The 114183-nt window shown below is 72.7% G+C and carries 93 protein-coding genes and 1 pseudogene (1 of these 94 only partly in view); 38 read left to right on the forward strand and 56 right to left on the reverse strand.

What is annotated here, in order from left to right:
• On the forward strand, positions 1–4599 hold a 4599-nt coding region (locus ACIQF6_RS24240; RefSeq protein WP_400898374.1), incomplete at its 5' end, for an RHS repeat-associated core domain-containing protein.
• The gene (locus ACIQF6_RS24245; RefSeq protein ID WP_400898376.1) at positions 4599–5114 is read left to right on the forward strand and encodes a hypothetical protein; all 516 of its coding nucleotides are present in this window, start codon (positions 4599–4601) and stop codon (positions 5112–5114) included. The genes ACIQF6_RS24240 and ACIQF6_RS24245, both read left to right, overlap by 1 nt.
• An 828-nt stretch (positions 5115–5942) precedes the next feature.
• Here the strand turns inward: ACIQF6_RS24245 and ACIQF6_RS24250 are convergent.
• The 11 genes from ACIQF6_RS24250 to ACIQF6_RS24300 all read right to left on the reverse strand — a co-directional run bounded on the left by ACIQF6_RS24250 (position 5943) and on the right by ACIQF6_RS24300 (position 15970).
• Complete coding sequence (locus tag ACIQF6_RS24250) at positions 5943–6665, reverse strand: sirohydrochlorin chelatase (protein ID WP_400898849.1); 723 nt, start codon at positions 6663–6665, stop codon at positions 5943–5945.
• Between the two features lie 377 nt (positions 6666–7042).
• Entirely contained in the window at positions 7043–7936 is an 894-nt protein-coding gene (locus tag ACIQF6_RS24255; protein ID WP_400898378.1) for an ABC transporter permease, read from the reverse strand.
• Positions 7923–8714, reverse strand: a complete 792-nt coding sequence (locus ACIQF6_RS24260; protein WP_400898851.1) for an ABC transporter ATP-binding protein — start codon at positions 8712–8714, stop codon at positions 7923–7925. Before ACIQF6_RS24260 ends, ACIQF6_RS24255 begins: the two co-directional genes overlap by 14 nt.
• A 154-nt stretch (positions 8715–8868) precedes the next feature.
• Complete coding sequence (locus tag ACIQF6_RS24265) at positions 8869–10011, reverse strand: aliphatic sulfonate ABC transporter substrate-binding protein (protein WP_400898380.1); 1143 nt, start codon at positions 10009–10011, stop codon at positions 8869–8871.
• Between the two features lie 230 nt (positions 10012–10241).
• On the reverse strand, positions 10242–11573 hold the full coding sequence (locus tag ACIQF6_RS24270; RefSeq protein WP_400898382.1) for a sulfate adenylyltransferase subunit 1: 1332 nt from the start codon (positions 11571–11573) through the stop codon (positions 10242–10244).
• Positions 11574–11575: 2 nt separating this feature from the next.
• On the reverse strand, positions 11576–12514 hold the full coding sequence (cysD, locus tag ACIQF6_RS24275; RefSeq protein ID WP_400898384.1) for a sulfate adenylyltransferase subunit CysD: 939 nt from the start codon (positions 12512–12514) through the stop codon (positions 11576–11578).
• Entirely contained in the window at positions 12511–13077 is a 567-nt protein-coding gene (cysC, locus tag ACIQF6_RS24280) for an adenylyl-sulfate kinase (RefSeq protein WP_400898386.1), read from the reverse strand. The genes cysD and cysC overlap by 4 nt, the downstream gene beginning before the upstream one ends.
• A gap of 41 nt (positions 13078–13118) precedes the next feature.
• Positions 13119–13817, reverse strand: a complete 699-nt coding sequence (locus tag ACIQF6_RS24285) for a phosphoadenylyl-sulfate reductase (RefSeq protein WP_400898388.1) — start codon at positions 13815–13817, stop codon at positions 13119–13121.
• Complete coding sequence (locus ACIQF6_RS24290; RefSeq protein WP_400898390.1) at positions 13801–13977, reverse strand: hypothetical protein; 177 nt, start codon at positions 13975–13977, stop codon at positions 13801–13803. The genes ACIQF6_RS24285 and ACIQF6_RS24290 overlap by 17 nt, the downstream gene beginning before the upstream one ends.
• The gene (locus ACIQF6_RS24295) at positions 13974–15698 is read right to left on the reverse strand and encodes a nitrite/sulfite reductase (RefSeq protein WP_400898392.1); all 1725 of its coding nucleotides are present in this window, start codon (positions 15696–15698) and stop codon (positions 13974–13976) included. The genes ACIQF6_RS24290 and ACIQF6_RS24295 overlap by 4 nt, the downstream gene beginning before the upstream one ends.
• Positions 15699–15886: 188 nt before the next feature.
• A complete protein-coding gene (locus tag ACIQF6_RS24300; protein WP_318264789.1) occupies positions 15887–15970 on the reverse strand; it encodes a putative leader peptide in 84 nt (27 codons plus the stop codon).
• A gap of 304 nt (positions 15971–16274) precedes the next feature.
• On the opposite strand from ACIQF6_RS24300, the gene ACIQF6_RS24305 reads away from it, so the two are divergent.
• Entirely contained in the window at positions 16275–17351 is a 1077-nt protein-coding gene (locus ACIQF6_RS24305) for a YihY/virulence factor BrkB family protein (RefSeq protein WP_400898394.1), read from the forward strand.
• A 62-nt stretch (positions 17352–17413) separates the two neighbouring features.
• On the opposite strand, the gene ACIQF6_RS24310 is transcribed toward ACIQF6_RS24305, so the two are convergent.
• Together ACIQF6_RS24310 and ACIQF6_RS24315 are read right to left on the reverse strand one after the other, a co-directional pair.
• A complete protein-coding gene (locus ACIQF6_RS24310; protein WP_400898396.1) occupies positions 17414–17827 on the reverse strand; it encodes a hypothetical protein in 414 nt (137 codons plus the stop codon).
• Positions 17818–19056, reverse strand: a complete 1239-nt coding sequence (locus tag ACIQF6_RS24315; RefSeq protein WP_400898398.1) for a hypothetical protein — start codon at positions 19054–19056, stop codon at positions 17818–17820. Before ACIQF6_RS24315 ends, ACIQF6_RS24310 begins: the two co-directional genes overlap by 10 nt.
• Before the next feature lie 451 nt (positions 19057–19507).
• On the opposite strand from ACIQF6_RS24315, the gene rsgA reads away from it, so the two are divergent.
• Entirely contained in the window at positions 19508–20590 is a 1083-nt protein-coding gene (gene rsgA, locus ACIQF6_RS24320) for a ribosome small subunit-dependent GTPase A (protein WP_400898400.1), read from the forward strand.
• A gap of 433 nt (positions 20591–21023) precedes the next feature.
• Here rsgA and ACIQF6_RS24325 read toward each other — a convergent pair whose 3' ends face one another.
• Complete coding sequence (locus ACIQF6_RS24325; protein WP_400898402.1) at positions 21024–24239, reverse strand: AfsR/SARP family transcriptional regulator; 3216 nt, start codon at positions 24237–24239, stop codon at positions 21024–21026.
• A gap of 224 nt (positions 24240–24463) precedes the next feature.
• On the opposite strand from ACIQF6_RS24325, the gene ACIQF6_RS24330 reads away from it, so the two are divergent.
• The gene (locus ACIQF6_RS24330) at positions 24464–26572 is read left to right on the forward strand and encodes a tetratricopeptide repeat protein (RefSeq protein ID WP_400898404.1); all 2109 of its coding nucleotides are present in this window, start codon (positions 24464–24466) and stop codon (positions 26570–26572) included.
• A gap of 7 nt (positions 26573–26579) precedes the next feature.
• Here the strand turns inward: ACIQF6_RS24330 and ACIQF6_RS24335 are convergent, their stop codons facing one another.
• From ACIQF6_RS24335 to ACIQF6_RS24345, 3 genes are read right to left on the reverse strand one after another with little or no spacing between them, the layout of a single operon-like run.
• Positions 26580–27086, reverse strand: coding sequence for a methylated-DNA--[protein]-cysteine S-methyltransferase (locus tag ACIQF6_RS24335; RefSeq protein ID WP_400898406.1), 507 nt, complete (start codon positions 27084–27086; stop codon positions 26580–26582).
• Entirely contained in the window at positions 27083–28666 is a 1584-nt protein-coding gene (locus ACIQF6_RS24340; protein ID WP_400898408.1) for a DNA-3-methyladenine glycosylase 2 family protein, read from the reverse strand. The genes ACIQF6_RS24335 and ACIQF6_RS24340 overlap by 4 nt, the downstream gene beginning before the upstream one ends.
• 40 nt (positions 28667–28706) lie before the next feature.
• Positions 28707–29204, reverse strand: coding sequence for a MarR family winged helix-turn-helix transcriptional regulator (locus ACIQF6_RS24345; RefSeq protein WP_400898410.1), 498 nt, complete (start codon positions 29202–29204; stop codon positions 28707–28709).
• Between the two features lie 144 nt (positions 29205–29348).
• Here ACIQF6_RS24345 and ACIQF6_RS24350 point away from each other — a divergent pair, with 144 nt between their 5' ends.
• Entirely contained in the window at positions 29349–30785 is a 1437-nt protein-coding gene (locus ACIQF6_RS24350) for an MFS transporter (RefSeq protein WP_400898412.1), read from the forward strand.
• 180 nt (positions 30786–30965) lie between these two features.
• Here the strand turns inward: ACIQF6_RS24350 and ACIQF6_RS24355 are convergent, their stop codons facing one another.
• The 3 genes from ACIQF6_RS24355 to ACIQF6_RS24365 form a co-directional block, all read right to left on the reverse strand.
• A complete protein-coding gene (locus ACIQF6_RS24355; RefSeq protein WP_400898853.1) occupies positions 30966–31619 on the reverse strand; it encodes a DUF305 domain-containing protein in 654 nt (217 codons plus the stop codon).
• A gap of 56 nt (positions 31620–31675) precedes the next feature.
• A complete protein-coding gene (locus tag ACIQF6_RS24360) occupies positions 31676–32365 on the reverse strand; it encodes a DUF3105 domain-containing protein (RefSeq protein ID WP_400898414.1) in 690 nt (229 codons plus the stop codon).
• Between the two features lie 111 nt (positions 32366–32476).
• Positions 32477–32980, reverse strand: a complete 504-nt coding sequence (locus tag ACIQF6_RS24365) for a hypothetical protein (RefSeq protein WP_400898416.1) — start codon at positions 32978–32980, stop codon at positions 32477–32479.
• 214 nt (positions 32981–33194) lie between these two features.
• Here ACIQF6_RS24365 and ACIQF6_RS24370 point away from each other — a divergent pair, with 214 nt between their 5' ends.
• A complete protein-coding gene (locus ACIQF6_RS24370; RefSeq protein ID WP_400898418.1) occupies positions 33195–34667 on the forward strand; it encodes a hypothetical protein in 1473 nt (490 codons plus the stop codon).
• Between the two features lie 104 nt (positions 34668–34771).
• Here ACIQF6_RS24370 and ACIQF6_RS24375 read toward each other — a convergent pair whose 3' ends face one another.
• The 3 genes from ACIQF6_RS24375 to ACIQF6_RS24385 all read right to left on the reverse strand — a co-directional run bounded on the left by ACIQF6_RS24375 (position 34772) and on the right by ACIQF6_RS24385 (position 36600).
• Complete coding sequence (locus tag ACIQF6_RS24375; protein WP_400898420.1) at positions 34772–35392, reverse strand: TetR/AcrR family transcriptional regulator; 621 nt, start codon at positions 35390–35392, stop codon at positions 34772–34774.
• A 71-nt stretch (positions 35393–35463) separates the two neighbouring features.
• A complete protein-coding gene (locus ACIQF6_RS24380; RefSeq protein WP_400898422.1) occupies positions 35464–35625 on the reverse strand; it encodes a hypothetical protein in 162 nt (53 codons plus the stop codon).
• A 69-nt stretch (positions 35626–35694) separates the two neighbouring features.
• Complete coding sequence (locus tag ACIQF6_RS24385; RefSeq protein ID WP_400898424.1) at positions 35695–36600, reverse strand: spherulation-specific family 4 protein; 906 nt, start codon at positions 36598–36600, stop codon at positions 35695–35697.
• 388 nt (positions 36601–36988) lie between these two features.
• Here ACIQF6_RS24385 and ACIQF6_RS24390 point away from each other — a divergent pair, with 388 nt between their 5' ends.
• Complete coding sequence (locus ACIQF6_RS24390) at positions 36989–40183, forward strand: SdrD B-like domain-containing protein (RefSeq protein ID WP_400898426.1); 3195 nt, start codon at positions 36989–36991, stop codon at positions 40181–40183.
• A gap of 108 nt (positions 40184–40291) precedes the next feature.
• On the opposite strand, the gene ACIQF6_RS24395 is transcribed toward ACIQF6_RS24390, so the two are convergent.
• From ACIQF6_RS24395 to ACIQF6_RS24405, 3 genes are read right to left on the reverse strand one after another with little or no spacing between them, the layout of a single operon-like run.
• Positions 40292–41335, reverse strand: coding sequence for an agmatine/peptidylarginine deiminase (locus tag ACIQF6_RS24395; RefSeq protein ID WP_400898428.1), 1044 nt, complete (start codon positions 41333–41335; stop codon positions 40292–40294).
• 31 nt (positions 41336–41366) lie between these two features.
• Positions 41367–43088 (reverse strand): urease subunit alpha, encoded by a 1722-nt coding sequence (locus tag ACIQF6_RS24400; RefSeq protein ID WP_400898430.1) that lies wholly within the window; start codon positions 43086–43088, stop codon positions 41367–41369.
• 31 nt (positions 43089–43119) lie between these two features.
• Positions 43120–43830, reverse strand: a complete 711-nt coding sequence (locus ACIQF6_RS24405; RefSeq protein ID WP_400898432.1) for an urease subunit gamma — start codon at positions 43828–43830, stop codon at positions 43120–43122.
• A 465-nt stretch (positions 43831–44295) separates the two neighbouring features.
• Between ACIQF6_RS24405 and ACIQF6_RS24410 the strand changes: the two genes are divergently transcribed.
• Together ACIQF6_RS24410 and ACIQF6_RS24415 are read left to right on the forward strand one after the other, a co-directional pair.
• Positions 44296–44814, forward strand: a complete 519-nt coding sequence (locus ACIQF6_RS24410) for an ATP-binding protein (protein WP_400898434.1) — start codon at positions 44296–44298, stop codon at positions 44812–44814.
• Between the two features lie 249 nt (positions 44815–45063).
• Positions 45064–47256: a SpoIIE family protein phosphatase gene (locus ACIQF6_RS24415; protein WP_400898436.1), complete on the forward strand. Its 2193-nt coding sequence runs from the start codon at positions 45064–45066 to the stop codon at positions 47254–47256.
• 199 nt (positions 47257–47455) lie between these two features.
• Here the strand turns inward: ACIQF6_RS24415 and ACIQF6_RS24420 are convergent, their stop codons facing one another.
• The 5 genes from ACIQF6_RS24420 to ACIQF6_RS24440 all read right to left on the reverse strand — a co-directional run bounded on the left by ACIQF6_RS24420 (position 47456) and on the right by ACIQF6_RS24440 (position 52022).
• On the reverse strand, positions 47456–48439 hold the full coding sequence (locus ACIQF6_RS24420; protein WP_400898438.1) for a DUF2637 domain-containing protein: 984 nt from the start codon (positions 48437–48439) through the stop codon (positions 47456–47458).
• A 135-nt stretch (positions 48440–48574) separates the two neighbouring features.
• Positions 48575–49381, reverse strand: a complete 807-nt coding sequence (locus tag ACIQF6_RS24425) for a (2Fe-2S)-binding protein (protein ID WP_400898440.1) — start codon at positions 49379–49381, stop codon at positions 48575–48577.
• 95 nt (positions 49382–49476) lie between these two features.
• Positions 49477–50256: a hypothetical protein gene (locus ACIQF6_RS24430; protein ID WP_400898442.1), complete on the reverse strand. Its 780-nt coding sequence runs from the start codon at positions 50254–50256 to the stop codon at positions 49477–49479.
• Positions 50257–50451: 195 nt separating this feature from the next.
• Positions 50452–51282, reverse strand: coding sequence for a hypothetical protein (locus tag ACIQF6_RS24435; protein ID WP_400898444.1), 831 nt, complete (start codon positions 51280–51282; stop codon positions 50452–50454).
• 149 nt (positions 51283–51431) lie between these two features.
• Complete coding sequence (locus ACIQF6_RS24440; RefSeq protein WP_400898446.1) at positions 51432–52022, reverse strand: NTP transferase domain-containing protein; 591 nt, start codon at positions 52020–52022, stop codon at positions 51432–51434.
• A 164-nt stretch (positions 52023–52186) separates the two neighbouring features.
• Between ACIQF6_RS24440 and ACIQF6_RS24445 the strand changes: the two genes are divergently transcribed.
• Positions 52187–52936 (forward strand): HNH endonuclease family protein, encoded by a 750-nt coding sequence (locus ACIQF6_RS24445; RefSeq protein WP_400898448.1) that lies wholly within the window; start codon positions 52187–52189, stop codon positions 52934–52936.
• A 101-nt stretch (positions 52937–53037) separates the two neighbouring features.
• Here the strand turns inward: ACIQF6_RS24445 and ACIQF6_RS24450 are convergent, their stop codons facing one another.
• The 3 genes from ACIQF6_RS24450 to ACIQF6_RS24460 form a co-directional block, all read right to left on the reverse strand.
• Positions 53038–55464, reverse strand: a complete 2427-nt coding sequence (locus ACIQF6_RS24450) for a glycosyltransferase family 39 protein (RefSeq protein WP_400898450.1) — start codon at positions 55462–55464, stop codon at positions 53038–53040.
• 107 nt (positions 55465–55571) lie between these two features.
• Complete coding sequence (locus tag ACIQF6_RS24455) at positions 55572–56705, reverse strand: alpha/beta hydrolase (RefSeq protein ID WP_400898452.1); 1134 nt, start codon at positions 56703–56705, stop codon at positions 55572–55574.
• Positions 56706–57136: 431 nt separating this feature from the next.
• Entirely contained in the window at positions 57137–59449 is a 2313-nt protein-coding gene (locus ACIQF6_RS24460) for a glycosyl hydrolase family 18 protein (RefSeq protein WP_400898454.1), read from the reverse strand.
• A gap of 312 nt (positions 59450–59761) precedes the next feature.
• On the opposite strand from ACIQF6_RS24460, the gene ACIQF6_RS24465 reads away from it, so the two are divergent.
• From ACIQF6_RS24465 to ACIQF6_RS24475, 3 genes are all read left to right on the forward strand, one after another.
• Entirely contained in the window at positions 59762–60853 is a 1092-nt protein-coding gene (locus ACIQF6_RS24465; RefSeq protein WP_400898456.1) for a HoxN/HupN/NixA family nickel/cobalt transporter, read from the forward strand.
• Between the two features lie 385 nt (positions 60854–61238).
• Positions 61239–63683: an endonuclease/exonuclease/phosphatase family protein gene (locus tag ACIQF6_RS24470; RefSeq protein ID WP_400898458.1), complete on the forward strand. Its 2445-nt coding sequence runs from the start codon at positions 61239–61241 to the stop codon at positions 63681–63683.
• A gap of 333 nt (positions 63684–64016) precedes the next feature.
• Positions 64017–65675: an FAD-binding dehydrogenase gene (locus tag ACIQF6_RS24475; protein ID WP_400898460.1), complete on the forward strand. Its 1659-nt coding sequence runs from the start codon at positions 64017–64019 to the stop codon at positions 65673–65675.
• A 5-nt stretch (positions 65676–65680) separates the two neighbouring features.
• Here the strand turns inward: ACIQF6_RS24475 and ACIQF6_RS24480 are convergent, their stop codons facing one another.
• The 5 genes from ACIQF6_RS24480 to ACIQF6_RS24500 all read right to left on the reverse strand — a co-directional run bounded on the left by ACIQF6_RS24480 (position 65681) and on the right by ACIQF6_RS24500 (position 69436).
• Positions 65681–66181 (reverse strand): DinB family protein, encoded by a 501-nt coding sequence (locus tag ACIQF6_RS24480; RefSeq protein ID WP_400898462.1) that lies wholly within the window; start codon positions 66179–66181, stop codon positions 65681–65683.
• 200 nt (positions 66182–66381) lie between these two features.
• Positions 66382–66954: a hypothetical protein gene (locus tag ACIQF6_RS24485; protein ID WP_400898464.1), complete on the reverse strand. Its 573-nt coding sequence runs from the start codon at positions 66952–66954 to the stop codon at positions 66382–66384.
• 247 nt (positions 66955–67201) lie between these two features.
• Positions 67202–68098, reverse strand: a complete 897-nt coding sequence (locus tag ACIQF6_RS24490; RefSeq protein WP_400898466.1) for an aldo/keto reductase — start codon at positions 68096–68098, stop codon at positions 67202–67204.
• The gene (locus ACIQF6_RS24495) at positions 68095–69282 is read right to left on the reverse strand and encodes a cupin domain-containing protein (RefSeq protein ID WP_400898468.1); all 1188 of its coding nucleotides are present in this window, start codon (positions 69280–69282) and stop codon (positions 68095–68097) included. The genes ACIQF6_RS24490 and ACIQF6_RS24495 overlap by 4 nt, the downstream gene beginning before the upstream one ends.
• A 13-nt stretch (positions 69283–69295) precedes the next feature.
• Positions 69296–69436 (reverse strand): hypothetical protein, encoded by a 141-nt coding sequence (locus tag ACIQF6_RS24500; RefSeq protein ID WP_280696480.1) that lies wholly within the window; start codon positions 69434–69436, stop codon positions 69296–69298.
• A gap of 530 nt (positions 69437–69966) precedes the next feature.
• Between ACIQF6_RS24500 and ACIQF6_RS24505 the strand changes: the two genes are divergently transcribed.
• From ACIQF6_RS24505 to ACIQF6_RS24525, 5 genes are all read left to right on the forward strand, one after another.
• Positions 69967–71280, forward strand: a complete 1314-nt coding sequence (locus tag ACIQF6_RS24505; RefSeq protein ID WP_400898471.1) for a helix-turn-helix transcriptional regulator — start codon at positions 69967–69969, stop codon at positions 71278–71280.
• Entirely contained in the window at positions 71277–72095 is an 819-nt protein-coding gene (locus tag ACIQF6_RS24510; RefSeq protein ID WP_400898473.1) for a class I SAM-dependent methyltransferase, read from the forward strand. Before ACIQF6_RS24505 ends, ACIQF6_RS24510 begins: the two co-directional genes overlap by 4 nt.
• Before the next feature lie 24 nt (positions 72096–72119).
• Positions 72120–72917: an aminotransferase class IV gene (locus ACIQF6_RS24515; protein WP_400898475.1), complete on the forward strand. Its 798-nt coding sequence runs from the start codon at positions 72120–72122 to the stop codon at positions 72915–72917.
• A 155-nt stretch (positions 72918–73072) separates the two neighbouring features.
• On the forward strand, positions 73073–74695 hold the full coding sequence (locus tag ACIQF6_RS24520) for a purple acid phosphatase family protein (RefSeq protein ID WP_400898477.1): 1623 nt from the start codon (positions 73073–73075) through the stop codon (positions 74693–74695).
• A 67-nt stretch (positions 74696–74762) separates the two neighbouring features.
• Positions 74763–75095, forward strand: coding sequence for a YnfA family protein (locus ACIQF6_RS24525; RefSeq protein ID WP_400898479.1), 333 nt, complete (start codon positions 74763–74765; stop codon positions 75093–75095).
• Positions 75096–75102: 7 nt separating this feature from the next.
• Here the strand turns inward: ACIQF6_RS24525 and ACIQF6_RS24530 are convergent, their stop codons facing one another.
• Positions 75103–75594 (reverse strand): hypothetical protein, encoded by a 492-nt coding sequence (locus ACIQF6_RS24530; RefSeq protein WP_400898481.1) that lies wholly within the window; start codon positions 75592–75594, stop codon positions 75103–75105.
• A 265-nt stretch (positions 75595–75859) separates the two neighbouring features.
• Entirely contained in the window at positions 75860–77071 is a 1212-nt protein-coding gene (locus ACIQF6_RS24535) for a pyridoxal phosphate-dependent aminotransferase (protein WP_400898483.1), read from the reverse strand.
• 99 nt (positions 77072–77170) lie between these two features.
• On the opposite strand from ACIQF6_RS24535, the pseudogene ACIQF6_RS24540 reads away from it, so the two are divergent.
• The 8 genes and pseudogenes from ACIQF6_RS24540 to ACIQF6_RS24575 form a co-directional block, all read left to right on the forward strand.
• Positions 77171–77530 (forward strand): annotated as a pseudogene (locus ACIQF6_RS24540) (winged helix-turn-helix transcriptional regulator); the annotation flags it as partial.
• 85 nt (positions 77531–77615) lie between these two features.
• Positions 77616–77798 (forward strand): hypothetical protein, encoded by a 183-nt coding sequence (locus tag ACIQF6_RS24545; protein WP_400898485.1) that lies wholly within the window; start codon positions 77616–77618, stop codon positions 77796–77798.
• A 38-nt stretch (positions 77799–77836) separates the two neighbouring features.
• Positions 77837–78367 carry a hypothetical protein gene (locus ACIQF6_RS24550; protein ID WP_400898487.1) on the forward strand — a complete coding sequence of 177 codons (531 nt, stop codon included), beginning with the start codon at positions 77837–77839 and terminating at the stop codon, positions 78365–78367.
• A gap of 50 nt (positions 78368–78417) precedes the next feature.
• Positions 78418–78936, forward strand: a complete 519-nt coding sequence (locus ACIQF6_RS24555; protein WP_400898489.1) for a hypothetical protein — start codon at positions 78418–78420, stop codon at positions 78934–78936.
• A 116-nt stretch (positions 78937–79052) separates the two neighbouring features.
• A complete protein-coding gene (locus ACIQF6_RS24560; protein ID WP_400898491.1) occupies positions 79053–80105 on the forward strand; it encodes a Dyp-type peroxidase in 1053 nt (350 codons plus the stop codon).
• Positions 80102–80902, forward strand: coding sequence for a family 1 encapsulin nanocompartment shell protein (locus ACIQF6_RS24565; RefSeq protein WP_400898493.1), 801 nt, complete (start codon positions 80102–80104; stop codon positions 80900–80902). The genes ACIQF6_RS24560 and ACIQF6_RS24565 overlap by 4 nt, the downstream gene beginning before the upstream one ends.
• A 151-nt stretch (positions 80903–81053) precedes the next feature.
• A complete protein-coding gene (locus ACIQF6_RS24570) occupies positions 81054–82292 on the forward strand; it encodes a cytochrome P450 (protein WP_400898495.1) in 1239 nt (412 codons plus the stop codon).
• 32 nt (positions 82293–82324) lie between these two features.
• Positions 82325–83122 (forward strand): SGNH/GDSL hydrolase family protein, encoded by a 798-nt coding sequence (locus ACIQF6_RS24575; protein ID WP_400898497.1) that lies wholly within the window; start codon positions 82325–82327, stop codon positions 83120–83122.
• A gap of 187 nt (positions 83123–83309) precedes the next feature.
• Here ACIQF6_RS24575 and ACIQF6_RS24580 read toward each other — a convergent pair whose 3' ends face one another.
• Both ACIQF6_RS24580 and ACIQF6_RS24585 read right to left on the reverse strand, forming a co-directional pair.
• Positions 83310–83696, reverse strand: coding sequence for a PPOX class F420-dependent oxidoreductase (locus tag ACIQF6_RS24580; protein ID WP_400898499.1), 387 nt, complete (start codon positions 83694–83696; stop codon positions 83310–83312).
• 31 nt (positions 83697–83727) lie between these two features.
• A complete protein-coding gene (locus ACIQF6_RS24585; RefSeq protein ID WP_400898501.1) occupies positions 83728–85014 on the reverse strand; it encodes a glycosyltransferase 87 family protein in 1287 nt (428 codons plus the stop codon).
• A 237-nt stretch (positions 85015–85251) separates the two neighbouring features.
• Here ACIQF6_RS24585 and ACIQF6_RS24590 point away from each other — a divergent pair, with 237 nt between their 5' ends.
• A complete protein-coding gene (locus ACIQF6_RS24590) occupies positions 85252–87567 on the forward strand; it encodes a Tex family protein (RefSeq protein WP_400898855.1) in 2316 nt (771 codons plus the stop codon).
• Between the two features lie 202 nt (positions 87568–87769).
• Here ACIQF6_RS24590 and ACIQF6_RS24595 read toward each other — a convergent pair whose 3' ends face one another.
• From ACIQF6_RS24595 to ACIQF6_RS24605, 3 genes are all read right to left on the reverse strand, one after another.
• Positions 87770–88336 (reverse strand): NUDIX domain-containing protein, encoded by a 567-nt coding sequence (locus ACIQF6_RS24595; protein ID WP_400898503.1) that lies wholly within the window; start codon positions 88334–88336, stop codon positions 87770–87772.
• Positions 88337–88500: 164 nt separating this feature from the next.
• Entirely contained in the window at positions 88501–91857 is a 3357-nt protein-coding gene (locus ACIQF6_RS24600; RefSeq protein WP_400898505.1) for a hypothetical protein, read from the reverse strand.
• Positions 91858–91955: 98 nt separating this feature from the next.
• A complete protein-coding gene (locus ACIQF6_RS24605; protein WP_400898507.1) occupies positions 91956–92588 on the reverse strand; it encodes an FMN-dependent NADH-azoreductase in 633 nt (210 codons plus the stop codon).
• A gap of 165 nt (positions 92589–92753) precedes the next feature.
• Between ACIQF6_RS24605 and ACIQF6_RS24610 the strand changes: the two genes are divergently transcribed.
• Positions 92754–93374, forward strand: coding sequence for a TetR/AcrR family transcriptional regulator (locus ACIQF6_RS24610; protein WP_400898509.1), 621 nt, complete (start codon positions 92754–92756; stop codon positions 93372–93374).
• A 180-nt stretch (positions 93375–93554) separates the two neighbouring features.
• On the opposite strand, the gene ACIQF6_RS24615 is transcribed toward ACIQF6_RS24610, so the two are convergent.
• The 4 genes from ACIQF6_RS24615 to ACIQF6_RS24630 form a co-directional block, all read right to left on the reverse strand.
• A complete protein-coding gene (locus tag ACIQF6_RS24615) occupies positions 93555–94148 on the reverse strand; it encodes a GNAT family N-acetyltransferase (RefSeq protein WP_400898511.1) in 594 nt (197 codons plus the stop codon).
• A gap of 227 nt (positions 94149–94375) precedes the next feature.
• A complete protein-coding gene (locus ACIQF6_RS24620; RefSeq protein WP_400898513.1) occupies positions 94376–95056 on the reverse strand; it encodes a nitroreductase family protein in 681 nt (226 codons plus the stop codon).
• A 63-nt stretch (positions 95057–95119) separates the two neighbouring features.
• A complete protein-coding gene (locus ACIQF6_RS24625) occupies positions 95120–96766 on the reverse strand; it encodes an ABC-F family ATP-binding cassette domain-containing protein (RefSeq protein WP_400898515.1) in 1647 nt (548 codons plus the stop codon).
• Between the two features lie 203 nt (positions 96767–96969).
• Positions 96970–97284, reverse strand: a complete 315-nt coding sequence (locus ACIQF6_RS24630; RefSeq protein WP_400898517.1) for a hypothetical protein — start codon at positions 97282–97284, stop codon at positions 96970–96972.
• A gap of 491 nt (positions 97285–97775) precedes the next feature.
• Here ACIQF6_RS24630 and ACIQF6_RS24635 point away from each other — a divergent pair, with 491 nt between their 5' ends.
• Positions 97776–99386, forward strand: coding sequence for an ABC-F family ATP-binding cassette domain-containing protein (locus tag ACIQF6_RS24635; RefSeq protein WP_400898519.1), 1611 nt, complete (start codon positions 97776–97778; stop codon positions 99384–99386).
• Positions 99387–99405: 19 nt separating this feature from the next.
• Here ACIQF6_RS24635 and ACIQF6_RS24640 read toward each other — a convergent pair whose 3' ends face one another.
• Complete coding sequence (locus ACIQF6_RS24640; RefSeq protein ID WP_400898521.1) at positions 99406–101406, reverse strand: carbohydrate binding domain-containing protein; 2001 nt, start codon at positions 101404–101406, stop codon at positions 99406–99408.
• Positions 101407–101609: 203 nt separating this feature from the next.
• On the opposite strand from ACIQF6_RS24640, the gene ACIQF6_RS24645 reads away from it, so the two are divergent.
• Complete coding sequence (locus tag ACIQF6_RS24645; RefSeq protein WP_400898524.1) at positions 101610–102695, forward strand: substrate-binding domain-containing protein; 1086 nt, start codon at positions 101610–101612, stop codon at positions 102693–102695.
• Between the two features lie 287 nt (positions 102696–102982).
• Here ACIQF6_RS24645 and ACIQF6_RS24650 read toward each other — a convergent pair whose 3' ends face one another.
• The gene (locus tag ACIQF6_RS24650) at positions 102983–103213 is read right to left on the reverse strand and encodes a hypothetical protein (protein ID WP_400898526.1); all 231 of its coding nucleotides are present in this window, start codon (positions 103211–103213) and stop codon (positions 102983–102985) included.
• Positions 103210–104025, reverse strand: coding sequence for an MBL fold metallo-hydrolase (locus tag ACIQF6_RS24655; protein ID WP_400898528.1), 816 nt, complete (start codon positions 104023–104025; stop codon positions 103210–103212). Before ACIQF6_RS24655 ends, ACIQF6_RS24650 begins: the two co-directional genes overlap by 4 nt.
• A 65-nt stretch (positions 104026–104090) precedes the next feature.
• Between ACIQF6_RS24655 and ACIQF6_RS24660 the strand changes: the two genes are divergently transcribed.
• A complete protein-coding gene (locus tag ACIQF6_RS24660; protein WP_400898530.1) occupies positions 104091–104729 on the forward strand; it encodes a gamma carbonic anhydrase family protein in 639 nt (212 codons plus the stop codon).
• A 35-nt stretch (positions 104730–104764) separates the two neighbouring features.
• Here ACIQF6_RS24660 and ACIQF6_RS24665 read toward each other — a convergent pair whose 3' ends face one another.
• The 3 genes from ACIQF6_RS24665 to ACIQF6_RS24675 all read right to left on the reverse strand — a co-directional run bounded on the left by ACIQF6_RS24665 (position 104765) and on the right by ACIQF6_RS24675 (position 108352).
• Positions 104765–105370: a DUF6928 family protein gene (locus ACIQF6_RS24665; protein ID WP_400898532.1), complete on the reverse strand. Its 606-nt coding sequence runs from the start codon at positions 105368–105370 to the stop codon at positions 104765–104767.
• Between the two features lie 66 nt (positions 105371–105436).
• On the reverse strand, positions 105437–106216 hold the full coding sequence (locus ACIQF6_RS24670; RefSeq protein ID WP_400898534.1) for a sugar phosphate isomerase/epimerase family protein: 780 nt from the start codon (positions 106214–106216) through the stop codon (positions 105437–105439).
• Between the two features lie 225 nt (positions 106217–106441).
• The gene (locus ACIQF6_RS24675) at positions 106442–108352 is read right to left on the reverse strand and encodes a DUF2264 domain-containing protein (protein ID WP_400898536.1); all 1911 of its coding nucleotides are present in this window, start codon (positions 108350–108352) and stop codon (positions 106442–106444) included.
• Positions 108353–108659: 307 nt separating this feature from the next.
• Here ACIQF6_RS24675 and ACIQF6_RS24680 point away from each other — a divergent pair, with 307 nt between their 5' ends.
• The 6 genes from ACIQF6_RS24680 to ACIQF6_RS24705 all read left to right on the forward strand — a co-directional run.
• Positions 108660–110015 carry an ABC transporter substrate-binding protein gene (locus ACIQF6_RS24680; protein ID WP_400898538.1) on the forward strand — a complete coding sequence of 452 codons (1356 nt, stop codon included), beginning with the start codon at positions 108660–108662 and terminating at the stop codon, positions 110013–110015.
• Complete coding sequence (locus ACIQF6_RS24685) at positions 110015–111067, forward strand: carbohydrate ABC transporter permease (protein ID WP_400898540.1); 1053 nt, start codon at positions 110015–110017, stop codon at positions 111065–111067. The genes ACIQF6_RS24680 and ACIQF6_RS24685 overlap by 1 nt, the downstream gene beginning before the upstream one ends.
• Entirely contained in the window at positions 111064–111963 is a 900-nt protein-coding gene (locus ACIQF6_RS24690) for a carbohydrate ABC transporter permease (protein ID WP_400898542.1), read from the forward strand. Before ACIQF6_RS24685 ends, ACIQF6_RS24690 begins: the two co-directional genes overlap by 4 nt.
• A gap of 116 nt (positions 111964–112079) precedes the next feature.
• Complete coding sequence (locus ACIQF6_RS24695; protein ID WP_400898857.1) at positions 112080–113060, forward strand: hydroxyacid dehydrogenase; 981 nt, start codon at positions 112080–112082, stop codon at positions 113058–113060.
• A gap of 478 nt (positions 113061–113538) precedes the next feature.
• Positions 113539–114018, forward strand: coding sequence for a hypothetical protein (locus ACIQF6_RS24700; protein WP_400898544.1), 480 nt, complete (start codon positions 113539–113541; stop codon positions 114016–114018).
• A protein-coding gene (locus tag ACIQF6_RS24705) for a GntR family transcriptional regulator (RefSeq protein ID WP_400898546.1) crosses the window boundary here: on the forward strand, positions 114015–114183 show its start. 236 nt of this gene lie beyond the right edge of the window; 169 of the gene's 405 nt are visible here — the first part of the coding sequence; the start codon lies at positions 114015–114017; its stop codon lies beyond the right edge, outside the window. Before ACIQF6_RS24700 ends, ACIQF6_RS24705 begins: the two co-directional genes overlap by 4 nt.

The following is a 114183-nucleotide window of genomic DNA, read 5'->3' on the forward strand; positions in this document are numbered from 1 at the left end:
GTCACGCTCCCCGCGACCAAACTCGCCTACAAGCAGATGGCCAACCGCCTCGACAAGACCGGCGACGGCCGCGCCCCCTTCATCAAGCAGCGCCTGGGCACGATCACCGACGACATCGGCGGGCAGATCGACGTCAACTACTCGGCCGCGGCCTGCGACTGGAACGCGCTGCCGACCCCGCAGTCGAACACCACCCGCTGCTTCCCGCAGATGTACCAGGCCTCCGACGAGACCCCGGTCACCACGGAGTGGTTCAACAAGTACGTCGTCGAGTCGGTCATCGGCACCGACCGCACCGGCGGCGCGCCCGACATGGTCACCCGCTACAGCTACCTCGGCGACGCCGCCTGGCACTTCGACGACGAGGACGGCCTCACCAAGGAGAAGCTCAAGACCTGGTCCCAGTGGCGCGGCTACGCGCAGGTGCGGGTGCAGACCGGCGGCAACGCCGCCATGTCCACCCAGGCCGACCACTGGTTCCTGCGCGGCATGGACGGCGACCGCAACAACCCGTCCGACAAGAACGGCAAGCGCACCGTCACCGTCAACGACGGCCAGGGCACCGTCCTGACCGACGACAACGCCTGGGCCGGCGTCGAATACCGCTCCGAGCAGTACGACAAGCCCGGCGGCGCCGTCATCGGCAAGAGTGTCAGCACCCCCTGGAAGAAGCAGACCGCCGAGCGCGTCCGCGACTGGGGCACCACCACCGCCAACTTGACCGGCACCGCCACCACCCGCGTCTTCGTGTCACTCGACAAGGGCACGGGCAACAACTGGCGCGAGACCCGCACCAACACCACCTACGACGGCTACGGCCGCCCGGTCACGGTCGAGGAGCTCGGCGACACCGCATTGACGGGTGACGAGAAGTGCACCCGCACCACCTACGCCGACAACACCGGCGCCTGGATCCTCACCGGTGTGATCCGCACCGAGACTGTCGCCGCGAACTGCTCGGCGACTGTCGACCGCACCACCAAGGCCGACGGCACCTCCGCCGTCCTGTCCGACGTCCGCTACCGCTACGACGGTCAAAACTACGGCTCGGCGCCGACCAAGGGCGACGTCACCCTGACCCACACCCTGAAGTCGGTCACCGGCAGCAACGCCACCTACCTCGACGCCGCAGCCTCCTACGACGTCTACGGTCGCAGCCTGGTCACGACCTCGCTGCCTTCGTCCACCGTGTTCGACACCGCCGGTGCGGGCAACCCGGTCACCACGGGCCTGCCCAACCCCCGCTCCACCACGACCGCCTACACCCCGGCCACCGGTCGGCCCACCAAGTCCACGGTGACGACCCCGCCTGCCACCGTCGGCAACGCGGCCACCACCCAGGCCACGACCACTGATTACGACCTGCTGCGCGGCCAGGTGGTCGACAGTGTCGACGCCAACAACCGCCGCACCGACGTCGCCTACGACGCGCTCGGCCGCACGCTCAAGGTCTGGGACCCCAGCCGGTCCAAGGCCAACGGGCAGACGCCCAACCAGGAGTACGTCTACGCCGTCGCCGACGGCAAGATCACCTCGGTGGCGACGAAGACCCTCAACGAGGACGGCTCCCAGCAGACCTCGTACGCCCTCTACGACGGCTTCTCCCGCGCCCGGCAGACCCAGGCACCGGGTTCCGACGGCGGCCGGATCCTGACCGACACCTTCTACGACGAGCGCGGCCAGGCCGCCAAGTCCTACGCCTCCTACTACGCCGCCGGCGCCCCCTCGGGCACCCTGCGCAGCGTCGACGACACCACCGGCGTCGAGACCCAGACCAAGCAGGAGTTCGACGGCCTCGGACGGACCGTCAAGTCCACCGTGCTGGCGGGCAACGGCGTCGGCACCCCGCTGACCACCACGCTCACCGAGTACGCCGGCGACCGCGTCACCGTCACCCCGCCCACCGGCGGCACCCCCACCACCACCGTCATCGACGCTGCTGGCCGGGCCGTGGAACTGCGCCAGTACAGGTCGGCCACCCCCACGGGCGCCTACGACACCACTGCCTACGGGTACGACCCGGCCGGCAACCTCAACAAGGAGACCGGCCCCGACGGCACCGTCTGGACCTGGACCCGCGACCAGCTCGGTCGGGAGGTCAAGGCGGTCGACCCGGATCTCGGAACCACCGTGTCGATCTACAACGACCGGGGCGAGATCACCAGCAGCACCGACGGGCGCGGCAAGACCATCGCCAGCGTCTACGACAACATGTCGCGGCTGCTGGAGACCCGTGACGGTTCGACGACCGGTCCGCTGCTGACCTCCCAGGCCTGGGACCCGGCCAACAACAAGGGCCAGCTGTCCAGCAGTTCGCGCTACAGCACGGTGAACGGCACGACGTACGAGTACAAGACCACGTACACGTTCTTCGACACCCTCGCCCGCCCGACCCGCACCACCACCACCATTCCGTCCGTCCCCGGCCAGGAGGCCCTTGCCGGCACCTATCTCACGGGCGCCATCTACCGACTCGACGGCCAGATCGGGTCCTTCACCTACCCGGCTGCCGGCAACCTTGCCGGTGAGACCGTCTCATTCACCTACGACGGCCTGCACCGGCTCACCGCCATCGGCGGCGCGAGCACCTACCAGACCGGGCAGACCTACAGCCTCACCGGCAAGCCGCTGCAGACCACCCTCTCCAACGGCACTGCCAACAAGCAGGTCTACGTCACCAACTCCTACGAGTGGGGCACCCAGCGCCTGGCCTCCAGCCGCACCGACCAGTACGGCATCGCCACCCCGGCCCGGGCCGCCGCCTACACCTACGACCAGGCCGGCAACGTCACCTCCGTCACCGACACCTCCAGCTCCGGCACCGACCGGCAGTGCTTCGGCTACGACTACCTGGCGCGCCTGACCGAGGCCTACACGCCCAACACCGGTAGCTGCACCGCCCCCAGCGGCACCCAGCTCGGCGGCCCCGCCCCCTACTGGACCAGCTGGACCTACAACACCAACGGCACCCGGGCCACCGAAACCCGGCACGACACCGGCGGCAACACCGCCCAGGACGCCACCACCACCTACACCTACCCCGCCGCCACGGCCGCCCGGCCGCACAGCCTCACCTCCACCAGCACCATCACCGGCGGCGCCGGCACCCCGGTCGTGGAGACCTACGGCTACGACAGCGCGGGCAACACCACCAGCCGTGGCCTCAAGCCCGGCGCGAACCGGACCAGCGACCAGGCGCTGACCTGGAACACCGAGGGCAAGCTCAGCCAGGCGGTGACCACCAACAAGACCGGGGGTACCACCACCGGCACCGCAACCACCGACTACCTCTACGACGCCGAAGGCAACCGCCTGATCGGCCATACCCTCGACACCGCCAACTCGGCGGCCGAGAACTGGACGCTCTACCTCGGCACCACCGAAATCAAGCTGGTCAAGGGCGCCGCCAAGGCCACCGCCACCCGCTACTACTCCGTCAGCGACGGCACCGCGGTCCGCACCGACGACAACAAGCTCGTCTTCCAGATCGCGGACCATCACGGCACTGCCGTAGTCGGCATCGACGCCACCACCGACGCGGTGAGCCAGCGTCGCTCGCTCCCGTTCGGCGCCACCCGCGGCACCGCGCCCACCACCTGGGCCGGCACCCGCGGATTCCTCGGCGGTACCGACGAGCCCACCGGCTTCACCCACCTCGGAGCCCGCGACTACGATCCCGCCACCGGACGCTTCATCAGCGTCGACCCGTTGTTCGCCTCGGGTGATCCGCAGTCTCTGGCCTCCTACACCTACAGCAACAACAACCCGCTCACCCTCAGCGATCCCAGCGGAGAGCGCCCCGACGGTACCTGCGGTGGAAATGGTCAGTGCCGCACCCCCGAAGGCCAGCTGGTGCACGACTACTGGATTCCCACGTCGAGTGGATGGGAGGTCGTCACCGAAAAGAGCGACCGCGGCGTCCTGCCCGGAGGCGTCAAGGTAACGCCGAGCAGCGACTTCCCGACGCTGCTCGCCAAGACGAACAACAACCTGCGGATCATCCAGAAGAACCACACCACCTTCGGTGAAGACCCGAAATTCGACTACCACGAATATGTTGCAGCAGCGCTCAATGCGTGCCAGGAGATAAAGAGCTGCAAAAATTCGGATACCTACAACGAACTGTACGACAAGCTCCTCAACTGGGAGCTGGAGAACTTTGCCGGCATGGGCGAGGGCAGCGGAGGAGTCGGCGCCTTCAATGGCGGAGGCGTCATCGCACAGGTCTCGTCCAGGACCGCCAAGAATGTAGCGGAGAAGGAGGTAAACTCCGGCGCTGCCGTCAGCAGTAAGCTGGAGAACAGCCGTCTGAATCTCTCTGTGGCCGGGCCGAACGGAGAGAAATTCCCGCTGCCGACGGGAGGCGCCGGAACTCCCACCAACAACGGAAAGGGGAAGGCATACAAGATCCCTGACGGTACGCAGGGTCTCGACCCCCGAGTTGTGGAAGTCCGCGTCATGGACCCGGTCACGACCGGCCGCTACCACTACCCGAAGGGGTATGTGGTATATATGAACAAGGATGGCCAGGCAGTGAACCCGGCCAACGGCCGGACGGTCGCCAGGAATAGCCCCTACAATCACCTCTCCCTCGACTGATGACGATAGAAGAACTCCTGTGGGGCAGCGCTCCGGTACCAGTTGTACCTGCCCCAGAAATGAATCCTCTTGCCGAGGACGATGCGCTCCAGGAAGCGCAGTTGATCGACCTCCGCGTGCACGCTCTCTCGTCGACCGCCGCCCTGCTGTTCGAGCTGCGGACGGCGTTGCAGTTCGACACGGGAAACGCTGCTGTTCTGATCGTCCGTGGCTTGGAGAAGTCCGAGTGGCGGCCGGGTGGAAGGCGCGATGGGAAGACGGCATGGAGCGTTGTCGGAAGCACGGTGCGAACCGGGTCGAGGTCATTCGGAATTGAAATCGACCTCTACCCCAACGCGAAGGTGGAAGTTTCGGGAGCGAGTGCCGAATTCTACGTTGTCGATGTCCCGGGAATCAGCGAAGCTCCACCTGACTACTCCCTTGAAGGGGAAGAGTTCATGAGGAGTGACCTGCCCGGATGGGATTCGCCGTTCTCGCTCCTCCAAGCATCCCGACTGGAGGAGAACAAGGGCTAGCAGGAGATGGAAAGCCCCGCCGGAAGGCGGCGGTTTCCAGGATTCGTTGCAACATGTGGCCGATTGTCCAGGCCGCAATGAGTCTGCGCAGGCGCCCGGCCGGGGTCTCCCGGCCGGGCGTTTTTGCGTGGGCGGCCGTGCCGTTGAGTTCGGCAGGCAGCGACGTGGACCAGGTCCTCCGAGGTGTGGGCGGACAGGCCGGCACCCCTGGGGGGCTGCCGGAGCAGTCCGTTCGTTCGTGTTCTCGTCCGAGCCATGCTGCCAGGGGCCGGACGGGTGATGATCAGGTCGCCTTCCCAATGCCTGGGACCTGCGCGGTCGTTCGCCTCCGCCGGGTGTTCGCTGATCACGACCATCGGGGTGGCGAACCTGGGCTGGCGGCAGCAGTGAAACTGACGGATCGTCGACACCAATCTCCGGGTCGGGAAGCAGCGACGCAGCGGCCGCCGCTCGCCCGGAGGGGACGAGGAAGCCGGCACCTCCCGTGCACGCGGAGGTGCCGGCTTCCGGCTGTCGAGCTGGTGGTGTGAGGACAACCGGTCCGTACGGCCGACGGGTTGCGCGAAGGGGTGAGCGTTTGGCGCGTCACCGCTGAGCCGGGCGGCAGCCCGTCGAGGCCGTGTCCGCGGTCTGTGAGACGGTCTGCCACTTCCCTCTTGCATTCGGGGCCGTGGCAAGGTCCGCCGCGAGATCTCCGGTGCCCTGCGCGCCCGGCCGGGCTCGGGCCCGGCCGGGCCCGAGCCCGGCCGGGCTCGGCGCAAGTCGCACCGGCATGCCAACTGCGATGCGAAGCCTTGGCGGTTGTCGCCGTCTCGACGGTGCTGTCTGTCAGGCGGTACGGGCGTTGGGGGAGGTGGTGGCCGCTTCGGCGTGGCGGGTGAGGACGAGGCGGGCCAGTTCGGGGGCGGCGCCGAGGACCGGGGCGAGGTGGTCGGCGGCTGCGGCTGCGGCTGCGGCGGCGGTGGCGATGCGGTCCGGGAGGAGGCCCGGGGCGAGGAGGTAGGGGGCGACGGCGGTGGTGTGGACGGTGGGGGTGTGGCGGAGGGTGGTGAGGGCGTCCGTGACGGTGGGGGTGGTGGCGGAGGCGTAGGCGGTGGTGACGGCGGCCCAGCCCCGGGTGCGTTGCCAAGTGGCCGCGATGGCGCGGGTAGTGGCGTTGGCTGCCGGGTCGGAGGAGCCGGCGGCGGCCAGGACGATGCCGGTGCGGGCGCGGACGGCCGGGTCGGTGACGTCGAGGCCGGTCTCGGCGAGGCGGCGGTCGAGGGCGTCGAGGAGGAGAGGGGACGGCCCGAGGACGTCGGCGACGGGGATGGCGGAGCCGGCGGCGCGGAGGGCGGCCGGGATGTCGTGCTTGGCGTGGAAGGCGCGGTTGAGGAGGAGGGGGACGGCGATCGCGTCGGTGAGACCGGGGGCGACCTGGGCGATGCGGGGGGCGCAGTGGTCCAGGTAGGCGGTGGTGACGGGGAGTTCGGGGCAGAGGACGCGGATCGCGTCGGCGAGGGCCTCGACGGTGGCGGCGTGGCGGGGGTCGCGGGAGCCGTGCGCGAGCAGGAGGAGGGGGCGGACGGGTGCGGCGCCTGCGGGGTGCGAGCGGCGGGTGGGGGTGGGCGTTGTATGCGGCTGCGGCAGGTCGTCTTCCGCTGCGCGCAGTTCCCCGCGCCCCTGACGGGGCTGGTGTTCGCCTGCGGGGTGCGCGGCGTGGGTGGGGGTGGGCGCGGTGCGCGGCTGCGGCAGGTCGTCTTCCGCTGCGCGCAGTTCCCCGCGCCCCTGGCGGGGCGCGGGGTTGCGGGGCGTCAGGTCGCTGCGCTCCCGACGAGGCGCAGGGCTCCCGGGCGTCAGGTACCCGCGCCCCTGGTGGGGCGCAGGGGTCTCGGGCGGCAGGGGGGTGCGCTCCTGGCCTGGGGTGGAGGGGCGGAGAGCCATCGGTGTCAGCGGGTGGTGACGAGGAGGCCGCGGCTGCGCAGGACGCGGCGTTCGAGGGGGGAGAAGAAGAGGAGGTCGATGGCGACGCCGACGGTGAGGATGAGGAGGATGCCGAGGAGGACGCCGGACATGTTGGTGAACTCGCGCTGGTTCTCCAGGTAGCGGCCGAGGCCGAGGCCCAGGTCGGGGGAGGAGGCGATGAGTTCGGCGGCCATCAGGGAGCGCCAGGAGAAGGCCCAGCCCTGCTTGAGGCCGGCCAGGTAGCCGGGGAGCGCGGCGGGGAGCAGGATGTGGCGGGCGCCGCGCAGGCCGGTCGCGCCGAGGGTCTGGCCGGCGCGGAGGAAGATCGGGGGGACCTGGTCGACGCCGGCGATGAGGCCGTTGGCGATGGAGGGGACGGCGCCGAGCAGGATGACGGCGTACATCGCGGAGTTGTTGATGCCGAGCCAGATGACGGCGGCGGGGACCCAGGCGACCGACGGCAGGGACTGGAGGCCGGAGAGGACGGGGCCGAGGGCGGCGCGGACCGGCTTGACCTGGGCGACCAGGAGGCCGATGGGGGTGCCGATCAGGACGGAGAGCAGGAAGCCGGACAGGCCGCGCCAGACGCTGGTCCAGATGATGGAGAACAGCGTTCCGGCGTACCAGAGTTCGGTGAGGGAGTGCCAGACGTCGGCGGGGCTGGGGAGCTTGTCGGGGGTGGTGAGGTGGAAGCTGTAGGCGAGCTGCCAGAGGACCAGGACCAGGGCGACGCCGAGGACGGGCGGGAGGACGGTGCGGCGCAGGACGGTCGCGAACGGCGGACGAGCAGTGTGAACGGTTTCGAGGGCGTCCAGGCCGGCGCCGACGCCGGCGGAGTCGTCCGAGGCGGAGGTGGGGAGGGTCTCAGTGCTGGACATGGCGGCGGATCTCCCCACGCAGTTCTTCGGTGATCTCGATGGACAGATCCGCGACCCCGGCGGATTCGATGCGGCGCGGCTGCGGCAGGTCGATGCGCCATTCGCGGGCGATCCGGCCGGGGCGGGAGGAGAGCAGGACGACGCGCTGGGCGAGGCGGACGGCTTCGCGGACGTTGTGGGTGACGAACAGGACGGCGAGCTGCCGTTCGGCCCAGATGCGGGTGATCTCGTTGTGCAGGACGTCCCGGGTGATGGCGTCGAGGGCGGCGAACGGCTCGTCCATCAGGAGGACTTGGGAGCCCTGGGCGAGCGAGCGGGCGAGCGCGACGCGCTGGCGCATGCCGCCGGAGAGCTCGTGGACGCGCTTCTTGTAGGAGCCGCCGAGGCGGACCAGGTCGAGCAGGCGCTCGGCCTCGGTCTGGCGGTCGGCCTTGGCCACGCCCGCGAGCCGGAGGGCGAGTTCGATGTTCTTGCCGGCGGTGAGCCAGGGGAACAGCGCGTGGTCCTGGAACATCAGGGCGGGGCGGCCGCCGGGGACCTCGATGGTGCCGGAGGTGGGGCGGTCGAGGCCGGCGACCAGGTTGAGCAGGGTGGACTTGCCGCAGCCGGAGGCGCCGAGCAGGGTGACGAACTCGCCGGGGGCGACGGTCAGGTTGATGTCGTCCAGGACCGGGGCGGCGGTGCCGGGGCGGCCGAAGGTCTTGTGCACGTGCGAGAGCCGGACGGCGAAGTCGCCGTCCGGGTGGTCCGCGCCGGGGGCGTCGGGCGAGGTGGTCAGTGCCGTGGTCACGGGCACCTCCTGCGGGTGTGGGCCGGGCAGGGCAGGGAGAAGTTCGTGTCCGGGGTCCGCCCCGCGCCCGCCCGTTGAGTGGGCATCGAGTGGGCGGGCGCGAGGCGGAACCCGGGGCCTGGAGGGGCTACCGGGGGAGGGGCTACTTGGCGCCGAGGCCGGCGTCGGAGACGGCGGGCTGTCCGGCGGCGGCGAGCACCTTGTTGAGCAGGCTCAGGTCGTAGATCCCGGCCAGGTTGGGCTTCTTGAGCAGGCCGGCGGTGACGGCGTGCTCGGCTTCGGCCTGCAGGGTGCCCGCCAGCGGGTCGTCGATGAAGTCGATGTCCTGCCACGCCGGGTCGAGGATCGCGGCGTCCAGCGCGTTGCCGGCGTCGGCCTTGATCTGCTCGTTGGCGACGGCCTTGGCCTGGTCGGAGTTGGCCTTGATCCAGGCGTTGGTCTTCACCGAGCCGCGCAGCACGGCCTCCACCACGTCGGGGTGCTCGGTGAGGAACTTCTGCGACACGATGATGTTGGTGATGACGAACTTCTTGTCCGGCCAGACGTCCTTCTCGTTGAGCAGGACCTTCGCGCCGAGCGTGACCAGCTTGGACGCGGTCGGCTCGGGGACCCAGGCGCCGTCGATGGAACCGGACTTGTAGGCGTCGGGGGTGACCTTGTTGTCGCTGCGGATCACCTTGACGTCGCCGTCGCCGGTGTTCGCGTCGACCTTCAGGCCCTTGCCGGCGAGGTAGTTGAGCAGCGCGACGTCCTGGGTGTTGCCGATCTGCGGGGTGGCGAGCCGCTTGCCCTTGAGGTCGTCGACCGAGGTGATCTTCGCCGGGTTGACCACCAGCTTGACGCCGCCGGAGGCCGAACCGCCCACGATCTTCAGGGACTTGCCGCCGGACTGGGTGTAGCCGTTGATCGCGGGGGAGGGACCGATCCAGCCGATGTCGATCGAGCCGGCGTTCAGCGCCTCGATCTCCGCGGGGCCGGCGTTGAACACCTGGGTCTTGATCTGGGTGCCGCCGAGCTCCTGCTGGAAGATGCCCTGCTTGAGGCCGACCAGCGCGGTGCCGTGGGTGAGGTTGGCGAAGTAGCCGATCTTCACGGTGTCGGCGGAGAGCTTCGCGCCGGACGCGGCGGGGGCGGCCGAGGCCTTGTCGTCGCTCTTGGAGCCGTACGAGCAGGCGGTGAGCAGGCCGGCCGTGGTGAGGACGGCGACGGCGGCGACGGCGGCGCGTCTGATCCGGCCGGCGGTGGGGCGGGCGTGGGTATGGGTGGGCAGGGCGCTGGGTGCCATGAGAGGTGTCCCGTTTCGTGGAGAAGTGAAGGTGGAGATGCCTGACGGGGGTCGGGCCGGGCCGCCCGGCCGTACCTGCTGTGGACAGGTCGGCGGGTCGGGCCCGGTGACAGGAGCTCAGCGCCCCTGTCCGCCCCCACATCGCGTCAGGCCGCCCTGGCCGCTGCCGAGGACGCCGCTGCCGATGCGGCCGCCTTCCTTGTCCATGCCCGAGAACGCCTCGCTGGGCATCAGACCCAGTCCTCCTCAGTGGAAGCGTCGGTGGTGCTGACGACGGTGTCGAACGCCTCGCCCGCCATGCCGGCGGTGAGCGTGGTGCCGTCGGCCGGGTCGATCAGGATGAACGAGCCGGTGCGGCGGTTGTCGCGGTACGGGTCGAGGGCCAGCGGCTCGGCGGTGCGCAGCACCACGTGGCCGATGTCGTTGACGCTCAACCCGTCGGGGGCGGAGCGCTGTTCGAGGGTGTCGATGTCGATCCGGTAGGAGATCTCCTTGACGAGCGCGCGGACGGTGCGGGTGGTGTGCTTGAGCAGCACCTTCGCGCCGACGTGCAGCGGACGCTCGTTCAGGTGGCAGACCGTCGCCTCGATGTCCTTCGAGGGGACGGCCGTCGAGCCGGCGGCGATCAGGTCGCCGCGGGAGATGTCGATGTCGTCGGCGAGGCGGACCGTCACCGACTGGGGGGCCCAGGCGATGTCGGTGGCGACGCCGAGTGCGTCGATCGCGGCGACGGTGGTGGTGTGGCCGGAGGGCAGCACCGTCACCGGGTCGCCGACCCGCAGCACCCCGGAGGCCAACTGGCCGGCGTAGCCCCGGTAGTCGTGGTGCTCCTCGCTCTGCGGGCGGATCACGTACTGCACGGGGAACCGGGCCGGCTCGACGCTGGGGTCGGAGCCGACGGGGACGGTCTCCAGGTGCTCCAGCAGGGTCGGGCCGCCGTACCAGTCCATGTTCCCGGACGGCTCGACCACGTTGTCCCCGGCGAGCGCCGAAATGGGCACCGCCACCACGTCCTTGACGCCCAGTGAGGCGGCGTAGGCGGTGAACTCCTCGGCGATGGCCGCGAAGACGGGCTCAGCGTAGTCGACCAGGTCCATCTTGTTGACGGCGAGGACGACGTGCGGGACGCGCAGCAGGGCGGCGACCGCGGCGTGCCGGCGGGTCTGCTCGACCACGCCGTTGCGGGCGTCGACCAGCACCACGGCGAGTTCGGCGGTGGACGCGCCGGTCACCATGTTGCGGGTGTACTGCACGTGCCCGGGGGTGTCGGCGAGGATGAACCGGCGGCGGGCGGTGGCGAAGTAGCGGTACGCCACGTCGATGGTGATGCCCTGCTCGCGCTCGGCGCGCAGGCCGTCGGTGAGCAGCGCCAGGTCGGGCGCGTCCTGGCCGCGGCGGCGGGAGGCGTGCTCGACGGCCTCCAGCTGGTCGGCGAGGACCGACTTGGAGTCGTGCAGCAGCCGGCCCACCAGGGTGGACTTGCCGTCGTCGACGCTGCCGGCGGTGGCGAAGCGCAGGAGGGAGGTGGCACCCCGCTGTTCGAAGATCTGGGCGGTGGTCATGCTTAGAAGTACCCCTCGCGCTTGCGGTCTTCCATGGCGGCCTCGGACAGCTTGTCGTCGGCCCGCGTCGCGCCGCGCTCGGTGAGGCGGCTGGCGGCGATCTCGGCGATCACGGCCTCGATGGTGTCGGCGTCGGAGTCGACCGCGCCGGTGCAGGACATGTCGCCGACGGTGCGGTAGCGCACCAGGCGCTTCTCGACCGTCTCGCTGTCCTTCGGGCCGCCCCACTCGCCAGCGGTCAGCCACATCCCGTCGCGCTTGAACACCTCGCGCTGGTGGGCGTAGTAGATCTCCGGGAGGGCGATGTTCTCCCGCTCGATGTACTGCCACACGTCGAGTTCGGTCCAGTTGGACAGCGGGAAGACCCGGACGTGCTCGCCGACCGCGTGTCGGCCGTTGTACAGCGACCACAGCTCGGGGCGCTGGCGGCGCGGGTCCCAGGCGCCGAACTCGTCGCGCAGCGAGAACACCCGCTCCTTGGCGCGGGCCTTCTCCTCGTCGCGCCGTCCGCCGCCGAACACCGCGTCGAACTTGTTCGACTCGATGGCGTCCAGCAGCGGCACGGTCTGCAGCGGGTTGCGGGTGCCGTCGGGACGCTCGCGCAGCACGCCGCGGTCGATGAAGTCCTGGACGGAGGCGACGTGCAGGCGCAGGCCGTGCTGCGCCACGGTGCGGTCGCGGTAGTCGATGACCTCGGGGAAGTTGTGCCCGGTGTCGACGTGCAGCAGGGCGAACGGCACCGGCGCGGGCGCGAACGCCTTCAGCGCCAGGTGCAGCATGACGATGGAGTCCTTGCCGCCGGAGAACAGGATCACCGGCCGCTCGAACTCGCCCGCGACCTCGCGGAAGATGTGCACCGACTCGGCTTCCAGGGCGTCCAGGTGGGACAGCGCGTAAGGGCTGTCGTCGGCCTGGACCGGGCGCTGCGTGGTGACGGTCATGCGAGGCCCCTCTCGGTCAGGAAGGCATGCAGTTCGGCGGCGGACTCGGCCACCGTGCGGCCCTGCGTCTGCAGGCGCAGCTCCGGCTTCTCCGGCGCCTCGTACGGGTCGTCGACCCCGGTCAGCCCGGAGATCTCGCCGGCCGCCTGCTTGGCGTACAGGCCCTTGACGTCCCGCTCGGAGCAGAGCTCGACCGGGGTGGCGACGTGGATCTCCAGGAACTCGGTGCCGTTCGCGGCGTGCCGCTCGCGCACCGCGGCGCGGGAGTCGGCGAACGGGGCGATCACCGGGGCGAGGACCTTGACGCCGTTGGCGGCGAGCTTCTCGGCGACGAAGCCGATCCGGGTGACGTTGGTGTGCCGGTCCTCGCGGGAGAACCCGAGGCCCTTGGAGAGGAACTCGCGGATCTCGTCACCGTCCAGCACCTCGACCCGGTGGCCCTCGGCGCGCAGCCGCTCGGCCAGCGCGAACGCCAGCGTGGTCTTGCCGGCGCTGGGCAGGCCGGTCAGCCACACGGTGGCGCCGCGCTCGCTGCCCGCTGCCGGCGTGTCGGCGGTGGTCACGGTGGTTACTCCTGACGGTCGGTGACGGTGGAACAGATGGATCAGAGGTGGATGCCGCACTCGGTCTTGCCGGAGCCCGCCCAGCGGCCGGCCCGGCCGGCCTCGCCCTCGCCGGGCTTGGCGGTGCAGGACAGCGGCGAGCAGCCGATCGAGGTGTAGCCCTCCCACAGCAGCGGGTTCAGCAGCACCCCGTTGGCCTGCACGTAGGCGTCCACGTCGTCCTGCGTCCAGCGGGCGATCGGGGCGAGCTTCACCTTGCGGCGCTTGGCGTCCCAGGCCACCACCGGGGTGTTCGCCCGGGACGGCGACTCGTCGCGGCGCAGCCCCGTCGCCCAGGCGTCGTACGCCCCCAGGCCTCGGTTCAGCGGCTCGACCTTGCGCAGCGAGCAGCACAGGTCGGGGTCGCGGTCGTGCAGCCGCGGCCCGTACTCGGCGTCCTGCTCGGCCACGGTGAGCTTCGGCGTCAGCGTGATCACGTTGACCGGCATGGTCGCGGCGACCGCGTCCCGGGTGCCGATGGTCTCCGCGAAGTGGTAGCCGGTGTCCAGGAACACCACGTCCACGCCGGGCAGCACGGTCGACGCCAGGTGGGCGACCACCGCGTCCTCCATCGAGGAGGTGACGCAGAACCGTTTGCCGAAGGTGTCGGCCGCCCACCGCAGGATCTCCTGCGCGGGCGCCTCCTCCAGCTCACGGGCCGCCCGGGCGGCTGCCGCCTCGTAGTCAGGTGCGGTCGTCATGGACGGTCCCCCCGTCGGAAGTCGACAACAGGCCGAGGAACTTCAGCTGGAAGCCCCGGCGGCAGGCCCGGCACTCCCAGGCTCCGTGGCCGCTCTCGGACGGGCGCAGGTCCTCGTCCCCGCAGTACGGGCAGTAGAACGGTGCGGCGCGCTCACTCATGAGAGCTGCTCCTCGCTGGCCCGGACCGCCCACTGGGCGAAGCGCTCGCCGTCCTGACGGTCCGCCTGGTAGCGGGTCAGCAGGCGCTCGACGTAGTCGGGCAGTTCGTCGCTGGTGACCTTCAGGCCGCGGATCTTGCGGCCGAACGCGGCGTTCTCGAAGCCGAGCGAGCCGCCCAGGTGGACCTGGAAGCCCTCGACCTGCTGCCCGTTCGCGTCGGTGACCAGCTGGCCCTTGAGGCCGATGTCGGCGGTCTGGATGCGGGCGCAGGCGTTCGGGCAGCCGTTGATGTTGATGCTCAGCGGCTCGTCGAACTCCGGCAGGCGGCGCTCCAGTTCGTCGATCAGGGTGCGGCCGCGGTCCTTGGTGTCGACGATCGCGAGCTTGCAGTACTCGATGCCGGTGCAGGCCAGCGTGCCGCGCCGGAACGTCGACGGGGTGACCCGCAGGTCGAGCGCCTCCAGGCCGGCCACCAGCGAGTCGACCCGGTCCTGCTCGACGTCCAGCACGATCAGCTTCTGCTCGACGGTGGTGGCCAGTCGGCCCGAGCCGTGCTCGGCGGCCAGGTCGGCGATCTGCTGGATCAGCTTGCCGTTCAGGCGGCCGACCTTCGGCGCGAAGCCGACGTAGAACCGGCCGTCGCGCTGCTGGTGCACGCCGACGTGGTCGCGCCACTGGCCGGTCGGCTGCTCCGGGCCCGGGCCGTCCGTCAACTCGCGCTTCAGGTACTCGTCCTGGAGGATCTGCCGGAACTTGGCCGGGCCCCAGTCGGCGACCAGGAACTTCAGCCGGGCCCGGTTGCGCAGGCGGCGGTAGCCGTAGTCGCGGAAGATCCCGATCACACCGGCCCACACGTCCGGGACGTCCGCCATCGGCACCCAGGCGCCGAGCCGGACGCCGAGCTTCGGGTTGGTGGACAGGCCGCCGCCGACCCACAGGTCGAAGCCCGGGCCGTGCTCGGGGTGGACCACGCCGACGAACGCGATGTCGTTGATCTCGTGGACCACGTCCAGCAGCGGGGAGCCGGAGATCGCGGTCTTGAACTTGCGCGGCAGGTTGGAGTACTCGGGGTTGCCGATGTACTTGCGGTTGATCTCGTCGATCGCCCAGCTGCCGTCGATGATCTCGTCGGCGGCGATGCCCGCCACCGGCGAGCCGATCACCACCCGCGGGCAGTCGCCGCACGCCTCGGTGGTGGACAGGCCGACCGCTTCCAGCTTCTCCCAGATCGCCGGGACGTCCTCGATCCGCACCCAGTGGAACTGGACGTTCTGACGATCAGTCACATCGGCGGTGCCGCGCGCGTACTGCTCGGACGCCTCGCCGATGGCGCGCAGCTGAGCGACGGTCAGCTGACCGCCGTCGATGCGCACCCGGAGCATGAAGTACTCGTCCTCCAGCTCGTGCGGCTCCAGGATCGCGGTGCGGCCGCCGTCGATGCCCTGGCGGCGCTGGGTGTACAGACCCCACCAGCGCATCCGGCCGCGCAGGTCCGCCGGGTCGATCGAGTGGAAGCCCGACTTCGAGTAGATCGTCTCAATGCGTGTCCGCACATTGAGACCGTCGTCGTCCTTCTTGAACTGCTCGTTGGCGTTCAGCGGGGTGTAGTGCCCCATCGCCCACTGGCCCTCACCGCGGTGGCGGGTCACCTTGCGGGCGGCGGGGCGGGCCGCGACGGCGGCGCCGGCCTGAGGCTCGTCCGGTTCGGGAGTGCGGGCCATGGTGTCAGTCCTTTGAGCGGTTCGGCAGGTGCGGGGGTGCTGCGAAACCCGGGCGTGCCCCGCTCCCACCTGCGGATTTCAGCAGGCGGAGGGTGGGTGACGCTGGGCCGGGAGAGGTGGTGCGCGCATCCGCGACGGCGGGGATGGGCGGGCAGGGCGCCGGTGCGGTGGCGGCGTGCGAGTGGGGCTCAGGTCACCGGACAGATGGCGCTGGACACGCGAAGGAGGTCGACGTGGAGTCGGCCAACTAGGGTGGTTCCGGCGCTAGACATGGCAAGAGATTCGCACGGCGGGCGACTCGCGGTCCACTGTCGTCCGAATCCTGGACCTCCGTGTATCGCATTTCGGGACAGTGGGGATACCGGTGCCGCTCCGCGCCCTGCGGTCCGTCAGTTCCCGGCGGCGGCGCATCGGTCCGCCGGTGCGGGCCGATACCGTAGGGGCGTGCAAGCAGCAGGCAGTACTCCGCATCCACCCGGAGGGACCGGGACGACCGCCGACCGGCCCTCCCGCCGCCGCGGCGGACGCCGCCGCGCCGCAAAGCGAACCACCTGGTACCGCACCCTGTGGGCGCTGGTGAAGGACACCACCAACACCTGCGTCGAGTACCGGGTCACCGGCCTCGCCGCGGAGGCCGCCTTCTTCACCCTCCTCTCCATCCCGCCGCTGCTGCTCTGCCTGGCCGGCACCCTCGGCTACCTCGACGACATCCTCGGCGCCGGCACCATCGTGCGGCTGGAGGCGGACATCGTCTCAGCAGCCGGGACGGTGCTCTCACCCAGCTCCATCGACCAGATCGTCCAACCGCTGCTCACCAGCGTCTTCGACAACGCCCGCCCCGACCTGATCTCGCTCGGCTTCCTGCTCTCGCTCTGGTCCGGCTCCCGGGCGCTGTACATCTTCATCGACACCATCACCGTGATGTACGGCCTCGACGGCAAACGCGGCCTGGTCAAGACCCGGCTGATGTCGCTCGGCCTCTACCTCGGCGCGCTGGTGATCGGCTCGCTGGTGCTGCCGCTGCTGGTGGTCGGGCCCGGACTGCTGGTCAACACCTTCCAGGCCTGGGCCGGAGTGATCAACTCCCTCTACTGGCCCGCCGCGATCCTGCTGCTGATCGTCTTCCTCACCACCCTCTACCACGTGGCCGTCCCGGTCAGCACGCCCTGGCGCGAGGACATCCCCGGCGCGCTGGTCGCCCTGCTGGTCCTGGTGGTGTGCAGCGTCGCCCTGCGGGTCTACCTGGTCAGCTCCGTCGAGGGCCCCTCGGTGTACGGCTCGCTCGCCGCGCCCGTCGCCGTCCTGCTGTGGATCTTCGTGGTGGCGCTCGCCGTCCTGATCGGCGCCGCGATGAACGCCGCCATCGACCGCCGCTGGCCCGCCGTCGAGACCGCCGACGCCCGCGCCGAGGTCGAACGCCTCACCGAGGACGCCGCCGTCCAGCGCGGCCGCGAGGCCGCCGCCCGCCGAGCCGCCGAACGCGCCGAACGCACCCGCCAGTTCGGCCTCGCCGAAGGCCACGAGGACGACCTCTTCGAGGAGGAGGACGACGACGAACCGGTGCCCAGCGAGTACCCCGAGCGGTGGGCCTCCTTCCTGCCGCCGGACGACGTCCGCCGCCGGCTCAGCCGGATCCGGCACCGACGCAAGTAACAGCGGCCGCGATCGAGCCCCGCCCCGGATCGACGCCCGGGACGGGGCTCTCGTGTCTCACCTCATCGGATCCGCTCCGTCGGTGCGCCGCCGGCGACGAGCAGCGCGTGCACCAGCGAACCGGCGAGCGCCGCCGCGGTCGGCGTTGCGTCCGGCGCTGTGGCCGGTGCTGTGGCCGGCGCTGCGCTCGGTGCTGCGCTCGGTGCTGCGTTCGGCACCGCGTCCGCCAGGCGGATGGTCAGTGCGCCGCCGCGGAAGCGGATGTGCACCGATCCGTCCGGGCCCGGCACCGCGAGCACCGCGCAGCCGGGGTGGCGCCGCCACAACTCCTCGGCCGCCTCCGGGGCCCCGCCGTGCAGCACGTCCGCCAGGTGCCGCACCTGCGGCGGCTCGTCGACGCCGGCCGCCACGTGCCGGTCGTACCGGGGCCGGGCGCCGGGCGCTCCCGGAAGTTGGACCGTCACCCTCACTGCCATCGGGTGCCTCCCGTCAGCGGGCCGGGCAGCGGAAGCGGCGGCTCGGTGGGCGGGTAGGCGGGCTCGCCCAGGTTCAGCACCCGGTACAGCAGCCGCCGGATCCGCGGCAGGAACTCGCCCGGCTCCGAGGAGATCCGCGCGCCGATCTCCGCGTACGCCTCCGGCCGGTACATCCGGTCCGCGTACGCGAGCTGCCCGGCCAGCGGGCGCGCCGGATCCAACGCCGGTGCGGTCAACGCGAGTTGCATGCCCGGCGAGCGCGGGTTGACGTCCCGGTGCGGGAAGCGGGCCAGCAGGATGCGGGCCCGGGTGAGGGCCGCGTACAGCGTCACCGAGCCGTGGTCGCCGATCACGTAGTCCGCGGCGACCAGCATCGGCCGCCAGTCCACCTCCTGCGTCACCAGCGCCACCGACCCGCCCGACATCCCGTCCACCCACCGGCGGACCTGCCAACGACCGTGCCCCGCCGACACGTTGGGGTGCAGCACCAGTGCGGTGCGGAACCGTCCGGCGGGAAGCTCCCGCACCAGGCGCGGCAGCAGTGCGTCCAGCCGGCCGAACACCGAGCTCGGCCCCCAGGTCGAGCAGAGCAGCACCAACTGTTCCCCTTCCGTCAGCCCGAGCGCCGCCCGGTACTCGGCCCGTCGGGGCAGCGCCGCCACGATCCGGTCGTGGTCGCCGTCGCCCACCACCTCCGCCACCGGCAGTACCTCCGGGCAGGTCCGCGCCAGCTCCGTCAGGTCGTCCCGATGCGGCAGCGCGTACGCCGCCGCGACCGGCCGCCCCTCCCACAGCAGGTACTCCCGGCTCAGACCGGCCACCTGCCGCTCGTGCTGCGCCGTGCCGGTGCCGGTGCCGGTGCCGCCCTGGTCCCGGGCGCCGGTGATCGAGCCCACCGGCGGCAGCGCGCGGGTCAGCCCCACGTGCCCGGCTCCGTGCGGCAGCCGCACCAGCGGGCCGCGCAACTGCTCGATCCCGCGCGAACCGGCCGCCAGGATCAGGTCGAACTCGGTCCGCACGGCCTCGTCCCACGGCACGACCGTGCCGCCGAGCCCCATCAGGAATGCGGCCACCCCGTCGTTGAACGCGTGCGGCGCGACGGTGAAGACCACCTGCACCCGCAGATCCGATCCCAGCAGCTCGCAGAGTTCGCGCAGCCGCCGGCCGTACACCTCGGTGTGCACCACTGCCAGCACCCGCTTGCAGTCGGGCAGAGTCGCCCATGCCACGAGGCATCCCCCCTCTGGTCGGTCCCGGCCTCCCAACCGGACGGCGATGCCCCGTGCACCGCCGCAAGACAGGGATGTCCGGGCGCGGTGGTGGGACGGCTGGAGAACCCTTGCGGATCCTTGCGGAACCCTTGCTTCAAGTTCCTTGCGGTACAAGGGAGTTGGATTCTTTCGCCGGACGGGGTGGAAATTCGGTGGCGGCCGGGGCGGGCGAGTACTAGCGTGGCCCGCGCCGATCGAGGGCACCCCAGGGCGGGGTGCGCGAGGCGTGTCGCAGTGAAGGAGGTGAGGGCCGTGATTCCTGTCCTTGCAGGTGCCGTTTCCCGCGTTCAGAAGTCCACCGAGTCCTGTACCCCCAGGTCCGCGGCCGACCTCGGACCGGTGTCGCCCATACGCTGACACCGCCGTCGTGCGGCCGGGGGCCACCCGTACCCCCGAAGGGTTCACCCCGTTGTCTTCCACGACCACTGCTGCCCACCCGCTCTCCGGCCTCGGCTGGGACGAGGGCCGGGCCGCCGCCTTCCACCCGCACGCCGAGGCGGGCCTGCTCCCCGGCCGGATCACCCGCATCGACCGGGGCCGCTGCGACGTGCTGCTCGTCGACCCCGAGACCGGGGAGCCGAGCACGCTGCGCGCGGACACCCGGCCGGTCACCGGCGCCGACACCGTCCACAACCCGTGCACGGGCGACTGGGTGGCCGTCGACCCGACCGCCCGACCACTGCCCGCCGTCACCTCCGTACTGCCCCGCACCACCGCGATCATCCGCAAGGGCGCCCACAAGCGCTCCGAAGGTCAGGTGCTGGCCGCCAACATCGACACCGTCCTGATCGCCGTCTCACTCGCCGCGGAACCCGACCTGGGCCGAATCGAACGTTTGCTCGCACTCGCCTGGGAATCCGGGGCCGACCCGCTGATCGTCCTCACCAAGTCCGACCTGGTGCACGACGGCGAATTCGTCCGGGCGGACGTGGAGGCGGTCGCCCCCGGGGTCACCGTGCTGACGGTCAGCGCCGAGACCGGAGCCGGCATGGACGCACTGCGCGCCCTCGCCACCGGCTCCTGCGCCCTGATCGGCCAGTCCGGCGCCGGCAAGTCCACCCTCACCAACGCCCTCGCGGGCGCCGACACCATGACGGTCCAACAGGTCCGCAGCGTCGACGAGAAGGGCCGCCACACCACCACCACCCGCGAACTCGTCCCACTCCCCGGCGGCGGCGCCGTCATCGACACCCCCGGCCTGCGCGGCGTCGGCCTGTTCGGCGGCGAGGGCATCGACCTTGCCTTCGCCGACATCGACGCCCTCGGCGCCGAATGCCGCTACGACGACTGCTCGCACCGCACCGAACCCGCCTGCGCCGTCCGCGCCGCCCTCGCCGACGGCACCCTCCCCGAACGCCGCTGGGAGTCCTACCTCAAGCTCCAGCGCGAGAACGACTGGATCGCCTCCCGCACCGACGCCCGCCTCCGCGCCGAACGCGCCCGCCACCACAAGACCCGCACCAAGTCGGCCCGCAACGGGCACCGGGCCTGACCGACCACTGCCCCTGCAGCCCCGGGTCGCCCAGGGTGCAGGGGCAGTGGTGCCAACGGCCTTCAGCTAACTCCCGGCTACAGCATCGGCCATAGGAGCCAGATGGGCAGCCAGGAGTCGGTGCCCGGCTCGCGGCGGCTGCCGGATGCCCCCGGTGTGGAGTCCAGGGACAACGAGGTGGTGCGGTGGTTCACGAACGAGGCATGCGCGGCAAGGTGCTCGCCGAAGCCGTGGCGCGTAGAAACTCTTTGCACGGACGGTCAGATCTCTCTGTGTGGCGGTGTTGCTTGATCCGACCATACACAGATAATACCAACGTCGCTAATCGAGGCCATTTGATCCGTGAGGTTGGGTCGATCGGCATGTGACTGTCGGGTAATTTAGCGCGACCCTGCCCGGGGCGTGCCGTTCGAATGAGATTCGAACGTGATTCTCACGAGCCGCCGGGCTCTGCGCCGGCCTCGCCCTGGAGTAGTTTCCGATAGCGATCCAGGGTCTCCTCGGTGGTTGTTCCGCCGTGCGGCAGGTCGTCGGGCCCGGCCGCGACGGGACGGCTGTGGCTGGCTGCGCCGGGGCGCTGCACCGGGCCCGGCAGTAGCCGTTGGGCCTGGTCCAGACCATCTCTGGCTTCCATCTCCTCGCGCGGAGCCCCGACGGAGTGGGCTATCCGGAGCGCCTCCGAATGCAGATCGAAGGCTGATTCCGGATTTCCCGAGTCGAGCAGGATTCGTCCCATGGTGTTCATTGCGCTGGCCTGATGGCGAAGGGCATCGAGCCGACGGAATGTCTCGACCGCCGAAGAAGCCATCGACACTGCTAGGTCGATTTCCCTGGGAATCTCCATGAGGTCGGCGAGATTTAATTGCGCTGTCGCCAGGGCCATTTCGTCGATCACCCCGTCGCCCTTGCCGATGACCTCCTCGAAAGCCTGTCTGGCGGCGGCATTGTCGCCGATATCCAAATAGAGTCCGCCGATGTTGTGGGTGATCTTCAGGGCTGTCGCGTGCTCGTCGATGCCGCGGAAGAACGACAGCGCCTCGTGCAGACTGTCGATCGCCCCTCGGGGGTCGCCCAGCTCGTTCTGAATCACGCCGAGGTTGCCGACGGCGCGAGCCACCGCCGCGGCGTCGCCGAGCCCGCGCAGGATGGCGACTGCCTCGCTCAGTAGGCGCAGGGCGCCGCGCAGGTCGCCCTGGTGCCAGTGCAGCTCGCCCAGGTGTCCCAGTGCGGCGGCGATGCCCCGGCGGTCGCCGGCGGCTTGGGCAAGGGTCAGCGCGCGCTCGGCGGCCTGCTCGGCCGAGGGGTAGTGAGAAGCCCGCAACTCTGCGACAGCCAGCGCGAGTTGGGCGTGCAGTTCGGGGAGGTCGGCACCAGTCTCCCGCCAGTAATCGGTGGCCGAGCGATGGATGGAGATGGCCTCGCGCCACAGCTGGCGAGACTCGACGTGTTGTTTGATGGTGTGGGCGAGAACGGCGGCCGATTCGCGATCACCGTTTGTGCGTAAGCTCCTCTGAAGCTCGATCAATGTTTCGATCTCGGCGCCCACCCAGTGATTCGCCGCCGTCTCGTACATCGGGTCGACCGCAGCAATCGGGTCCTCAGTGGTGAACTCGGTTCCGAACAGGGAAAGTTCCATGCGGTGGCGGCCGGGATGGATCTCTCGGTCGGCATGATCGGCCTTATGGAAAAGGTAGTTGACGGTCCGTCGAAAGATCTTCCGACGCTCCTGTTCGGAGTCTTCCTGATGTGCCCGGGTGCTCGCGTAGGCCCGGACCAGGGCGTGGTAGCTGAATCGCTCTGCCGAGTGCTCCGCCAGCAGGCTCGCGGAGAGCAGGTCCTCGATCAGGCGTTCCGCGCGGTCGACCCGGCATCCGATCAGGGCGGCGGCGGTGTGCAGGCCGAAGTCCGGGCCGGGGTGGAGGCTCAGGCGGCGGAAGGCGGTCCGGTGGTGTTCCGACAGGTCGTGGTAGGACATGGCGAGCGCGCTGCGGAGGCTGTCGGGGCCGTCTCCGAGCTCGTCCAGGAGGCCGTTCCGGGTGAGGCGGTCGGCGAGGTGGGCGAGGGTCCAGGAGGAGCGGAAGCGGAAGCGTCCGGCAGCGAGGTGCAGGGCCAGTGGATGGTGTGCGCACAGATGGGTGATCTCGGCGAGCCGGTCGGCATCGGCGGTCCGGTCGGTGCCGGCCAGGCGGACGAACATCTCGGCGGACGCGGCCGGAGTCAGCGCGTCGAGGGGAACGGAGACGACGGACGGAAGGGCCGCCATCCGGTGGCGGCTGGTGACCAGGACGAACGAGGTGGGTCTGGACGGCAGCAGCGGACCGATCTGGCCGGGGCCCGCAGCGTCGTCGAGGACCACCAGGGCATGCCGCTGGGTGAGCAACTCGTGGCATTGATTGAGGAGTTCCTCGCGCTCGACGGGTATCCGGGCGGCCGGAACGCCGAACTGCCGCAGCAGTGCGGTGGCCGCGGCCTCGGCGCTGGGGTCGTGCTGCGCACCTGAGTAGGTGCCGAGCCGCAGCAGGTGGACGCCGTCCGGGAAGTGGCCCTGCAGGCGGTCGGCCGCGGCGGTGGCGAGCGCGGTCTTCCCGGATCCGGGGAGGCCGCTGATGGCGACCACCGGCCGGCCGGGGCCGGTGCCCCGACTGTCGGTCCGGCCGGGCCACTCGCCCCGGGCGGCGGCGGCAAGGATCGCCAACTCGTCTTCCCGTCCGACCAGTTCGGGGACGGCCAGCAGGCCGGCGGGGCGCCGGCGGGAGCCCTGGTGGTGGGCCGGGGGTGCGGCAGCCGTGCCGGTGGGGGCGACTGTCTGAGGGGATCGCCGGGGGATGAGGGTGGCGATGTTGACGCCGTTGATGATGTGGTCGTTGAGGGCCTTGAGGCGCTCGCCGGGTCTGGTGCCGAGGTCGCGGTCGATGCGGTGGCGGATGTGGCGGTAGACGGCGAGGGCCTCGGCGATGCGGCCGCTGCCGTAGAGGGCGGTCATCAGGTAGACGGCGACGCGTTCGTTCCATGGGTTTTTGGCGGAGAGTTCGGCCAGAGTGGGAACCAGGTCGGCGTACCGGCCGAGCCGCAGCTCGATCTCGGTTCGGGTCAACTGGGCGGCGAGCCACTGGTCGTTCATGAACCTGCGGGTCTGCTGGGCCCACTCGCCGGGTAGGCCGGCCAGGGGTTCGCCCTGCCAGATGTCGTCGGCGTGGTCGAGGGCGTCGAGGGCCCGTCGGTCGTCGCCGGCCTCGATCAAGCGGCGGGCCTCGCGGGCCCGGCGGCGGTAAGCGTGCCAGTCGATCTGGTCGGGTTCGGCGCGGAGGGCGTAGGTGCCGGGCCGGGAGACGATCTCCATGGGGCGCTCGCCGGGTTCGCTGTCGAGCTCGGCGGCCTCGCGCAGCGCTGCCCGTAGTCGGGAGACGTAGGACTGCAGGGTGCTGGAGGCGGTTGGCGGGGGTTCGCCGTCCCAGAGGCAGTCGGTGAGCGCGGTGGGCGAGACCGGGCGTTCCAGATCCACGGCCAGGGAGGCCAGCAGGGTTCGGACCTTCCACGAACTGATCGGCAACGGCTCTCCGCTGACCGTGAGTTCGATTGCTCCCAGCAAGTGCAGATACACCCGGGTGCCTCCTGTCGCCGGTGCTTCGGACGCGCAGGAGGTGAGCATGGCACGGGTGGGGGCATGCTGCTATAGCACCTCTGAGTTTCCCTTCGCCAGTTCTCACCTATTGTTTCGGCCGATGTCGCACTTATCTGGTAATGGCCTCGCCCTCGCCCGGAGGGTGCGCGCCGACCACCGGACGGTCCGCCCCGGCGGCCACCACCTGTGCCCAGACAGCTGTACCACCCCGGACGCGGCCGTACCGATCGATCCAGTGGAGGAACGAGCACGTGGAAGGCCACCGCAATTCCGTCACCGGCCAGGCAAGGATCGAGGGCGTCGCGTTCCAGGCGGGCGACATCCAGGGGGGCGTGCACATTCACTCGCACGCTCCGGCGCTGCTTCCGGTGCCGCAACAGCTTCCGCCCGCCCCTGCGCACCTCCTCGGACGGGAGGGCGAACTCGCGGCGCTCGACCGGGAGTTGAATGCGCCCCCGCCGCCGGGTGGCCGCTGCCTGCTGCTGGTCGGCCCGGCCGGCGTGGGCAAGACGGCGCTCGCCGGCAGCTGGCTGCGCAGCCGGGCGGAGTTCCCGGACGGGCTGTTCTATGCCGATCTGCGCAGCCATGCCCCGGGTGGTCCGACCGATCCGGTGGAGGTGCTGGGGGCGTTCCTGCGGGCGCTGGGTCTTGCCCGGGTGCCCGCCGAACTGCACGAGGCGGCCGCGCTCTGGCGCTCCGCCGCGGCGAGCCGACGGATCGGCATCCTGCTGGACAGCGCAGCCACCGCCGCGCAGGTCCGCGCGCTGCTGCCGGGGGCCGAGGGCTCCGTCACGGTGGTGACCGGCCGTACCCGGCTGGACGGGTTGTCCATGGACGGTGCGGGAGTCTTCCCGGTCGGTCTGATCGACCGGGCCGCGGCTACCGAGCTGTTGACGCAGCGGATCGGCGAGGCCCGGGTCGCGGCCGAACTGCCCGCCGTCGAGCAGGTGGTGAGCCGCTGCGCCGGACTGCCGCTGGCGATCTGCGTGGCGGGCGCCCGGATGGCCTCGCGTCCCCGTCAGCCGCTCTCGGCGACCGCCGAGGCGTTGCGGCGGGAGGCCGATCGGCTGGCGGCGTTGCGGTTGGACGGCGAGAGCGCGGTGCGCGGTGCGCTGGACGCCTCGTACCGGGTGCTGGACCGGGCGGCGGGCCGGCTGTACCGGGTGCTCGGGCAGCTCCCGCTGACGGAGTTCACGCCGGAGTCGGCCGGTGCCGCCGCCGAACTCTCCTGGGCCGACGCCGACGCCACGCTCGACCTGCTCGCCGGGACGCACCTGCTGGAGGAGCGGGGCGCCGGCCGCTACCGGTTCCACGACCTGATCCGGCTGCACGCCAGGGAGCTCGGGCAGGCCGAGGACCCGCCCGAGGAGCGCGAGGCCGCCGTGCGCCGCGTCGGCGAGCACTATCTGGCGGCGGCCACCGTGGCGGAGGGGCTGATCATGCCCAGTCACCGCCGGCTGGCCCGGGACTATCAACAACCTCCGTTGCACGTACCGGAGTTCACCGAGGAGATGGAGGCGCTCGGCTGGTTCGACCGGGAGCGCGACCAGCTCATGGCCGTACTCAGGGACGCGACCCGGAATCACCGGTACACGCTGACCTGGCAGTTGGCGGACGCGATGCAGCCGATGTTCGTCCGGCTGCGGCCGCATGCGATGCAACTGGAGTCCAACACCCTGGGGCTGGCCGCCGCCCGCAAGGTCGAGGATCCGATCGTCGAGCAGCGGATGCTGACCTCACTCGGACAGGGGCGGCGCAACGCCGGCCGGATCCACGAGTCCGCCGACTGGTTCGCGCAGGCGCTCGCGGTGGCCGAGGCGTTCGGCGACCGGAAGGGCAAGGGGCAGGCCCTGGTCGGGCTCGGGCATGCGCACCGCGACCTCGGCGAGCTCGATGACGCGCGTGCCCGGTTCGAGCAGGCGCTGGTGCAGTGGGAGGCGATCGACTACCGGCGAGGCGTCGGTCTGATCCGGGTCGCGCTCGGCGAGGTCGCGACGGATGCCGCGGACGAGGCCGAATCGGTGCGGCAACTGTCCGCAGCCATCGAGGACTTCATGGCCGTCGGCGACCAGTACGAGGTGTTCCGGGCGCGGGCGATCCTGGGCCGGGCGTACCTGATGGCCGCCCGGTACGAGCAGGCCGGGGCCGAACTGGAGGCCGCCCGGGCCGGGTTCGTCACGGCGGGCGCACTGCACTGGCAGGCCCGAAGCATCGAGTGGATCGGCGAACTCGCCCTGGCCCAGGGCGAGATGGGCACCGCCAGGGAGAAGTTCACCGCTTCGTACGAGCTCTACCGCAGCGTCGCCGCCCCCGACACCGCCCGGCTGGCCCGGCGGATCGAGGAGCTGCCGGGGGGATGACGGGTGGTCAGAACAGTTGGTCGCCGCTCTCGTGGGCGAGGAGCCAGCGCTTGGCGTCGATGCCGGCGGCGAAGCCGGTGAGGGTGCCGTTGGCGCCCATGACGCGGTGGCAGGGGCGGACGATCAGGAGGGGGTTGGCCCCGACGGCGCCGCCGACGGCGCGGACGGCGCGGGGGGACTGGCCTGCGGCGTCGGCGAGTTGGCCGTAGGTGATGGTGGCGCCGTAGGGGATGTCGTCGAGGGTGTCCCAGATCCGGCGGCGGAACTCGGTGCCGACGGGGGCGAGCGGCAGGTCGAAGGTGGTGCGTTCGCCGGCGAAGTACGCGGTGAGCTGCTCGACGGCGGGGGCGAGCGCCTCCGGGTCGGGCTGCCAGTCGGGGGCGGGCTCGCTGAGCGCGCCCTTCTGGTGGGGGGCGGTGACGGCGGTCAGTGCGAAGCCGTGCTCGTCGTCGAGGGTGCCGCTGAGCAGCAGGGTGCCGAGCGGGCTGTCCATGGTGGTGAAGACGGTGGTCATGCCGGTTCCTTGCGGGTGTCGCGGGTGCGGAGGGCGGTGTGGTGGGCGGAGGCGGCCGACCACAGGTGGTGCAGGGCGTAGGAGCGCCAGGGCGCCCAGGCGGCGGAGCGGTCGGCGGCGCTGCGCGGGTCGCCGTTCTCGCCGAGGGCGCGCAGGCCGTCGCGCACGCCGATGTCGGTGGGGAGGAAGACGTCCGGGTCGGCGAGGGCGCGCATCCGCAGGTAGCCGACCGTCCACGGGCCGATGCCCGGGAGGGCGAGCAGGTCGGCGGCGGCCTGTTCGCGGTCCACGCCCGGGTCGAGCCGGACGGCGCCCTCGGCGAGGGCGGCGCACAGGCCGAGCAGCGCGCGGCGGCGGGCCTGCGGCATCGCCAGGTGTTCGGGGTCGGCGGCGGCGAGGGCGGCGGCGGTCGGGAACAGCAGCCGCAGCCCGCCGTCGGCGGTGGGCAGCGGGGCGCCGTAGGTTTCGGCGAGCCGGCCGGCCAGGGTGCGGGCGGCGGCGACGCTGATCTGCTGGCCGAGGACGGCGCGGACGGCGAGCTCGTGCGGGTCGACGTGGCCGGGGGAGCGCAGCCCCGGCCGGGCGGCGGCGAGCGGGGCGAGCAGCGGATCGGCGGCGAGCCGGCCGTCGACCGCGTCCGGGTCGGCGTCCAGGTCGAACAGGGCGCGCAGCCGGTGCACGGCCGTGGTGAGGTCGCGCAGGTCGCTGAGGCTGAGCCGGCAGTCCAGCCAGCCGCGGCTTCGCGGATCGTCGGGGGCGAGCCCGTCGACCTCGGCGATGCCGTGCCCGTACGGCAGGGCCAGGGTGCGCCGGTAGGTGCGGGTGCCGGGGCGCGGGCCGGGGACGACCTCCTCGACGCCCGGGACGGCTCGCAGCGCGAGGAAGTCCAGCAGGTGCTCGGTGTCGACGGCGCCCCGGTAGGCGAGCCGCAGGGCGAGCGATCCGGCCGCGACGGGGGAGCGGCGGTGGCCGCCGTGCTCGGTGCGCAGCGTACTGGGGGTGCGGTCGTAGACCTCGCGGATGGTGTCGTTGAACTGTCGCACCGAGGCGAAGCCCGCCGCGAACGCCACGTCGGTGACCGGGAGTTCGGTGGTCTGCAGGAGCAGGCGGGCGGTCTGGGCGCGCTGCGCGCGGGCCAGGGCGAGCGGGCCGGCGCCCAGTTCCGCGGTCAGCTGGCGCTGGAGCTGGCGGGCGCTGTAGCCGAGCCGGTCGGCCAGCCCGGCGACGCCCTCCCGGTCCACGATGCCGTCGCCGATCAGCCGGACGGCCCGGCCGACCAGGTCGGCGCGGTGGTTCCACTCCGGCGAGCCCGGCACCGAGTCGGGTCGGCAGCGCCGGCAGGCCCGGTAGCCGGCGCCCTGGGCGGCGGCCGCGGTCGGGTAGAACGAGCAGTTGGTGCGCTTGGGGGTGGTGGCCGGGCAGCTCGGACGGCAGTAGATGCCGGTGGTGCGGACGGCCGTGAAGAACACCCCGTCGAAGCGGGCGTCCCGGCTGTGCACGGCTCGGTACCTGGTCTCGTCGTCGATCACGCCATCCAGTCTGCGCCATCGCCAGGGCCCCGACTGGCGGGAATCGGACATGGACCTGCCGGGCCCGGGAGGTGATCGGGGGACGGTGGTGTCAGCGCGTCGGGTCGGTGCCGGCGAGGGCGTGGGCGAGGTGGTCGAGGCCGGGGAGGGCCTGCATGACGGCCTGGCGATCGGCGGAGGTGAGGCCGGCGAGAGCGGTGGCGAGGCGGCGTTCGTGGGCGCTCTGCCAGTCGCGGAGCTGCTGGTGGCCGGCCTCGGTGAGGGCGATCCGGGCGGTGCGCCGGTCGCCCGGGTCGGGTTGGCGGTCGACCAGGCCGGCGTCGAGGAGCTTGGAGATCAGGCCACTGACGGTGTTGGGCGCGAGCCGTTGCCGGGCCGCGAGTTCGCCGACCCGCATGGGGGCGACGGCGAGGGTCTGGAGCAGTTCGACCTGGGCCATCGGCAGCGCCTCCCAGGGGAACTCGGACCTGATCGAGCTGCGCAGCGCGCGGCGCAGCCGGGTGATCACGTCGGTGAGTCGCTGGGCTCCGGCGAGGGCGTCGGTGTCCGGTACGAGGGGGTCGGGCGCGGGCCGGTGCTGCGAGGACATGGCGGACAGCGTAGCGCCAGGTGCTGTCGGTGCTGCCCGGCGTGCGCCCGTTGACCAGCGGGAACGGTTGCTGGCACCAACCAGATGACTCCGGGCCGGAAACACTCCTTGAGCGATTATGTCGGTGGCAGATATATTCGAAGCATGGCCGAACCCGCCGTCGCCCCACGGCTGCTCGACACCCTGCAGGACGCCCTCCAGCGGGCCGAACGCCCACGCCCGCGCGCCGTCGCACGCTGGCCGCACGCACACTGGCTGGCCGTCGGCACGGTCTGCGTCGGCGCGTTCCTCGGCCAGCTGACCGCGAGCGTCACCTCGCTGGTGTTCCCCGCGCTGGAGCACCGGTTCGACGCGGGATTCGCCGCCGTCGAATGGGTGTCGCTGGCGTACCTGCTGGTGCTGGTCGCCCTGCTCGCCCCGGTCGGACGGCTCTCCGACCTGGTCGGCCGCAAGACCGTGTACCTGGGCGGCTTCGCGGTGTTCGCCGCCGCCTCGCTCGGCGCCGGACTGGCCGGCAGCCTGGCCGTCCTGGTCGCCTGCCGCGCGGTGCAGGCCGTCGGCGGCGCGATGATGCAGGCCAACAGCGTGGCACTGGTCGCCCGCGGTGTACCCGAACGGGCGATGCGCACCGCGCTCGGCATCCAGGCCGCCGCCCAGGCCCTCGGCCTCGCCCTCGGCCCGACCCTCGGCGGTCTGCTGGTCACCCACGCCTCCTGGCGCTGGGCGTTCTGGGTCAACGTCCCGATCGGCGTGCTCGGCATCCTGGCGGGCTGGTTCCTGCTGCCGCGCACCTTCCCCGACGGCCGCTGTCCGGCCCGCCCCCGGGAGGCCGGGCGCTTCGACCTGGTCGGCCTGCTGCTGCTCGCCACCGCGTCCACCGCGCTGCTGCTGGCGCTGTCCGCCGCGTCCGGACTGCCGCTGCCCGGATGGGCGGTGGCCGCGCTGGCGGTGCTCGCGGCCGTCGCGGCGGCCGGGCTGGTCCGGCAGGAGCGGCGCGCGGACCGGCCGCTCGTCCCGCCCGGGCTGGTGAACACCCCCGGTATCCGGGCCGGACTGGTGGTGGCGCTGATCGGCTACCTGCTGCTGTTCTGTCCGCTGGTGCTGGAACCGGTGGTACTGGCCGGCCGCGGAGTGTCCGCCGCCACCGCCGGCGTGGTGATCACCGCACTGCCCGCGGCGTTCGCGCTGGCCGCCACGGTCGGCGGCGGGCTGCTGCCGCGCGGCTGGAGCGACGCGGTGCGCTGCCGGGCGGGCGCGCTGCTCGCCGCGGCCGGACTGCTGGCGCTCGCCGTGCTGCCCGCGTCCGGCGCCGGCCCGGCGGTCGGGCCGCTGCTGGTGGCCGGCTACGGCCTCGGGCTGCTGCTGCCCGCCAACAACGCGCTGGTGATGCGGGCGATACCCGCGCAGAGCTCCGCCGTCGGCGGCGGCCTGGTGAACATGGTGCGCAGCCTCGGCACCGCACTCGGCACCGCCCTGCCGGTGCTCGCCGTCCACCTCGCCGGGCCGGCGTCCGGCGGCCGGGTGGTCCTGCTGCTGCTCGCCGCGGTCGCCGTGCTGGCGGCCCGCCTGTCCGCCCGCTGACCGGCCGCCCGCCGACGCGCCTACGGAACGAGAAGGCGGAACGAGACGGCGGAACGCCACGCACGAACGAGAAGACGGAACGACAAGCCGGAACGACAGAACGACACGGACGAACGACGCGCAGGAACGGGCAGGGCGCCGCCCGGACGGTTCCGGACGGCGCCCCTGCTGTACGGAGCGTCAGGACGTCGGCTGCGCGCCCCGTTCCGTGAGCATGCCGGTGATCAGGTCGATCTCGGCCTTCTGCCCGTTGACCATGGTCTGCGCGAGGCGCTTCTCCACGTCGTTCTTCGCGGCGTCGACGTACGCCTGGGCCATCTCCACGCCGCCCTTGTGGTGGGCGAGCATCAGTTGCAGGTAGAACACCTCGGCGTCCCGGCCGCTGAGCGTGCGGAGCCTGTCCAGGTCGGTGTTGGTCGCCATGCCCGGCATCAGCGAACCGTCGTGCGCCTCGTACGTGTGCCCCATCCAGGCCATCGGCTTGGCCGCGCTGGCCTGGGTCAGGCCCCACTGGTCGAGGAAGCCCATCAGCATGCCGCGCTGGTTCGCCTGCGTGTTGATGATGTCGAACGCCAGGGTGCGGACCGCCTGGTCCTGGGTGCGGTCGCGGACGATGAACGACATGTCGATCGCCTGCTGGTGGTGGGCGGCCATGTCGCGGGCGAACCCGGCCTCCGCCGACTCGGTGCTCGGCGCGGACGAGGAGCTCCCGGCCGCCGGGGTGCTGCTGGAGACCAGCGCGGGCACCCCGAGGCCGAGCGCGACCACCGCCGCCAGCGCGGCCGGCCACCACAGCGTCCGGCGGCGCCGGCCACCGGGCTGCGCCGGCTCCACCACAGGGTCCGGGCCGCCGGTCGGGTCGCCGCTCGCGTCGTCGTTCACCCGGCCGGTCACATCGTGCCCGAGCTGCAGGAGGCGCCCGGCTCCTGGGTCTGCGGACCCTGCACGTACTTGGTGAAGAACTTCTCGATCCGCGGGTCCTGCGCGGAGTCCACCACCAGCTGGGTGCCCCAGGCGCTCAGCGTGATGGTGCCCTGCTCGTCCGGGTACGGGCTCATCAGGCTGTACGGGGTGGCCTTGACCTTCTCGCTCAGCGTCTTGATGTCGTCCGGCGTGGCCTTGGCGTTGTAGGTGACCCAGACCGCGCCGTGCTCCAGCGAGTGCACCGCGTTCTCGTTCTTCACCGGCTGGTCGTAGACGTTGCCCATGCAGGTCGCCCAGACCGGGTTGTGGTCGCCGCCGACCGGCGGGGTCTGGTCGTACTTGACCTCGGTCTGGACGTGGTTGCGGGACAGCTTGTCCCAGGTCTTGATGCCCTCGATCGGGGCGCTCGCCGCGGCGGCCTTCTCGTCCTTCTTGTGCTTGGCGTCGAGCGCCAGCCAGCTGCCGCCGCCGATCATGGCGAGCACCAGGACGGTGGAGGCGCCGATGGTGAGGATCTTGTTGCGGCGCTCACGGCGCTGCTCGACGGCGCGCAGCTCGGCTATCCGGGCCCGGCGGTCGGCCTGCTGGGCGGCCTTGCTGCCCGGCCTGGGCTGGTTGCCGGTCTGCTGCGACGACTGCTTGGAGGCGGAACCCATGAGTGATGTCCTTGTCCCCGCCGTGCTGCGCACGACGGTCTGCGGTGGGGTGGAGGCAGGCGGAGCCGCCGACCGCCCGGGAGCCGGGGACGGGTCGGCGGTGGGTTCCGCTCAGGACCGGTGAACCTGGAGCGCGTGCAGGTCAGGCGCGTGGTGCGGCGCCGGTCGGACGTCGACCGCCGGGGCGGCGGGCGACGCGGGTGGGGCCACCAACTGCGGCAGAACGACCGCGCCGGGCTGCGGCGGCGCGTTCGGGAGCTGCGACTCCGGGCCGCAGAAGGAGTGACTGGAACAGCCGTGACCGGGAACCCGGTTCGAGCCGTCCGCGGTGCACAGGATGAGCACGCCGGGACCGTCCGGCGCCAGCGCGTGCTGGTGGCCGGAGGCCTTGCCGGTCCGGTCCGCGACGGGGATCGCCGCCGGGGCGACCGTCGACACCGCCTGTACGGAGGTGACGGGCCCGGCCGGCGGGGCGCCCGCGGCGCGGGCGGTCGACGTGCACGGCAGCAGCGCCAGCAGGGCGGCCAGCAGGACGGACCACAGCATCGCGACCGGGCGGAGCACCGCGTCGGCGGTCCCTCCCCGGCGGCGAGTGCGAAGCCCTGGCGCGGTCATGCGCACATATTAATCAGCCGATCGGCTGATGTGATGCCCCCCTTGGGCTCCGAATTTCCGTTCCGGAGCCATTGCCGCGGCTCATTCGAACCGGCAGTGGCCGGAACCCCTACCCGGGAGTCGGTGCGATGTTCCGATTCCCGGACAGCGCCGTTGTGCTTCGGAAGAATGACGTGACGTCCGGCATTCCCACGGATCAATCAGGAGCCGTCAGTTGAACGAGCAGGGCGCACCCAGGCCGACCCGACCCGACGACGCCTGGTGGCACACCGTGTACGCGGGCCCCGCCGGCACCCTTCCCGACACTCCCGACGCCGTCGCCGACACCACCTCCGTGGACGACTGGTTCACCGCCGCCGCCGGACTCTTCGGCGCCCAGGACCGGTCCGCCGAGGACACCCCGCCAGTGACCGAGGACACGCCGCCGCCACCCGCCGAGCCCGAATCGGTGCGTCCGGTGCCGGCCCAGCGCAGGTGGGCCGAGGCCGCGTGGCCCGAACTCGGCCCGACGGAGGTCGCGCAGGCTGCGGAGACCGAGCGGGTCGAGCAGCCCGAGCGGACGGAGCGGGTCGAGCAGCCCGAGCAGGCTGAGCGGATCGAGCCGCCGCAGCCCGTCGAGCCGCCCGTCCTCGTCAAGTCCGCGCCGGAACCGGTGGTCGAGCGGGAGCCCGAGCCGGTGGCCCCGCCGCAGCCGGTGGACGCGGATGTCCCGGCAGCGCCCGACGCGGTGTCCGCGCCGCCGTCGGAACGCGGTGTGCCGTGGCGGGAGCCGGAGGCGCCGGCGGTGCCGCACGTCGGGGAGCGGCCGCCGACGTACGCCGCCGAGCCGACCGCGCTGCCGGCCGGCGACCCGGACGGGCTGGCGGCGATCGTGCCGGACACGGCCGTCGACGGGGCCCGGTTCGCGGCGACCACGCTGCGGGCGGTGTCGATCCGCGGCGACTCCGCCCGCTACCGGGGCGAGCCGCGACGCGACGCGCTGCTCACCGTGCGGTTCGGGGACGCCGAGGACGGGCTGGTGCTGACGGTGCTCGCGGGCCCGGCGCGGCAGGCCGACCCCGGGTGGGGTTCCGCCGCGGCGGGGGACGCGGCCCGGCAGCTGGCGGCGGCGATCGGTCGCAGCCGCGCCGAACTCGCCGCCGACCTGCGGGCCGGGGCCCGGGACCGGTTGCGGTACGGCCTCCAGCGGATCGCGATCCAGGCCGCGGCCCGGCTGCGCGGCGACGGCGAGGGCGCCCAGGCGGCGGAGGACGAGGTGCTGCCGCCGGAGGAGACCGCCTCGCTGCACTGCCTGCTGATGTCCACCGACCCGGCGGCCACCCACCGCGCCGCGTTCGGCACCGGCCCGGGCGGGCTGTACCTGCTGCGTTCGGGCCACTGGATCGACGCGTACGCCGCCCGTCTGCTCCACCACCCGGACGGCCAGCCCCCGCTGCCCCCGGCCGCCCGCCAGGCGCCCCGTCCGTTCCGGTTCCGCCTGGTCCCGGCCACCTCCGGCGACATCCTGCTGCTCTGCACCCCGGGTCTCGCCGACCCGATCGCCGAGGAGCCGGCGGTCGCCCACTTCCTCTCCAGCCACTGGGCCCACCCGCACCCGCCGAGCACCGTCGATTTCCTCCGCCAGATCCAGGTCCGCGCCAAGGGCTACGCCGACGACCGCACCGCAGCAGCCGTCTGGACCGACTGACCCCGGATCCCGGCGGCCGAGGACCGGATCGGATCGGACCGGCCGTCGGCCGTCCGGGTCGCCAAGGTCGCCAGAGTCGTCCGGGTCGCCCGCCGTCCGTCCCGTTACTGCGTTGCCTCCGGCGTTACGCCGAGCAGGGCGTGGGCGGCGGAGGCGGCTTCGGCGGTGGCCCGGGGGCGGGTGGCGGCGGGGAGGCCGATGGCGAGCGGGATGGCCAGGCCGTCGAGGAGGGCGCGGAGTTGGGCGGCGCGGTCGGCGGCGGGGGCGGTGGGGGTGAGGACGCCGGTGGTGCGGCCCTCGGTGATGAGCGCGGTGAGGTCGTTCTGCCAGGGCGTTTCGATGTCGAGCTGCCCCTGGCGGAGGTCCGCGGTGCCGGGGGAGCGGCTCCACACCTCGATCCACAGGATCCACCGGGGGTCGCCGGGGCCTTCGGGCAGGTAGAGGTCGATGTAGCGGGCGAGCCGTTCGAGCACCGGCAGGTCGTGGCGGGCGAGTTCGCGGGTGCGGCGTTCGCCGAGTTGGGTCTCGCTCCAGCGGAGGGTCTCCAGCAGGAGCTGGTCCTTGCTGCCGAAGTAGTAGAGCAGGTGGCCGGCGCTCATGCCGAGTTGCTGGCCGAGGCCGGCCATGGTGAGGCGGGCGAGGCCGTGTTCGGCGATGGCGGCGCGGGCGGCCGCGTACACCTCTTCCCGCGGGCGGGCCGGGCGGCGGGTGCGTGGCGGGGCCATCCGCTCTCCTCGTTGCTGGCTGTCCGGGGTCCAAGTCTCCCGTACGGGACCCGGCGGAGGTGCGGGCGGGGTCACCAGCCGCCGTGTTCGAGCCCTTCGAGGTGTTCCCGGCGGCCGTGGTCGAGGCCGGCCCGGTAGGCCTTGCGGAGGACGGCGGCGGCCTGTTCGCGGTCCAGTTCGGGCGCGAGGCGCAGCAGTTCGGCGGTGAGTTCGTCGAGGCTGGGAGTGTTCATGGGTCCATGACACCGTGCCGCGGCCGGGCCCGCCCCTCCGCGGACGCAGGGGCGGGCCGGACGGGAGGGTCAGCCGAGGGTGGCGGCGTAGGTGGTCTCGGCGCTGAAGCCCCAGCTGGGGGTGGCGTCCCACGGGTTGTCGAGGACGTCGTCGGTGGCGTACGCGTATCCGGCGCCGCGGGTGAACGCGCTGCTGAGGGCGGTGCGCATGGCGGTGGCGTTCGGGACGGCGTGGATCAGGTGCCAGTAGGAGGTGCCGCTGGGGTCGAAGTTGGCGCCGGGGTAGTAGCCGGCGGTCAGGTTGAAGACGTTTCCGCCGAGGTAGGCGTTGGTGTACGCGTCGTAGGTGCCTTCGAAGGTGACGAAGGTGTCGGCGGTGCGCTTGCCGGGCTCCAGGAAGCAGTCCTGGACGGCGGTGCCGGGGTTGTCCACCACCAGTTCCTGGGCGGTCGGGTCGATGGAGTGGACGATGGCCTGGACCTGCTGGCGCAGGTCGAGGTAGTAGTCGCGGGCGGCGTTGTTGTCGCCGCACTCACGGCTGGTGGTGTCGAAGAAGATGCCGTCGACGTGCAGCTTGCCGTCGCCGGTGACCAGGTAGTTGCGGACGGAGGCCAGCACGGCGGCCTTGTCGCGGCCGGCACGCTCGGTGTGCACGTAGCCGAGCACCCGGGTGTGCTCGCCGGTGGCGGTGGTGCGGGCGCGCAGTGCGTCGGCGCGGGCCTGCCAACTGGCGTCGAACGGGTCGTCGCCGTTGTTCGGGTTGAGGATGACGATGGACGCCGCGGGCTGGGCGGCCTGGACGTCCAGCAGCATCTGCTGGTTCGGGTAGACGTACGCCGGGACGCCGATCTCCAGGCCGCGGGAGGCGGTGGCGGCGGCCGGGGCGGTGGCGCCTGCCTGCGGTGCGGCGGTGGCGCCGACGGCGAGCAGCGAGCCGAGAAGCAGGGCGGTGAGCCCCTTCGCGCGGATGCGCATGCGTGGTTCCCCCAATGCTGGGCGGGCGTCCCCCTGACGCCGCACGGGCATGCTAACCGGAGTCGGGCATTCGAAGGCCGGATATCGGAGATCGTTCATCGGAGTTCACCGGCGACCGGACGGCCGGTCGGTGACGCCGCCTCAGGACAGGTCGGTGGCGCGGCGTCAGGTTCTGATCGGACGCGCGTCCGCCGCCGTTCGGTGACGTGCGGTCAGGCGGTGGGCGGACGCGTGTCGGCCGCGCGGCCGGCCGGTGGCGCGGTGTCGGGCGATGGGCGGACGGCCGTCGACCGGGCGGGCGGATCGGCTGCGCCGATCGGGTGAAAGTTGGTCATTTCGGGTCGTGCCACGGCCGCAGGTGATCGGGTGGTCGGATCAACTGCCCGGTATGCGTACTCCCCATCGGGCCGGCCGGATCGGCTCCGTCCTGGCACTCCTGGCCGGATCGCTGTTCGGCAGCGGCGTCCTGGCCGCGCCCGCGCACGCCGCGATCTCCTTCGTCAAGAACGTCGACAAGTCCACTGTCGCGCCGGGGGAGAACGTCACCTTCACCCTCCAGTACACCTGCTCGGTCACCGAGTGCGTCAACGGGCGGATCACCGACACGCTGCCCGCGTCCATGGAGTTCGTCGGCTGGACGCCCGACCCCACCACCGTGGACGTGGCCGGCTCCACCGTGCCCGCCGCCGGGGCCATGGGCGGCAGCCTCGACATCGCGCTGCTGAATCTCAGCCCGGGCACCACCGCTTCCGTCAGCGTGGTGGTGCGCTTCCCGAACTGGACGACCGCGGACGGGACTTCGGCGCTCAACTCGGCGCAGCTGACGGTCGACGGGGAGGCCCCGCAGAGCGGCTCCGCCACCGTCACCGCGCACGTCGAGCCTGCCTACCAGGTCACCAAGGGCGTGCAGACCGCCAGCGCGGACGGACGGACCGTCACCTACCAGTTCAGCGCCTGCTCCACGCCGGGCGTCAACGTCGACCTGGACGCCAGCCGGCTGCTGGACACCCTGCCGCCCGGCGCGGTGGTCGACACCGCGCGCTCGCCCGGCTGGAGCCAGGTCGCGCCCGGGCCGAACACCTGGGGCTACGACATCGGCGCGTTCCGGGCCGCCAACGGCCAGGCCGGGTGCCGGATTCCGGGCGTGCTGGTGGTGAACTACCCGGACCCGACCTTCCCGGCCGGCACCACCTCCACCAACGACGTGGAACTGCTCGGCGACCCGCTCGGCCCCGCCCCGGAGCAGAGCCTGTCCACCGCCGAGGCCACCACCGGCACCTTCCAGGAGCCCGGCACCGGCGTGCAGGTCACCGCCGCCAAGTCCTGGGGCGAGCAGAGCGTCTCCGGCGACCTGAACAGCTTCAGCCTGTTCGCCACCAACACCTCGGCGCCCGCCACCTCGCTCACCATGACCGACCCGGGCGCCGGCACCACCCCCGACCTCTACAACTGGCTGTTCCCGCAGTCCCTCCAGCTCGACGCCTGGAACCCGCCCGGGATCCAACTCACCCTCCAGTACCGGCTGGACGGCGACCCGACCTGGCTGACCTTCACCCCCGGCACCCCGTTCGACGGCTCCACCACCCGGCGGATCACCTTCGAGCAGGGCGCCGGCGACCCCGCCGACGACGTGCTCGGCATCCCCGCCGGCCGCCGGCTGGACGGGCTTCGGTTCACCTGGAACGGCCCGCTGCCCACCGGCTGGTCCCCGGGCAGCGGCGTCCAGGTCGTCACCCAGGTCGTCACCCCCGGCCACGACGGCGCCCCCGCACCGGAGTTGCTCACCAACTGCGTCTCCACCACCGCCACCGACGGCACCACCACCGCCGAGGCCACCGGCTGCGCCGAATCCACCGTCTCCGCCGCCACCAACCTCGGCGCGGCCAAGACCACCGTCGCGGGCGCCGTCACCAACGCCGGCGGCACCGCCACCTTCGAGGTGATCCCGTACAACCGCTCCGGGCGCGCGCTGGACCGGCCGCTGGTGCTGTACGACGTGCTGCCCGCCGGGCTGGTCTACCTCGACGGCTCGCTGCGCACCGCCCCCGGCTGGCCGGACGCCAAGCTCCCCGAGTCCGTGCAGGTCACCCCCGGTGCGGACGGCACGCAGATCATCAAGATGACCTGGCCGGCCGGCGCGCCCGACATGACGTACCTGAACGACCCGCTGGCCTACCGGGTGGAGTTCGACGTCCAGGTCGCCGCCAGCGTCCGGGCCGGGACGCTCACCAACCAGGTGTTCGTCACCGCCGACCACCCGAGCGAGCCCGTCACCTGCTTCTACGGCGGCGTCAGCTCGGGCGTGCCCGACACGCTCGACCTGAACGGCAACGGCGACCTCGACGAGACGATGTGCCACGCCACTTCGGAGGTCGAGGTGCAGGTGCCGAGCGTGCTGCGGTCCTACAAGGAAGTCCAGGGCGACCTGGACGCCGGGTACGGCCCGATGGGCGCCTCCACTCCCGGTGGCACGCTGTCCTACCGGATGACCGTCCGCAACGACTCGCCGGACCCGGTCACCGAGTTCCTCGCCTACGACAAGCTGCCCACGCCCGGCGACAGTTACGTGCTGACGCCCGACGCGGCCCGCGGCAGCGCCTGGGCGCCGTCGCTGAGCAGCCCCATCACCAGCTCCGACCCCACCGTGACGATCGAGTACACCACCGACAAGCACCCGTGCGTGCCCGCGCTGGTGCCGCCCGCCGCCGACCCGGGCTGCGACCCGAACGCGGTGTGGACCACCGCGTTCCCGGGCCCGGGCGTCGCCACCTGGTTCCGGATCGGGCGCCCCGGCACGCTCGCCCCCGGCGACTCCTTCACCCTGCAGTGGCCGATGGTCGCCCCGTTCGACGCCCCGGCGGGGGCGTACGCCTGGAACTCCTTCGCCTACACCGCCACCGACGCGACGGGCCGTCAACTGCTGCCCGCCGAGCCAGCCAAGGTCGGCGTCGCCGTCGAGCAGACCGGCCCGTCCGACAATGCGCTCGGCGACTTCGTCTGGGACGACCTCAACTACGACGGCATCCAGCAGCCGAACGAGCCCGGCGTCCCCGGCGTGCACATCGACCTGCTGGACGGCAACAGCCAGCCCGTCCGCGACCTGAACGGCAACCCGGTCACCACCGTCAGCGACGGCGGCGGCCACTACCTGTTCGACCACCTGCCCGACGGCACCTACCAGGTCCGCTTCGAGCTCGCCACGCTCCCCGCGGGCGCCACCGTCACCGTCCGGCACGCCGGCACCGACCCGGCGCTCGACTCCGACGCCGACCCGGTCACCGGGCTCACCCAGACCGTGACCCTCACGGGCGGTGAGCGCTACCTCGACCTGGACCTCGGCATCGTGCTGCCGCACACCGGCCCGAGCCCCTCGCCGTCCCCGTCCACCTCGCCCTCGACCGGCCCGGAGCCGTCGCCGCCGACCGGGGAGCCCGGCGGGGAGGAGAAGGGCGAGCACGGGATGCTGCCGCACACCGGCACCGACCTGCCCGGCGGCCTGCTGGCCGCGGTGGCCGGGGCGCTCGCCGTCGGCGGCGCGGTGCTCTGCGCGGTGACGTACCGTCGCCCCCGGCGCCGGCACTGACCGACCGGCACTGACCGACCGGCGCAGACACCGAACGGCCGGCGCAGACGCTGAACGGCCGCGGGCCGGAGCCTCGCAGCAAGGCTCCGGCCCGCGGCCGTCGGTGCGTCAGGCCTTCGGCTGCTGCTGGGTGATGCAGTGGATGCCGCCGCCGTTGGCGAAGATCTCGCGGGCGTCGACCAGCTCCACGGTGCGGCCCGGGTAGGCCTTCTCCAGCACGGCCTTGGCCTCCTGGTCGCGCGGGTCGTCGAAGGCGCACAGCACGACGACGCCGTTGGCCACGTAGTGGTTGATGTAGGAGTAGTCGACGGGCTCGCCGTCCTCGTCGAACAGCACGGTGGGAGCCGGGAGTTCGATGACCTCCAGGGCTCGGCCCCGGGCGTCGGTGGCGGCGCGCAGGATGTCGGCGAGCTCCTGGCAGACCGCGTGGTCGGGGTGCGCCGGGTCGGGCTGGGAGTGCACCACGACGGTGCCGGGGCGGACGAACGAGGCGACGATGTCGATGTGGCCGCGGGTGCCGAACTCGTCGTAGTCCCGGGTCAGTCCACGCGGCAGCCAGATCGCCTTGGTGGTGCCGAGGTGCGCGTGCAGTTCGGCCTCGACCTGCTCGCGGGTCCAGTCGGCGTTGCGGCCCTCGCCGAGCTGGACGGTGTCGGTGACCAGGACGGTGCCCTCGCCGTCGACGTGGATGCCGCCGCCCTCGTTGATCAGCCGGGAGGCGAACCGCCGCACGCCGGCCAGCTCGGTGACGTGCTCGGCGATGTCCTGGTCGTGTTCCCAGCGCGCCCAGGACTGGGCGCCCCAGCCGTTGAACACCCAGTCGGCTGCGGCCAGTTCACCCTTGCCGTCGATCAGGAAGGACGGGCCGATGTCGCGCATCCAGGCGTCGTTCAGCGGGCGCTCGACGATCTCCACCTCGGGGGCGAGGTAGGGCCGGGCCTGCTCGGTCTCGCCGGTGTTGACCACCAGGGTGACCGGTTCGTGGCGGACGATCGTGTTGGCGACCTCGGCCCAGGCGCGGCGGGCCGCGTCCAGCTGGTCCGCGCCGTCGAAGGTCGGGTTCGGGGTCGGGAACGCCATCCAGGTGCGCTCGTGCGGGTGCCATTCGGCGGGCATCCGGAAGCCGAACTCGGCAGGAGTGGGGGAGGTCATGGCGATCAAGTCCTAGCGTGTTGAGGGGAGTTCAGAGGAAGTAGAGGCGGCTGAGGGAGACCGAGTCGGCGGGGGCGGAGCGCAGCGGCTCGCCGTCCAGCGAGACCAGGCCGGTCGCCGAGACGTCGACCTGCCCGATCCGGCCGTTGCGCAGCATCGAACGCGGGCCGATTCCCCGGGTGCCGCGCACCCCCACCCGCCTCCTGCGGGTGGGCAGTTGGTCGCCCGCCACGTCCAAGTAGGAGGAGTCGGCGGCCGCCTGGGCGACGAACGCCACCGAGATGTCCGCGGCGGTGGCCCCGTGGGCGCCGAACTGCGGCCCCAGCACCAGGGGTTCGCACCGGTCGGTGGAGGCGTTCGGGTCGCCGACCACGCCGTACGCGGGGAAGCCGGCCTTCAGCACCAGCTGCGGCTTGGCGCCGAAGTGGTCCGGCCGCCACAGCACGAGGTCGGCCAGCTTGCCGACCTCGATCGAGCCGACCTCGTGGGAGAGTCCGTGCGCGATGGCCGGGTTGACGGTCAGCTTGGCGATGTAGCGCAGCACCCGCTCGTTGTCGTCGCCGCCCTCGGCGGTGCCGTACGAGCCGGTGCCGTCGAGCGGCCCGAGTTCGGCCTTCATCTTTCCGGCCATCGCGAAGGTGCGGCGCACCGTCTCGCCGGCCCGGCCCATGCCCTGGGCGTCGGAGGAGGTGATGCCGATGACCCCGAGGTCGTGCAGCACGTCCTCGGCGCCCATCGTGCCGGCCCGGATCCGGTCCCGGGCCATCGCCGCGTCGCCCGGCAGATCGGGCTTGAGGTCGTGCGCGGAGACGATCATGTCGTAGTGCTCGCCCAGCGCGTCCCGGCCGAACGGCAGGGTCGGGTTGGTGGAGGAGCCGATCACGTTCTCCACGCCGGCCATCTTCAGCACGTTCGGCACGTGGCCGCCGCCGCAGCCCTCGATGTGGAAGGCGTGGATGGTGCGCCCCTCCAGCACTGCGAGGGTGTCCTCCACCGACAGGCACTCGTTCAACCCGTCGGTGTGCAGGGCCACTTGGACGTCGTACTCCTCGGCGACCCGCAGCGCGGTGTCCAGCGCCCGGGTGTGCGCGCCCATGTCCTCGTGCACCTTGAAGCCGGACGCGCCGCCCTCGGCCAGCGCCTCCACCAGCGGCGCCGGGTCCGAGGACGAACCCCGGCCCAGGAAGCCGATGTTGACCGGCCAGGCGTCGAACGCGTTGAACGCGTGCCGCAGCGCCCACGGCGAGTTGACGCCCACACCCCAGACCGGGCCGAACTCCTGCCCGATGATCGTCGTCACGCCGGACGCCAGCGACGCCTCCATGATCCGCGGCGACAGCAGGTGGACATGGGTGTCGATGGCGCCCGCGGTGGCGATCAGGCCCTCGCCGGAGACGATCGTGGTGCCGGTGCCGACCACCACCTCCACCCCGTCCAGGGTGTCCGGGTTCCCGGCCCGGCCGATCGCCGAGATCCGGCCGGCCCGGATGCCGATCGAGGTCTTCCGGATGCCCTGCACTGCGTCGATCACCAGCACGTTGGAGATCACCACGTCGCAGGTCTCGCGGACCGCGGCCGGCTTCAGGTGCAGTCCGTCCCGGGCGGTCTTGCCGAACCCGGCGAGGAACTCGTCACCGGGCGCCTGCGAGTCCGACTCGACCCGGACGATCAGCCCCGAGTCGCCCAGCCGGACCCGGTCGCCGGCCCGCGGGCCGTGCACCGAGATGTAGTCGTGCGGCGAGATGGCGTTCATGCATGGTCCTTCCTGGTGCGGCGGGTGGCGGTCACTGCTCGGGCTGCGCGTCGTCGAACTCGGTCAGGTAGCCGGTCGCCCGGGCCTTGGCCAGGGCCGCGTCCTTCGCGCCCGGCGCGTCCAGCGGCCCGTCCACCAGCCCGGCGAATCCGATCGCCACCCGCTCGCCGCCGATCGGCACCAGGCCGACCTCGACGGTGGCGCCCGGGTCGAACCGCACCGAGGAGCCGGCCGGCACCGCCAGGTGCATCCCGTACGCGGCGGAGCGGTCGAAGGCCAGGCGCGGGTTGCACTCGAAGAAGTGGAAGTGCGAGGTCACCGAGATCGGCACCGAGGCGGTGTTGTGCACCGGCAGCAGCAGGGCCTCCTCCACCGGGTCGTAGCCCGCGCCGGAGCCCGGCAGCGCCGCGCCCGGCGCGCCGTCGCCCAGCGAACCCGCGCCGCGGAACGGGTCGTTGACGACCGCGAGGCGCGTCCCGTCGTCGAACACCGCCTCCACCTGGACCACCGTCACCACGTCCGGCACGCCCGGCAGCACGTCGTCGGCGCTCAGCACGGTGCGGCCGGCCTCGATCGCCTCGGCCAGCCGGCGGCCGTCGCGGGCCGCCTCGCAGACGGTGTCGGCGATCAGCGCCGTCGCCTCCGGCACGTTCAATCGCACGCCGCGCGCCCGGCGGGCGCGGGCCAGCTCGGCCGCGGTGAAGATCAGCAGCCGGTCCCGTTCGGTGGGGGTCAGTCGCACGGTGCCTCGCTCGTCGAGGGTGGGCGGAGGGTGTCGGTGAAGAGTTTAGAACGGCGTTCAAACGTGTGGGCCCCATTGAACCCGGGGCCGCCCGTCATGTCCAGCGTCCGGCCGCCGGCCCGGGACGCCCCGCAGGCGCACGGAAGGGGTGTGAAAGGAGTGGGGAGGCGAGGTGAAGGAGTGGTCGGCGTCGTCGATGCCCGGGTCGGTCGGCCGCTCCGCCCCCCGGCGCGCCGCCCTCGGCGCGGGCCTGCAGAAAGCTTCCGTCGGAGCTCCCCTTCCGGGCGAGCGCCCCGGCTCGTCCGCGTGCCCGCGTACGCCCTTGCACACCGTTCACCACGGGCGTAGGGCCCGATCACTGTTGCAAACGCCGCCGAGTGGGCATGAGGATGACCAGAAGTGGCCGCCGGGCCGGTGGGGGACCGGAGCGGCCGTCCGGAACGAGGGCGGGGGCTGACGAAGGTGATGGACGGTCAGGCAAGGTTCCCGCGGCAGCGCTCGGCCTCGCGGCGCGAGCAGCTCGACCAGGGGCCCGCACACACACAGCCGCAACCGCAGCCGAAGCCGCACATCCCGGCCCAGGCGCACCAGCCGGACTGCGCCCTGCACCGCCGACTGCACGCCTCCCTGGAGGCGGCGGACCTGCCCGCCGTCGGCACCGTCCGACGCCGGCTGCGGGCCGCGCTCGACCACTGGGGTGTGCCGGAACTTGCCGACACCGCCGAGCTGCTGACGTCCGAACTCGTCACCAACGCGCTCGTCCACACCGGCAAGGGCGCCGATTTCGACGCCCAGCTGACCGCCGAACAGCGCCTGCGGGTCGAGGTGCACGACCGCACCAGCCGGCTCCCCGGCCGCCGCCACCCGAACGACGACGCCACCTCCGGGCGCGGACTGCTGCTGGTGGAGGCACTCGCCGACGACTGGGGCGTGCAGCTGCGCGGGGACGGAAAAGTCACCTGGTTCGAGCTGTCCGCGTTCTGAGCGGACCCGCCCCCAACCGGTGGGGCGAATTCCGGACCGGCCACCCGGGAGGGCCGTCCGGGTGAGGATTCACGGGCGGGATCGTGTGCGATCAGTACCGTCCGGGTCACCGGCATTGCCGCCTTGCCGAACATACGAGAGGGTAGTGAGAATGTGTGCCAGTAGGCGCACGCAACCATCGCGGTCCGGCCGGTCCAGCAGGGGACACGGATACCAGCGACCGCCAGGCAAGGCACCGGCAGGAGAAGCATGGCCACCGAGCCCGAGGCGCCTGGGCCCGCCCGCCGCACCCCGCCCGCCCAGGCCACCCAGGCCACCCGGAACAGCACCCCCGCGAACCCGCTGCGCACCGCCGCCGGCCGCGCCGTGCCGTCCACCGCCCGCGGCCTGCCCACCCGCACCGGGGACTCCACCCCCGAGTGGCTCGAACCGGCGATGGCCGCCAACGGCATCGGCTCCTTCGACTGGGACATCCGCCGCGACACCCTGGTCGGCGACCGGCGCGCCTGCACCATCCTCGGCCTGGCCGGCCAGAGCTTCGACCGCACCTCCGGCGCATTCCTCGCCCTGCTGCACCCCGAGGACGCGCCCGTCGTGCGCCGCCGCGTCGAACGCGCCGTCGCCGAGCTCGGCCAGTGCGGCGCCTACTACCGCACCGTCTTCCCCAACGGCGAACTGCACGCCGTGCGCTTCCGCGGCCGGGTCCTCGCCGACGCCTTCGGCCGCCCCTCCCGGATGGTCGGCTTCGTCTGGGACGCCACCGTCGAACTCCACAAGCGCGAACGCGCCGACGAACTCGCCGTGCTGCGCGAGGAACGCTCCCGGTTCATCAAGGAGGCCGCCCGCGCCCTCTCCGAAGCCGTCACCGTCCGCGACGTCGCCCGGGTCTTCACCGAACTCCCGCTGCCCGGCCTCGGCCCCGACGGCCTCGCCCTCGCCGCGCTCGAAGGCGGCCGGATCGCCCTGCTCGGCTCCAGCGGCTACCGCAGCGCGCTCAGCGACCAGTTCGACCGGATCCCGCTGTCACCCAGCCACCCCGCCGCCGAAGCGGTCCGGCAGCGCGCGCCGATCTTCGTCTCCAGCCGCGAGGAGTACCGCGAGCGCTACCCCGACGCCTGGGACTGGGCCGAGAACAGCGGCCGCTCCTCCTGGGCGTTCCTCCCGCTGGTCGCCAGCGGCCGCCCCACCGGCGTCTGCGTGGTCTCCTTCGACGACGACCGCGAACTCGACGCCGACGAGCGCACCCTGCTCTCCACCCTCGGCGGACTCGTCGCCCAGTCCCTCGCCCGGGCCCGCCTGCACGACGCCGAACACGAACTCGCCGCCGGCCTGCAGCGCGTCATGCTGCCCCGCACCGTCCCCGCCGTCCCCGGGGTCACCACCGCCGTCCGCTACCTCGCCGCCGGCTCCGGCCTGCAGATCGGCGGCGACTGGTACGACGTCGTCCCGCTGCCCGGCGGCCACGTCGGCCTGGTCATCGGCGACGTGCAGGGCCACGACGTGCACGCCGCCGGCATCATGGGCCAACTCCGCATCGCGCTGCGCGCCTACGCGGCGGAGGGCCACCCGCCCGCCGCGGTGATGGCCCGCGCGTCCCGGTTCCTCGCCGACCTCGACACCGACCACTTCGCCACCTGCACCTACGCCGAGGTCAACGTCGACTACGGCGTGGTCTACGCCGTCCGCGCCGGGCACCTCGACCCGGTGGTCCGCCGCGCCGACGGCACCGCGCATCCCGTTCCGGTGGCGGGCGGACTGCCGCTCGGCGTCGCGCCCGACGAGGAGTACCGGGTGACCCGGTTCAGCCTCGACCCCGGGGAGACCGTGCTGCTGTTCACCGACGGCCTGGTCGAAGCCCGCGACATGGACCTCGACACCGGGTTCGCCCGGCTCTGCGAGACCGTCTCCGAACACCTCCCCGCGGTCGGCGAGTCCCCGCGCGAACCTCTGGAGGACCTCGCCGACCGGATCGCCTCGCAGGCCGCCGACACCAGCGAACGCGAGGACGACATCGCGCTCCTGCTGCTGCGCTGGGACGGACCGGCGGGCGGGCGCGCCGCGCAGCAACTGCGCCGCCGGATCGGACAGGCGGACCTGGCGCGGATCTCCGAACTCCGGGCGGAACTCCGGGACGCGCTGCGGCGCTGGGGGGTGCCCGAACTCATCGACACCGCCGAGCTGTTGTCCTCCGAGCTGGTCACCAATGCGATCCGGCACACCGACCGGGACGCGATGTTCACGGCGCGGCTCTACCAGGAGAGCGGGCGGGCCCGGCTCCGCGTCGAGGTCGAGGACGAGAGCGATCTCTGGCCCACCCGCCGCACCCCGGGCGAACAGGCCTCCTCCGGACGCGGCTTGATGCTCGTCGAGGGGCTGGCCGACGCCTGGGGCGTGGAGCCTCGCGGCTCGGGCAAGCGGATGTGGTTCGAGCTCAGCAGCTGAGGGTCACCATCAGGGGCTCGGGGGTGCGGACTCAGGGGCCCGGGGAACGGCGGGGCCGTGTCTGCGGAGGGTCAGCAGGGCGCTTTGCGTTCCGCCGTTTCGGGTTCCTGTTCCGAGGCCCGCCGCAGCCATGGCCAACCGCTGTCTCCGGCCGCCGGCAACACGGCCTCGCCGTTCCCCGAGCCCCTGGTAGTGCCCCCTACCCGAACTGCTGCTCCAGGTCCTTGAGCTTCTGTTCGAGCGAAGCGAGCCTCGTGGTGTCTTCTTCCGTGGTGAGGTCGATGCTGCGGTGGGCCGGAGCGGCGGGCAGGCCGGCTGGGGCTATGGCGGGCTCCGTGGGGGTGGTGGGAGTGGGGGCGGGTTCGAGCTGGCGGGTGTGGCGGGTGCGCCAACTACTGCCGGGCTGGCGGCCGATGGCGCGGATCTCGGCGCGCTCCCGGCGGGAGGCCATCCGGCGGCGCTCCCGGTTCTCCGCCGCGGTGCGCTTGTCGTCGCGGACCTCCTCGACGGCCTCGTCGAGCGTGCGGACGCCTTCGAGGAGCATCAGCGACCAGGCGGCGTACGTCTCGCGCGGGGCGCGCAGCCAGCGGACCACCCGGATCTGCGGCAGCGGACGCGGGACCAGACCCTGCTCGCGCAGGGCGGCGACCCGGGTCTGCTTCAGGGCGCGGTCGAACAGCACCGCGGCCGAGAGCGACATGCCGGCGAAGAACTGCGGCGCGCCGTCGTGGCCGAGGCCGCGGGGGGCGTGCACCCAGTTGAACCAGGCGGAGGCGGCGGCGAACAGCCACACCAGGAGGCGGGAGCCGAGCGCCGCGTCGCCGTGGCTGGCCTCGCGGACGGCGAGGACGGAGCAGAACATCGCGGCGCCGTCCAGGCCGAACGGGACCAGGTACTCCCAGCCGCCGGAGAGGCCGAGGTTCTGGACGCCGAAGCCGACCAGCCCGTGGAAGGAGAGGGCGGCGGCGACCGCGGCGCAGCAGAACAGCAGTAAGTAGGAGGCGCCGCCGTAGAGGCTCTCGGTGCGCCGACGGCGTTCCTCGGCGCGTTCCCAGGAGTCCGAATTGCCGGTGTTGGTGGCTGCGGCCGAGCGGCTGCGGGCGAATGCCAGCAGTGCGACGGCGACCACCAGGGCGGCCGCGCCGGTGACGACCCAGCCCAGCGGTATGTCCGACAGTCTCATGACCTGATCCAGCCTCGCTCTCCGCGTCTTGATGGGGAACCCATCATGGCGGAGAAATGCGCGGAAACATGACCGGATCGCGAGCAATACACTATTAGGGAGGAATTTCGGAATTAGATCAATGGATTGTCAGATCTATTTGTTGCGGGGGCAGCTGAAGCAGGGTTCGGCCGGTCGGACCGTGTAGAACAGGCAGCAGCTGACCCTGGTCCTGGTCCGGTGGCCGTCCTCCTCGCGGAAGCCCGGTGCTCCCACGAACGGGGCCGAGGAGGCGTCGCCCGGCAGGAGCGCGGTCAGCTCGACCACGGCTCGGGGCTCCTGGTCGAGCAGGGTGGAGAGGTACCAGAGGCCGTCCACCACGTCGTCGGTGACGAGCGCCCAGAGGGTGCGCGGACCGCGGCGCACGCGGGGGCGGAAGGCGTCGAGCACCGGCGCGAGATGATCGGCGAGCGCGGCGCGCAGGGCGGCGTCGAGCGCCGGGCGGCCCGGGACGACCAGGGCGTCCGGGCGGTCGGCCGCCGGGTCGTCGGGCAGGCAGTGGAAGGCGGCCGGGCGGGCCGTCAGTTCGCCGGTGGAGCGGTTGATCGAGACCTGGTCGACGGGGAGGACCGGGACCCGGCGCTCCAGGAACCACGGCAGGGTGAGGGCGAGGGCGGCCGGCCAGGCGTAGCGGTGCAGGCTGAAGCCGGCGGTGACGTCCGGGCGGGTGGGGGCGCCGTACAGCTCCAGGCCGAGGCGCTCGTCGAAGGCGATGGTGGCGTCCAGCACGGCCGGATCGGTCGCCAGGGCCGCGGCGGAGGTCCAGCCGGGGTCGGTGCGCGGGGCGGCGCAGTGGATCCGCAGACCCGGGAAGAGTTCGGTCAGACGCCGCCAACTCCCTTGGCAGGGAAGGGAGTCGGCGGCTACCTGCGGGGGGCTCTGGTCGACCTGGTGCGCGGTCACGCGGGCTCCCTGGGTGGTACCCCGGGAGCGGGGCCCGGGTGCGGCGCGGTGGGCCTGTCCGGGCCACTGCTCGCCCCGGACAGGTAAGGCTCACCTTAGCTGATGCCGTGCCGCAGGTCGTGCACGGTGCCGCCGTCCGGCTGCGTCGACTGCGTCGGGAGCCGGGCCAGCCGTCGGGCCAGCCAGACCGGGACGCCGCCGAGCGCCTGCACCAGCCGGGACGCCTCGGCGCGCAGCCGCTCCGCCTCGGCCGGTTCCGACACCTCCGCCAGCGCGGCCAGCGCCGGCGCCACCCCCACCGTGAAGCCGAGCTGCTCGCGCAGTCTCAGCGCGGCCCCGAAACCCTGCCGGGCCCGCTCCGGATCGCCCGCGGCCGCCGCCAGCCCCGCCAGGTGGCACCAGGTCGAGGAGCGCAACAGGTCGTCGCCGCGCTCCCGGGCGCCCTCGTGCGCCCGGGTGTACGCACTGTGCGCCGCCGCGTGGTCGTGCAGCAGGTTCTCCGCGACCAGCCCGCGCCGGAAGTCCAGCAGCGGCCGGCCCGGGGCCTTCGGCGGCAGCAGCGCCGAGGTGCGGCCCAGCGCGGCCTGGGCCTCGTCCAGCCGGTCCCGGCGGCTCAGCACACTGGCCACGTACGCCAGGTAGCCGCGTGCGCAGGAGGCCGCCGCGCGGTGCTCGCTGCCGGCGACCGAGGCCTCCGCCAACCGCAGGGCGTCCTCCGCGCGCTCCCAGTGATCCGCGGTGAACAGGCTCTGCTCGATGAGCAGTTCGGCCCGCTGCAGGGCCGCCGTCGGATCCCGGCCGGCCTGCGGGCGGAGCAGGTCCGCGGCCTCCTGCCAGCAGCCCCGCGACCGCAGCCGCCAGACGACGTCCGCCATGCCCCCCGGGGCAGTCCCGTGCACCGACAACGCCACCTCCTTGTGCGCGCCATGCAGCGACCCGCGGACCCCCCTCAATCCCCAAGGGCCCTCGCCGTGGCGGCAATTCAACACGCGCCGGAGCTTGTGCACCAGATCACGAGCGCGAGGAGATCCGGAATCAATGCTTCCGGGTGACGGTGGCGTGACGGCGCGTCAGGACGTCCAGCCGGTCTCCATCAGGGCCTCGGCGGCGCCGTTCGAGGGCTGCGGAATGCCCGCGGTGTCCAGCGTGAACAGCGCCACCAGCAGCTGCTCGCCGCGCACCGTGGCCTGTCGGGAGAAGCCGGAGGTGGTGAACATCGCCGCCGCGACCTGCTCGCTGTGCAGCGTCTCCAGCCACAGGCACTCCACCTCCTTGACGTCGGCCGGCTCCGTCCAGGTGTCCACCCGGGCCACCATCCGGCCGCCGAGCAGCGTGGTCGAGTCGCGCTCCTGACCGTCCGTCAACTCCAGGTCCTCGAAGCCCAGCCACTGCAGGTAGCGGGCCGCCGTCAGCACCGCGTCCTGCGGGGTGCGCACCGGCTGCGGGCGGAACGGCGGACGCAGCGCCCGGGCCGGGCCGGTGCCCGCCGCCGACGCCTCCGACGGGGCGACCGGCGGCACCGCCGTGGTGTACGGGCGGGCCGCCTCGGCCGGGCGGGTCGCCCGCGGGCCGGCGCTCTGCAGCTTCGGCGCCCGGTCGACCGGCATCCGCACCGTCGCCCCGCAGTCGCAGGTGAACTCCGGCTGCGGCCACTGGTCGCTGCGGCCGCAGTGCGGGCAGCGCATGCTCACCCAGGAGTCCTCCCAGGAGCGGAACCGCACCTGCACCGGGACCCCGCCGCGCAGCAGCGGCACCCGCAGCTGCGCGCCGCACGGACACGGCAGGCTCGGCGGCTCGTAGCGGTGCTCGCGCCGGCAGGCCGGGCAGCGCAGTTGGCTGGCTCCCGACGGCGAACCGGGGGAGAACCGGGCCGGGTCTGCGGCGTCCTCGGGCAGCGGCATGGCTGGTCACCGTCCGTTCCGATCGGGCTGGCAACGATTCGTCCATCCTCGCCGATCGGGCTCCGGCCCGGTGCGGAATGAGGTAATCCTGCGCCGCAGTTGAGGCAGGGGAAAGGCGCCCGCCGGGTGCCGCGCGGGCCGACGGCCGGTCAGTCGATGCCCCAGCGGGCGAGGTCCGCCGGGGTGTCCAGGTCGTCGGGGACGGCCGCATCGGTGCAGTCCACCGGGGTGACGGGGTGGTGGGCGAGCAGCGCGCGGGCGCCCGCGTCGCCGGTCGAGGTGGCCAGCAGTTCCGGGAAGTGCGCGGCGCCGATCAGGACCGGGTGTGCCCGGCGGCCGGCATAGGCGCACGCCGCCAGATCCGCGCGCCCGGCGTGTACGGCCAGCAGGCGGCGCACGGCCTCCGCCGTGATGCCCGGGGTGTCCACCAGCAGCACCAGGACCGCGCTCGCCGACGCGGGCAGGGCGGCCAGGCCGGCCCGCAGCGAGGAGGACAGCCCCGTGCGCCAGTCCGGGTTGTCGACCAGCAGGCAGTCGCCGGTGTCGGCGCGCTCCCGGACCTCCGCCGCGGCGGCGCCCAGCACCGCCACCGCCTCCTCGCACCCGCCGTCGCGGGCCACCGCCAGCGCGTGCTCCAGCAGCGGGCGGCCCCGGTACGACAGCAGCGCCTTCGGGCGTCCACCCAGCCGGGATCCGCCGCCCGCGGCCAGCACCAGGGCCGGCACCCGCAGTTCCGTCATGCCGTCAGTCTGCCCGCCGGAGCGGCCTCCCGGGACGGTTCGTACCGGACGGGTCGGCTCCGGATTGTGAGCTGCGTCATGCTGCGGCGTGGCCGCCTTGACCCGCCCTTGACCGGCTGGTCTTCTGGTGGGCCGTCAGAGTCGCCCACTCGCAGAGGAATACCGTGCGATCCCGCCGTACCGCCATAGCCGCCGCCCTGTTGCTCGGATCGCTCGCCTTCGCCGGGTGCAACGCAGCGGACAACTCGTCCAGTGACAGCGCCAAGCCCCTGTCGGCCTCCAAGGGCACCAACCCGCTGCAGAACCCGGACGGCACCAAGCCCGGCCTGGCGCCCGTCACCGACGAGGCGGACCGCAAGGCCGGCCGGGACCTGATCGCCAAGGTGAAGACCGCCGAGCCGGGCCCGAAGACCGGTTACGACCGCGACCAGTTCGGCCCGGCCTGGACGGACAACGTGGACGGCGTGCCGGGCGGCCACAACGGGTGCAGCACCCGCGACGACATGCTGGCCCGGGACGGTCAGAAGGTGGAGCACCGGGACGGCTCCAAGTGCGTCGTCAGCTCGATGACGATCTGGGACCCGTACACCGGCAAGACCGTGGAGTGGACCAAGCAGCAGCCGTCGAAGATACAGATCGACCACGTGATGCCGCTGTCCTACGACTGGCAGCAGGGCGCCTCGCAGTGGGAGAAGCTGAAGCGGGTGCAGATCGCCAACGACCCGATCAACCTGATCCCGGCCGACGGCTCGCAGAACGGCTCCAAGGGCGACTCGGGCCCGGCCAGTTGGCTGCCCGCCAACGCCGAGATCCACTGCTCGTACGCGATCCGCTGGGCGCAGGTCTCGCTGAAGTACCAGCTGCCGGTGACGCCCGCCGACAAGAAGACCATGCTGTCGCTGTGCGGCGGCTGACGGTCCGTCGGATTCCGGCTGTGGCATGACCCGAGGCCGTTCGGAGCTCCCCTGGGGGAGGGGGAGCCGAACGGCCTCGGGCGTGCGGGGGGTACGGCCGGTCAGCCGGCGCTCTTCGGCGCGGCCGTCAGGTCGTACATCGTGGTGCTGCCGACCGCCTTCGCGGTGTAGGTGGACTCCACCCAGGAGGTGATCTCCGAGGAGTACTCGGAGCCGCCCATGCTGCGGCCCATGCCGCCGCCCATGCCGCCGATGAACCAGTGCACCTTGCCCTCGGCGACCAGCTGCTTGAAGCCGTCCAGCGAGATCGACGGGTCGCTGCCGTTGAAGCCGCCCAGCGCCATCACCGGCTCGCCGCTGGCGAGTTGGTAGCCGGCCTGGTTCTGCGAGCCGACCGCGGCGGCCACCCAGGTGTACTTGTCGGCGTCCTGCTTCAGCAGGTCCGCGACCTCCTTGGAGACCTTCGCACCCTCCAGCAGTCCGCCCATGCCGCCGCCGAAGCCGCCGCGGCCGGTGCGGCCGTCCTCGGCGCCACCGCCGGGGAAACCGGGGAAGCCGTTCTGACCGTTCTGGCCGCCGGGGAAGCCGGGGAAGCCCTGGCCGTTCTGGCCGTCGTCCTGGCCGCCCGGGAAGGCGCCGCCGGGGAAGCCGTTCTGACCGTTCTGGCCTCCGGGGAAGCCCTGGGCGGTGCCGTTCCGGCCGCCCGGGAAGCCCGGGAAGGTGCCGCGGCCCTTGCCGCGGCCGCCGCCCGGGCCGAAGCCGCCGCCCTTGACGGCCGGCCCGGCCGTGACGATGGAGCCGCTGTGGCCGGTGGAGACGGTGTCGACGGCGTACGCGGCCGGCCCGGCCAGGCCCGCCGCCAGCGCGGTGAGTCCGGCCACGGCGGCGACCCGGCCGCCGGTCGGGCCGGCGATCCGGCCCGCGGCGAGCAGCGCGACGGCGGCGAGCAGGCCGACGATCAGCACGGCCCAGCGCAGCCACGGCACGAACTCTTCGCTGCGGCCCAGCAGTTGGTACGCCCACCAGGCGGTGACGGCGAGCGTGACGGCCAGCACCGCCGCGTACGGCAGGCGGTGGCGGACCCGCCACAGCCCGTCCGCGCCCATGCCGACCAGCGCGGCGACCGCCGGGACCAGGGCCACCGTGTAGTACTGGTGGAAGATCCCGGACATGAAGCTGAAGGTCAGCCCGGTGCACAGCAGCCAGCCGCCCCAGACCAGGAAGGCGATCCGGGCCGAGTCGGTGCGGGCGTAGCGGCGGGTCGCCCACAGGCCGAACACCAGCAGGATCAGCGCGGCGGGCATCAGCCAGGCGATCTGCCCGCCGATGTCGCCGTCGAACAGCCGGGTCAGGCCGGTGGAGCCCCACATGCCGCCGCCGGGCATGCCGCCGGGCCCGCCGCCGCCCATCCGGCCGCCGCCGCCGACGCTGCCGGTCTCGTTGCCGGTGATCCGGCCGAAGCCGTTGTAGCCGAAGGTCAGCGAGAGGAACGAGTTGTCCTGCGAGCCGCCGATGTACGGGCGGGCGGAGGCCGGCATCAGCTCGACGATCGCCACCCACCAGCCGCCGGAGACCACCATCGCCAGCGTGCCGTACAGCAGTTGGAGCCAGCGGCGGCCCCAGCCGGCCGGCGCGGTGAACAGGTACACCAGGGCGAACGCGGGCAGCACCAGGAACGCCTGGAGGGTCTTGGTGAGGAACGCCAGGCCGAACATCACGCCGACGAAGACCAGCCAGCGGGTGGACGCCTTCTCGGTGGCCCGGACGGTGCCGTACGCGGCCAGCGTCAGCAGCAGCACCAGCAGCGCGTCCGGGTTGTTGAAGCGGAACATCAGCGCCGCCACCGGGGTCAGCGCCAGCGCCGCGCCCGCGACCAGGCCGCCCAGCGGGGAGAACCGGCGGCGCACCGTGGCGTACACGGTGGCGACCGTGCCGACGCCCATCAGCACCTGCGGGGCCAGCACGCTGAACGAGCTCAGGCCGAAGATCCGGGCGGAGAGCGCCATCGGCCACAGCGACAGCGGCGGCTTGTCGACGGTGATGAAGTTCGCCGCGTCCGAGGACCCGAAGAACATCGCCTTCCAGCTGACACTGCCGGCCTGCACCGCCGCCGAGTAGAAGGCGTTGGCCCAGCCGGAGGCGGCCAGGTTCCAGAAGTAGAGGACGGCGGTGGCCAGCAGCAGCCCGAGGAACGCCGGCCGGACCCACCGCGGATCGTCCTCGCGTCCGCGCCACGTGCGGCCGGGCAGCGTCCGCAGCCGGGCGGCCCAGGTCGCCGGGCCCTTGGGGCCGACGGGCGGCAGCGCGACGGGCGGGAACACCGTCCCGGCGGGCCGCCCGTTCCGGGCCTCGTTCCCGGCCTCGGCGGGATGCTCGTTCCCGGCTTCGTTCCCGGCCTGGGTGGGCGGTGGCGTCGGCCAGGCGGTCGGACCGGACGCGGTGGCGTCGGCCGGGACGGCCGGCGGCGGGAAGTTCGCGGCGTCGGGCCAGGGCTCGCCGGGCGGAGGGACGGAACTGGACGTGGTCATGGGAGAAACGCTGGGCGGCGCGGCTGAGAAAACGATGAGACCCGACTATGAGCAGGCTGTATTCTCCGAACTCGGCCTGAGGGGGCGTCAGATCCGCCCGGTTCGGCTCAGCTCGCGGCCGCCGGCTGCGGCTGCGGGAGGCGACCGCCGAGCCAGGTGAGGGCCGGGGGGATCTCCCGGGTCCAGGTGTGGAAGTTGTGGCCGCCGGTCTCCAGGGTGATGGTGGACAGCTTGGTCGGGGCCTTGAACGCGGCGACCATCTGCTGCGTCGCCGGGTAGTTCTCCTCGTTGTTGCTGGTGGCGAGCAGCAGCGAGACCGGCGGCGCGGGCTTGTTCTGCAGCCGCCACAGCAGGTCGTTGTCCTGCTTGACCTCGGCGCTGCCGCCGAACAGGTCACCGGTGGTCGGGTCGTTGTGGACCTCGTAGTAGCCGGACAGCGCGATCGCCGCCCGGTACGAATCGGGCTTGCGCACCGCGAACTTGACGGCGCAGTAGCCGCCGGTGGAGTCGCCGATCACCGCCCGCGCCTCGGGCCGGTCGTCGACCCGGTAGGACGCGGACATCGCCTGCGGCAGGTCCTCGGTGAAGAAGGTCTCCGCCTGCGGCCCGCCGGGCACGTCCATGCACTCGGTGTCGCGGTTGGCGACCAGCGTGGGACGCATCATCACCAGCACCGTCGGCGGCATCTCCTTGGCCTCGATCGCCTTCAGCGTGGACGCCGGGTACTGGAGCAGCGAGATCAGCTTCTCCGGCGTCCCCGGGTAGCCGGACAGCGCCAGCAGCATCGGGAACTTCGTCCCCGCGTAGGCCGGCTGGAAGTACTGCGGCGGCAGGTACACGTACGCCGGGGTGCCGGTCAGCTTGGACCGGTCGCCGCGGATCTCCACCTTCTGGATCACACCGGAGCGGTCCGGCGCGGAGCCCTGCGAGGAGTACATCTTCTGCTCGCCGGTCACCGAGACGGCCTTGCCGCCGGGCTGGTGGTCGACCACGGTGCCCGGGCTGCCGTCCAGGCCGAGCAGGTCGCTCCAGGTCGAGTAGAAGCCGAAGTACGAGTTGGCGACCAGGCCCATCGCGGCCAGCACCGCGATCTGCGTCCCGAAGAACGCCCCCAGTCGGCCCAGCCAGACCCGCCACCCCCGCCCGCCCAACCGGGGCCACAGCCACATGGTGGCGGCGAAGGCGGCGACAGCCAACAGGCTGGCGATGATCTGAATCGGGGCTCCGGTCAGGCTCGGCACCCGATGATCGTAAGGTACGGCTTCATCAAGCTCACAGCCGCTCCCAGCACCTTCCCGGGTTTGCCAAGCCCCCCTCAAGGCCAGACCAATTCGTCGCGCCGCCGGCGCCCCCGGCCGGGCCCGGCGGCTGTGCGGACGCCGCTGACCCGGCCCCGCCCGCCCGCTGCCGGCTGCGGTGCGGGAGACGGTGGCGCGGGAGACGGTGGCGCGCTGGGCGGCCGCGGAGCGCCGGATCCTGGCGGGCGGCGCTTTCGGACGTGAGCACGAGGACGACACGCTGCGCGAGGATGCTCGGCTGCCCGGTCGGGGCCGAGTGCCAATTCCTGGGCATGGCAGGGGAGTTGCTCGCCGCGCAGGGCTGGACATGGTGACGGCCCGCCGCACCCATGGGGAAGATGCGGCGGGCCGTCCGTTCAGGATAGGCCGAGAAGTCAGCCGAGGCTGCTGTAAATGGTGTTCAGCAGGGTGTTGTTGTTGTCGTCGTTCTCCAGGGCGAAGGCGAACATGCCGCCCAGGCCCTTGGACTTGGCGTAGGCCGCGCGGGCCTGGATGGCCTTCGGGTCGTCACCGGTCCAGAAGTTGGTGCCGTCGTAGACCCAGGTGGACTCGGTGATCGGGTCCCAGTGGGTGTTCTGGGCGGTGAGGGTGAGCTCGCGCCAGCTGGCGAGGCCGGCCTCCTGGCTGCCCGGCTTGGCCGGGGTGGCGCCGGTGGCCTTCTGGTAGAGGCCGTAGTTGTTGCCGGCCTGGACGCCGGTCCAGCCGCGGAAGTAGAACGGGATGCCGAGGATGATCTTGTTGGCGGGGAAGCCGCCGACGATGCCGTACTCGGGCAGGCCGGTGGTGTAGGCCGCCAGGGTGGTGTCCACGTTGTACTTGGCGGTGCCGGGGGTGATCGGCGTGGTCGGGTCGGCCGGGCTGTCGTGCAGCGGGTCCTGGAGGTTGGTCGGACCGGTGGCGTCCCACGAGCCGTGCATGTCGTAGGTCATGACGTCGGCGTAGTCCAGGTACGCGCCGATCTTGTCGGTCTCGACGTACTGGATCTTGTCCTGGCCGGACGGCAGGGCCGCGGTCAGCAGGAACTTCTTGCCGACGCTCGCGCCGTAGGTGTCCAGCTGGCTGCGGAACTCGGCGAGCAGCGCGGTGAAGTTCTGCTTGTCGGCCGCGGAGTAGTGGTTGCCGGTGTGGCCGCCGGCCGAGCCCGGGTACTCCCAGTCGATGTCGATGCCGTCGAAGATGCCCGCGGCGCTGGCCGCGCCGCCGGAGGCGTCACCGGCGACACCGGTCGGCAGGTTGCCCTTGAGGAACATGTCGATGCAGGAGGAGACCAGCTTCTTGCGCGAGGCGTCGGTGGCCGCCGCGTCGGAGAAGTACTTGGAGTAGGTCCAGCCGCCCAGCGACAGGGTGACCCGCAGGTTCGGGTTCTTCGCCTTGAGCTGGCGCAGCTGGTTGAAGTTGCCCTTCAGTGGCTGCTGCCAGTCGTCGGTGGTGCCGTCGACCGAGATGCCGCCGGTGTAGTCCATCTGGTAGTCGGCGTACGCGTCGGCCGCGCCGTCGCCCGCGTTCGGGTTGTCCTCGTGGCTGGCGTCGGAGGCCTTGACCGCCTCGAAGCAGTTGAGGTTGGTCGGGTGGATGTTCTCGAACGCGTAGGCGATCACGTCCAGCTTGCCGGCCGCGCCCGAGGTGTCGACGTTCTTCGGGTAGTAGGCGGCGTCGTACACCGACCACTGGTCGAAGTAGGCGGACTTGTACGGCTTGGCGGCGGGCGCGGCGGTGGTGGAGACGGTCACCGCGGTGGACTGCTGGGAGGCGTGGCCGGCCTTGTCGTACGCCTGCACGCTGAAGGTGTACGAGGTGTTCGGCAGCAGCGAGGAGATCGCGACGGAGGTGCCCATCGAGGTGCCGACCAGCTGGCCCTTCGACCAGACCTTGTAGCCGACGTAGTTGTCGGTGGAGTCGGTCGAGGCGTTCCACTTCAGCACCACCGCGTTGGAGGTGGCGCTGGTGACCGCGACCCCGCCCGGGACGGTGATCTTGCCGTCGCCGGTGGGGCCGTTGCCGGTCCCGGAGCTGGAGCTCGCGGACGGCGACGGCGAGGAGGAGCTGGAGCCGGACGGGCTGGGCGAGGCGCTCTGCGACGGGCTGGCCGACGCCGAGGCGCTGGCGCTGCTGCTCGCGGACGTCGACGGGCTCGGCGAGCCGCCGTTGTCGGGGCCGGTCAGGCTGAGGTCGTCGGCCTGGTAGGAACCGGCGCCGTACCAGCCGTGGGTGAACACCGTCACCGAGGTGGTGGTCGCGCCGGTGGTGAAGGTGGTGCTCAGCTGGGTCCAGTTGGTCGCGGCCGGAGTCCAGGTGGAGGCGTTGACACCGGTGCCGGTGGCGCCCAGGTACACGTAGTTGCCCTTGAGCCAGCCCGCCAGGGTGTACTTGGTGTTCGGCTGGACGGTCACGGTCTGCTGGCACTGGCCGATGTCCGAGGCCGTGGCGTTGGCGCTCAGTGCGTAGGTCCCGCCGTGCGCGCCGGTGTTGACCACCGAGGCGCTGGCGCAGGTCCAGCCGTTCAGGTTGCCGCTCTCGAAGTCGCCGTTGGCGATCAGGTTGACGGCGGCCGCCGAGGCGCTGCCCATGGAGAGCGCGAGCGCGGTGGAGCCGACCGTCATGGCGGCGGCCACCACGAGAGCGCCGGCGCGCCGCCGGGAGGGAGTGCGGCGCGTCGACCCGGGTGCGGGCGTGGCCCGTTCAAGCATGGAGAAACCTCCGGAGTAGTGGGGGTGTCCGGTAGGTGCGGCGGCCCGACGGGCCCAGGTGGGAGCCTGTGCGCTTGGGGTGAGCGCGTCACCTAGATTGGACTGGACCAATCCTCCGGGTCAAGGATTTCGGCTCACGAACCGTCAGGAACCTTTCCGATCGGTCGGGTTGGCGGTACTCGACGCCGGTGGGGGGCGGAAGGGGATTTCCCGCCGTTGTGCGCCCCTGGCTTTCAGTTGCACATGACTTGCAATTACGGGCAAATCAACGGAAGGATGATGCGGCTCACCACCGTCCCGGAAGGAAATCCCATGCCAGCGCCCAGCCGTCTGCGCGACCGGCTCACCCGCGAGGAGTGGATCCGGCTCTCCGGAATGGCCGCGTTCGTGCTCGCCCTGCACGTGGTCGGATGGTTCACGCTGCTGGCGGTCATCGCCCCCAAGCACTACGACGTCGGCGGCCAGGTGTTCGGCGCCGGCATGGGTCTGACGGCGTACACGCTGGGCATGCGGCACGCCTTCGACGCGGACCACATCGCGGCCATCGACAACACCACCCGCAAGCTGATGGGGCAGGGCAAGCGCCCGCTCTCGGTGGGCTTCTGGTTCTCGCTCGGGCACTCCTCGATCGTCTTCGGCCTGTGCGCGCTGCTGGCGTTCGGCATCCGCTCGCTGGCCGGCCAGGTGGAGTCCGACGGGTCCTCGCTGCACCAGGCGACCGGCCTGATCGGCGTCACCGTCTCCGGCACCTTCCTGGTGCTGATCGGCCTGATCAACCTGGGCGCCTTCAACGGCATCCTGAAGGTGTTCCGGCGGATGCGGCAGGGCGACTTCGACGAGGCCGAGCTGGAGCGCCAGCTCGACAAGCGCGGCTTCCTGAACCGGATCCTCGGCAAGGTCACCCGGGCGGTCACCAAGCCCTGGCACATGTACCCGGTCGGCCTGCTGTTCGGCCTCGGCTTCGACACCGCCACCGAGGTGTCGCTGCTGGTGCTGGCGGGCGGCGCGGCCGCGTTCTCGCTGCCCTGGTACGCGCTGCTGGTGCTGCCGATCCTGTTCGCGGCCGGCATGAGCCTGCTGGACACCATCGACGGCTCGTTCATGAACTTCGCCTACGAGTGGGCGTTCTCCAAGCCGGTCCGCAAGATCTACTACAACCTCACCGTCACCGGCCTGTCGGTGCTGGTGGCACTGGTGATCGGCGTGATCGAGCTGGTCGGCCTGCTGGCCGAGAAGCTGGACATCACCACCGGCCCGATCGGCTGGATCGGCTCGCTCGACCTCAACCTGGTCGGCTACGTGATCGTCGGCCTGTTCGTGGTCACCTGGGCCGCCGCGATGGCGTTCTGGAAGTTCGGCAAGGTCGAGCAGAAGTGGTCGGCCGGGCTGCGCGAGCAGCCCTGACCGACGCGGCGTCAGTCCGCGGCCGGTCGGCGGTCGGTGCGCCGGCGGTCGGTTTGCCGGCGGTCGGCGGTCGGCGGTCGGTCCTCGGCCGGTCGGGGGTCGGTCCGCAGTCGGTTCGCACAAGGGGCACCCGTCGGGTGCCCCTTTCGCGTACGTGGGATCCGGAACGTTCCGGGTCGGTGGTGAGAAGTTCACGTCAGGGCCCTTGTCGGGTCAACTTCTACGCGCGTATCTTTCTGGCTGGATCTACGCGAGTAGCCACCCAGGGCCCGACCGGTAGGCCGGACCGGCCCTGGCAGCCAGCCTTCTGACGAACCCTCAACGCCACCCGGCGCCCCGTGACGGCGACCGGGCCATGGTCCTGCCACGAAGGAGCCCCGTACAGGTGCCCAGCCCCACCCCCGCCCGCTCCCGCCGCACGCTGCTGCGTGTCGCCGCATCGGCCGCGGTCGCCGCGTCCCTGGTCCTCGTCCCGCTGCCGGGCGCCTTCGCCGCGCCGGCCACCGGCGTGGTCATCGCCGAGGTGTACGGCGGTGGCGGCAACTCCGGCGCGACGCTGAAGAACGACTTCATCGAGCTCGGCAACCCGACCGGCGCCGCCTTCGGCCTGTCCGGCTACAGCGTGCAGTACCTGCCCGGCAGCCCCGGCGCCACCACCCAGTGGGGCGTCACCCCGCTGAACGGCTCGGTCCCGGCCGGCGGCCGCTACCTGGTCTCCGAGGCGCCCGGCGCCGGCGGCACCGCGGACCTCCCGGCCGCCGACGCCAGCGGCAACCTGAACCTGTCCGCCACCACCGGCACCGTCGCGCTGGTCACCGGCACCACCGCGCTGACCTGCAAGACCGCCGACGCCTGCGCCGCGGACTCGCGGATCGTCGACCTGGTCGGCTTCGGCACCGCCGTGGTCCGCAAGGGCAGCGGCCCGGCCCTCGGCGCGTCCAACACCGCCTCGGTCAAGCGCGACGCGTCGCTCGGCGACACCGGCGACAACGCCAAGGACTTCACCGCGGGCGACCCGACCCCGGTCAACTCCAAGGGCCAGACCACCGGCGGCGGCACCACCCCCGGCGACGGCGACGGCGGCACCAACCCGCCCGTCCCCGGCACCGTGCGGATCCACGACATCCACGGCACCACCCGGCTCTCGCCGTACAACACCAAGACCGTCACCAACGTGCCCGGCATCGTCACCGGCGTGCGCGGCTACGGCACCAAGGGCTTCTGGATCCAGGACTCCGCGCCCGACGACAACGCCGCCACCAGCGAGGGCATCTTCGTCTACACCGGCTCCGCCGTCCCGACCGTCAAGGTCGGCGACTCGGTGCTGGTGACCGGCAAGGTCAGCGACTACTACCCGAACAGCTCGGGCGGTTCGCAGTCGCTCACCGAGATCACCGGCCCCAAGACCACCGTGCTGTCCTCCGGCAACGCCGTCCCCGCGCCGGTGGTGCTGAGCGCCGCCAACATCCCGGCCGCGTACGCCCCGGACGCCGGCGGCGGCTCGATCGAGAACCTGCCGCTGAACCCCTCGAAGTACGCCCTCGACCTGTACAAGTCGCTGGAGGGCATGAACGTCGAGGTCCGCGACGTGCCGGTGGTCCAGGCCACCGACAAGTACAACGAGCTGTGGGTGGACGCCAGTTCGGCCGACCCGCGGACCGCCCGCGGCGGCGTGGTCTACCTCGGCTACGACAAGCCGAACAACGGCCGCATCATGATCCAGACGCTGCCGCCGCTGACCCAGCAGCCGTTCCCGGTCGCCAACGTCGGCGACAAGCTGACCGGTTCGACCGCCGGCCCGCTCGACTACAACCAGTTCGGCGGCTACACCATCGCCGCGAACACCGTCGGCACCGTCCAGGACAACGGCCTCCAGCGCGAGGTCGCCGACCGGGCGCTGCCCAGCGAACTCTCCATCGCCACCTACAACGTGGAGAACCTCGCCCCGAGCGACCCCGACACCAAGTACGCCCAGCTCGCCCAGGCCGTGGTCACCAACCTGCGCTCGCCCGACATCGTCGCCCTGGAGGAGATCCAGGACAACAGCGGCGCCATCGACGACGGCACCGTGGACGCCTCGGTCACCGTGCAGAAGTTCATCGACGCCGTCAAGGCCGCCGGCGGCCCCGCGTACGACTGGCGCTCCATCGACCCGGTCAACGACAAGGACGGCGGCCAGCCCGGCGGCAACATCCGCCAGGTCTTCCTGTTCAACCCCGACCGGGTGTCCTTCACCGACATCCCCGGCGGCGACTCCACCACCGCCGTCGACGTCGTCGGCACCGGCAAGCGCACCACGCTGACCGCCTCGCCCGGCCGCATCGACCCCAACAACGAGGCCTGGACCAGCAGCCGCAAGCCGCTCGTCGGCCAGTTCAGCTTCCACAACAAGCCGGTCTTCGTCATCGCCAACCACTTCAACAGCAAGGGCGGCGACCAGGGCATCGACAGCCGCTTCCAGGCCCCGAACCGCAGCTCCGAGGTGCAGCGGCAGAAGCAGGCCGCGGTCGAGCACGCCTTCATCGCCAAGCTGGAGGCCGCCGACCCGGACGCCCGGATCGTCTCCCTCGGCGACTTCAACGACTACCAGTTCTCGCCCGCGATGCAGACTCTCACCAAGGACGGCGTGCTCCGCGACCTGGTGAACACCCTGCCCGCGAACGAGCGCTACTCGTACGTCTACCAGGGCAACTCGCAGGTGCTCGACCACATCATGGTCAGCCCCGCGTTCAAGCCGCAGCAGACCCGCTACGACGTGGTGCACATCAACAGCGAGTTCGCCGTGCAGGCCTCCGACCACGACCCGCAGGTGGTCCGGGTCAAGCCCTGACGGTTCGTCCTGCCGCTGGGAGCCCCCGTCCTCGCCGATTCGTCGGTGGGGCGGGGGCTCCCTGCTTGCTGTCGGCGGGCGGGCGGGCGGTGGCGCGGGTGCCGCCGGGCGGGCTGCGGTGCGGTCGCTGGCGGGTGGGCGGGCGGGCTGCGGTGCGGTCGCCGGCGGGCGGGCGGTGGCGCGGCCGCCGTCGGGCGGGCTGCGGTGCGGTCGAACGGGGCTCTGTAGCTGCCGGGCCGAACGGGGCTTTGTTACTGGCGGGTTGACCCGGACGCCCGATGGCCGCAGGATCGGGGATCACCCCGCTTCGCCTGCTGTGTGGAAGGAACCCGGATGGCCCTCGACGCCGACGTCATCGTGATCGGAGCCGGACTGGCCGGCCTGGCCGCCACCGCCGAACTCGCCGACGCCGGACGGCGCGTCATCCTGCTCGACCAGGAACCCGCCGGGTCGCTCGGCGGCCAGGCGCACTGGTCCTTCGGCGGGCTCTTCCTGGTCGACTCGCCGGAACAGCGCCGGATGCGGATCAAGGACTCCCGCGAACTCGCCTGGCAGGACTGGCTCGGCACCGCGGGCTTCGACCGTCCCGAGGACGCCTGGCCGCGCCGCTGGGCCGAGGCGTACGTCGACTTCGCGGCCGGCGAGAAGCGCGCCTGGCTGCACGCCATGGGCCACCGGCTCTTCCCGGTGGTCGGCTGGGCCGAGCGCGGCGGGCTGCTGGCCAGCGGCCCCGGCAACTCCGTCCCGCGCTTCCACATCACCTGGGGCACCGGGCCCGGCCTGGTCGAACCGTTCGCCCGCCGGGTCCGCGACGCCGTCCGGGCCGGACGGGTCACCCTCCGCTTCCGGCACCGCGTCACCGGCCTTGCCGCCGTCGCCGGTTCGCTCGACACCGTCACCGGCGAGATCCTCGCGCCGTCCGCCGTGCCGCGCGGCGAGGCCAGCTCCCGGACCGTCGCCGGACAGTTCGAACTGCGCGCGCAGGCCGTGATCGTCGCCTCCGGCGGCATCGGCGGCAACCACGACAAGGTCCGCGCCGCCTGGCCCGAGCGGCTCGGCACCCCGCCCGCCCGGATGCTCTCCGGCGTCCCCGCGCACGTCGACGGCCTGATGCTGGACGTCGCCTCCGCCGCCGGCGCCGACCTGATCAACGGCGACCGGATGTGGCACTACACCGAGGGCATCGAGAACTGGAACCCGATCTGGGCCCGGCACGGCATCCGCATCCTGCCCGGCCCGTCCTCGCTCTGGCTGGACGCAGCTGGAAAGCGCCTTCCCGTTCCGCTGTTCCCCGGCTTCGACACCCTCGGCACCCTCGACCACATCATGCGCACCGGGTACCAGCACACCTGGTTCGTGCTCACCCAGAAGATCATCGAGAAGGAGTTCGCACTCTCCGGCTCCGAACAGAACCCCGACCTGACCGGCCGTTCCCTGCGCCGCGTCCTCGGACGCGCGCTGCCCGGCGCCCCCGGCCCCGTCGAAGCCTTCAAGCAGCACGGCGCGGACTTCGTGGTCGCCCCCACGCTCGACGAACTCGTCCGCGGCATGAACGAACGCCAGGACGGGGCCCCGCCGATCGACGCCGTCGCGCTGCGCACCGAGATCGAGGCCCGCGACCGCGAGATCGCCAACCCGTTCGCCAAGGACCTCCAGGTCACCGCGATCCACGGGGCCCGCCGCTACCTCGGCGACAAGCTGATCCGCACCGCCGCCCCGCACCGCCTGCTCGACCCGGCCGCCGGACCGCTGATCGCCGTCCGCCTGCACATCCTCACCCGCAAGTCGCTCGGCGGCCTGCACACCGACCTCGACTCCCGCGTCCTGCGCCCGGACGGCTCGGCACTGGACGGCCTCTACGCGGCCGGCGAGGCGGCCGGCTTCGGCGGCGGCGGCATCCACGGCTACCGCTCCCTGGAAGGCACCTTCCTCGGCGGCTGCCTCTTCACCGGCCGCACGGCCGGCCGGGCGGCGGCCGCCGCCACCGCCTGAACCCGCTACCGGCCGGTCGCGCCGTCGATCTGCTCCCGCAGGATGTCGGCGTGACCGGCGTGGCGGGCCGTCTCGCTGGTCATGTGGGCGATCACCCACCGCACCGAGAGCAACTCGTCGCGCACCGGCACGGCCACCGGGCGGGACAGGTCGGCGGACTCCTTGATCGCGGCGTCGCTGGCGGCGATCGCCTCCGCGTAGGCGGCCAGCACCTGCTCGACACCGACCTCCGCCGGGACCGCCATGTCGAAGTCGACCTCCGCGTACGTCTTGTCGCCCGCCACGTGGTGCCCGAACCAGTACCGCTCGGCCGCCGTCAGGTGCTGGACCAGGCCCAGCAGGTTGGTGCCCGTCCCGACCAGGACACGGCGCAGTTCCTCCTCCGTCAGGTCCTCGGTCTTCTTCACGACGCTCTCCCGGGCGAACGTCAGGAAGGCCAGGGCGGTGTCGAGTTCGCCGTTGTCGTTGAAGGGCACGGGGCGGCGCTGGGTCTCGGTCGCAGTCATCCCCCGAACCTATCCGGCCCCGCCGCGCGGCGCACCGAGATTTTCGCCCGGCGCGCCCGCCAACGGTCCGGTCCGGCAACGGACTTGCAGGTCAGCCCCGGCGTGCCAACTGGGCCAGCACGATCTTGGCCATGGTCTCGGCGCCGAGCGTGGACACCGGGTCGAGCGCCGGCGAGCCGAACGTCACTCGGACCGGCTGCTCAACGCTCCGTCAGAAATCGAAGTCTTGCTCGCAGCGGGGCCTCCAGCTCAAGGTTGTCTCCTCGGGTGGTGGTCTGCAGCAACTCGGTGATGACGACCAGTTCGGCGAACCGGCCGGCCGGTGTGCCGAGGATGTGGGCGAATCGGTGGCGGATCTGGGCGGCGGTGTCCGGTACGAGGAGGCTGCAGGAGTGCAGCAGCGCCGCGTCGTACCCGGCGGGCGCGGAGCCCCAGCCTTCCCAGTCGAGCACCGTGAGGACCGGAGCGGTGAGGTTGGCCCAGTGCAGGTCGCCGTGGGCTGCCGTCCAGGCGGGAACCGTGGTGTCGATCGGGATGCCCAGGTAATGGGGCATCGCCCGGTCCAGGTACTCCTGGCGGACCGCCACTCGGTTGTTGGCGACGGCGGCAATGGCGTCGAGGGCGGTGCTCAGGCTGTCCCACCAGGCGTCGGACAGGTCGGGCGCTTTCCGGAGGATCGGCTCGTGGGTGGTGATGGTGGGGGCGGTGATCCTGTCGTACAGCTCTGCCAGGTAGCCGTGGTCGCCATCGGTCCAGGTGCGCCGTGCCCACAAGCGCGGCCTGGGTACCGCAGGAGGCATGAGTCGTTCCGCTTCCAGCGGTCCCTCCCAGAGCTTTCCGCCGGCCTTGTCGGCAGGAGCGGACACCAGACGGAGCCAGCCCTCGCCGGATGCAGTGGTGACCGGGCGGCCGAGCGTGCGCCCGCGCCAGCCCCATGCTTCGCGCGAGCCGGTCGGCGTCGCGCGGAGGGCTGCTGCTGCGGTGGCGTGCATCCCGCGCATCCGCCTCGCGGTGTCCGGATCAGGTTCCGAGTACATCAACGACCTTTCGGAGTACGTCCGGGGACAACGGCGGTCGGCCGACGGCTTCGGCGGCCGCCGTCCAGTGTTCCGGGTCTTCCGTCGACAGGAGCACGCGCTTCACCCCCGGGGCTGAGGCGACCACGGCGAGGGCGGCCTCGGCAGGGGTCTTGCCGGGGGCAATCAGTTCGGCCAGGTGCGGGGTCACCATGCCCGGGATCTCGCCGCCGTGGAGCGGGGCGGAGGCGAACACCTCCAGTCCCGCAGCCAGGGCATCGGCCAACGGGCCATGTCCGGCGAGAGCCTGGCCAATGGGCGCGAGGTGAACGAGGGAGACCGGGAGCTGGACGGCCGACAGATGGTGGTTCGGCCCACCCGCCTCGGTTGCGAGTTCGACCAGTGCGGGTACGTCGAAGTGGCCGCTGCCGAAGCCGTGCCAGGTCGTCACTCCGTAGGCGCTGACAGCCCGTTGACTGCACGCCTCCTCGAGGGCCAGGAAAGCATTGTGGAGCCGACCGGTGATCTCGCCGTCCGGACAGGCGTACTCAGGGTTGTGCACGAACACCAGGTCGGGTGCCCGGCCGAGCATGAGCCTGCTACGGGCGAGCTGCCAGGTGAGATAGTCCGGAGCGAGGCAGTGCCCGCGTTCGGCGTCCGCTGCGGAGAGGACGCCGGCCTGCACGGCGACACGCCCGACACCGACCGGAACGAAGCCCACCTTGGTGGAGACGCACAGATCGGGACAGGCGGACAGAACTGCGGCGAGCGAGGCCTCCGCCTGCCCCTGCTGGTAGTTGGGCGCCGTATCCACCCAGTCGGCGCCTCGGGAGGCGGCCATCAGCGCGGTCTTCGCCACATCGAGGCAGCGATAGGTGCCGAGGCCCAGCCGGGCGGTCATCGGGGACCTCCGACTACGGCGGCCTGGCCGTCGACCAGCTCCGTCACGACACCGGCCGCCTGTGCAAGGGTGATGCCTGCGGCTCGTGCGAGATCGCCCAGCCTGTGGGGTTCCCCGTCTGCGAGGAAGGCGAGCATCGGCTGTGCCTTGGCGGCGAACGTCCACTCCTCGCCGCCGGCAGTCAACCGGACGGTGCCGCCGGGCATGGCCGCGAGCGCGGACCGTGTGGTGACCAGACGTACCTGAAGGCCGGCATCCGGCGGGGCCGCCGTGATGTGGGGCAGCGACGGCGCGAGGCGGGCTCGCTCGGTGGCGTCACGGGCGGAGGAGAAACGGGCGATCAGGTCGTCGCTTTCCAACTCGGCCGCGAGGAGCTTGCCGATCGTGTCGAGGAAGACGCGTTGATCCTCGATGGTGGCGAAGCGCGGGATGTCCGCCCGGACGGCCTCGTGGGTGCGCAGCATCTCCGACAGCCAGGTGATCAGATCGGCGCCGGTCATGCTCTGCAGCCCGCATGTGACGTGCAGCGAGTGCCGGCCCTCGGAGGCGGCGACGGCGTGCCACCAGCCCCGGGGCAGATAGAGCACATCGCCCGCGGTGAGCACCAGGTCGGCGACGGGTTCTGTCGGAGGCGGCTTCGGTGTTTCGACGTCGCGGTGCATCGGCACCGTGCGGGTGGGGCCGTAGATGCGCCAGCGCTTTGCTCCGTCGAGCTGGACGACGACCACGTCATGGTCGTCCCAGTGGACGCCGAAGCCCTCGGTGCCGGTCCAGGAGGCGTACAGGTTGATCTGCACACCGGTTCGCAGCCAACGTTCCAGCCGTCCGGCCAGAGTGCCGACGCCGGGGTGGAGTTCGTCGACGGCGTCCAGGACCAGCGTGGCACCCTCGGCGAGGCGCTTGTGCAGTTCGGAGGGCCGGAGCTGGTGCCAGACGGTGCTTCGCCGGGTGATGATCGGCCGGGAATAGGTGTGCGCGGGCACCTGCTCCCCGTTGGCGGCGAGGCGGAGGCGAGGGGGTTCGAGCCGGTGGTGGGTCAGGATGGCGTTGAGGTCGTCCCAGCTCATCAGCCCGGCGAGCGACGCGGCTTCACCGCGCGCGACCTTGAAGCTGCGGCCGAGCGTCCGGGCGAGGAAGTCGTCCCCGCCCAGACGCTCAACCACCGAGAAGTGCTCGGCGGTCATTGCTGGGCAGCCGTCAGTCGTTGGTGTCGGTGCGACCGGTGGAGCCGCCGTCCGACGGCTGCTCGCCACGCGAGCGGGCCGCGGCGACCTTGGCGCGGGCGACCAGCAGGCCGTCGCCTTCCAGCTCGGTGCTGGTCGTCAGGTTCTCGGGCATCAAGCACTCCTTCGGTTTCATGGGGCGGGGCGACTGCCCGGCCCCGTCGTGGGTGCAGTTGTGGATCCGTTGCCAGGGCAAGTCGTTGGCAAGGAACCTCAGGTGCCTATTGCCGCGCGGCTGTTGGCCGGCACAGCCACCTGCATCCCCCGAGCCCGCGTCGGGGCGGGAGGAAGTCTTGTCGGACACGCCCTCCGCGAGCGGCAGGCCCCAGCCTCGTACGGCCTGTATCACCCGCCGACGGGCGTTCGGCACGGCCTCGGCACTGGTCAGCACGCGAAAGCCGAAAGGGGCGGGGGTGATGGCTCGGCGGGTGGTGACGGACATGAGCGCGGACCTTTCACCGGGACGAGGTCGGCAGCGGGCGGATTCGCGCCGGGATCCACCCGGCAGGTACCTACAGAACCGCCTCCAACGCCGGTGAACCAGAGCAGAATTGAGGTGGCAACGAGGCATCCGTGCGGCAAACCCGGGCATGACCTGGCCTGTTACGGCTGCAGACGAACTGACGTACCTCTGGAGGACGCGGAATGGCATCCAGGAGGTCCCGGCTGATCCAGCGCAGGGAGGCGGTTGGCCACACCCAGGAATCCCTGGCTGAAGCCCTCGATGTGGACCGTACGACCGTGGGGCGATGGGAGAGCGGCAGGGGTGCCCCGCAGCCCTGGATGCGGCCGAAGCTCGCCCGTGCCCTGAGACTCTCGGTCGACCGGTTGGCGGAGCTGCTGGCGGCACCCTCTGCAGCCGTCGAAGCGGTTCCACCGTCCAGCACCGTCGGCGAGGCCTCGCCCCGGGTGCCTGCCCGGCGCACGGACCACGACCACGACCTCGTATCGGCCGTGGCAGCCGAGTCGGCAGAGTCCGCGCTCTTCCTTCGCTTCGCGAGCGCGTCCAACGTGGACGACACGCTGCTCGAACAGATCGACGCGGACATTGCGAGGCTGGCGGCGGACTACGTGAGCAAACCGGTGTCCGAGCTCCTCCACGACATCGGGGCCCTCCGTCGAGGAGTGTTCGACCTGCTCCGAGGTCGCCAACACCCTCACCAGACGAGCCACCTCTATCTGCAGGCCGGGCGTCTCTGTGGACTGGCCACTCATGTCGCCCTCGACCTCGGCCAGTACACAGCCGCGGCTACGCACTCGCGAACGGCCTGGCGCTGCGCGGAGTCAGCCGGCCACAACGGCCTTCGAGCCTGGATCCGGTCCGTCCAGTCCCTGATCGCCTACTGGCGGCAGGACCACCGGCAGGCTGCCGAACTGGCCAGAGCCGGACTGCCGTACGCGGACAGCGGGACGATCGCAGCCCGCCTGCTCAGCCTCGAAGCACGGGCCACCGCCGCGCTCGGCGACAGTACGGGCGCGCTGCGGGCCGTGGAGGCTGCTGAGGCGGCGCGGAGCTCAGTGGCTGCCGTGGATCTTCCAGGTGTGTTCACCTTCCCCGAGGCCAAACAGTGGACCTATGCGGGCACCGCCCTCCTCGCCCTGGGCACCCGGGAGCAGGTGAACCGAGCCGTCGAGGCGTCCTCCCGGGCCATTGCCCTGTACGAGTCCGGACCGCAGCAGGAGCAGTCGTTCGGGGATCTGCTTGCTGCGCGGCTCGATCTCGCCAACGCCCACCTTGCCCACGGCGACCTCGACGGTGTGCAGGAGAAACTCTCGGTGGTGCTGGAGACCGCACCGGACCGGCGAACAGCCAGCATCTCCAGCCGCCTGCGGGCTCTGAGCACTCGTCTTGCCGAGCCCTCCTACGCAGGCTCCCCGCTCGTGCTGAGTCTCCGTGAGAGTGTCGGAGAAGCCTGTTCCCGCCCCGCACTCACGAACCCCCCGGAGATGCCGCAGTGACGAGCAACACCGCACCGCAGGACGCCGCCGTCGCGGATCGGGCGCTCCTGGCGAACAGCGCGTACGCCGACGGGCGGCACCTGGCTGCCCGGCAGTCGATCTACCGGTGGCAGCGGCCGCAGTACGACCTGCCCGGGACTGTGGTCGAGGAGTTGGCCGACACAAAGGGGGTCGTCCTCGATGTCGGTTGCGGCAATGGGAAGTTCGTCGGCCGGCTGCATGAGGACCGGCCGGACCTGCGGGTCGTCGGGATGGACATCTCGGCGGGCATCCTCGCCGACGTCGAGAAACCGGTCCTCGTGGCCGACGCCCAGGCCCTGCCCTTCGCCGACAACAGCATCGACGCCGTACTCGCCCTGCACATGCTGTACCACGTGGGCGATATTCCGGGCACGGTCGGGGAGTTGGGGAGGGTGCTGCGGCCGGGTGGGGTGCTGGTCGCTTCGACCAACGGCGAGAACGACAAGGCGGAGCTGGACCGGCTGTGGGCGCGGGCGGCGGGGGATGTGCTCGGAGTGGGGGAGGGGCCGGGGCGGGTGTCGCTGAGTGCGCGGTTCTCGTTGGAGCGGGCACCCGGCGTCCTCGGGGAGGTGTTCGGGGAGGTGCGGGTGCGGCGGCTGCCCGGGGTGATCGAGGTGACCGATCCGGGGCCGGTGGTGGCGCACCTGGCGTCGTACGAGGCGTGGGCGGGGCAGTGCGGGGTGCCGTTCCGGGAGACGGTGGTGCGGGCGGCGGAGATCGTCGCGGCCCGGATCGCGGCCGAGGGGGTGTTCCGGATCGGGTGCCTCGGTGGGGTGGTGGTGTGTCGGGGGTGATGGGGTGGTGCGGAGAATGGGGGTGTGAACAGGGCGGAGTTGGACGGGCGGCCGGTGGTGGCTGCGGAGTTGCAGGCGTTGGCGCTGACGAATTACGGGCACTTCACCACGATGGTGGTGGAGGACGGGCGGGTGCGGGGGCTGGGGCTGCATCTGGCGCGGTTGGAGCGGGACTGTCTGGCGGTGTTCGGGGTGCGGCCGGATGCGGGGCGGGTGCGGGAGTTGGTGCGGCGGCAGGTGCCCGCGCGGGGGGCGGTGGTGGTGCGGGTGACGCTGTTCGATCCGGCGATCGATCTGGGGAGTGTCGGGGGGCCGGCGAGTCCGCGGGTGCTGGTGACGGTGCGTCCGGCGGGGAGCGGGGTGCCGGGGGCGCTGCGGGTGCGGACGGTGGCGTACCGGCGGGATCTGCCGGAGGTGAAGAGCGTGGCGCTGTTCGGGGTGCTGCGGCAGCGGCGGCTGGCCCAGCGGGCCGGGTTCGACGATGCGCTGTTCGTCGACGGGGAGGGCGGGGTGACGGAGGGGGCGACCTGGAACGTCGGGTTCCTGCGGGGCGGTGAGGTGGTGTGGCCGCAGGGGGAGTACCTGAAGGGGACCGCGATGACGCTGCTGCAAGAGGTGTGCGGCGGCGGCGAGGAGCGGGTGGGCCGGGAACTGGCGGGTGTGGACGCGGTGTTCGCGACCAATGCGACGACCGGTGTACGGGCGGTCGGGACAGTGGACGGCCGGGAGTTCGACGCCGGGGCGACCGGGGCGACCGGGGCGGCGGCGGGGCTGGCGCGGCTGCGGGCGGCGTACCTGGAGGTGCCGGGCGACCCGGTGTGAGCAGTGACGACGCGTCATGATCGGGCCGTCGGGCCTCCCGCGTCGGCGGCTTTACCAATACATGGTGTGATGATGTGCTCAGTCACACCGACACGATGACGTCCGTTCACCGAGCATCCGGGTGACGGCCATCGGTCACTGACAGTCTCCCGCGCATGGATATCCCCAACATGGGCGTGCCCGCCCGGCTCGCCGCCCGTATGACCATGGCGGAGCAGCACGAGTACCTCCGCAGCAAGCTTTCCCGCCGCACCCTGCTGCGCTCCAGCGCGGTGACGGTCGGCGCGCTGGCCGTCGGCGGGGCGCTGGGCTCCGGCACGGCGTTCGCCGACCCGGCCGTGAAGCAGGGCAACGCGACGGACGCGGTGTCCGGTTCGCTGGTCGCCCCGGTCGGCCGCCACCTGCAGTTCGGTGCCGAGGCCGACACCCAGATGCGGGTGTCCTGGCAGGTGCCGGCGCCGGTGAAGAAGCCGTTCCTGCGCTTCGGCCGGCACCCGTGGGAGCTCAGCCACAAGATCGAGGCCGAGGTCCGCGCGCTGCATACCCCCGCGCTGGTCGACGGCGCCACCCCGGTCGACCAGTACTACCTGCACGTGGAGCTGAACCACCTTCAGCCCGGCACCACCTACTACTACGGCGTCGGCCACGACGGTTTCGACCCGGCCTCGCAGCAGGCGATCTCCACCCTCCAGACCTTCACCACCGCGCCGTCCCGCAACGGCCGGCACAACCGCCCGTTCGAGCCGTTCACCTTCACCGCCTTCGGCGACCAGGGCGTCTCCGCGCACGCGGCCGGCAACGACCACATCATCCTGGCCCAGAAGCCGGCGTTCCACCTGCACGCCGGTGACATCTGCTACGCCGACCCGATGGGCCAGGGCCTGGACAGCGACCGCGTCGCGTTCAACGCGCTGACCTGGGACGCGTTCCTGGCGCAGACCGAGACGGTGGCCGCGAAGATCCCGTGGATGGTCGCCTACGGCAACCACGACATGGAGGCCTGGTACTCGCACAACGGGTACGGCGGCGACGACGCCCGCTTCACCCTGCCGACCAACGGCCCGGACCCGCGCAAGGCGCCCGGCGTCTACGCGTTCAAGTACGGCAACGTCGGTGTCATCTCGCTGGACGCCAACGACGTGTCCTACGAGATCCCGGCCAACCTGGGCATCACCGCGGGCCGGCAGACCCAGTGGCTGGAGCGCAAGCTGCGCGAGCTGCGCGCGGAGGAGGAGATCGACTTCGTGGTGGTGTTCTTCCACCACTGCGCCTTCTCCACCACCCACCAGCACGCCTCCGACGGCGGTGTCCGGGACGCCTGGGTGCCGCTGTTCGAGAAGTACCGGGTGGACCTGGTCATCAACGGCCACAACCACGTGTACGAGCGCACCGACGCGATCCTCGGCAACAAGGTCAGCAAGGCGGTGCCGAGCGGCGCCAGCATCGACCCGACCAAGGACGGCGTGGTGTACGTGACCGCCGGTGCGGCCGGTCGCAGCCTGTACTCGTTCGACGCCCCCGACACCTACGAGGGCCACGAGAACCACCAGGACGAGGTGGTCACGTACCACTTCGACAAGGGCAGCGTGAAGGTCGCGGAGACCGTGCACTGGTCGCGGGTCCGCTACACCGGCTACTCCTTCATCAAGGTGGACGTCACCCCGGCGCACCGCGGCGCGACCAGCACCATGAAGGTCACCGCGCTGGCCGAGAACGGCACCCGGATCGACCACTACTCGATCACCCGCCGCGCGGGCCGCAGCGAGCACGGCCACTGACGCCGCAGGCGGCGCCCCCGGGTCCGGTGCTGTCGGATCCGGGGGCGCCGCCGTCTAGGGTGGGCCGGTGAGTACCGCCCGTTCGATCGTGTTGTTCGCCGTGGCCGCGCTGCTGGAGATCGGCGGCTGCTGGCTGGTCTGGCAGTCCGTCCGTGAGTCCCGCCCGTGGTGGCTGGCCGGCCTCGGCATCCTCGCGCTCGGCCTGTACGGCTTCACCGCAGCCCTCCAGCCCGATGCCGACTTCGGCCGGGTGCTGGCCGCGTACGGCGGTGTGTTCGTGGCGGGCTCCCTGCTGTGGGGCGTCGTCGTGGACGGCTTCCGGCCCACCCGCTGGGACGTGCTGGGCGCGCTGATCTGCCTGGCCGGCGTCGGCGTGATCATGTACGGGCCGCGCCGGTGAGCGGGTGTCAGCCCGCCACCCAGCGCCAGCCGTTCTTGTCCTCGCAGCGGATGGTCCGCCCCGAGGCGTCCGTGCCCGCCACCCCGTGGTCGGTGTTCCGGCAGAACTGGCCCGCCTTGTAGCAGTTCCCCGCGTTCGACAGCGGGTGGCAGCCCGCCTGCTCCGCCGCGTGGGTCGGCTCGGCCGGCGGCTTGGCGGTGGTGGTCTTCGGCGCGGGCTGCGGAGCCTTGGTGGTCGCCGCCGGCTCCGGGGCCCGGGTGGTCTGCTCGACGGTCGGCTCGGGCGTCGGCGTCGGCTCGGGCGTCGGTGTGGGGGACGGCGTCGGGCTCGGCGGCGGCGTGGGGGAGTCGCTGGGTGAGGGCGCGCTGCTGGTGACGGCGGCGGGCGTGCTGGGCGCGACGGGCGTGGTGTCGGCCGGGTCGCAGGCGGTGGCGAAGAGCGCGGCGGCCAGCAGGGCGCCGGCCGCGGAGGCCCGGCGCAGACGGAGGGAGAGGGACAAGACGGCTCATCTCGGAGGGACGGCGGGGACGGGACGCCATCCTTCCGAGTGTGTTCGAGCCGTGGAGTTCGAGTGATCGGTTCGTTACCGATCGGTGATCGAGATGCGGTGTCGCAGGATGCCCTCGACGCATGCCCGGATGCCGGCCCGGTCTCCCGCGTGGCTCGGCGACCGGCGCCAGGGCTTTGGAAGTGCCGAGCGGAGCAATCGACTTGACGGGCCCGGCGTAGAGCCGGGTCGCGGCCGGGCGTCGGCCGCCGGTCGGCTACTGGCGGTAGGTGGCGAGGAAGCGGCCGATCCGGTTGATCGCGGTCTCCAGGTCGTCGGCGCGGGGGAGGGTGACGAAGCGGAAGTGGTCGGGGCGGGGCCAGTTGAAGCCGGTGCCCTGGACGATGTGGATCTTCTCGCGGAGCAGCAGGTCGAGGACGAAGCGCTCGTCGTCGACGATCCGGTGCACGGCGGGGTCGAGCTTGGCGAAGGCGTAGAGCGCGCCGCGCGGTTTGACGCAGGAGACGCCGGGGATCTCGTTCAGCGCCCGCCAGGTGACGTCGCGCTGTTCGGTGAGGCGGCCGTTGGGGAGCACCAGGTCGTTGATGGACTGCCGGCCGCCGAGCGCGGCCTGGACGGCGTACTGGGCGGGCACGTTGGGGCACAGGCGCATGCCGGCCAGCATGGTGAGGCCCTCGAGGTAGTCCTTGGCGTGCTGCTTGGGGCCGGAGACCACCAGCCAGCCGCTGCGGAAGCCGGCCACCCGGTAGGACTTGGAGAGGCCGTTGAAGGTGAGGGTGAGGACGTCGTCGGCGAGGGCGGCCAGGCAGTGGTGCTCGACGCCGTCGTAGAGGATCTTGTCGTAGATCTCGTCGGCGAGGACCAGCAGGTTGTGACGGCGCGCCAGGTCGAGCAGGCCTTCGAGGAGTTCCTTCGGGTAGACCGCGCCGGTCGGGTTGTTCGGGTTGATCACCACGATCGCCTTGGTGCGGTCGGTGATCTTGGCGGCGATGTCGTCCAGGTCCGGGTACCAGTCGGACTCCTCGTCGCACAGGTAGTGCACCGCCTTGCCGCCGGCGAACGTCACCACGGCCGTCCACAGCGGGTAGTCGGGCATCGGGACGAGCACCTCGTCGCCGTCGTCGACCAGCGCCTGGACGCTCATCTGGATCAGTTCGGAGACGCCGTTGCCGAGGTAGACGTCGTCCACGGTGACGTTCGGGACGCCGCGCTGCTGGTAGTACTGCACCACGGCGCGGCGGGCCGGCAGGATGCCGCGGGAGTCGCTGTAGCCGTGCGCGTTGGTGAGGTTGCGGACGATGTCCTGGACGATCTCCTCGGGGGCTTCGAAGCCGAACGGCGCCGGGTTGCCGGTGTTCAGCCGCAGGACGCTGTGGCCGGCCTCCTCCAGGGCGTTGGCGGTGTCGACGACCGGGCCGCGGATCTCGTAGCAGACGTCCTTCAGCTTGCTGGACTGGCGAAACTCCATCAGCGGCCTCCCGACCCGTCACCGAGCCCCTGCGGCCGGCTTGCTTCGTTCTACCAAGTGAGCACTTGGAAAGTCCAACCTATTGGCTATGCTGACGGCATGCCACGCCGAAGCTACGACCAGTACTGCGCCGTCGCCCGCGCCCTGGACGCGGTCGGAGAACGCTGGAGCCTCCTGATCGTCCGTGAACTCCTCGGCGGACCGCGCCGCTACACCGACCTGCACGCGGACCTGCCGGGCGTCTCCACCGACATCCTGGCCACCCGCCTCAAGCAGCTGGAGGCCGAAGCGCTGATCGAGCGCCGCCGCCTGGAGCGCCCCGCCAACGCCACCGTCTACCAGCTCACCGACCGCGGCGCCGAGCTGCGCCCCGTCATCGAGGCGCTGGCCCACTGGGGCGCCCCCGAACTCGGCGAGCCGCGGCCCACCGACGCCGTCCGCGGACACTGGTATGCCGTCAAATGAGTTGAACAGCAGGGGATTTGGGTAAGCTTTTGCCGTCCGGGCGCGCAACCGGTCGTCCGGCGACGAACGGGGGGTCACCGTGCCACGACTGATCGAAATCGCCGTCTCCGCCGCCCGCGCGGCCGCCCGCCCGTTCCGCGCCCGACGCCCCGCGTACGACCACGCCGAGGCCCACCGCGCCGCCGTCGGCCGGGACGTCGCGGCGGCGCGCCACCACCGGCCCGCCAACCACACCTGGACCGGCGGCGGGCCCGCCCAGTAGCCGACGCGGTGTCGGAGGCGTGTGCTTGGCTGGCCGCCATGGACGACTCCTCGCGCATGTGGATCACCGCCGTGCCGCCGTTCGGCCCGGACGACATCGGGGTGCTGCTCTCGGTGGACACCGACTCGGCCGACCCCGGTGAACGGCTGGTCTGCCGCCTGCTGGACCGCGGCCACGAGGGCGAGGAGGGCGTGTTCTACCTGCTGCCGTTCGACCTCTCCGCCCGCTACGCCCGCACCGGCGACCGCCTGGCCGTCGCACTGGTCGCCCCGCGGGCCGCGCTCGACGAGGAGACGCTCGACGAGGCGGTGCTCGGCGCATCCGTGCTCGACGAAGCCGTGCTTGACGAAGGACTGGCCGAAGCGGAAGGCCGGTCGGGCGAGGGGCCGGAGGAGTGGGTGACGCTGCTGCGCCGCGAGCTGGTCACCGACTTCGTGCCGGTCGAGCAGGACGGCGAGAAGCAGGCGGTGCTGCTGATCGACCACCTCGGTCCGGTGGCGTCGCTGGACGAGCTGTTCGCCCGGTTCGAGGCGGGGGAGTCGGGCATCGCGGTGCTGAACGCCCAGTAGCGGGGCGGGTGGTGGCGGGGCGGCGGCGGGCGTCCGATAGATTCCGCGGCATGCGCGAAAGTGATCGCTCCGGTGCGGTGGCCGGGTTCCGGGCGGCGGCGTCCGGTGTGGGCATCGGGTTGTGTCTGCTTCTGCTGGGCTGGGGCTTCACGGCGCTCCGCGGCGACGGTCACTTTCCCTTCTCGGCGACGGCCGTCGTGGCCGTCCCCGTCAGTAACACCATGGGGCGGCTGTGGCAGCGCTGGCCGGAGAACCGGCGGCCCGCGACGGTGGTCGCGATGGCGACGTTCCTGCTGGTCGCGTTCCTCTCGGCCGGGATCGGCGACAGTCTCGGCATGGACCCCGGCCCGGAGCAGGACGCGGGCCCCGACGGGATGACGCTCGGCTTCATTCCGGGCGCGCTGCTGGCCGGCACGCTCTTCGGCGCGCTGGCGGGCGATCCGGCCCCCCGGGCCACTTACAGCTGGGTGCGCTTCGCCGGCCGCAGCCGCCGCTTCCATCGCGTCGTGTACGGCGGCCTGGCCGTGCTGTTCGCGGCGACAGTGACGGTGGGCGTCATGGTGGGCTGAGGACGGACCGCGGCGGGACACGCCCGATTCGGGCGCTATGACAGAGTCTCAAAGCTTTTGCCGGGTATGGTCGGCGGGCGTCCGAAACGTTCCGGCAGCCCCTGGGAGCCCTCTCCATGCCGCAGCCCCAACCGGTCCTCGCCACTCTGACCGGGGCCGCCGTGTTCCTGGTGCTCACGATCGAGGAGGGCGGCGAGCAGGCCGTCCGCGACCTGCTGCCCGGCCTCGGCGGGCTGACCCGCTCGGTGGGCACCCGCGCCCCGGACGACGGGCTGACGCTGGTGGTCGGCATCGGCTCGGACGCCTGGGACCGCCTGTTCGCCGGCCCCCGCCCCGCCGGGCTGCACCCGTTCGAGGAACTGGCCGGCCGCCGGCACCTCGCCCCCGCCACCCCCGGTGACCTGCTGCTGCACGTCCGGGCCGAACGCATGGACCTGTGCTTCGAGCTCGCCACCCGGATCACCGGCCGGCTCGGCGCCGCGGCGAGCGTCGTCGACGAGACCCACGGCTTCCGGTACTTCGACTGCCGCGACCTGATCGGCTTCGTCGACGGCACCGAGAACCCGGTCGGCCCCGCGGCGGTCGACGCCGTGCTGATCGCCGACGAGGACCCGGCGTTCGCCGGCGGCTCGTACGTCATCGTGCAGAAGTACCTGCACGACATGGACGGTTGGAACGCGCTCAGTACCGAACGCCAGGAACTGATCATCGGGCGCACCAAGCTCGACAACGTCGAACTCGACGACGCCGCCAAGCCCGCGGACTCGCACGTCGCGCTGAACACCGTCACCGGGCCGGACGGTGAAGGGCTCGACATCTGGCGGCTGAACATGCCGTTCGGCTCGTTCACCGAAGGCGGCGAGTGCGGCACCTACTTCATCGGCTACGCCCGCGACCCGGGGGTGACCGAGGAGATGCTCCGCAACATGTTCCTCGGCCGCGGACCCGCCACCCACGACCGGCTGCTGGACTTCTCCACCGCCGTCACCGGGACCCTTTTCCACGTCCCGAGCGCCGAGTTCCTCGCCGACCCGCCGCCCGCGCCCGACGCCGCCCGCGCGCAGGCCGACGGCTCGTCGGCACCACAGCCACCGGCCCCGTCCGCACCCCCGGCGGCCCGGGACGGCAGTCTCCGCATCGGCAGCCTGAAGAGGAGTACCGCACCGTGAACAACCTGCACCGCAAGCTGGCGCCCGTCTCCGCCGCCGCCTGGGCCGAAATCGAGGAGGAGGCCCGGCGCACCTTCACCCTCCACCTGGCCGGCCGCCGGGTGGTCGACCTGCTCGGCCCCGACGGGCCGGAACTCGCCGCGGTCGGCACCGGACACCTCGCCGACATCGCCGCCCCCGCCAACGGCGTCCAGGCCCGTGCCCGGGAGTGCCAGCCGCTGGTGGAGCTGCGCGTCCCGTTCACCGTCACCCGGGCCGCGGTGGACGACGTCGAACGCGGCTCCAAGGACTCCGACTGGGACCCGGTCAAGGACGCCGCCCGCACCATCGCCCTCGCCGAGGACCGCGCCGTCTTCGACGGCTACGAGGCCGCCGGCATCACCGGCATCCGCGACGGCTCCAGCAACCACCCCGTCGCCCTGCCCGACGACGTCCGCGACTACCCCAACGCCGTCAGCCGCGCCCTCACCGCACTGCGGCTGGCCGGTGTCGGCGGCCCCTACTCGCTGCTGCTCGGCGCCGACACCTACACCGCCGTCAACGAGACCTCCGACCACGGCTACCCCGTCCACAACCACCTCGCCCGCCTCCTCGACGGCGAGATCATCTGGGCCCCCGCCGTCGAGGGCGCCATCCTGCTCTCCGCCCGCGGCGGCGACTTCGAACTCCACCTCGGCGAGGACCTCTCGATCGGCTACCTCTCCCACGACGACACCACCGTCCACCTCTACCTCCAGGAGTCCCTCACCTTCCAGCTGCACACCCCGGAGGCCTCGGTGTCGCTCACCTCCGGCTGACGACCGGTGGGGCAACTGGTGCTGGTGGAACTGGAGTTGACGGTGGCGGGGGCGGATTCGGGCCAATGGTGAACGCGGGCTTCCGGGTGCCGGGGGCCGGGGCGCAGGATGGGAGGCACATGAGGGGCTTCGGTGCTGAGGGGAGCACGCCGTGTCCGATTCTTCCGAGTCCAGGTGCCCGTTTCTCGACCCCACCGCGGCCGCGCCGCACGAGGAGGCGGCCGAGCTGCGGGCGCGGGGGCCGGCGGTGCTGGTCGAGCTGCCGGGACGGATCAAGGCCTGGTCGGTGACCAGGCACAGTGTGATCCAGGCGCTGACCACGGATGCGCGGGTGTCGCGGGACTTCCGGCGGCACTGGCCGGGCGTCGGGGAGGTGCCGGACGGGTGGGTGCTGGGGTCGGTGGCGTTCCAGGACAGCCTGGTCAACCGGTACGGGGAGGAGCACCGCAGGGCCCGGGGGCGGATCGCGCCGACCTTCCTGCCGCGCCGGGTCAAGCTGATGCGCCCCCAGGTGCAGGAGACCGCCGACCGGCTGGTGGCGGCGCTCGGCGCGCTCGCGCCCGGTGAGCAGGCCTGTCTGCGGGGGGCGCTGGCGCGGCCGTTGACGATGACGGTGATCTGCGACCTGTTCGGCGTGCCCCAGGAGCGGCGCGAGCGGCTGGGCGTGCTGATCGACCGGGTGCTGGACTCCTCGCTGCCGGAGGACGTCGCGCTCGCCGCGCAGAACGAACTGTACGAGCGCCTGGGCGAGTTGGCGGAGTACAAGCGGACCGATCCGGGCGCCGACCTGACCACCGACCTGCTGCTCTCCGACCGGCCCGGCGAACAGCCGCTGGCGGAGCACGAACTGGTCGGCACGCTGTTCACGATGATCGCCGCCGGCTTCGAGACCGCCGTCAACCTGATCGCCAGCGCCGCGCTGCTGCTGCTGACCCACCCCGACGAGCTGGCCCGGCTGCGGGCGGGCGGGATCGACTGGACCGATGTGATCGAGGAGACGCTGCGGGTGGAGGGGCCCGTCACGTACGTCCCGATGCGGTACGCGCTGGAGGACATCGACCTCGGCGAGGGCGTGCTGATCGCCAAGGGCGACCCGATCATGGTCGGGTTCGCCGCCGCCGGCCGGGACCCGCAGGAGCACCCGGACCGCCCGGACGAGTTCGACCCGACCCGTGCCGACAAGGGCCACCTGGCGTTCGGCCACGGCCCGCACTTCTGCGTCGGCGCGCCGCTCGCCCGGCTGGAGGCCGAGGTGGCGCTGAGCACCCTGTTCGAGCACCTGCCCGAACTGGCGCTGGCCGACCCGGGGAAGCCGCCCGCCCGCGTCCCGTCGTTGATCGTCAACGGCCCGGAGACCGTGCGGGTGGTGCCCCGGCCGCACACCGGCTGAGGCCGCGCCGTGCGCCTCGATAGGGTTGAAGAATGGACAACCCTGGAGGCGGTGTGCGGCAGTACCGGGCGATGGTGGCGGTGGGCGACTCGTTCACCGAGGGAATGTGCGACGACGTGCTGCCCGACGGGCAGTTCCGCGGTTGGGCGGACCGGGTCGCCGGCGTGCTGGCCGCCGAGCAGGAGGGCTTCCGGTACGCGAACCTGGCGGTGCGCGGCAAGCTGATCGGCCAGATCCGGGACGAGCAGGTGGACCTGGCGGCGGCCACCGACGCCGACCTGGTGACGCTCGCGGGCGGCCTGAACGACGTGCTGCGGCCGGGCTGCGACGTGGCCGAGGTGGAGCGGCGGCTCGGCGAGTGCGCCGCGGAACTCGTCGCCGAGGGCCGCACCGTGGTGCTGTTCACCTCCACCGACCCGACCCGGCGGATGGCCGGCAGCGCCCGGCTACTGCCCGCGATCCTGCGGATGAAGGCGTTCGTGGAACGGACGGTGCAGCAGAACCCGGGCCGCGCGGTACTGGTCGACCTGTTCTCCGCGCCGGCCTTCGACGACCGCCGGCTGTGGGCGGAGGACCGGCTGCACCTGTCGGCGGAGGGCCACCGCCGGGTCGCGCTGGCGGTGCTGGAGGCGCTCGGCCGCCCCGCGGAGGAGGACTGGCGGGCGCCGCTCGCCGAACCCGACGTCCGCACCCGGGGCGAGAAGCTGCGCGCGGACGCCCGCTGGCTGCGCACCCACGTCGGCCCGTGGATCGGACGGCGGCTGCGCGGCCGCTCCTCCGGCGACGGGCGCCCCGCCAAGCGCCCCGAGCTGCTGCCGTACCAGGTGTGACGGGGCACCGGCCGCGCGGCGAGGGGCGTCCTGTCGAACGCCTCCGCGCGCTGCCGCCGTACCGGATCTGACGGGGCGTCGGTCGGGTCGGACGGTCGGGCCGGCGGTGCCGTGTTGGCCGCGCCGCGCAGCGAGGTGCGTCCTGTCGAACGCCGCGCGCCGGCGCCGTGCCGGCCCTGGCGGCGGGTCAGTCGAGCCGGATGGTCAGGGCGATCGTTGCGTGCCGGCCGCGGCGCAGGATGCCGGCGAGCCGGGTGAGCCAGAAGAGCGCCCCGTACTTGCGGGCCAGCAGCCGCCGGTAGTGCATCGTGGTGGCGGCGTCGGCGACCTTCGCGGTGGCCGGCACGGACTCGCCGGCCGGGTTGCCGCGTACGTCGCACGGCCCGGCCAGGATGTCCGCGCGCTGCCGGATCCGCTTGACCTTCCACGAGTCGGCCGCGGTCCACACCCCGAGGGCGTCGCCGTCGCGGACCATCCACACCGGTGTCGGCACCCCGCTGCCGTCCTTGCGGTAGCTGGTGATCAGCAGGTACTTCCCGGCGGCGAGCCGGTCCAACTCGGTGTCGTCGGCCATGGCCGCGAGTGTACGGCCCGCCGACGGACCGTCAGACGGTGCCCACGGGGTCGGTGTCCGGCCGGGTCCCGGTGGACGCGGGGGCGGTGCTGCGCCGACGGCGGGCCGCGGACGGGACGGTGGCCCGCCACAGCCGTCCCGCCGACCACAGGCCGGCCGCCAGCAGCAGCCCGTTGCGGGCCACGATGACTGCGGTGGGCCGCCAGCCGCCGGCCACCGCCGCGTCGAAGAACAGCGGGAAGTCGACGGTGGTCAGGCCGACCACCGGGATCAGCAGCAGCGCCACCGGCCGCTGGCAGGTGCCCCGGACGGTCAGACAGACCGCGGCCAGCCCGATCAGCCAGATCAGGTACTGCGGGGAGATCACCCGGCTGGTCAGGGTGAACAGCAGCACCGCGCTGAGCGCCGCGTCGTACGGGGTGGCGGCCGTCCAGCGGCGGGCCCGCAGCCGCCACAGCAGCAGCCAGCCGAACGCGGCGACCGTCAGCAACAGCGACAGCTGGGACGCCCGGTGGACGTACGGGCCGAGGAACTCCATCGAGCCGTAGTGCTGCTCGACCCGGCCGGGCCAGCCGAACATCCGGGCCAGTTGGAAGGCGGTGCCGCCCAACGACTCGATCTCGACGCCGCGGTGGCGCTGCGCGTGCAGGAAGTCGAGGGCGTGGTCGAAGACCGCGGCCAGCGCCAGCAGCAGGGCGAGCGCGGCCACCACGGTGGACGTCCAGGCCTGGCGGGTGGTGCGGCCGCGCGGGGTGCCGAGCACGATCAGCGCCGGCCACACCTTGACCAGCGCGCCGATCCCGGCCAGCACCCCGGCCGGCCGGGGCCGGGCGGGCAGCAGGAGCAGCGAGAGCACCGCCAGCCCGGTGACCGCCAGGTCGTAGCGGCCGTACGGCAGGCCGAGCAGCAGCGGCAGGGTCAGCGCCCACAGCCACGCGCCGGACGTGGAGCGGCCGGGCCGGCCCAGCGAGACCCGCAGCAGCGCGCACTGGACCAGCGCGTCGGTGATCAGCATCAGCAGCCAGAACGCCTGGAGGTACGTCAGGAACGGCAGCAGGACGGGCCCGAGCATCGGCAGCGCCGCGCCCGGCGGGTACTGCCAGGCGACGTCGTCCACCGGGAACGAGCCGGTGCGCAGCACCTCGGCCCAGCCCCGGTAGAGCACGTCCACCTCGGTGGTGGACTCCGTCTTGCCGGAGCGGACCAGGCCGACCATCAGCAGCCGGCTGGCGATCCAGTACGCGGCCAGCGCGAGGACCTCGCGGGGCCAGGTCCTGGGGCGGGTCCAGCGGATCGGCCGGGCGGGGAGCTGCGCCACCGTGTCCTCCAGTGCGGTCGTGCTGAGGGGGCGAGCCGAGGCCAGGCCGCGGTGCGATCTAACTCATATCAGGCAAATCGGGCGGCGCTCGGAGGGCATCGGCGCGTGTCCGCGGATGTCCCCGGAACGCGCCACGCCCGGTTCCGCCGACCGGACCGCCGGAGAACGTCCGCCGGACCTGCCAGAATGCTCGGGCGAGAAGCGAAACCACCAGAAAGGGTGACCGGCATCGTGACCATGCCCGTCGAACGCAAGATCGCCGAGGAACTGGGCGTCCGCGAGAACCAGGTGCAGGCCGCCGTCGGCCTGCTCGACGGCGGAGCGACCGTCCCCTTCATCGCGCGGTACCGCAAGGAAGCCACCGGCGCCCTCGACGACACCCAGCTGCGCACCCTGGAGGAGCGGCTGCGCTACCTGCGCGAACTCGAGGAGCGCCGAAGCGCCGTGCTGGAGTCCATCGACTCCCAGGGCAAGCTGGACGACACGCTGCGCGCGCAGATCCTCGCCGCCGACTCCAAGGCCCGACTGGAGGACATCTACCTCCCGTACAAGCCCAAGCGGCGCACCAAGGCGCAGATCGCCCGCGAGGCCGGCCTCGAACCGCTGGCCGACACGCTGCTCGCCGACCCGACGCAGGACCCGGCCGCGCTCGCCGCCGGCTACGCGAACGAGCAGGTCGCCGACGCCGCCGCCGCGCTGGAGGGCGCCCGCGCCATCCTGGTCGAACGCTTCGGCGAGGACGCCGACCTGGTCGGCTCGCTGCGCGAACGGATGTGGACCCGCGGCCGGCTGGTCGCCAAGGTCCGCGACGGCAAGGACCAGGACGGCGCCAAGTTCGCCGACTACTTCGACTTCGCCGAGCCGTACACCAAGCTGCCCTCGCACCGGATCCTGGCGATGCTGCGCGGCGAGAAGGAAGAGGTCCTCGACCTCGAACTCTCCCCGTTCGACGGCGCCGAGGAGTCCGACCTGCCCGGCGCGAGCGACTACGAGCAGCGGATCTCCGCCCGGTTCGACATCGCCGACCGCGGCCGGCCCGCCGACAAGTGGCTCACCGACACCGTCCGCTGGGCCTGGCGCACCCGCATCCTGGTCCGGCTCGGCATCGACCTGCGCACCCGGCTGCGCGCCGAGGCCGAGGACGAGGCCGTCCGGGTCTTCGCCGCCAACCTGCGCGACCTGCTGCTCGCCGCCCCCGCCGGCACCCGCGCCACCATGGGCCTCGACCCGGGCTTCCGCACCGGCGTCAAGGTCGCCGTGGTCGACGCCACCGGCAAGGTCGTCGCGTACGAGACCATCTACCCGCACCAGCCCGCCAACAAGTGGGACGCGGCGCTCGCCGCACTGGCCCGGCTCGCCGCCGAGCACCAGGTGGACCTGGTCGCGATCGGCAACGGCACCGCCTCCCGGGAGACCGACCGCCTCGCCGTCGACCTGATCAAGCGTCACCCCGAGCTCGGCCTCACCAAGGTGATGGTCAGCGAGGCCGGCGCGTCCGTGTACTCTGCCTCCGCGTTCGCCGCCCAGGAACTGCCCGGCCTGGACGTCTCCATCCGCGGCGCGGTCTCCATCGCCCGCCGCCTCCAGGACCCGCTGGCCGAACTCGTCAAGATCGACCCCAAGTCGATCGGCGTCGGCCAGTACCAGCACGACCTGAGCGAACTCAAGCTCTCCCGCTCGCTGGACGCCGTGGTCGAGGACTGCGTCAACGCCGTCGGCGTGGACGTCAACACAGCCTCCGCGCCGCTGCTCACCCGGGTCTCCGGCATCACCGGCACGCTCGCCGACAACATCGTCGCGCACCGCGACGCGAACGGGCCGTTCCGGACCCGGCGCGCGCTCAAGGACGTCTCCCGGCTCGGCCCGAAGGCGTTCGAGCAGTGCGCGGGCTTCCTGCGCATCCCCGACGGCGACGACCCGCTGGACGCCTCCGCGGTGCACCCCGAGGCGTACCCCGTGGTCCGCCGGATCCTCGCCGCGACGGGCGGCGAGCTCCGTTCCCTGATCGGCAACGGCGCGGCGCTGCGGGCGCTGCGGCCCGGCGACTTCGCGGACGACACCTTCGGCGTGCCGACCGTCACCGACATCCTCGGCGAACTCGACAAGCCCGGCCGCGACCCGCGGCCCGCGTTCCAGACCGCGACCTTCAAGGACGGCGTGGAGAAGATCTCCGACCTGGAGGTCGGCATGATCCTGGAAGGCGTGGTCACCAACGTCGCCGCGTTCGGCGCCTTCGTCGACATCGGCGTCCACCAGGACGGCCTGGTGCACGTCTCCGCGCTCTCCAAGAACTTCGTCAAGGACCCGCGCGAGGTGGTCAAGCCCGGCGACATCGTCCGCGCCAAGGTCACCGCCGTCGACGTCCAGCGCAAGCGCATCGGCCTCACCCTCCGCCTCGACGACGAGACCCGGCCTGCCGCCGGCCCCCGGGAACCCGGCTCCCGCCGCGACCCCCGCCCCCCGCGCCAGGACCGCCGCAGCGACCGCACCCCGCCGCCCCCCGCCAACTCCGCCATGGCCGACGCCCTCCGCCGCGCGGGCCTGGGCAAGTAGCGCCGCCGTCGGTGCCCGGAGAGGGCAGGACATCCGGGCACCGGCCGCCTGTTGCACACATGTCGAGCAAGGGGCGGTGGGGCGACGCGTCCCGCACCTCCGCCGTTCCGGTCGACGGGTGTACCGCGCTGGTCGCGCACCGGGAACCCTGACGGCCCGTCGGGTGCGGGCGGTCGCGCGAGTCCGTCCGTTCAGGGGGCGGTCACCCCGCGGCGCGGGACTCGGTGGCGAGGGCGACGAGCTCGGGCCACCAGGGTTCGCGGTGGCGGGTGAGGAGGTGTTGGGCCTCCAGGGGAGTGGTGAGGCGGACTTCGAGGACCTGTTCGCCGTCGGCGGGGTTGGTGGGGGCGGAGTCGACCAGGACTTCGGCCCAGCCCCAGAGCCAGGCCTTGACGGGGTGGGGCTGCCAGGGGCGGTAGGGGACGGGGCCCTCGGAGACGGCGAGGTGGTGGCCGATCCAGGTCGGGGGGCCGACGAGGCGGGCCCCGGCCTCTTCGCGCAGTTCGCGGGAGAGGCAGGTGTCGATGCTCTCGGCGGCCTCGCGGGTGCCGCCGGGGAGGAACCAGTGGCCGCGGACGTCGCGGCAGAGGACCACCCGGCCCTCGGTGAAACCCACCAGGTGGATGTTGGTGACCAGTTCGTCCGGTGGCAGTTCCGTGGTGAACTGCGCGTCGATGCCGCCCCACTCCCAGCGCTGGGGTGCGTGGAGGGCCGGGTACCTGGCTGCGATCGCGGCTCTGTCGTCTGTTCTGCGCGTCGTGTCCGTCATCGATCGATCGTAGTCCTGGGCGGGCAGAACGGGACCCGAGGGGTCAATCAATCGGACGGAACGTCACCCTCCGGTGGGCGCACGTCAATTCACCGCACCGGGAGGTCACCCGTTGGTGGCCTCCCGGTCGCCGTGGCGGCGGGCGGACGCGCCCACCGCGCCGGTCACTCCAGGACGGTCGCCGACTCCCGGGCCGCCGCGCGGACTTCCGCGTCGGGGTGGGCGCGCAGCGCGGCCAGCACGGCGGGCCAGTCGCCGGTCCAGACGCTGCGGGCCCCGAGCCGGGCGGTGAGGGCGGCGGCCAGCAGGCCCGGGACGATCGCGCCGTCGGCGGCCAGGGCGTGGACCTGGCCGGCGGCCGTGACGTCGGCGTCCGCCGGGTGCGGGTGCGGGCCGGCGAGGGTCTCGGCGAGGTCGTGGGCGAGGCGGGCGGCCAGGACGGGGCGGTCGGCGAGGGCGTCGGCCAGCCGGGCCAGGTCGGCGTCGAATCCGGGGCTGCCGGGTGCGCTGGCGGCCCGCGCCAGCAGAGTCGCCCGGAGGTCCAACAGGTCGTCGTGGTCGGCGAGTTGATCGGCCTGGGCGAGCAGCGCGGGGCGGCACAGCCGCTGCCGGGGGTGGTCGGTGAGAACGGCGATGCGCTGCCGGGCGGGCAGGTCGCGGCCCGGCGGTTGCGCGGTCTCGGCGGCCAGCAGCCCGGCCAGCGCCCGGTGGGCGAGGCTGCCCTCGGCGGCGCCGCCGGTCGGGTGGGCGACCCGGGAGACGGCCAGGGTGCGCAGCGCCAGCGCGGCCGGCCGCCAGGTGCGCCGGTTGTCGAGGTCGGTGACCAGCCCGGGCAGGACGTCGGCGGCGTCCGGCACGTACCGGGCCCACTGCGGCAGCGCACGGATCGCGGCCCCGGCCGCCGCCAGGTCCTCGGCGGAGTCGGCGCGGACGGCCACCTCGGACACCAGCCGGGCGTAGCGCGGTCGGTGACGGTCGGTCAGCAGCTGGGGGGAGGTGGCCAGGACGGCCTCGCGGACCTGCGGGTGCGGGTCGGCGGCGGCCTCGGCGAGCAGCGTCCAGACCGCCTCGGCGTCCAGTAGCCCGGCGCACCGTCCGACGGCGGCGGCCCGGACGTCCGGGTGCTGGCCGGGTACGTGAAAGGCCGCGGCGAGGATTTCGGCGGCCTGCGCGGCGGGCAGGAAGCGGGCGGCCAGCCGGACCGCCTCCTTGCGGGCGGTGACCTTCGTGCCGTCCGGCCGGGCGGCGAGTCCGGCCAGCAGGGCGGCCAGCCGGTCCGGGGAGGCGTGCCGGGCGGCGCGGCCGGCGGCGTACAGCGCGACCCGGGCCCGGTCGTCGCCGACGTGCTCCAGCAGCAGGGGCAGGGCGGCGGCCGGGTCGTCCGTCCAGGGGAGTGCGGCGAGCGCGGCCTCGGCGAGCAGCACGTCCGGGTCGGCGAGGTGGCGGTCGATCAACTTCCGTCCGTGCGACGGGAGCTGGGCGGCCGCCCGGATCGCGCCGACCCGGGCTTCGCGGGGGCGGTCGAGGTCCTCGGCGGCCGCCGCGAGCAGCTCGGCGGCGCGGGCCGTCTGGCGGGGCAGCCAGCGGCTCGCGTGCCGGGTCGGCGGCAGCGGACGCGGCCGGCCGGCCGGCCGGAACCGCCCGGTCGGGGCGGGCTCGGCCAGCAGCGTGGTGTCGAGCAGGTCGGTGCGGACGGTGCACAGGTGGTGCCGGACGGGCTCGTAGAACGCCGCCGACCGGTCGAGCCCGAGCGCCGTCAGCACCTTGGCGGTGCGGCCCCGGCGCGGTGCCAGCCAGAGCCGCAGCGCCTCGGTGAACTCCCCGGCGGGTGCGTCGGCGAGGGCCCGGCCGAGCCGCTCGTCGACCTCCGGGAGCAGCTCGGCGCGCGGGCCGAGCAGCCGGACCAGGGTGAACAGCAGCTGGTGCCCCTGGGCGCGGTCCAGCGCGGGGCGCAGCGCTTCGAGCACCTGCTGCTCCTGGCCGCGGCGCAGCCGTCCGGCCAGCGAGGGGAGGCTCAGGACGCCGGTGCGGTCGACGAGTTGCTCCAGCGTGGCGAGCGACCAGGCGAGCAGCGCGGGCCGGTCGCCGGCGGGGTGGGCGGCGAGGACGGCGAGCATCGTGCGGGACAGGCCGTACTGGGTGGTGCGGGAGCAGTCGCGGGCGGCGAGCGTCTCGGCGGTGAGGGCGGTGAGGGCGTCGGCGTGGGCGTCCTCGAAGCGGTGGGCGGGGAAGCCGGCGAGCGCGTTCAGGGCGGCGCTGCGAACCGGGTCCTGCTCGTTGCGCAGGCGGCCGAGGGCGGCGAGCAGCCGGCCGGGGGCGGTCGGGCGGGGGTCGTCGGTGGCGACGGCGGCCAGCCGGTGCCAGGCGCCCATGCGCAGCGCCGGGTCGGGCCGCCGGGTGACGGGCAGCAGGGCGTCCCACGCCTCGTCGGGCGGCAGCAGCGGCGTCAGGTACTCGACCTGCTGCTCGGTCAGACCGCGGGCGAGTTCCTCGGTCCGCAGCCGGCGGGCCTCGGCGTACCGGCGCTCGCGGGGCAGCAGACGCAGCATCCGATCCGTCAACAGGCTGGCGGGCAGCGGCAGTCCGCCGCCGGCGGCGTCCAGGAACGCGGTGCGGCGGGACGGCGGCAGAGCGCGCAGCAGGGTGGTGAAGCGGTCGGCGTGGGGCAGCCAGCGGCGGCCGAGCGCGGGCAGCGACGGCGGGTCGGCGCGGACGATCAGGGCCAGCGCGGCGCGGCCCGGCAGCTGCTCCCAGCCGGCGGTCTCGCGGGCCGGGTCGGCCAGCACGGCGGTGGCGCGTTCGGCGTCCACCCGCACCAGCGGGCCGAACTCGGCGACCAGGGACGGGTCGAGCCGGGGCGGGCGGTGGCGTTCCAGCAGGTCGAGGACGCGGGCGGGGCGCAGCGGCAGCACGGCCACCAGCGGCCGGGAGAGCTCCGCCCAGCCGTCGGAGCCCCGGACGGTGAACTCCCGCTCCAGGTGGTCGACCACCGGGTCGGGGTGGTGCTCGGCCAGCCGCGACCAGGAGCCCACGGCGAACGCCAGTCCGGGCAGTTCGTCGGCCACCGTCTCCGGCGGGCAGAACGGCAGCAGCAGTGCGGCCTCCGCCGCGCCCCAGTGGTCCCGGGCGGCCGTGAACAGCCGGGCGGCGAGCGCCGGGCGGGGGTTGCGGGTGAGCTGTCGGCGCAGGGCGCGCCGTTCCACGGCCGAGCCGTGGGCGTACGCGGCGAGCACCGCCTCGTCGGGTATCGGCAGGGTGCCGAGCGCCCGGATCGCCCGGCCGCGGACCTCCGCGTCCGGGTCGGTGAGCCACCGGCCGAGCAGGTCGGTCCGGCCGGTCAGCACGGCGGCGAACGCGGCCAGCCGCCGCTGGTGCCAGTCGCCGGCGGCGAGTTCGGCGATCAGCCGGTCGGCGTCGGCGGGCCGCGCGCCCCGGACGGTGCGGACGAACAGCGCGGTGCGCTCCGGGTAGGGGAGCGGGTCCATCGCGGTGAGCAGCGGGGCGGTGTCGAGCGGGTCCATGCGGGCCATTCTCACCGGCCGGGCGGCAGTGATCGAACGGGTTTCCGCACGGCCGCGCGCCGGTGGGGCATTGCCCCACCGGCGCGTCGGCGCTGTGGTCAGGCGCGGACCAGGTTCTTGCCGGCGTCGCGGGCGGCGTCCAGGGCCTGGGTGTGGTACTCGGCGGCCAGGTCGCGCAGGCTCTCCATCGCCGGGTTGACGCCGGCGAGGGTCAGCTCGCGGCGGACCACGGTCAGGTCGGCGCCCCAGACGTCGCGCAGGATGCGCTCCAGGTACGGGGTGGAGTGGTCCCAGCCCTCGCGCGGGGTGCCGGGGGCGAAGCCGCCGCCGAGCGAGGTGACCAGCACGACCGGCTTGTCCTTGAGCAGCTGGTCGGACGGACCGGCGTTGGCGATCACCACGTCGACCCAGGTCTTGAAGTGCTGCGAGACGCCCCAGTTGTACAGCGGCACGGCGATGACTGCGGCGTCGGCGGCGCGCAGTTCGTCGGCGAGGGTGGCGGCCAGCGCGGAGGCGGCGCGGTGCTCGTCGGTGTGCTGCTCCGCGGGGACGAAGCCGGCCAGCGTGGCGTGGGTCCAGGTGTCGCCGGGCAGCGGCTCGGCGCCCAGGTGGCGGCGGGTGACGGTGCCCTCGGGGTGGGCGGCGGTCCATTCCGCCTCGGCGGCGTCGGCCAGCTCGGAGCTGGTCGAGTTGGCGGGGAAGATGCTGGTGTCCAGACGGAACAGGTGCATGGCGGTTCTCCTCGGGTTCCGGCCCGCCGGGGAAGCGGCGGCCGTGGGGGCACGGCAGGGCGGCGGGTGCGACCCGGTGGGTGCCGCACTCGGTCGAAGCGGACTTTACCCCGGTTCGATGAAACGGACTTTACCCCGTTTCGCTCGGAAGGTAAATTGGCCACCATGGACGTCCCCTTCGGCAAACCCCCGGTCGAGCGTGCGGACGCGGCCCGCAACCGCGAGGCCCTGCTGTGTACGGCCCGCGCGATGATCGCCGAGCTCGGCACCGAGAGAGTCACCATGGACGGCCTCGCCGAACGGGCGGGCCTGGGCAAGGGCACCGTCTTCCGCCGCTTCGGCACCCGGGCCGGCATCTTCCGCGCGCTGCTGGACGCCGAGGAGAAGTGCTTCCAGGCCCAGGTGCTGTCCGGCGAGCCGCCGCTCGGCCCCGGCGCCGACCCGGTCGACCGACTGATCGCCTACGGCCGCGAGCGGACCCTGTTCCTGCTGGCGCGGCAGGACATCGCACGCGCCGCGATCGAGCGCAAGGGCCCCGTCACCACCGGCGCGCCGGTGTTCACCCAGCCGCACATCCGCATGCTGCTGGGGCAGGCCTCGCTCGGCCTGCGCGACCTGGACACCCTCGCCTTCCAGCTCACCAGCGCCCTCGAAGGCCCCCCGCTGGTCGTCCTGGGGATGGACCCGTCCACCGCGGAGCAGCGCGCCGAGCGCTGCGAGGGCGACCTCGGCACGGCGCTCGCGGACAGCTGGCAGGCCCTGGTCGAGCGGCTCGCCCGCCGCTGACCGCTGCGCGCGGGGCGACCGGGGTGCAGTGGGGTGCCTGGGGTGCGCGGGGCGGGGCTGCGGGGCACGGGCGTCGACGGGAGCGGTGGGTGCGGCCGGCAGGTGTCGGTCGATGTCGCTGGGAAAACGCGAACGGGGACGGCCGCCGTCCGTCCCCGCCTCAGTGCTGCCGATCGATCGTCAGGAGCCCGTCACCCAGATCATCTTGCGGCCGGTCTCGGCCGGTGCGGTCGGTGTCGCCGCGTCGATCCGGTCCAGCGTGTAGCCGAGCTTGCGCGGCACGGCGGCGCTCGCGGCGTTCGACTCGTCGCAGTGGATCTCCGCCCGGGTGATGCCCGGCAGGGCGAGGGCCGCCCCGGTGAGGGCGCGGGCGGCGGCGGTGGCCAGGCCGCGGCCGGTGTGCTCGCGGTGCACCCAGTAGCCGATCTCCAGCGCGCCCGGGCCGATCCGGCCGTGCAGGCCGAACCCGCCGATCACGACGGCCGGTTCGGCGTCCAGGCCGAGCAGGTACATGAAGTCGGTGCCCTCGTCCCAGACCTGCTCGCCGCGCACCGAGAGCTGCTCGCTCTCCGGCAGCGTCGGCGCGATGGCGGCCCAGGCCATGTACGGGCGAAGGTGGTCGAGGTTGGCGAGCACCGCGGCGTTCAGCGCGGCGGCGTCCGCCAGTCGGCGGCGGCGCAGGTGGGCGCCGCCGCCGAGCGGCAGCAGTTCGGGCGGTCGGCCCGGGGTCGGCGGTCGCACCGTGGTGTCAGGTGCGTCGGTGGAGTGGCTCATGATCGGGAGTATGGGCCATGCCCGACCGCGCCCACCAGCGGGTATTCCGTACCCTCACGGCTCGTTCACGGCCCGGGCCGGGGCGGGGTCGCCCGCGCCGGAGCGACACCCGTTCCGCGCGCCGGAGCGCCGCCCCGTCCCGCACGCTGCCCGACGGAGCCCCGCCCGTTGCCCGACGGGCCGCCGTGCGTTGTCCGACGGAGCCCCGCCCGTTGCCCGACGGGCCGTCAGAGCCGTACCAGCACCTCGTCCAGCGGCTTGCGCTCCAGGTCCGGCACCCGGGCGTCGTCCGCCGGGTAGCCGACCGGGATCACGTACGCGGCGCGTTCCTCCTGCGGGCGTTCGCAGATCTCGTTCAGGAAGCGCATCGGGCTCGGCGTGTGCGTCAGGGTGGCCAGGCCCGCCTGGTGCAGCGACGCCAGCAGCAGGCCGACGGCGATGCCCACGCTCTCCTTGGTGTAGTAGGGGCGCGGCGAGTTGGGGCCCTTGTGCACCTCGAAGACCACGATCACCGCGGGCGCGTCCTCCAGGAACGGCTTGCGCCAGTCGGTGCCGATCGGGGCCAGCGCCGCCAGCCACTCCTCGGACGCCCGGTGCCCGTAGAACTCCCGCTCCTCCGCCTCGGCGGCCTCCCGCAGCCGCCGCTTGCGCTCCGGATCGGTCACCACCACGAACCGCCACGGCTGCACGTGCGCGCCGCTGGGCGCGGTCGCCGCCGTGCGGATCGCCCACTCCAGCACGCCCTCGGGCAGCGGACGGGTCGAGTAGTCGCGGACGGTGCGGCGCTGTGCCATCACCTCGTGGAAGCCACGGCAGCGGTCCGCCGCCTCGTGGACGGGCACGCTCATCGGACGCAGCGGCACCGTCGGGAAGGACGGCGCTTCGGTGCTGGATGCACTGTCAACCATGGGCGACAGCACAGCACATGGCGGGTGCCGAGTGGAAGACTTGACCTTGCCAGGACTTGCCGGTCAGGCCTCGCGCACCCGTCCGTCCGCGACCACCAGCCGCCGGTTCACCTGCACCGTGTCCAGCATCCGCCGGTCGTGGGTGACCAGCAGCAGGGTGCCGGTGTAGGAGGCCAGCGCCGACTCCAACTGCTCGATCGCCGGCAGGTCCAGGTGGTTGGTCGGCTCGTCCAGCACCAGCAGGTTCACCCCGCGGGCCTGCAACAGCGCCAGCGCCGCCCGGGTCCGCTCGCCCGGCGACAGCGTCGCGGCGGGCCGCAGCACGTGCACCGCCTTCAGGCCGAACTTGGCCAGCAGGGTGCGGACGTCCTCCGGGTTCAGGTCCGGCACGGCCGCGGCGAACGCCTCCAGCAGCGGGCGTTCCGCGTCGCCGCCGAACAGGTGGCCGCGGGCCTGCTCGACCTCGCCGATCTGCACGCCCGAACCGAGCGCCGCACTGCCGGAGTCCAGCTCCAGCCGGCCCAGCAGCGCCGCCAGCAGCGTCGACTTGCCCGCACCGTTCGCACCGGTGATCGCCACCCGGTCCGCCCAGTCGATCTGCAGGTCCACCGGGCCGAACGCGAAATCACCGCGCTTGACGGCAGCCTGACGGAGCGTCGCCACCACCGAGCCGGAGCGCGGCGCGGGGGCGATCTCCATCCGCAGCTCCCACTCCTTGCGGGGCTCCTCCACCACGTCCAGGCGCTCGATCATCCGCTGCGTCTGCCGGGCCTTCGCGGCCTGCTTCTCGGTCGACTCGGCACGCTGCGCGCGGGCCTTCTTGTCGTTGTCGCCGCCCTTGCGCCGGGCGTTGCGGACGCCGTTCTCCATCCAGTTGCGCTGCATCTGGGCGCGCGCCTCCAGGCCCGCCTTGGTGTCCGCGTAGTCCTCGTACTGCTCGCGGGCGTGCCGGCGGGAGATCGCCCGCTCCTCCAGGTACGACTCGTAGCCGCCGCCGTACAGGTTCACCTGGTGCTGGTGCAGGTCCAGCTCCAGCACCCTGGTCACGGTGCGGGCCAGGAACTCGCGGTCGTGGCTGATCAGCACGGTGCCCGCGCGCAGGCCCTTGACGAACGACTCCAGGCGCTCCAGGCCGTCCAGGTCCAGGTCGTTGGTGGGCTCGTCGAGCAGGAACACGTCGTAGCGGGACAGCAGCAGCGAGGCCAGGCCCGCGCGGGCCGCCTGGCCGCCGGACAGCGCCGTCATCGGCAGGTCCAGCGACACCTTCAGGCCCAGCTGGTCGGCGACCTCCTCGGCCCGTTCCTCCAGGTCCGCGCCGCCCAGGTCCAGCCAGCGGTCCAGGCTCACCGCGTACGCGTCGTCCGCGCCCGGGCGGCCCTCCACCAGGCCCTCGGTCGCCTCGTCCAGCGCGGCCTGCGCCGCCGCGACACCGGTCCGGCGGGCCAGGAAGTCGCGCACCGACTCGCCCTCCCGCCGCTCCGGCTCCTGCGGCAGGTGCCCGACGTTCGCGGTCGGCGGGCTCAGCTTCAGGCTGCCGCCCTCCGGCGCGTCCAGCCCGGCCAGCAGCCGCAGCAGCGTGGACTTGCCCGCGCCGTTCACCCCGACCAGCCCGATCACGTCCCCGGGGGCGACGACCAGGTCGAGCCCGGAGAACAGCGTGCGCTCACCGTGGCCGGCGGCGAGGTCCTTGACGACGAGAGTGGCAGTCATGATGAGTCGATTTTAGACGGCGGCCGAAGTACTCCCGACGGCCGCCGGGGGAGGGCCCGCCACCGGCCGGGACGGCGCCGGTCGGGACGGCGCCGGTCGGGACGGCGGCGACCGGGACGGCACCGGGGACGGCCCGCCACCGGCAGGGGAGGCGGCGGGCCCTCCGGGCGTGGGGCCGGACTCCCCGCGTGTGCCGGGACCCGTTAGGAGGCGCGGCCGGTCAGCTCGGTGATGGTGGCGCCGAGGTCGCACCACACGGTGGAGGTGCCGCCGGTCTCCACCCGGTTCCCGTAGTGGGTGTAGTTGCCGTAGCCGGGCTTGTAGCAGGTGGCCATGGCGACGAACGCCCCGCCGGTGCAGCGGAGGGACCCGCCCGCGTGTCCGGCGCTGCCGGTGAAGTACTGCTTGTTGCCGCAGGACAGCGTCGCCGCACCGGCGTCGGCCGACGAGACGCCGATCAGGCCCGCGGCGGCCAGGACGCCCGCCGCGAGGGTCATCGCGGTGATCCGAGTACGCATTCCCACCTCCGATTGGTGACCTTCTGGTCGAATGCGGCCAACGCTAGGCATACCGGTCGGGCTCGGACCACGGCGTGTTCCCCGTGGCGGTTGGCTCCCCGCGCCCGCCACGGCGGCGCGCGGGCGACACGCGCCGGTCCGTGCCCCCAGGCCACCCGGCCTCGATGCCGGGGCTCGATGCCGGGGCTCGAAGAGGGCAGGACTTAATTCCGTTGCACGGCCGGGCGGGGGTTCCGTACGCTCGGAGGCGTCACATTCCCGCATGTCTGGAGAAGGCCGTTGCTTGTCTGAGGTCATGAGACACCGCGCCACGCCACACCCGTGCTGTTTCCGGGTTTCTCGGCGTGCGGACGCGAGTGCGACCTCGGCAGGGCAGCGATCCATGGCTCCCGTGCGGGTTTTCTGTTTCCCGTGACGGCCCTTCTCGCAGCCGCGTCCTCGGTGTCTCCCCGTGTTGTCCCCTTTTCCACGGCAACTGACGGAGGCCCTCCATGGCGCAACCCACCACCTCGATCCTCTGCACCGACCTCGGCTTCGAATGGCCCGACGGCCGCCCCGTGCTGAGCGGTTTCCACCTCGCGGTCGGCCCCGGCCGGACGGGGCTGGTCGGCCTGAACGGCGCCGGCAAGTCCACCCTGCTGCGGCTGATCGCGGGCGAGCTCACCCCGGTCTCCGGCACCGTCCGGATCGCCGGCGAACTCGGCTACCTGCCACAGGACCTGACGGTCGCTTCGGACCGGCGGGTGGACGAGACGCTCGGCATCCGAGCCACCCGCGAAGCCCTGCACGCCATCGAGTCGGGAGACGTCGACGAGCGGCACTTCACCGCCGTCGGCGACGACTGGGACGTCGAGGAGCGCGCCCGCGCCACCCTCGACCGCCTCGGCCTGACGGGGCTCCGGCTCGACCGCACCACCGGCGAACTCTCCGGCGGCCAGGCCGTCCTGCTGCACCTCGCCGCGCTGCTGCTGCGCCGCCCCGACGTGCTGCTGCTCGACGAGCCGACCAACAATCTGGACGCCCAGGCCCGGGCCCGGCTGTACGACGCGGTGGCCGCCTTCCCCGGCGTGCTGCTGGTGGTCAGCCACGACCGGGAGCTGCTGGACCGGGTCGACCAGATCGCCGACCTGCGGGACGGCGAAGTCACCTGGTACGGCGGCAACTTCAGCGCCTACCAGGAGGCCCTGGCGGCCGAGCAGGACAGCGCCGAACGCCTGGTCCGCAACGCCGAGGCCGACGTGAAGCGGCAGAAGCGGGATCTGGTCGAGGCCACCCAGCGGCTCGCCAAGTCCGCCGCCTACGGCAGACAGCGCTCGGTGCGGCGCAACGACCCCAAGGCCCTCGCCGACAAGCTCCAGGGCAAGGGCGAGGAGACCGCCGGCCGGCTGCGCGGCATGCACACCGAACGCCTCAACGAGGCCAAGGAACGCCTCGCCACCGCCGAGGAGGCCGTGCGGGACGACGCGGAGATCCGCATCGACCTGCCCCGCACCGCCGTCCCCGCCGGGCGCAGCGTGCTGCAGCTCGAACGCGTCCGGTTGGCGTACGGCGGCACGGTCGATCTGGAGCTGCGCGGCCCCGAGCGGGTCGCGCTGATCGGCCGCAACGGCTCCGGCAAGACCACGCTGCTGCGCACCGTCGCCGGTGAACTCGCCCCCGCCGAGGGCATGATCACCACGCCGGTGCCGCTGCGGTACCTGCCGCAGCGCCTCGACGTGCTGGACGACGGCGCCACCGTCTTCCAGAACGTCAAGGCGCACGCGCCCGCCGCCACGGACAACGACGTCCGGGCCCGGCTGGCCCGGTTCCTGTTCCGCGGGGCGCGGGCCGACCAGCAGGCCGGCACGCTCTCCGGCGGCGAGCGCTTCCGGGCGACGCTGGCGGCCCTGCTGCTGGCCGACCCGCCGCCGCAGCTGCTGCTGCTCGACGAGCCGACCAACAACCTGGATCTGGCCAGCGTCCGCCAGCTCACCCAGGCCCTCGCGGGCTACCGGGGCACGCTGCTCGTCGCCAGCCACGACTATCCGTTCCTGCGGGAGATCGGCATCACCCGCTGGCTGGAGTGGGACGGAGGTGAGCTGCGCGCGGTGGACCCGCAGTGACCTGCCGGCCGGCGGGTCGTCAGACCTTGGTCACGGTGATGTCGTCGCACCAGCCGTAGCCGCTGCCGCTGCGCGCGTAGCAGTAGATGCGCGCGGTGGTGGCGGTCGGGCCGGTGGTGAAGACGGCCGAGCCCTGGCTCCAGCCCGTCGCGGTGAACGCCGCCCGGTTGCTGGAGCCGGCGGTGTCGTACTCCTTGGCGCCCAGCGACAGTTCGGTGCCGGCGGCCGACACCCGGCCCCAACCGGTCAGCCGGTAGGTGGTGCCCGGCTGTACCGGGATCACCTGCTCGGCCGCGGCCTGCGCCGGGCCGACCCGGACGGCGGCGGTGCCGCTGTGCGGGTCGGCGGTGTCCAGCTGCACGCCGCCGTAGTACGTCCACGGGGCGAGCGTCCCGGCCTCGAAGCCGCCGTTGCGGACGGGGTCGGGCGCGCTGCACGCCGCATCGTCGAAGGCACTGCCCTGGTGGAAGCCGATGTCGGGGCGGCACACCTGCGGCACCGGGGCGCCGAAGAAGTCCTGCCCGCCATTGGCGGGGACGACGGCGCCCGCGCCCCGGGCCGGGGAGGCGGCGCCGAGCCGGTAGTCGGCCGGGTCGGCGCCGCCCGGGTTCGCCAACTGCGGGTCGGCCGTCACCTTCCGGGCGTCGGCCGGCTCGTTGGCCGGGTGGGTCCCCCAGAAGGCGTTGGCGTCCCAGGAGAAGTCGCCGGGCTTGTAGGTGCTGGTGCCGAAGCCGGTGTACCCGCCGCTGCCCAGGTTGTAGAACAGGTTGCCGCTCAGCGCGGTGGTCGAGGTGCCCGAGCCCTGCTGGATGATCGGGGTGGTCGAACCGGCCGGCAGGTACACGGTGTTGTTGTACATCCGGGCGTTCTTCTCGCCGACCGCGAACAGCCAGCGGCTCTGGTCGGCCCGGCTCAGGTTGTTCCGCACCACGGTGCCGGTCGAGGACGAACCCGCCCCGCAGGCGCCGCAGAACAGCATGAAGCCGCCCTGGTTGTCGTGGCTGTAGTTGTACTGGAACAGCGCCCCGTTGTTGCCGTAGTCCGAGTCGAACGCCATGCCGTCGTTGTTGTCGGACAGCCGGCGCACGTGGTGCACCTCGTTGTACTGGATCGTCGTGTAGTCCGAATCGATGGTCCAGATACCGGCGTTCGAACCCATCGGGCGCATCGCCAGGTCGAAGGCGGTGTTGTGCTCGACCAGCGCGTGGTCGGCGGCCCGCACCACGATGCCGTCGCCGCCGGTGTCCTGAATGGTGTTGCCGCGGAACACCAGCCGGGTGCTGGCCCGCCAGTTGTTCGTGGTGCCGCAGCCGTCGCCGGTGCCGTAGCTGGGCCGGCACATCCAGGTCGAACGGTTGGTCAGCCCCTCCCGGTCGACGTGCGCGATCTGCGAGTTCTGCACGACGACGTCGTCGAAGTTGGTCGGGGTGGTGGTGCCGGAGACCCGGAACTGGATGCCGTTGGACCACTTGGTGGCGTCGCCGTTGACGTCGTGCACGTACACGTCGTCCACCAGGTAGTGGGTGCCGACGCCGCTCGGCAGGTCGGCGATCTCCACCAGCAGGCCGTTGCGTTCCCGCTTGGTGGCGGCAGTGTCCCGGAAGGTGATCTCCAGGTCGTGGATCTCCCACTGCTCCACGTTGTAGAGGTGGACGGCCGCGTTCTGGCTGCTCGCCGGGTCGCCGGCCACCACCGGGCGGGCGGTGCCGGTACCGTAGCCCGCCAGGATGATCGGCGCGCCGGCCGTTCCGGAGCCCTGCGGCTGCAGGGTGCCGGTGCAGGTCGCGCCGCGCTTGAGCAGCAACTGGTCGCCGGGCTGGAAGAGGTGCGCGTTGGCAGAGGCGAGGCTGTTCCACGGACTGGCCTGGCTGCCCGAGCCGTCGGTGGGGGCCGAACAGTCCAGGTACCACGCAGTTCCGGCGGCGGCGCTCGCCGCGCCCGCCGGAAGCACGGGGGTCAGGAGGGTGGCGGCGGCCAATGCCAGTGGCAGGGCACGCCGAAGGGAACGGTGCAGGAGCATCGTTGGGACTCCCGAGAATGGAGGGTGGGATGGGGCGCCCGATTCCGCACCGTAGGTTGACCATGTGATCGAGTCAATAACTTCAGACCTTTCGATCGAATGGCGATCGAATGATAAGAATTGATCGGCAGGGGTGGCTCAGATCCACCGCACCTGCCGCCGCGGCCCGACCGGGTTCGCGGCGCACACCAGGAGAGGACGCCATGACCGTCACGGCAGACGAACGCCGGGCACGGATTCTGCAGGTCGTGCGCGACCTCGGCACCGTCCGGGTGGTCGACCTGGCCACCCGCCTCGGCATCCCCGCGGTCACCGTCCGCCGGGACGTCGCCGCCCTCGCCGACGCCGGCGAACTCGCCCGCTCGCACGGCTCCGTCGCCCTCCCCGACAGCGGCCCGAACGCCCGCCCCGGCCGCCACGACCGGGTCATCGGCATGCTGGTCCCCACCGTCGGCTCCTACTTCGACGAAGTGATCGCCGGCGCCCGCGCCGCCGCCGCCACCGCCGGCGCCCGCCTGGTCCTCGGCATCGCCGCCTACGAGGCCCGCGACGACCGCGCCCAGATCGAGCGGCTGCTCGAATCCGGCGTCGACGGACTGCTGCTCACCCCCAACTGGCAGCCCGGCGACCCGCCGCACCACCCCGACCACCACCACTGGCTGGCCGAACTCCCCGTCCCCGCCGTCCTGGTGGAACGCAAGGCCGACCCGGGCAGCGCCGCCGCCGAACTCGACGCGGTCGGCTCCGACCACCGCCACGGCGTCCTGCTCGCCCTGCGCCACCTCGCCGCCCTCGGCCACGAGACCGTGCTGCTCGCCGCCCGCGCCGACACCTGGACGGCGCACCAGGTCCGCACCGGCTACGCCGAAGCCGTCCACCTGCTCGGCCTGCAGACCCGCCCCGTCATCGACATGAACCGCCCCGGCGCCCCCGCCAGCGTCCCCGACCCCGAATGGGTCGCCCAGCAGATCGCCGAAGCCACCGCCGACGGCGTCCGCGCCGTCCTCGTCCACAACGACCAGGACGCCATCCAACTCCCGCCCCTGCTGCGCACCCGCGGCCTGCGCGTCCCCGAGGACGTCGCCCTGATCTCCTACGACGACGTATTCGCCGCCCTCGCGGCCCCCCCGCTCACCGCCGTCGCCCCGCCCAAGAAGTCCGTCGGCGCCGCCGCCCTCGAACTCCTCCTCCGCCGCCTCGACGGCGGCTCCGGCCTCCCCGCGTACCACGTCGAACTCCTCCCCACCCTGAAGGTCCGCACCTCCTGCGGCGGCGACGGCGAAATCTGACCCCGCCGGTCCGGCGCCCCCGCGCGCCCTGCGAGGGCGCCGGCGCGGCTCAAGCCTGCTCGGGCGGCAGACCGAAGAGAGGGAGACAGAGGGTCAGGCCGTCGACCGTGAGGCGTACCACGCGCGCGCCGAGGACTGCCCGGAGGCCGAGATCGGCCTGGCCGCCGTGCGGGCCGTCCCGTCCTTGCCGGTGGGCCGCTGACCGGCGAGCTGGTCGCCGCCCTCGGCCCCGAACTCGCTCTGGCCGACCTCGCGGGGGGCTCGTCGAGGTCGGTCGGCCGGGGGTGCTAGCTGAGCTGCTGACGGGCGAACAGTTCCAGGTGGCCGCACTGCGGGCAGCGGAAGGCGTCGATCTGGAAGTGGGGCCGGCCGACTCGCCTGGCCCCGCCGAGCGGTCCGCGCTCCAGGGCGCCCTCGATCCAACGGGCGTCGCCCCGGCTGCCCTGACCGGCGTCCTCGATGAAGCCCTGGTCGAGGCCGGGGTTCCCGCAGTGGGTGCACGTCAGGTCTTTGGTCACGGGTGGGAGTCTATGCCGGACTCACGCCCCGACCGCTCGCACGCGATGGTGAATTCGGCCCCCGGGGCGGCGTATTCGACCGGGCCGGCGTAGCGGCTCGCGGCGCGGGCGACGGCCTGGCGGGGTGTCAGGGTGCGGCCGACGTGGGTGACGATCAAGCGCTGCGCCCCGGCCGCCGTCGCGGTCTCGCCGGTGTCCTCGGGGGTGTGGTGGACCTGGTCGCCGTCGGTCGGGGGCCGCGAGCCCTCGGCCTCGCAGAGCAGGGCGGTGCAGCCCGCCGCCAGGTCGGTGAGGTTCGGGCACGGGGCGGTGTCGCCCGAGTACACCAGCGAGGTGCCGCCGCTCTCCGCGCGCAGGGCGAACGCCGGGATGCCGTGGGACACCGCGCGGCTGGTCAGTTCGAGGGCGCCGACGCGCACCTGGTGGCCGTCCGTCAACTCGGTGACGGCGAACGCCGATTCGACCGGGCTGCGGGTGGCGGAGTTGGTCAGGAACCCGGCCAGCCGGTCGGCGGTGCCGGGCGGGCCGAACAGCGGGACCGGCGCGGCCGGGGCGAGGTCCGCGAACAGCAGGCCGTAGTACGCGGTGAGCAGGTCCGCACTGTGGTCGGCGTGCAGGTGCGAGATCCAGATCGCGTCCAGCTCGTCCAGCCGGACGTGCCGTTGCAGCGGTCCGAGCGTCCCGCTGCCCGCGTCCACCCAGATCCGGGTGCGGCCGCTCGACAGCAGGTAGCCGGAGCACGGGTTGTCGGCGCTCGGGTAGGGCGTCGCGCTGCCCAGGACGGTGAGGTGGAGCGGGGAGTCGGTCGCCATCCGATGATCGTAGTGTCCGTTTTCCGCCAGCGGCGGGCCCCCGGGGGCCTCGAGAATCCGGGCCCATGACCACGCACCCGCAGGGAATCCGGATCGAGCACCGCGGCGCCGTTCCGCAGGTTCACCCCACCGCCTACGTCGCACCCACCGCCACCCTCGTCGGCGACGTCCGGATCGGCCCCCGCGCCCGGGTGATGTACGGCGCCGTGCTCGACGCGGAAGGCTCGCACATCGAGATCGGCGAGGCGACAGTCGTCTGCGAGAACGCCGTCCTGCGGGCCTCCGCCGCCACCGCCGACCAGCCCGTCAGGCTCGCCGACCACGTCTTCGTCGGCCCGCACGCCACCCTGCTGGGCTGCGCCGTGCAGCGCTGCAGCTACCTGGCGACCTCGGCCAGTGTGCTGCAGGAGGCGCGGGTCGGCGCCGGTTCGGTGGTCGCCGTCGCCGCACTCGTCCACGCCCGCACGGTGCTCCCGGACGAGTACTTCGTCCCCCCGCACATGCTCGCCCTTGGCGACCCGGTCCAGCTCCTGGCCCCCGGGGACCCGGCCGTGCCACAGGCCATCGGCAGGCTCGGATTCGCGGCCACCGCCTTCGGCGTCGACGCCTCCTGGACCGACCGCCTGGCCCGCCACGAGCGGATCGCCGAGGTGCGGGTGGCCGAGTTCGGCGCGCACGTGAACGACCGGCCCGCGTCCGGCTGACCGCCGATCGGCGGGGCCGGGCTCCGGCAGGGCGCTCAGCCGGAGATCGGGCCGCGCACCAGGAATCCGTGCAGTTCAATGACCATGTCATTGACGTCGGCAGGGCCCGGCGGATCCTCCAGGGAGATCCCGCAGAGCGCGCGCAGTGCGTCCACGCCCAGCGCCAGGGCACGGAAGGGCAGCATGTCCAGACCCTCGGCCCGGTAGGGGGCTTCGAAGGGGAGCGGCTCGCCGATGTCCTCGATGAACCCCTCGTCGGGGTACACGCTCGTCGAGCGGACGAGTCGCCCGTCCTCCCGGACGGCGAACGCGGACCAGTCGGCGACGCTGTGCATGGCGTGCAGGACGAGTCGGCGGCCGGCGCTCGCGGCGACCGGCGGGGCGGGGAGTTCGGACGGCCGGTCGGCGGGCAGCTGCCGGTCGCACACGACGTCGACGCCGGGAAAGCTCGCGGCGAACGCCGGGCCGGAGGGCGGATGCAACGCGTGCCCGAGACGGGGGGCTGTCGGTTCCACGGTTCGCCCGGGAGTGAGCCGCTGCATCATGGCAACGGTCCGGCCGAGGTCGGCCGCGCCGCCCTGCCGCAGCCGGGCGGGCACCTCCCCGTCGGCGAACATCGGGAGTCCGGTCTTGAACCCCATGGCGCGGCAGCCCAGTCGAGAGATCCGACGGTCCAGCGGGCGCAGTCCGACCTGCCGTGTGCGGTGTCAGCGGGCGAGCAGGCCCGTCAAGTAGGCGTGGCCGTTGGCGAGTTGGGGGGCGAGTGGGGCGGCGGTGGGGTGCCAGGGGGTCTCGTACTCCCAGGAGATCCAGGTGTCGGTGGGGAGTTGGGCGACGGCGGCGGCGAGGGGGAGGACGCCGGCGCCGAGGGGGAGGGGGGTGAGGTCGGCCGGGGAGGCGACGTCCTTGACCTGGACGTAGCCGAGGCGGGGGGCGAGCAGGCGGTACGAGTCGGCGGGGGGCTCGTCGGCCAGCCAGGTGTGCAGGACGTCCCAGAGGGCGCCGACGGCCGGGTGCGGGGCGGCGGCGAGGAGCTCCGCGAGGGCGGCGGCGGAGCGGTGCGAGTCGTGCGTCTCGACCAGCACGGTGACGCCCAGGTCGGCTGCGGTGTCGGCGAGTCGGAGCAGGCGGCGGGCGGCGGTGCGGGTGCCCTCGGCGGTGTCGGCGCCGCCGCGGGGGAAGACGCGGACGTACGGGGCGCCCAGGTCGGCGGCGAGGTGCAGGTGGGCGAGCAGGTCGGCGAGGACGGGGGCGTCCGGGCCGGGCTCGGCGATGCCGACGTACGAGGCGACGGTGAGGGGGGTGACCGCCGCGGCGGTGAACTGCTGTGCGGTGGCGCGGCGTTCGGCGGAGGTCAGGCCGGTGTGGACGGGCTCGCCGGGGCCGGCGCGGAGTTCGAGGCCCTGGTACCCGTGGTCGGCGGCGAGGGCGAGGACGGCGTCCAGGGGGTGGCCGGGGAGGCCGAGCGTGGAGAAGGCGAGGGGCATGCGGGGGTCCTTGCTGGTGCCGCGCGTCCGCCCACCCGCCCACTCGCCCACCCGTGACCCACTGGCGCAGGGAGCGGGGCACGGGGAGAGCGACGGAAGGGTTCGGCGGGGGTTCGCGGCGGGGCGGGCGGGCTGCTGGGTGGTGGCCGGCGCCGGCCTGCCGACCCGTGCCCCGCCTGCGCAAGGCGGCGGAACGGGTCGGCAGGCAGGCGAGGTGGCGTTCCGTCAGGCGGTGCTCGGCAGAGCCAGGTCGGTGACCGTCCCGTCCGGCCAGGTGACGGTCAGGGCGGTGCCGGTGAGGGCGAGGGCGAGGGCGGTGAGCGGGGGGAGGGCGTCGGCGGCAGCCGTGAGGCGGGCGGCGGTGGCGAAGGCGGCGGTGGGGGCGGTGAGCGTGCCGTGCAGGTGGGGGACGGTCGCGGTGGGCCCGAAGGCGGTGCCGTCGGGGGCGGGGGCGGTGGTGGCGGTGGTCCAGCCGTGCAGGCCGAGGAGTTCGGCGCGGAGGCGGTCGTCGCCGGTGACGCAGGCGTGAACTCCGGTGGTGGAGACGGCGGGAGCGTCGCCGGTGACGGCCCAGCCGCCCTCGCGGACGGCCGTGCCGGGCGTCGCGCCGTCGACCAGGTGGACCCGGACTTCGTCGGGGCCGTGGGCGAGGGTGACGGAGGTGACGGTGACGCCGGGCAGTTCGACGCCGCCGTGCCGGGGGCGGTGCGAGGACGCGGCCCAGCCGGCGAGGCCTGCGCGGCCGGCGCCGAGGGGAGTGATGGGGCCGCGTTCGGTGGGTTCGCCGTCGAGGAGCAGGGCGAAGTGGTTGTCGCCGGCGGCGGTGTTCGGGCCGGTGCGGGTGGAGTGGGCGAGGCGGGAGTAGAGCGGGTTGTCGGCGACGGGCGCGTCCGCGGGCTGGTCGTCGCTGCCGTGGTTGTGCAGGCGGACCAGGCCGTCGGCGGCGGTGGACTGGATCAGCCAGCCGGGCGCGGGCAGCGGGGTGACGGCGTCGGCGGTCTCGGCGGGGGAGGGCGTCTCGGGGGCGGTCCACACGGGGTGGTCGGCCGGCAGGAGCAGGCCGAGGAAGCCGCCGGAGGCCCAGTAGGGGGAGGCGGGGCCGGAGTAGGGCTGGACGATCGGCGGGTAGGGGCCGTGCCAGCCGAGGGTGAGCAGGCCGTGCTCGTCGAGGGCGCCGCGGTCGAGGAAGTAGCGCAGCGCGCCGGAGGCGAGTCGGCGGGTGGTGCCGGGGTCGAGCGGGGTGGTGCCGAGCAGGGCGCCGGCCCACAGCGGGGCGGCGGCGGCGAACCGGTAGCTGAGCGAGCGGCCCTGGTGGACGGGTGCGCCGGTGCGGTCGAACAGCCGCGAGTAGTCGGCGAGGTAGGCGTGCAGGCGGGCGCCGTAGCGGGCGGTGAGGTCGGGGTCGGCGGCGAGGTGGGCGTGCAGCGCGGGGTAGAGGTGCAGCGCCCAGCCGTTGTAGTGGTCGATGGCGCGCGGGCGGCCGTCGGTGTACCAGCCGTCGCCGAGGTACCAGCGGTCGATGCGTTCCAGGCCGCGGTCGATCGCGGCGTTCGCGGCGTCGGTGTCGATGCCGACCTCGGCGAGGAAGCCGCCGACGGTGAACGGGAACAGCCACCAGTTGTTGTCCACCGGCTGGTGGTGCAGGGCCTGGGCGAGCCAGGCGCCGGCGCGCTCCTGGACGGCGGGGTCGAGGCGGTCCCAGAGCCAGCGGCGGGTCAGCCGCAGGCCGATGGCGATCGAGGCGGCCTCCACCATGGGCTGGCCGCGGTCGGTGATGACGCCCCAGGAGGTGAGGTCGCCGTCGGCGAGGTCGCGTTCGGCGGTGGGGGTGCGGGTGCCGGCGGCAAGGCCTTCGGCGTAGCGCTCCAGCAGGCCGGTGGGGTCGTCGCCGTTCGCGCCGGCCACCCGGATCGCGGCGAGCAGGAAGGTGCGGGCGTAGCCCTCCAGGCCGTCCGAGCGGGGGCCGGACCAGCTCGGGCGGGTGCCGGGGAGGTTGATCAGGGCGTTGGCCGGCCCGGCGTACGGGCGCAGTGCGGCCAGCAGGTGGTCGGCGGCACCCTCCCAGTGGGCCCGGGTCCAGCCGGTGTGCGGGCTGAGCGCGCGGTCTTCCGGCGGGAGGGGGAGCGGGTGCGGCATGGCGGCCTCGGTTCCTGTGGGCGCGGGGGCTACCCGGCCGACCCTAGGAAGAGGCGATCGTGCCGTCAAGGATCACTGATCGAATGATCTCCTTGATCTGATTGTGACCTCCCGAAAAACGCCGAAAACTCAAGGTGAACACGGGTTGGCGGGCCAAACGCGGTTGATCAATGCAGATCATTTGATCCCGATCCCTTGACGTCTGATCGGAGCCGTCCCAAGATAGCGATCAACCCGGCCCGACCTGCTCAAATCGGGTGATCGGGTACCTAACAGGCGTTTCAAGGACCCCCACAGGAGCCGTGCCATGTCCTCTCCCGCTCTTCACCGCCGCAGAGCTCTCCGTCTCGCCGCTGCCGCCACCGCCACCGTCCTGGGCGTCACCCTGCTCGCCGCGTGCGGCAGCGACGGCGACAAGTCGGCCGCGGGCTCCGACGCGGGCAGTGACGGCAAGCCGGTCACGCTCACCTTCTGGGGCTGGGCCAAGGGCACCAAGGACGTGGTGCAGGCGTTCAACGCCTCCCACCCGAACATCCAGATCACCTTCGAGGAGATCCCGTCCGGCAACGCCGGCGGCTACGCCAAGATCTCCAACGCGGTGAAGGCCGGCAACGCCCCCGACGTGTTCAACGTCGAGTACCCGCAGCTGCCGGACTTCGTCAGCCAGGGCGCGGTGCAGGACATCAGCAAGCTGGTCTCCGCCGACCTGAAGGCCAAGTACCTGCCGCAGTCGATGGAGCTGACCACGCTGGGCGGCTCCACCTGGGCGCTGCCGCTGGACGCCTCCCCGCAGGCGCTGTACTACCGCAAGGACCTGTTCGAGAAGGCCGGCGTGGCCGTCCCGAAGACCTGGGACGAGTTCAAGGACGCCGCGACGAAGCTGAAGGCCGCCGACGCCAACACCCGGATCGCCACCTTCTTCCCGGACGACCCGAGCACCTTCGAGGCGATGGCCTGGCAGGCCGGCTCCAAGTGGTTCGGCACCAGCGGCGACAGCTGGAAGGTCGACATGGCCGACGCCGGGACCAAGAAGGTCGCCGACTACTGGCAGGGCCTGATCACCGACGACCTGATCCGCGTCCAGCCCTCGTTCAGCCAGCAGTGGACCGCCTCGCTGCAGAAGGGCGAGACCGCCGCGTACCTGGGCGCCGCGTGGGGCGGCGGCGTGCTGAAGTCCACCCTCGGCACCGACCCGGCGGAGAACGGCAAGTGGGCGGTCGCCCCGATGCCGAGCTGGGACGGCCAGCCCGCGTCCGGCATGCTCGGCGGCACCACCTTCGCGGTCTCCAAGGACAGCAAGAAGGCCAAGGCCGCGGTCGAGTTCGCCACCTGGGCGACCACCACGCCCGAGGGCATCCAGGCCCGCATCGCCTCCGGCGCCTCGTCCGCCTACCCGGCCGACCCGGAGCTGGTCCCGGTCGCCAAGGCCGCGTTCAAGACCGACTTCTACGGCGGCCAGGACATCTACGCGATCTACCAGGACGCCGCGAAGGCCATCAAGCCGAACTGGGCCTGGGGTCCGTCCATGGGCGCCACCAACACCTCGATGAAGGACGCCTTCGGCAAGCTCGGTCAGGGCTCCACCGTGCAGTCCGCCGTCGACACCGCCCAGCAGGCCACCCTCGCCGAGCTGAAGAACCGCGGTCTGAAGGTGGCCGGCTGATGTCCGGCAGCACTCCCGTCCCGGGCGGCGGCGCCTCCGCCGCCGCCCGGGGCGCGTCCGCGGCCGCCGCGGGCACGCCCGCCCGCGGCGGCTCCGCCGGATCGAGCGGCACCCGCAAGCGCCGGGCGCCGCTCGGCGCCCCGATCGTCCTGCTCGCCCCGTTCCTGGTGCTGTTCACCGCCTGCACGCTGATCCCGATCGGCTACGCGGTCTACCTCAGCCTGTTCAGCGAGCGCCGCTCCGGCCTCGGCTTCGGCGGCACCACCACCCAGGTGTTCACCGGCCTCGGCAACTACACCCGGGCGCTCGGCGACGCCGCGTTCCGCGACGGCTTCTGGAACACCGCCCAGTACTGCCTGCTGTACATCCCGCTGATGCTCGGCCTGTCCCTGGCCGTCGCGCTGCTGCTGGACTCCGCACTGGCCCGCGCCAAGCGGTTCTTCCAGCTCGCGCTGTTCCTGCCGCACGCCGTTCCCGGCATCATCGCCGCCCTGGTGTGGACGTACCTGTACACCCCCGGCATCAGCCCCGTGATCGATGCGCTCAACTCGGCCGGCACCCAGGTCGACGTGTTCGGCCACCCGCTGCCCGCGATCGTCAACATCGCGGTCTGGGAGTGGACCGGCTACAACATGGTGATCTTCTACGCCGCGCTGCAGGCCATCCCGCGCGAGGTGCTGGAAGCCGCCGTGGTCGACGGCGCCGGACCGCTGCGCACCGCGTTCAGCGTGAAGATCCCGCTGATCCGCGCCTCCGTGGTGATGGTCGGCCTGTTCACCGTGATCGGCTCGCTCCAACTGTTCACCGAACCGGTGATCCTGCACGACGTCGCCCCCGGCGTGGTCTCCACCTGGACCCCCAACATGTACGCCTACTCCGCCGCGTTCGAACGCAACGACTACGGCCTGGCCGCCGCGTCCTCGGTGCTCCTCGCCCTGGTCGCCGCCGCGCTGTCCTTCGTGGTCACCCGCTTCACCCGCGACCGCGGCGAGAAGCGGACCGGGAAGCGGACGTCGCAGGCGACCTCGAAGCGGACGGAGACCGCCCGATGAGCACCCTCACCCCCGTGCGCCCCGACGCCGACGCCGACGCGGCCGCCGCGCCGCGCCGCCGCCCCTGGACGCTGTCGAAGACCGCCGTCAACGGGGCGCTGGTGCTGGCCACGCTCTACACCCTGCTGCCGCTCGGCTGGCTGATCACCGCCTCCGCGAAGAACACCGCCGACCTGATCGGCGGCCGTTCGCTCGGCGCGGGCAACTTCCACCTCGGCCAGAACCTGCACGACCTGGCCACCACCGGCGACGGCATCTACTTCCGCTGGTACCTCAACTCCCTGCTGTACGCCGGGATCGGCGCCCTGCTGTGCGCGCTGATCTGCGTCGGCGCCGGCTACGCGTTCCACGTCTACAGCTTCCGCGGCAAGGAGAAGCTGTTCGGCGTGGTGCTGCTCGGCGTGCTGGTGCCCACCACCGCGCTCGCCCTGCCGATGTACCTGCTGGCCTCCCAGCTGCACATCGTCAACACCTACTGGGCGGTGCTGCTGCCCTCGCTGGTCAACCCGTTCGGGGTGTACCTGGCCCGGGTGTTCTGCGCCGGCTACCTGCCCGGCGAGACCCTGGAGGCCGCCCGGATGGACGGCGCGAGCGAGCTGCGGATCTTCTGGTCGATCGGCCTGAAGATGGTCATGCCCGGCTTCGTCACCATCTTCCTGTTCCAGTTCACCGCGATCTGGAACAACTTCTTCCTGCCGCTGGTGATGCTCTCCGACAACCGGCTCTTCCCGGTCAGTCTCGGCCTGTACACCTGGAACGCCCAGACCCATGCCTTCCCCGAGTACTACCCGCTGGTGGTCACCGGCTCGCTGCTCGCCATCCTGCCGCTGGTCATCGCCTTCGTGCTGCTCCAGCGCCACTGGAAGGCCGGAATGACCGCCGGCAGCGTCAAGTAACCACCTCCTTCTCTCACTGCGCCTTCTGGGGAGCCCCCGCCATGCCCAACTCCGCGCCCGTCGAGGCATCGCCCTCCTCCACCGCTGTCCGGACCCGCCCGCGCGCCCTGCTCGCCATGCACCGCGACCTCGCCGCCCGGCTGATCTCTCCCGACACCATGGCCCGGATGGTCGAACTCGCCGACCTCGACCCGGAGTTGGTCATCGACGACTTCTCCTCCCCGGAAGGCGCGGCAGCCCTCGCCTCGGCCGAGGTGATCATCAGCAGCTGGGGCTGCCCCCCGCTCACGGACTCCGTCCTGGCCGCCGCCCCCGAGCTGCGCGCCGTCCTGCACGCGGCCGGCTCGGTCAAGCACCACGTCACCGACGCCTGCTGGGACCGCGGCCTCGGCATCACCTCCGCCGCCTGGGCGAACGCCCTCCCGGTCGCCGAATTCACCGTCGCCGCCGTCCTGTTCAGCAACAAGCCGGTGTTTCGGCTGGCCGCCGACTACCGCTCCCGGCGCGCCCCGCACGACTGGCAGGCCGCGTACGCCGGCACCGGCAACTACCGCCGCACCGTCGGCCTCGTCGGCGCCTCCCGGATCGGCCGGCGGGTGCTGGAGCTGCTCGCGCCCTACGACTTCGAGCTCCTGCTCCACGACCCGTACGTGACTGAATCCGAGGCTTCCTCCCTGGGCGCCGAGCTGGTCTCCATGGACGAACTCTGCGCCCGCTCCGATGTGTTGAGCGTGCACGCCCCCGAACTCCCGGAGACCAGGCACCTGGTGGACGCCCGCCGCCTCGCTCTTCTCCCGGACGGCGCCACCCTGATCAACACCTCCCGCGGCTCCCTGATCGACCAGGACGCCCTCACCGAGGAACTGATCACCGGCCGCCTGCACGCCGTCCTCGACGTCACCGCCCCCGAGACCCTCCCCGCCGACTCCCCCCTCTACGACCTCCCCAACGTCCTCCTCACCCCCCACATCGCCGGCTCCCTCGGCGGCGAACTCCACCGCATGGCCGCCGCCGCCGCCGACGAACTCGCCCGCTACGTCGACGGCCTGCCGTTCGCCCACCCGGTCACCCGCGAGGAGATCGCCCGCACGGCGTAGGCGCCGGACGCGCCCGAACCGGAAGGCGCCCGTCGGCAGGATCGCGAGCCTCGGCTGGTGGGCGGTCCCGTCGACGGGCGCACTTTCGTGGCCAACGGGCAGGTTGTATCAAGTGGTTGACACAAGGGGTCGGCGTGGGCATCTTGTACTCACTGCTTGGTACAAGTGGTCCTGCGGGGCGTGGAGCCGTGCAGGTGCCGTCACGCGTCGGGGGTCTGTGCCTGTGGTCGACATCGTTCCGCTCGAAACGCGGCGGGTCCGCGTCGAGCGCTGTGTCCGGTGGGGCGGTCTGGTCGTCGGGGGCGTGGTCGCGTGGCGGTCGGCGGCCGTGGGCGGGCTCGGGGTGGGGTTTCTGTACGGCGCTGCGGGGTTCGGGCTGTGTGCGGTGGGGGGTGTGCTGGTCGGGGATGCTCTGACGCCCCGGCCGGGTGGTGCGGTGCGTACGGCCGGGCTCGTGCCGCGGCGGGTGCGGGATCAGGTGTCCGTTCGGGTGGCCGGGCTGCTGGTGGCGGAGGCGGTGGCGCTCCTCGTTCTGTTGGCGGCTGCGGCCGCGGTGGCGTCGCCCGACGACATGGGGCGGGCCGGGCGGGCGTTGACGGTCGCCTGCGGCGGGGTGACGGAGAGCAGGAGTCCCTGGCCCGGCGGGTTCTACGGCATTCCGGCCGTCGTCTCGCTCGCGGCTGCGACGGCGGCGTGCGGCTGGGCGCTGCGGCGGATCGCCCAGCGGCCCGGCGGCGAGGGGGAGCGGCGTACGCGCTCGTCGGCGATCGTCGCGGCGTGGGGCGCGCTGGTCTCGGCGCAGTTGTCCGGGGTGGGTTTCACGGCTGCGGCGGCGCTGCGGGGCACGGCCTGCGTCGGGACGGCGGGGGCCGTCGCGGGCTGGGTGCTGTGGCCGCTGGGGCTGTTGGCGGTGGTCACGTTCGCCTGGTGCCTGAGCGCTGTGGCGGGCCGGCGATGACGGGCCCCACCGTCCGGGTGGACACCGCAGCGCCGGTGCCGCCGTACGAGCAGATTCGCGCCCAGCTCGCCGCCCTGATCGTCAGCGGGCGACTGGCCGAGGGCGAGCGGTTGCCGACGGTGCGTCAGCTCGCCGCCGATCTGGGCCTGGCGCCCGGCACGGTGG

Source organism: Kitasatospora sp. NPDC092948 (assembly GCF_044754805.1).
Lineage (GTDB): Bacteria > Actinomycetota > Actinomycetes > Streptomycetales > Streptomycetaceae > Kitasatospora.

Excerpts from the sequence above, each read along its gene's own strand:
- ACIQF6_RS24640 (WP_400898521.1), bottom strand. The coding sequence starts at position 101,406 with ATGCTCCTGCACCGTTCCCTTCGGCGTGCCCTGCCACTGGCATTGGCC.
- ACIQF6_RS24290 (WP_400898390.1), bottom strand. The coding sequence starts at position 13,977 with ATGAGTGAGCGCGCCGCACCGTTCTACTGCCCGTACTGCGGGGACGAG.
- ACIQF6_RS24495 (WP_400898468.1), bottom strand. The coding sequence starts at position 69,282 with ATGACCGCCGAGCACTTCTCGGTGGTTGAGCGTCTGGGCGGGGACGAC.
- ACIQF6_RS24625 (WP_400898515.1), bottom strand. The coding sequence starts at position 96,766 with ATGACTGCCACTCTCGTCGTCAAGGACCTCGCCGCCGGCCACGGTGAG.
- ACIQF6_RS24575 (WP_400898497.1), top strand. The coding sequence starts at position 82,325 with ATGGACAACCCTGGAGGCGGTGTGCGGCAGTACCGGGCGATGGTGGCG.
- ACIQF6_RS24695 (WP_400898857.1), top strand. The coding sequence starts at position 112,080 with ATGCACCGCGACCTCGCCGCCCGGCTGATCTCTCCCGACACCATGGCC.
- ACIQF6_RS24300 (WP_318264789.1), bottom strand. The coding sequence starts at position 15,970 with ATGTCTAGCGCCGGAACCACCCTAGTTGGCCGACTCCACGTCGACCTC.
- ACIQF6_RS24360 (WP_400898414.1), bottom strand. The coding sequence starts at position 32,365 with ATGGGTTCCGCCTCCAAGCAGTCGTCGCAGCAGACCGGCAACCAGCCC.
- ACIQF6_RS24635 (WP_400898519.1), top strand. The coding sequence starts at position 97,776 with ATGGCGCAACCCACCACCTCGATCCTCTGCACCGACCTCGGCTTCGAA.
- ACIQF6_RS24450 (WP_400898450.1), bottom strand. The coding sequence starts at position 55,464 with ATGACCACGTCCAGTTCCGTCCCTCCGCCCGGCGAGCCCTGGCCCGAC.
- ACIQF6_RS24630 (WP_400898517.1), bottom strand. The coding sequence starts at position 97,284 with ATGCGTACTCGGATCACCGCGATGACCCTCGCGGCGGGCGTCCTGGCC.
- ACIQF6_RS24385 (WP_400898424.1), bottom strand. The coding sequence starts at position 36,600 with ATGCGCATCCGCGCGAAGGGGCTCACCGCCCTGCTTCTCGGCTCGCTG.
- ACIQF6_RS24555 (WP_400898489.1), top strand. The coding sequence starts at position 78,418 with ATGCGCGAAAGTGATCGCTCCGGTGCGGTGGCCGGGTTCCGGGCGGCG.
- ACIQF6_RS24295 (WP_400898392.1), bottom strand. The coding sequence starts at position 15,698 with ATGGCCCGCACTCCCGAACCGGACGAGCCTCAGGCCGGCGCCGCCGTC.
- ACIQF6_RS24435 (WP_400898444.1), bottom strand. The coding sequence starts at position 51,282 with ATGCCGCTGCCCGAGGACGCCGCAGACCCGGCCCGGTTCTCCCCCGGT.
- ACIQF6_RS24365 (WP_400898416.1), bottom strand. The coding sequence starts at position 32,980 with ATGACCGCGCCAGGGCTTCGCACTCGCCGCCGGGGAGGGACCGCCGAC.
- ACIQF6_RS24310 (WP_400898396.1), bottom strand. The coding sequence starts at position 17,827 with ATGGCAGTGAGGGTGACGGTCCAACTTCCGGGAGCGCCCGGCGCCCGG.
- ACIQF6_RS24645 (WP_400898524.1), top strand. The coding sequence starts at position 101,610 with ATGACCGTCACGGCAGACGAACGCCGGGCACGGATTCTGCAGGTCGTG.
- ACIQF6_RS24660 (WP_400898530.1), top strand. The coding sequence starts at position 104,091 with ATGACCACGCACCCGCAGGGAATCCGGATCGAGCACCGCGGCGCCGTT.
- ACIQF6_RS24595 (WP_400898503.1), bottom strand. The coding sequence starts at position 88,336 with ATGACGGACACGACGCGCAGAACAGACGACAGAGCCGCGATCGCAGCC.
- ACIQF6_RS24655 (WP_400898528.1), bottom strand. The coding sequence starts at position 104,025 with ATGGCGACCGACTCCCCGCTCCACCTCACCGTCCTGGGCAGCGCGACG.
- ACIQF6_RS24415 (WP_400898436.1), top strand. The coding sequence starts at position 45,064 with ATGGCCACCGAGCCCGAGGCGCCTGGGCCCGCCCGCCGCACCCCGCCC.
- ACIQF6_RS24685 (WP_400898540.1), top strand. The coding sequence starts at position 110,015 with ATGTCCGGCAGCACTCCCGTCCCGGGCGGCGGCGCCTCCGCCGCCGCC.
- ACIQF6_RS24380 (WP_400898422.1), bottom strand. The coding sequence starts at position 35,625 with ATGAACACTCCCAGCCTCGACGAACTCACCGCCGAACTGCTGCGCCTC.
- ACIQF6_RS24615 (WP_400898511.1), bottom strand. The coding sequence starts at position 94,148 with ATGAGCCACTCCACCGACGCACCTGACACCACGGTGCGACCGCCGACC.
- ACIQF6_RS24335 (WP_400898406.1), bottom strand. The coding sequence starts at position 27,086 with ATGACCACCGTCTTCACCACCATGGACAGCCCGCTCGGCACCCTGCTG.
- ACIQF6_RS24590 (WP_400898855.1), top strand. The coding sequence starts at position 85,252 with ATGCCCGTCGAACGCAAGATCGCCGAGGAACTGGGCGTCCGCGAGAAC.
- ACIQF6_RS24500 (WP_280696480.1), bottom strand. The coding sequence starts at position 69,436 with ATGCCCGAGAACCTGACGACCAGCACCGAGCTGGAAGGCGACGGCCTG.
- ACIQF6_RS24670 (WP_400898534.1), bottom strand. The coding sequence starts at position 106,216 with ATGCCCCTCGCCTTCTCCACGCTCGGCCTCCCCGGCCACCCCCTGGAC.
- ACIQF6_RS24245 (WP_400898376.1), top strand. The coding sequence starts at position 4,599 with ATGACGATAGAAGAACTCCTGTGGGGCAGCGCTCCGGTACCAGTTGTA.
- ACIQF6_RS24325 (WP_400898402.1), bottom strand. The coding sequence starts at position 24,239 with ATGCTCACCTCCTGCGCGTCCGAAGCACCGGCGACAGGAGGCACCCGG.
- ACIQF6_RS24605 (WP_400898507.1), bottom strand. The coding sequence starts at position 92,588 with ATGCACCTGTTCCGTCTGGACACCAGCATCTTCCCCGCCAACTCGACC.
- ACIQF6_RS24680 (WP_400898538.1), top strand. The coding sequence starts at position 108,660 with ATGTCCTCTCCCGCTCTTCACCGCCGCAGAGCTCTCCGTCTCGCCGCT.
- ACIQF6_RS24690 (WP_400898542.1), top strand. The coding sequence starts at position 111,064 with ATGAGCACCCTCACCCCCGTGCGCCCCGACGCCGACGCCGACGCGGCC.
- ACIQF6_RS24580 (WP_400898499.1), bottom strand. The coding sequence starts at position 83,696 with ATGGCCGACGACACCGAGTTGGACCGGCTCGCCGCCGGGAAGTACCTG.
- ACIQF6_RS24490 (WP_400898466.1), bottom strand. The coding sequence starts at position 68,098 with ATGACCGCCCGGCTGGGCCTCGGCACCTATCGCTGCCTCGATGTGGCG.
- ACIQF6_RS24430 (WP_400898442.1), bottom strand. The coding sequence starts at position 50,256 with ATGGCGGACGTCGTCTGGCGGCTGCGGTCGCGGGGCTGCTGGCAGGAG.
- ACIQF6_RS24410 (WP_400898434.1), top strand. The coding sequence starts at position 44,296 with ATGGACGGTCAGGCAAGGTTCCCGCGGCAGCGCTCGGCCTCGCGGCGC.
- ACIQF6_RS24340 (WP_400898408.1), bottom strand. The coding sequence starts at position 28,666 with ATGTCCGATTCCCGCCAGTCGGGGCCCTGGCGATGGCGCAGACTGGAT.
- ACIQF6_RS24400 (WP_400898430.1), bottom strand. The coding sequence starts at position 43,088 with ATGAACGCCATCTCGCCGCACGACTACATCTCGGTGCACGGCCCGCGG.
- ACIQF6_RS24600 (WP_400898505.1), bottom strand. The coding sequence starts at position 91,857 with ATGGACCCGCTCGACACCGCCCCGCTGCTCACCGCGATGGACCCGCTC.
- ACIQF6_RS24675 (WP_400898536.1), bottom strand. The coding sequence starts at position 108,352 with ATGCCGCACCCGCTCCCCCTCCCGCCGGAAGACCGCGCGCTCAGCCCG.
- ACIQF6_RS24350 (WP_400898412.1), top strand. The coding sequence starts at position 29,349 with ATGGCCGAACCCGCCGTCGCCCCACGGCTGCTCGACACCCTGCAGGAC.
- ACIQF6_RS24460 (WP_400898454.1), bottom strand. The coding sequence starts at position 59,449 with ATGCTTGAACGGGCCACGCCCGCACCCGGGTCGACGCGCCGCACTCCC.
- ACIQF6_RS24480 (WP_400898462.1), bottom strand. The coding sequence starts at position 66,181 with ATGACTGCGACCGAGACCCAGCGCCGCCCCGTGCCCTTCAACGACAAC.
- ACIQF6_RS24285 (WP_400898388.1), bottom strand. The coding sequence starts at position 13,817 with ATGACGACCGCACCTGACTACGAGGCGGCAGCCGCCCGGGCGGCCCGT.
- ACIQF6_RS24475 (WP_400898460.1), top strand. The coding sequence starts at position 64,017 with ATGGCCCTCGACGCCGACGTCATCGTGATCGGAGCCGGACTGGCCGGC.
- ACIQF6_RS24665 (WP_400898532.1), bottom strand. The coding sequence starts at position 105,370 with ATGGGGTTCAAGACCGGACTCCCGATGTTCGCCGACGGGGAGGTGCCC.
- ACIQF6_RS24620 (WP_400898513.1), bottom strand. The coding sequence starts at position 95,056 with ATGGTTGACAGTGCATCCAGCACCGAAGCGCCGTCCTTCCCGACGGTG.
- ACIQF6_RS24375 (WP_400898420.1), bottom strand. The coding sequence starts at position 35,392 with ATGGCCCCGCCACGCACCCGCCGCCCGGCCCGCCCGCGGGAAGAGGTG.
- ACIQF6_RS24395 (WP_400898428.1), bottom strand. The coding sequence starts at position 41,335 with ATGACCTCCCCCACTCCTGCCGAGTTCGGCTTCCGGATGCCCGCCGAA.
- cysD (WP_400898384.1), bottom strand. The coding sequence starts at position 12,514 with ATGACCGTCACCACGCAGCGCCCGGTCCAGGCCGACGACAGCCCTTAC.
- ACIQF6_RS24345 (WP_400898410.1), bottom strand. The coding sequence starts at position 29,204 with ATGTCCTCGCAGCACCGGCCCGCGCCCGACCCCCTCGTACCGGACACC.
- ACIQF6_RS24265 (WP_400898380.1), bottom strand. The coding sequence starts at position 10,011 with ATGGCACCCAGCGCCCTGCCCACCCATACCCACGCCCGCCCCACCGCC.
- ACIQF6_RS24465 (WP_400898456.1), top strand. The coding sequence starts at position 59,762 with ATGCCAGCGCCCAGCCGTCTGCGCGACCGGCTCACCCGCGAGGAGTGG.
- ACIQF6_RS24270 (WP_400898382.1), bottom strand. The coding sequence starts at position 11,573 with ATGACCACCGCCCAGATCTTCGAACAGCGGGGTGCCACCTCCCTCCTG.
- ACIQF6_RS24390 (WP_400898426.1), top strand. The coding sequence starts at position 36,989 with ATGCGTACTCCCCATCGGGCCGGCCGGATCGGCTCCGTCCTGGCACTC.
- ACIQF6_RS24420 (WP_400898438.1), bottom strand. The coding sequence starts at position 48,439 with ATGAGACTGTCGGACATACCGCTGGGCTGGGTCGTCACCGGCGCGGCC.
- ACIQF6_RS24440 (WP_400898446.1), bottom strand. The coding sequence starts at position 52,022 with ATGACGGAACTGCGGGTGCCGGCCCTGGTGCTGGCCGCGGGCGGCGGA.
- ACIQF6_RS24535 (WP_400898483.1), bottom strand. The coding sequence starts at position 77,071 with ATGGAGTTTCGCCAGTCCAGCAAGCTGAAGGACGTCTGCTACGAGATC.
- ACIQF6_RS24610 (WP_400898509.1), top strand. The coding sequence starts at position 92,754 with ATGGACGTCCCCTTCGGCAAACCCCCGGTCGAGCGTGCGGACGCGGCC.
- ACIQF6_RS24560 (WP_400898491.1), top strand. The coding sequence starts at position 79,053 with ATGCCGCAGCCCCAACCGGTCCTCGCCACTCTGACCGGGGCCGCCGTG.
- ACIQF6_RS24255 (WP_400898378.1), bottom strand. The coding sequence starts at position 7,936 with ATGTCCAGCACTGAGACCCTCCCCACCTCCGCCTCGGACGACTCCGCC.
- ACIQF6_RS24520 (WP_400898477.1), top strand. The coding sequence starts at position 73,073 with ATGGATATCCCCAACATGGGCGTGCCCGCCCGGCTCGCCGCCCGTATG.
- ACIQF6_RS24550 (WP_400898487.1), top strand. The coding sequence starts at position 77,837 with ATGGACGACTCCTCGCGCATGTGGATCACCGCCGTGCCGCCGTTCGGC.
- ACIQF6_RS24505 (WP_400898471.1), top strand. The coding sequence starts at position 69,967 with ATGGCATCCAGGAGGTCCCGGCTGATCCAGCGCAGGGAGGCGGTTGGC.